This is a genomic window from Caulobacter vibrioides OR37 (assembly GCF_000372645.1).
GTDB lineage: Bacteria > Pseudomonadota > Alphaproteobacteria > Caulobacterales > Caulobacteraceae > Caulobacter > Caulobacter vibrioides_E.
In genome coordinates this window covers 55562-167456 of the sequence record NZ_APMP01000005.1, presented here as the reverse complement: position 1 = coordinate 167456, position 111895 = coordinate 55562, and the positions used below count along the sequence as shown (strand labels likewise).

Below are 111895 nucleotides of genomic sequence, written 5' to 3'. Positions count from 1 at the left end.
TCGGCGGTGGTCGCCGGCAGTCGAACGGACCCCAGCGCGGCCAGGATCTGCGCTATGATCTGGAGATCTCCCTCGAGCAGGCCTATGCGGGCGCCGAGGTCGAGATCCAGGTGCCCGCCGCCATGACCTGCGAGGTCTGCGAGGGCTCCGGCGCCAAGCCGGGCACCAATCCCACGGTCTGCGGCACGTGCGGCGGCGCGGGCCGCGTCCGGGCCACGCAAGGCTTCTTCGCGGTCGAGCGCACCTGCCCCCGCTGCGGCGGCTCGGGCCGCATGATCCTGGACCCCTGCGCCAACTGCCACGGCCACGGCCAGGTGCGGCGCGAGCGCACCCTGTCGGTGCGCATCCCGGCCGGCGTCGACGACGGCGCCCGGATCCGCCTGGCCGGTGAGGGCGACGCCGGCGCGCGCGGCGGCCCGCGCGGCGATCTCTACATCTTCCTGTCGGTGACCCCGCACGAGCTGTTCGAGCGCGACGGCCTGGACCTGCTGTGCACCGTGCCGGTGCCGATGACCACGGCCGCCCTGGGCGGCGAGATCGAGGCCCCCTGCCTGCTGGGCGGCGAGGCCTGCGACGGCGAGTGCAAGATCTCGGTCCAGGTTCCGGAAGGCGCCCAGACCGGCAAGACCGTCCGCCTGAAGGGCAAGGGGATGCCGTCCCTGCGCAGCCGCCAGCGCGGCGACCTGGTGGTCGAGCTGTTCGTCGAGACCCCGACCCACCTGTCGGCGCGTCAGAAGGAACTGATGCGCGAACTGGCCGGTCTTTGCGGCGAGAAGCAGAACCCCAAGTCGGCCAACTTCGTCGGCAAGGCGAAGAGGTTCTGGGAAGAGGTTACGGGGAACTAGGGCGCTAGCGGTTCCCTGAAAGTTGTTCTACTCTTGTTCTCGTTCTGTTGAGCGAGACACATGAGCAACGAGTCCGATATCGCCAAGCCTGTCCGTCTTGTCGAGGACGCTGATACGGGAGCCCGGTTCCTAGTTTATGGGACCGAACGCGGGGTTCGCGTGGAGCTCCACTATGACGGCGAAGCGCTCTGGATGACTCAGGCGCAGATGGCGCAGCTCTTCGGGCGTGATCCGTCCGTCATCTATCGTCACGTCGCCAACATCCTTGAGGAGGGTGAGCTCAGCGAGGCGGATAACTTGCAAAAAATGCAAGTAATTGGCGCCGGGCGCCCTGGGACGCTCTACAGCCTCGATATGGTGATCTCGGTCGGCTACCGGGTCAGCTCCGCTCAAGCGACGCTGTTTCGCAAATGGGCGACGGGCGTCCTAGTCCGCTTCGCCACCAACGGTTTCGTGGTCGATGCCGAGCGGCTTAAGGCGCCGGAGGATCAGGATCGCGTCCGCGAGCTTCGCGAGATCATCCGCGATATCCGCGCCTCCGAGGCGAACGTCTACGCCGAGCTTCGCCGGATCTGCGCTATGTGCCAGGACTACGAGCCTAACTCACCGGTGGCGCTCCAATTCTATCAGCGGACTCAAGCCAAGCTCTTCTATGCGGTGGTCAACCACACGCCGTCCGAGGTTCTCGGCGAGCGGGCGGACGCAAGCGCGCCCGACATGGGACTCCAAAGTTGGCCCAAGGATCAAATCCGGCAGGTCGATGCGATTGTCGCCAAGAACTACCTGACGCCGATTGAGTTAAAGGAGCTCAACAGGCTGACGGACATCCTGCTCAGCATCTTCGAGGACCAGTTGGATATAGGCCGTCTGGTTCTGATGGAGCAGGCCTCACAGCTGCTGGACCAGCAATTGGTCAGCCTCAATCGTGTCGTGTTGAACCATGGCGGGTCTATCCGCCATGAACAGGCGGAAGCTCGGGCCAAGGCGGAATACAAGCGGTTCGACGAGGCGCGCAGGCTGGCGCGGAAGGAAGAGGCGGATCGCGCGCTGACTGAACTCAGGGCAACCGACAAGGCTCTGCCCAAGCCTCGTCGGCGCTGAGAGACCTTCATTCAGAAATGGGTGGCCTTCCGTCCCCTGAAAACCTTAACGCCGCCTCTTAACGCCATCCGCGACGCTCTGTACTTTCCGGCGTCATGAACGCCCACGCGACGCCAACCCCGGCCCACGAGATCGACCCCACTGGCGCGACGCCGGTGATGGCTCAGTTCTTCGAGATGAAGGCGCGGCAGCCCGATGCGTTGATCTTCTTCCGCATGGGCGACTTCTACGAGCTGTTCTTCGACGACGCTTATAAGGCCGCCGCCGCGTTGGGGATCAGCCAGACGTTCCGGGGTACGCACAACGGCCAGCCGATCCCGATGGCGGGCGTGCCGCAGCACGCGGCCGAGGCCTATCTCTCCAAGCTGATCCGCCTGGGTTTCAAGGTCGCTGTCTGCGAGCAGATGGAAGACCCGGCCGAAGCCAAGAAGCGCGGCTCCAAGTCCGTCGTCCGCCGCGACATCGTCCGCGTGGTCACGCCGGGCACCCTGACCGAGGACGGTCTGCTGGACGCGCGGGGCGCCAACCGTCTGGCCGCCGTGGCCTTGCGCGCCGGGCAGGCGGCCGTGGCGTCCGTCGAGCTGTCCACTGGCGAGGTCGAGGTCTTCGCCCTGGCCAAAGAGGCCGTGGCGCCGATCCTGGCGGCCCTGGCGCCGTCCGAGACCCTGATCGCCGACCGCCTGCTGTCCGACGACAGCCTCTCCCAGACGCTGAAGATCTGCGGCGGCCTGGTGCAGCCGATGCCTTCGGCCCTGTCCGAGCCGCAAGCCTCCGAGACCCGCGTCAAGCGCCTGTATGGCGTCGAGACCCTGGACGGCTTTGGCGGCCTGACGCCGGCCGAGGTTGGCGCTCTGGGCCTGATCGCCGCCCACCTGGAAATGACCCAGGCCGGCAAGCTGCCGGCGCTTCGCGCGCCGCGACGAGCGGCCGACGCCGACGTCATGGCCATCGACCCGGCCACGCGCGGCAGCCTCGAGATCGACCGCACCCAGACCGGCGACCGCAACGGCTCGCTGCTGGCGGCCATCGACCGCACCGTGACCGCCGGCGGGGCGCGGATGCTGGCCTCGCGCCTGGCCCGGCCGCTGCTGGACGTCGCCGCCATCGACCAGCGCCTGGACGCCGTCGAATGGTTTGTCGAGCACCGCCAGCTGCGCCTGCGCCTGCGCGAAGTGCTCAAGGGCGCCGGTGACATGGCCCGGGCCCTGTCGCGTCTGGCCCTGGGTCGGGGCGGCCCGCGTGATCTTGGCTGCATCCGCGACACGCTGAAGGTCGGCGAGCGTCTGGCCGGCATGGCCGGCGGATCGCCCGATCCCCTGTCGCCGCCGCCGTTCGAGGTCGAGCACGCGCTCAAAGCCCTGACCCCCTCGCTGCACGAGGGCCTGTCGCGGTTCCTGAACACCCTGGAACAGGGCCTGGGCGCGGACCTGCCGGCCCTGGCCCGCGACGGGGGCTTCGTGGCGGCGGGGGTCCGGCCCGAGCTCGACCAGGCCCGAAGTCTGCGCGACGACAGCCGCAAGGTGATCGTGGCCATGGAAGCCCAGCTGATGGCCGAGAGCGGCGTGCCGCTGAAGATCCGTCACAACGGCGTGCTCGGCTATTTCGTCGAGGCGACGGCCGGCAAGGCCGACCCGCTGTTCCAGCCGCCGCTGAACGCGACCTTCATCCACCGCCAGACCCTGGCCAACCAGGTGCGCTTCACCACGGTGGAGCTGGCCGATCTGGACGCCCGCATCGCCCAGGCGGCCGAGCGGGCCCTGGCCATGGAGGTCGCCGCTTTCGAGGACTGGCGCGAGCAGGCCCGAATGTTGGCCGACGCCATCCAGATCGCCGCCGAGGCTTTGGCTCGCCTGGACGTGGCTTCCGCTCTGGCCGAATGGGCCGAGGACGCCGGCGCGGTGCGGCCGATCGTCGATACGTCCTACGCCTTCGACGCCAAGGGCGCGCGCCACCCGGTGGTGGAAGCGGCCGTCAAGCGCGCCGGGGATCCCTATACCCCCAACGACTGCTGCCTCGACGCCTCGGGCGAGAGCGGGCCGCGTCTGTCGATCGTCACCGGCCCTAACATGGCCGGTAAGTCGACCTTCCTGCGCCAGAACGCCCTGCTGGCGATCCTGGCCCAATCCGGGTGCTATGTGCCGGCGGCCAGCTTCCGGCTGGGCGTCGTCGATCGCCTGTTCAGCCGCGTCGGCGCTGGCGATGATCTGGCGCGTGGTCGTTCGACCTTCATGATGGAGATGGTCGAGACCGCCGCCATCCTGACCCAGGCCGGGCCGCGCTCGCTGGTGATCCTCGACGAGATCGGCCGGGGCACCGCCACCTATGACGGCCTGGCGATCGCCTGGGCCTGCGCCGAGGCCCTGCACGACGTCAACCGGAGCCGCGCCCTCTTCGCCACGCACTATCACGAGCTGGCGACGCTGGAGGAGCGGATGAGCTTCGTCTCCAACCTCTCCCTGCGGGCCAAGGAATGGAACGGCGACCTCGTCTTCCTGCATGAGGCCGCGTCCGGACCCGCCGACCGCTCCTATGGCGTGCAGGTCGCCAAGCTGGCGGGGGTGCCCCTGCCGGTCGTGGCCCGGGCCCGCGAGGTGCTGGATCGCCTGGAGAGCAAGGACCAGTCGCCGGCCAAGCTGGACGACCTGCCGCTGTTCGCCGCGAGTCAGGCGGTGGCCACCACCGCCATGGGGGCGCCCGCCAAAGCGGCGCCCAGCGCCGTCGAGGAGACGTTGTCGGACCTCGACATTGACGGCATGAGCCCGCGCGAGGCCTTGGAAGCGCTCTATCGTCTTAAGGGTCTGCTCAAGACCTAGAGTCTTTAGTGGCCGTGTGATGGTCGCCAAAACGGCCCACTTTTGGCTGTCACGCTGTGGTAAGTCCTATAACCGTCATGCCGCGTCGCCTCCGCCCCACCCGCCTGGAACACGTCGTCGACGGTCTCGCCCTTCGGGCGCGCCTGTCGGCCGCCGCCCTCGACTCGATCGGCAACGAGGCCGAGCAGCGGTCGCGCGCCATCGACATTCTGAAGCAGGCGCTGTTTCGCGGTCGGATGATCGCCAAGGAGCGGCTGGAGAACGGGGCGAGCGGCGTCGAGACCGCCCGCCTGATCAGCGGTGTCACCGACGAGGTGATCACCGCGCTTTACGACTTCACCACGGTGCACGTCTTCCGGGCGCGCAATCCCACCGAGGGCGAGCGCCTGTGCCTGCTGGCCGTCGGCGGCTATGGCCGCGGCACCCTGGCGCCGTTCAGCGACATCGATCTGCTGTTTCTGCGGCCCTACAAGCAGACGCCGCACGCCGAGAGCGTGATCGAGTTCATGCTCTATGCGCTGTGGGACCTGGGCTTCAAGGTCGGCCACGCGTCGCGCACCATCGAGGAGTGCGTGCGGCTGTCGAAGGAAGATTTCACGATCCGCACCTCGATCCTCGAGGCGCGCCGCCTGACCGGCGACGAGCGCCTGGCCGAGGAGCTGAAGAAGCGCTTCCGCGACGAGGTGATGAAGGGCACGGGCGCCCAGTTCGTCGCCGCCAAGCTGAAGGAGCGCGACGACCGCCAGGCCCGGGCCGGAACCAGCCGCTACATGGTCGAGCCGAACGTCAAGGAAGGCAAGGGCGGGCTGCGCGACCTCCATACCCTGATGTGGATCGCCGAGTACCTGCACCCCGTCGACCGGCCCGAGGACGTCTTCAAGCTGGAGGTCTTCTCCGGCCGTGAGACCAAGGCCTTCATCCGGGCCTTCGATTTCCTGCACGCCGTGCGCGCCCATCTGCATTTCACGACGGGTCGGCCCGAGGAGCGCTTGACCTTCGACCTGCAGCCCGAGATCGCTCGCCGCATGGGCTATGGCGACCGGGGCGACGCGCCGGCGGTCGAGCGCTTCATGCGCCGCTACTTCCTGATCGCCAAGGAGGTCGGAGCCCTGACGCGCGCCTTCTCGGCCAAGCTGGAGGCCGAGCACTTCAAGAACGAGCCCAAGGGCATCTCACGCTTCCTTCCCGGCGGGCGACCCAAGCGCAAGGCGCTGGAAGTCCAGGGCTTCTATGAGGACAACGGGCGTCTGAACATCGACGGACCGGAGATCTTCGAGGCCGATCCGGTCAACCTGATCCGCCTGTTCAAGATCGCCGACGAGCGCGATCTGGATCTGCACCCCGACGCCTTCACGGCGGTGACCCGGCAGCTGTCGCTGATCACCTCGAAGGTTCGCCGCGATCCGCGAGCGACCAAGGCGTTCTTGGACCTCCTGGCCAGGGGCAAGCGCAGCTATCGCACCCTGACCCTGATGAACGACGCGGGCGTCCTGGGCCGCTTCATCCCCGAATTCGGCCGCGTCGTGGCCCAGATGCAGTTCAACATGTACCACTCGTACACGGTGGACGAGCACACCCTGCGGGCCGTCGGCATTATTGGCGACATCGCCGCCGGCCGTCTCGCTGAGGACCATCCGTTGGCCGTGTCGATCATGCCCCTGATCGAGGATCGCGAGGCCCTGTTCCTGGCCATGCTGCTGCACGACACAGGCAAGGGCGGGGTGGGCGGCCAGGAGAAGGCCGGCGCCCGCAGCGCCCGCAGCGCCTGCGAGCGCCTGGGCGTCGAGCGCAGCAAGGTCGAGCTGGTCGCCTGGCTGGTCGAGAACCATCTGGTGATGAGCGACTTCGCCCAGAAGCGCGACGTCTCCGACCCCGGCACCGTCGCGGCCTTCGCCCGGATCGTCGAAAATCCCGAGCGCCTCCGTTTGCTCCTGGTCATCACCGTCGCCGACATCCGCGCGGTGGGGCCGGGCGTGTGGAACGGCTGGAAGGGTCAGCTTCTGCGTGAGCTCTACAACGCCACCGAGGCGGTGTTCCGGGGCGGGCGCGGCAGCGAGGCCGCCGCCAATGTCCAACGGCACCAGGAGGGCGTCGCCGAGACCGCTCGCGCCGCGTTGATCGAAACCGACCCCGCCGCGATGGGCTGGGCCGTGGCGATGGAAAACGCCTATTTCAGCGCCTTTCCGATCGAGGATCTTGTGGAGCACGCCGCCCTGGCCCGGCGCGCCGCCATCCAGGGCGGGGCGGCCGCCGAGGGCCGGGTGCGTTCCGGCCAGAACGCCGCCGAGATCGTCATCGCCGCCAAGGACCGTCGCGGCCTGTTCGCCGACCTGGCGCTCGCCATCTCGTCGCTGGGCGGCAACGTGGTCGGCGCCCGGGTCTTTACCTCCCGTCAGGGCCAGGCCCTGGACGTTTTCTATGTTCAGGACGTCACCGGGGCGCCGTTGGGCTGTGAGAACCCTCGCGCCCTGCGCCGCCTGGCCGATGCGCTGGAGGCCGCCGCTCGGGGCGAAACCGCGACCTTCGAGCCGCGACGGGGCGCCGAGCAGGCCCGCGCCGCCGCCTTCGCCATCGCCCCGGCCGTCACCGTCGACAACGAGGCGTCCGACGAGGCGACGGTGGTCGAGGCCTCGGGCCGCGACCGGCCCGGCTTGTTGCAGGCCCTGGCTCGGACGCTGGCGGACAACGGCCTCTCCATCCAGTCGGCCCATATCGACGGCTACGGCGAGCGCGCGGTCGACGCCTTCTATGTCCAGACCTCGGATGGCGAGAAGCTGACCGAGGCCCGCAAGGTGGGCGCCGTGAAGGCCGATCTGCTGGCGGCGCTGGAACAGAACGAGGCGACGGCGCCGGCCGCCCGCCCGGGATTGAAGCGCGCGCGCGCCAGCGTGGCGCGGTAGACGATCTCGATCCGCTTCCGCGGTCCGTCCCAACGAACGTCGTAAACGCCCCTTAACCCTCTTCGGGCACAACATCGCGGTTCGCTCCGTTCACGCGGGGCCTGAGGGCGTGGTTGAGTTCGGAGACTTTCATGGCGCGAGCCGCGCGGCGATCCACGGCGGAGTTCCTGTGGGACGCGATTCGCTACAGCTGGATACAGCCCTGGACCGCCCGGTTCAGGGGCGGGGTCGTCACGGTCGTTGGCGCCGGACTGCTGCTGGCGATCGCCACCTACAACGCCACCGATCCCAGCTTCAACGCGGTGACCGGAGAGCCGGCGCGTAACGCTCTTGGCGGTCTGGGCGCCGCGGTGGCCGACCTGCTGATGCAATCGCTGGGCCTGTCGGCTTGGGGTGTCGCGCTGCTGATGCTGGTGTTCGGCGTGACCCGGGTGGCCCAGGCCGATCCCGATATGGAGCGCAAGCACCTGCGCCAGCGCGCGGTTGTCGGCGCCTTGGGGTTGCTGGCCCTGTCGGCGACGCTGGCCGCGCCGCCGCCGCCGGCCATCTGGCAGCTGGAGAAGGGTCTGGGCGGCTTCTGGGGCGATGGCTTGCTGCGGATGGTGGCCGGGGTCCTGCACTTCGCCCACATTCCGGGCGCGACGATCATCGCCGCCATCCTGTTCGCCGTCGCCGCCATCGCCGCCCTGGGGTTCGCCTTCGGCGTGCGCGACGTCGATCCTGACGCCATCCACGCCGCCGTCGCCAACGCCCTGCAGCCGCGCGTCCGCGCCGAGCCGGAGCCGCCGCCTGTCGCCAAGCCGGCGCGGGCGAAACGGGAGAAGGCCGAGGCCGCGCCGCGCCGCGAGCGTCCTGGCCGCCTGCCGCCGATCGACGAAGAGGACGCCGCGCCCGTCGCCTCGGCGCCGGCCCGGGCCGCGCCCGAACGCGCCTATACGCCGCCGGCGGCCGACCAGGACGATGAGGATGCGTTCGAGGACATGCTGGACGCTCGGCCGATGGCCATCGCCAAGCCCAAGGCGCCGCCGAAGGAATCCGGCCGGGAACAGCGCGAGCAACAAAAGGCCTTCGCTTTCGAGGACGAGGGCGGCTTCCAGCTGCCCGAGCTGGCGATGTTGGCCAAGTCCAAGCCCCGCTCGTCGGAGGTCGACGCCGGCGCCCTGCGCCAGAACGCGCGCCTGCTGGAAAGCGTGCTGGCCGAGTTCGGCGTCAAGGGTCAGATCGACCAGATCCGACCCGGTCCCGTGGTCACCATGTACGAGCTGGTGCCGGCGCCGGGCGTGAAGACCGCGCGCGTCGTGGCCCTGGCCGACGACATCGCTCGCTCGATGAGCGTGATTTCTTGCCGCGTCGCCGTGGCCCAGGGCCGCAACGCCATCGGCATCGAGATGCCCAACTCCAAGCGCGAGACCGTCTATCTGCGCGACCTGCTGTCCAGCGCGGACTACGAAAAGGCCAGCCAGATCCTGCCCATGGCGCTGGGCGAGACGATCGGCGGCGAGCCCTATATCGCCGACCTGGCCAAGATGCCCCACCTGCTGATCGCGGGTACGACGGGCTCGGGCAAGTCGGTCGGGGTCAACGCCATGATCCTGTCGATCCTGTACAAGCTGCCGCCCGAGAAGTGCCGTTTCATCATGGTCGATCCCAAGATGCTGGAACTGTCGGTCTATGACGGCATCCCGCACCTTTTGGCGCCCGTCGTGACCGATCCCAAGAAGGCCGTCGTGGCGCTGAAGTGGACCGTCCGCGAGATGGAGGACCGCTATCGCCGCATGTCGAAGATCGGCGTGCGCAATATCGGCGGCTACAACGAGAAGGCCAATGAGGCCGCGGCCAAGGGCGAACACTTCGAGCGGACGGTCCAGACCGGCTTCGACGACGCCGGCCGCCCGATCTACGAGACCGAGCAGATCCGCCCCGAGCCGATGCCCTATCTGGTCGTGGTCATCGACGAGGTGGCCGACCTGATGATGGTGGCCGGCAAGGACATCGAAGGCGCCGTTCAGCGCTTGGCCCAGATGGCCCGCGCCGCCGGCATCCACCTGATCATGGCCACGCAGCGCCCGTCGGTCGACGTCATCACCGGCACCATCAAGGCCAACTTCCCGACCCGGATCAGCTTCCAGGTCACGTCGAAGATCGACGCCCGCACCATCCTGGGCGAGCAGGGCGCCGAGCAGCTGCTGGGCCAGGGCGACATGCTCTACATGGCCGGCGGCGGCCGCATCACCCGCTTGCACGGTCCGTTCGTGTCGGACGGCGAGGTCGAGGCCGTGGCCAAGTTCCTTCGCGACCAGGGCATTCCCCAGTACCTGGAAGAAGTCACCGCCGGCGGCGACGAGGAGCAGGAGGAAGCGATCGAGGGCGCGTTCTCGGGCGAGGGCGGGGCCAACGACCTCTACGATCACGCCGTGGCCGTGGTCACCCGCGACCGCAAGGCCTCGACCAGCTACATCCAGCGCCGTCTGCAGATCGGCTACAACCGCGCCGCCTCGCTGATGGAACGGATGGAGAAGGAAGGCGTCGTCGGCGCCGCCAATCACGCCGGCAAGCGCGAGATCCTAGCGCCGCCGCCTCCGCCGCTATAGGCAACTCGCGGCGCAGCTTGGGCGTTCGATCGTGCAAACCTGAACGGCGCTTCATCGCGGCGCCGGAAAATGGCCTCGCGGCGGCCTTCGCGTGGGCCAAGGTTGGGCTTAAGGAGTTCGCATGACCACTCGCCGTTTCCTCATCGCGGCCGGCCTGGCCGCCGTCCTCGCTTCTCCGGGCCTCGCGCCTTCGGCCTTCGCCCAGGATGGCAAGCCGGTCCCGGCCGTGCTGACCGCCGACCAGAAGGCTCTGCTGGACAAGGCCACCGCCTATATCCAAGGCCTGTCTTCGGCCAAGGGCCGCTTCGTGCAGACCGACGCGCGCGGGGCCGTCACCCAGGGCACGTTCTATCTGCAGCGACCGGGCAAGGCGCGGTTCCAGTACGATCCGCCGGCTGGGCTGCTGGTCGTGTCGAACGGCAACAACGTCAACATCTTCGACAGCCGCCTGAAGACCTATGAGAGCTATCCGCTCAGCAAGACGCCGCTGAATCTGTTGCTCGCTCGCGAGGTCCGGTTGGACCGAGGCGTCGTGATTACCGATATCCGCCCGCTGGCCGACGGCTTCACGATCGTGGCCCAGGACGCCAAGCGCCAGGCGCTCGGAAAGATCTCGCTCGACTTCTCCAACAGCCCGGTGGGCCTGATGGGCTGGACCGTCACCGACATCAAGGGCGGTCAGATCCGCGTGCGGCTCAGCGATTTCGCCGAGACCGCCAACCTCGACCCGAAGCTATTCGTCCTGACCGATCCGCGCCGAAAGGTCGGCAAGCCCTGAGCGTTTATCATTGTGACATCTTCACAACAGGCAAGAATCAACCGACTTTCGACTTGACTAAAAATTAGGACGTGGCATATTTAACACGCATGGCGAGGAGCGACCGACCCGCTCTTCGCGAACCGTGCCGGATCCTATCCCCTCCCGGCGGCGGCATGAGAGACCTGACTTTCGCCCCAGCACCGATGTGCTGGGGCGTTTTTCTTTTCCGGCTCGGAAAAGCGCGTTAGAGCCAGCCCATGCGCCTTCGTATCGCCACCTGGAACGTCAATTCCGTCCGCCTGCGCGCCGAACAGGCCGCCCGCTTCGTCGACGAACAGGCGCCGGATGTCCTGTGCATGCAGGAGATCAAGTGCCAGGAGGGCGAATTCCCCCGCGAGGCCTTCGAGGCCATGGGGCTCAATCACCTGAAGATCGCCGGCCAGAAGGGCTGGCACGGGGTGGCCATCGCCTCGCGCCTGCCGATCGAGGACGTTCCGACCTTGATGAACTGCCGCGAGGGCCACGCCCGCTGTGTCGCGGTCAAGGTGGCCGGTGTCGAGATCCAGAACTTCTATATTCCAGCCGGCGGCGACCTGCCGGATCGCGTCGCCAACCCAAAGTTCGATCATAAGCTCGACTTCTACGAGACCCTGACGGCGGCGCTGAAGAAGCGCGACCCCAGGGATCCGCTGATCGTCACCGGCGATCTGAACATCGCGCCGGGCGAGAACGACGTCTGGAGCCACCGTCAGATGCTGAAGGTGGTCAGCCACACGCCGCCCGAGCTCGAGGCCTTCGACGCGATGATCAAGTCGATGAACCTTCTCGACCTGCCGCGCCTGGCCACGCCCGAGCCCGAAAAACTGTTTTCCTGGTGGAGCTATCGCGCCGCGGACTTCCGCAAGTCCAACCGCGGCCTGCGTCTGGACCACATCCTGGCCAGTCCCGGCCTGCGCGACGCGGCGATCGTGGACGGCAAGGTCTCCTCGCGCGTCCACGACGACGTCCGGGAATGGGAGCGCCCCAGCGACCACGCGCCGGTGACGGCGGACCTGAGGGTCTGAGCGTCAAGCGGGCCAGAGCGCGTCAGCTGAAATACCCGCCCGCCTCAAGGTCCTCGGCGAGGGTCGGTCCGGTCGGCGTCCACCCCAAGGTTTCCCGGGTCCATTCGCTCGAGGTCGCCGCGTCCATGCCGGCGAACATGGCGAACCAGTCGAAGTGCTCGGCGGGCCTGCTCTCGACGGGCAGGTCCAGGCCCTTGCCGATGGCTTCGGCGATGGCCTTGAACGGTACGACTTCCTCGGCGACGGCATGGTAGCGTTCACCGCCGGCGCCGCGTTCTATGGCCAGGCGGTAGAGGACGGCGGCGTCCAGGCGATGCACGGCCGACCAATGGTTCAAGCCTTCTCCGATATAGGCCGCGACACCCTTCTCGCGCGCCAGGCCGATCAGGATCGGCACGAAGCCATGATCGCCGACCCCGTGGGTCGTCGGCGCCAGACGGACGACGGAAGCCCTCACGCCTCGGGCGGCGAGGTCATCGGCGGCGGGTTCGGACATGCGCGGAGATCCGCCGCCGGGACGATCCTGCTCCGTGGCCAGGCGCCCTCGCGCCAGCATGGCCGTGCCCGAGGTCACGAGGATCGGCTTGGTCGTGCCCTCCAGCGCGCCGCCCAGCACCTCGATCGCGCGACGGTCCTGGCGGCTGTTCTCCACGAACCTGGAAAAGTCGTGGTTGAAAGCGGTGTGGATCACGCCGTCGCTGTCGGCGGCGCCGCGGGCCAGCACATCGAGATCGTCGAGCGTGCCTCGCGCGACATCGGCGCCGACCGCCCTTAGCTGCTCCGCGCCGGCGTCGGAACGAGAAAGGCCCGTTATCCGATGGCCGTGGGCGATGAGCTCGCGGACGACGGCCGAGCCAACGAAACCGGTCGCGCCGGTGACAAAGATACGCATTGAGGGGGCTCCCGAGATTTCATCTCGAGCATCGTCTAGTCTATCCTGTTCCTGTTAAAGTCGTGACTTTATACGGGTATAAGATCTACCACGATGAACGCGCACATCGGCCCGGACAAACCGCTGGACCAAAACAGGCTGGGTGCCTATCTGCGCGACCGCCGGGCCAAGCTGGACGCCGTCGTCCTGGGCTTTTCCGCCTCGCGCCGGCGCACGCCCGGCCTGCGCCGCGAGGAAGTGGCCCAGCGCGCCCATATCAGCGCCACCTGGTACACTTGGCTGGAGCAGGGGCGAGGCGGAGCCCCCTCGGCCGCGGTTCTGGACCGCATAGCCCGCGCGCTGATGTTGACGGAGGCCGAGCGCGAGCATCTCTTTCTACTGGGCTTAGGTCGGCCGCCCGAGGTGCGCTACCGCGAGGTCGAGGGCGTCTCGCCCCGGCTGCAGCGGGTGCTGGACGCGCTGGATCCCAGCCCGGCCATGATCAAGACCCTGACCTGGGATGTGATTGCCTGGAACCGGGCGGCTACGGTCGTGCTGACCGACTATGGCGCACTGCCCCCCGAGGAGCGCAACATCCTGCGGCGCGTGTTCTGCGACCCTCGCGCGAAGGCGATGAACCCGGCGTGGGAGCAGGTGGCGCGTTTCGTGGTCGCCGCCTTCCGCGCCGACGCGGCGCGGGCGGGCGCGGGCGCCGAGGTCCCGGTGAACGCGCTCGTTCAGGAATTGCGACTGCGGAGCGCCGAGTTCGCGACGCTTTGGGCTGACAACGACGTTCGCCACCATGGAGAGGGCGTCAAACAGATACGTCACCCGGTGCTGGGCGAGGTCAGCTTCGAATATTCCGCGTTCGCGGTGGACGGTCGCCCCGACCTGGGACTGATCGTCTACAACCCGGCGACGGCGGAGGATCTGGAGCGGGTGCGGCTCCTGGTGAGCGCGGCTTGAGGCGGAGCCCCATCCGGCTCTCTTAAGCCGCGTCGAACGTCAGCGGGCCGCCCCAGAAGCCTTGCACCAGGCCGTTCTGCGGGCCCGGCGTTCCGGTGGTCAGGAAGGCGCGCCCGCCGCCCGATCCGGGGCCGTATTCCGGGTGGCGTTGCAGGTAGAGCTCCAGCGCGTCGGCGGTCGCCGCCGGTTGCTGGATCAGCGGCGTGCCGGCCGGCAGGGCGGCGCGGAACAGGTCGGCGATGATCTCGTAGTGGGTGCAGCCCAGCACGACGCGGTCGGGGAAGCGGCCGATGCGGGTCTTCAGGGTCTGGACGTGGCTCTCGACCGCCTTGGCCAGCTCGACCACCGAGGCGTCCTGCTCGATCAAAGGCACCAGTTCCGGACAGGGCTCGGAGAACACCGCCAGGTCCTGCTTGCGCTTGTCGATCTCGATCTCGTAGACGCGCGAGCGCACGGTGGCGGGGGTGGCGAAGACGCCGAGGATATCCAAGGCCTCGACCTTCTCGCCGCGCCGCTCGGCCTCGTGTTCCCAGGGCAGGCCGGTGGCCTTCTCAATCGTCGGCACGATGATGCCCAGCACATTGACGGGCCGTCCGATCGCCTTGCGATAACCCGGCAACCAGGTCTGCTGCAGGCGGCGCAGAGCGATGGCCGAGGCGGTGTTGCAGGCCAGAACCACCAGGCTGGCGCCGCGCGCGAACAGGCGCTCGCATCCGGCCTTGGTCAGGTCCACGATTTCCTCGCCGGTCCGCACGCCATAGGGCGCGTGGGCCTGGTCGGCCAGATAGATGAAGTCCGCCTGGGGCAGACGCTGCACGAGGGCGCGGTGGACCGTCAGGCCGCCAACGCCAGAGTCGAAGACGCCAATCATGGGCGAAGCTTTAGCCGGCAAACCGATGGGCGTCCACGCGCAGGGGCGCGCTGCGGTCGTTTAACCGCTTACACTCGGGCTGGACGCGTCTTAGGGTCGCCGGATTCTTCATCGGAGATCCTCCGTGCGACGTCGTAAGTTCCTTGTCTCCGCGGCCGCCGCTGGCGCGGCCGCCGCTTTCAATCCGAGTGTGTCCATGGCCCAGACCCCCAACCTCCTGACCGAGATGTGGACGGGGCCGTATGGCGGGGTCCCGCCGTTCGACAAGGTGAAGATCGCCGATTTCAAGCCGGCGCTCGAAGCGGCCATGGCGCGGGAATTGGCCGAGATCGACGCGATCACCGCCAACCCGGCCGCGCCGACCTTCGAGAACACCATCGCGGCGCTGGAGGATTCGGGTCGCGCCCTGGACCGGGTGAGGACGATCTACAACATCTGGGGTTCCAACCTGAGCACGCCGGAGTTCCAGGCGGTCGAGACCGAGATGGACCCGAAGCTCTCGGCGCACGGCGACAAGATCGCTCAGAACGCCGCCCTCTTCGCGCGTATCGAGGCCGTCTATAACGCGCCGGACAAGGCCAAGCTCAGCCCCGAGCAGCAGCGCGTGCTGTGGATCCACTATCGCGACTTCGTGCGGGCGGGCGCCAAGCTGGACGCGGCGTCGAAGGCTCGGATCGCGGCGATCAACACCGAGCTGGCCGGCCTGTTCAACCAGTTCAGCAAGAACCTGCTGGCCGACGAGAACACCTGGATCGAGCTTTCGGACGCCGACCTCGTCGGCCTGCCCGAAACCTTGAAGGCCGCCGCCGCCTCCAACGCGGCAGCGCGGAAGCTTCCGGGCAAGTTCGTGGTGGTCAACACCCGTTCCAGCGTCGATCCGTTCCTGACCGAGTCGCCGGTTCGCGCCGCCCGCGAGAAGGTCTGGCGCGCCTTCGTCAATCGCGGCGACAATGGCGGGCCTACCGACAACAAGGCGATCATCGCCAAGATCCTGAAGCTGCGGGCCGAGCGCGCCAAGCTGCTGGGCTACGCCACCCACGCCCACTGGCGCCTGGAAGTGGCCATGGCCAAGACGCCCGAGAACGCCATGGGCCTGATGGAGGCGGTCTGGAGCCCCGCTATCGCCCAGGTCGTCCAGGACGTGGCCGACATGCAGGCGATCGTCGACAAGGAGGGTGGCGGCTTCAAGATCGAGCCGTGGGACTACCGGTACTACGCCGAGAAGGTCCGCCTGGCGAAGTACGCGCTCGATATGAACGCGGTGAAGTCGTACCTGCAGCTGGACAAGCTGCGCGAGGGCATGTTCTGGGCCGCCGGCCAGCTCTACGGGTTCGCGGTCAAGAAGCTGTCGGGCGTTCCCGTCTATCACGAGGACATCACGGTCTATGAGGTGACCCGGGCCGGCAAGCATGTCGGCCTTTGGTACTTCGACCCCTATGCGCGGCCGGGCAAGCGCTCGGGCGCCTGGATGAACGCCTACCGCACCCAGGAGCGTTTCCGGGGCGATGTGACGACGATCGTCTCGAACAACGCCAACTTCATCAAGGGAAAGCCGGGCGAGCCCCTGCTGATCTCGTGGGACGACGCCACCACCCTGTTCCACGAGTTCGGCCACGCGATCCACGGCCTGAACGCCAACGCGACCTATCCGTCGGTGTCGGGCACGCGGGTGGCGCGCGACTATGTCGAGTTCCCCAGCCAGCTGAACGAGCACTGGCTGCCGACCGCGCCGGTGCTGAGCCAGTTCGCCCTGCACTACCAAACCGGCGAGCCGATTCCGAAGGCGCTGGTCGACAAGATCGAGAAGGCCGCGACGTTCAACCAGGGCTTCGCCACGACCGAATATCTAGCCAGCGCGCTGATCGACATGAAGCTGCACCTGGCGGGCGATGTCGACATCGATCCGGCCAAGTTCGAGCGCGAGGAACTGGCCAAGCTGCGGATGCCGCGCGAGATCGTCATGCGTCACCGCACCCCGCAGTTCGGCCATGTGTTCTCGAGCGACGGCTATTCGGCCGGCTATTACAGCTATCTGTGGGCCGACACCCTGACCGCCGACGTCGCCGAGGCCTTCCAGGAGGCTCCAGGCGGCTTCTACGACAAGCCGACCGCCAAGCGGCTTTACGAGACGATCATGTCCAAGGGCAACACCGAGGATCCGGCGGATCAGTTCCGTGCGTTCCGGGGACGCGATGTGAAGATCGGGGCGCTGATGCGTCATCGCGGCTTTCCGGTTCCGGCCGGGGCCTGAGGCGTCGCGGGCCCTTCTCCCGCCTTGGGAGAAGGGCTAAATCCTTGGCGGGGGCTGAAGGAGTATCGATGGCCGCGACCAAGCTCGTTCCCCTTGCCCTATCCCTAGCCCTGGTCTCTTCGGCTTCCGCCCAGACCGCCTCGCCGCCGGTGGTGAATCTGGGCCAGGCTCCGGCGGCCGACGAAAGCGCGGTGGTCGCCGAGCTGACCGTGGTGGCCAAGCCGCCGGGCCCGGCGATCTGGCTGGTCGAGAAGGACGGCGCCAAGCTCTATGTCCTGGGCGCGGCGACGCCGCTGCCCCATTCGCTGAAGTGGGATAGCCCGCGCCTGAACAAGGCGCTGGACAAGGCCAGCCTGGTCCTTGTCCCGCCCCAAGCCGCCGTCGGCGTCACCCAGGCGGCCGGCTTTATCCTCACGTTTGGGGGCGGCCTGCGCCAGCCTCTGGGCAAGAGGCTGGAAGACCAGCTGCCGCCGGACCTGCGCGCCCGCTTCGTCGCGTTCCGCGAACAGGCGCGCAAGGGGCCAGGGGACTACAAGAACTGGAAGCCGGCCGTGGCGGGCTTCCTGCTGTTGTCCGATTTCCGCCAGGCCGCCGGTCTCTCGGAGGCCAAGCCGGTCAGCACGGTCGAGCGCATGGCCAAGGCCCGTAAGCTCAAGGTCAAGTCGGTCGGCCAGTACCGGATGAGCGCTGTGACCTCGATCGCCGGCAAGCTGTCGCCCGACGACCAGCTCTATTGCCTGCGCGTGGCTCTGGACGAGGTGGCTTACGACGCCGCCCATTCCACCACGATCGGTCGCGACTGGGCCGAGGGCGATCTGGGCGCGGTGCGCGCCCGCTATCGCGAGAGCGCCGGCCAGCGCTGCCTGACCCACGTCCCGGGGGGGGCTGCTTTGCTGGAGAAGGGGATCGCCCAGACCACCGACGCCATGACCGAGGCCCTGAAGCGTCCGGGCGTGACCGTGGCGGTGGTCGATCTGGGCTTTCTCTTGCCCGCCAACGGGGTGCTCGACCGCCTGAAAGCCGACGGCGCGACGATCACTTCGCCAATCGAATAACGCCGCTTCTTGACCTCGGGCCCGGCCCGCCGTCAGCCTCGCCTCGGTTCCGGGAGGTATGCCGCCATGAAGAAGATGATCGCCGCCGCGAGCCTGGCCCTTCTGGCCGCCGGCGCGGCGCGGGCCGAGGTCGTCGACGCCCAGCCGAACGGCTTCGAGGTGAGGCGAGAGGTCGTGGTGGCCGCTCCGGCCAGCGTGGTCTGGGCCATCCTGGTCCAGCCGTCCAAATGGTGGTCCTCGGCCCACACCTGGTCGGGCTCGGCCGCCAATCTCTCGATCGGCGCGGCCTCGGGCGGCTGCTTCTGCGAGCGGTTACCGAACGGCGGTTCGGTGCTGCATATGACCACGATCCACGCCGCTCCTGGCCAGAAACTGGTCCTCTCGGGCGCGCTGGGGCCTTTGCAGACCTCCGGCGCCACCGGGGCCCTGGCCTTCGTGCTGACAGAGAAGGATGGGCTGACGACGGTCACGGCCACCTATGATGTCGGCGGCTATGTCCGGGGCGGCCTCGATAAGCTGGCGCCCGCTGTCGATGCCGTGCTGGGCCAGCAGGTCGCCGGCCTGAAGGCGGCGGCGGAAGCGAAATAGCGCCGCCTCGTCTCACGAAAACGCCCGCGAACCTTTCGGATCGCGGGCGTTCTTGTCTGGCGCGTGGGGCTAAAGTGGGAGCCGATTTCAGGCTAAAGGCTCTGGCGCGTTGAAAGATCAGGCGCTCTCGGCCATGTCCCCGTCCGAGGCGCCGAGCAGGGCCATCTGCAGGCGCGAGCGGTCGCGGCGCGCGGCTTCCAGGGCGCCCTCGGCCAGGGCCGCTTCCGAGGTGAGGCGTTCGATCGTGGCCTGCAGCTCGGCGACCTTCTGCTCGTGTTCGCGACGGACCTGATCCTGGGCTTCCTGCACGGCGTCCAGGCGCGCGCGCAATTGCTGGGCGCGCTCCTCGGCGCGCTTGAGGGCCTTTTCCTGGGCCGAGGCGTTCTTGGCCATCTGGTCGGCGCGCTCGATGGCGGTGGCGCGGGCGGTGTCGACCCCGGCGTGGCGCTGGCGCAGACCTTCGGCTTCCTCCTCCAGCGCGCGGATGCGTTCCAGGGCGCGTTCCAGGGCGACGTTCAGGTCGCCGGCGCGGCGCTCGACGGCCTTTTGCTGGGCGCTGGATTCGGCCAGGCGGGCCGAGATCTGGGTGTTCATTTCCTCCAGCTTGTCGGCGCGGCCGGTGGAGGTTTCCAGGCGGGTCTGCAGGGCCAGGATCTCGGCGCGGTTGCCCTCGACCTGGCTCTCCAGGCCGCGGATGATCCGGCCGCTGTCGACCTGGTGAGCCGACAGGGCGTTCTCGAGCGCCTGGGCGCGGGCGCGTTCGGCGGCGATCTGGGCTTCGAGGTCGGTTTCGATGCGCGACAGGCGGGCCAGGTCGATCCCGGCCTGATCGACGCGCTTCTTCAGGGTCGCGGCTTCTTCGCCTAGCAGAGCATTGTCCTGGTTGGCGCGGGCCAGGGCGGCCTCGGCCTCGCCGCGACGGGCGTCGATGTCCTGGGCCTGAGCCCGGAGACCCTCGACGTCCTGCACCAGGTGTTCGATGCGGGCGTTCGCGTCGCGAAGCGCGGCGTCGACATTCGAGACCTTCAGCTCCGATTGCAGCAGCGCGTTGCGCAAGCGGTCGATCTCGAGCGTGTTGTCTTCCAGCGCCGTGTCCTGGGCCTGTCGACGCGCCTCGGACTCGCCCAGGGCGGTTTCGGCGGCGGCCAGACGAGCGCTGGCTTCGCGCTCCTCGGCCTGGATCTGGGCGATCTGGCGCTGAGCCTGATCGAAATTGGCGCGCAGCGCGATCAGTTCGGCGTGTTCGGCGCGGCGAGCCTCGAACTCCTGCGAGACGGGCCCGCGGATCTCGGCGATCAGCGGCTCGATCGCCTTGAGGTGCTCCATAACCCGGCCGATGCTGTCGAGCCCGCCGTGGATGGTCTCGTAACGCTGACCAATGGCTTGGGTGGATTCGATGCTGTGCTGCACGGTCTCGACCCGGACGGTCTCCGCGCCCAGGAGGGTCGGTTTGGCGCCCTTGTTCTCGCGAGAAGTCTTAGACAGCAGTCTCATCTGACTCACCTTCGCCCCATGCGAGTCCGTGGCGTCCTTCCTGGACGCTGTCGGCGGACGCCGCGAATCTCTTACCCAGAGGTTAACAACCTAATTCACGGATAAGATGAATGTCGAGGGGCCGACGCCGCGACCGGGCGTCGCGGAGCGCTTTCAGAGCCCCGAAAACTGGGGATGATCCAGGGTCTCGACCGCCAGGGTTCGGGCCACGGCGTTGACCACGGCGGCGATGCGCAGGGCCGCCTGGACCTGCACGGGGGAAACGCCCCGTCGCCGAAGCGCCGCTTCGTGGCTGTCCAGGCAGGCGCCGCAGCCGTTGATCGCCGAGACGGCGACGCACCACAGCTCGTAGTCCGCAGGATCGACGCCAGGATGGGCCAGCCGATTCATGCGCAGGCGGGACGGGAGGTCCTGATAGTCTGGCGCGGACATCAGGTGCGTGGCGCGGAAATAGACATTGGTCATCGCCATGATCGCGGCGGCGGTCCTGGCGGCGGTGAAGGCCTCGGGCGACAGGCCCGCCTCGCGCGCGGCGATGGTCACGGCCTTCAGCGTCTCGGGCTCGCCGACCGCGCTGGCGCTGGCGATGAAACAGCCCCACTTGGCCTGATCGCTCAGGAGGGTCTCTTCGGCCAGGACGCCCAGATTGGCGGCGATGTCCTTGGCGTAGGCGGGCAGTTGGGCGCGCAGGGCGTTGATCGGCATGGGCATTCCCGTGATGGCGACAAGCCTTAGCACCATGCGACGCCTTCGTCCCCACCGACACCGCCCCTTGTCGGGTCAATGGTTTCTGGAAATGCGATAGATCTGGCCTATATTGCGATTATGCTCCCGACCCTTCGCCAACTGCAGTACCTGAAACTTCTGTCCGAGCACGGGTCGTTTAGTCGGGCCGCCGAGAGCGCCCATGTGACCCAGCCGACCTTGTCCGCCGGAATCCAGGAACTGGAGAAGATTCTCGGCGCGCCAGTTGTCGACCGGGCCCGCTCGGGCGTGATCCTGACCGCCGCCGGCCAGGAGGCCGTGCGCCGCGCCGAGGATATTCTGGCCCGGGCCGAGGATCTGGTCCAGGCCGCGCGCGGCGCGGGCCAGCCTTTGGCGGGGCGGTTCCGCCTGGGCGTGATCCCGACCGTGGCGCCCTATCTGCTGCCGCGCGCCCTTCCGGTTCTGCGCGACCGCTTTCCCAAGCTGAAGCTCTTCCTGCGCGAGGACCTGACCCAGCGCCTGATCGCGGCGCTAAAGGCCGGCGCCCTCGACGCGGCGTTGATCGCCTTGCCGTATGACATGACCGGCCTGGACTGGGCCCATGTCGAGGACGACGAACTGCTGGCCGCCGCTCCGGCCAACCATCCGATGGCGGGACAGGCGCGGGTCGATCCCGACAGCTTGCGGGGGGATGACCTGATTCTGCTCGAGGACGGCCACTGTCTGCGCGACCACGCCCTGGCCGCCTGCGGACTGGAGCCGCCGAAGGGCGTCGGCGACGAGGAGAGCTTCGCCGCCACGTCCCTGCCGACCCTGGTGCAGATGATCGGTTCGGGCCTGGGCGTGTCGTTCCTGCCGGCCATGGCGGTCGAGGCGGGGCTGACCGATCGGACCGCGATCACCGTCCGCCCCTTGGCCGCCGCCCATCCCAGCCGCGAGATCGTGGTGGCCTGGCGCGCCGGTTCCAGCCGAGGCGTCGAGGGTCGCCTGCTGGCCGAAACCCTGCGGGACGCGACCTAAGTCGGCCGCATTCTAGAGCAAGCGGCGCGAGTCCTGTATCGCGCCGTTTGATCTAGACCGCGTGGGCGATCGGGCCCTCGGCCCGGCCCTCGACGAACTGGCGGACGTAGGGGTTATCGGTGGTGTGGAGGTCCGCCGCCGGACCTCGCCAGATGATCTTGCCGTCGTGCAGCATGGCGATCTCGTCGCCGATGGTCTGGGCCGAGGCCAGGTCATGGGTGATCGAGACGGCCGTGGAGCCCAGACGCCTCACCTGATCGGAAATCAGCTGGTTGATCGCCGCCGCCGTGATCGGGTCCAGTCCCGTGGTCGGTTCGTCGAAGAACAGGATTTCCGGCTGGGCGACAATGGCGCGGGCCAGGCCGGCGCGCTTCTGCATCCCGCCGGACAGTTCCGAGGGGAAGCGGTCGGCGACCGATGGCGCGAGGCGCACCTGGTCCAGGGCTTCGACCGCTCGGGCCTTGGCCTCGCTCCGTCCCACGCCGTCGGCGTTCAGCAGACGAAAGGCGACATTCTCCCAGATGGTCAGGCTGTCGAACAGCGCCGCGCCCTGGAACAGCACGCCGATCCGCGAGAACAGCTTGCGGCGAGCGTTTTCCGACAGACCAACGACGTTCTTGCCGTCCAGCTCGATCTTGCCGGCCTCGGGGCGCATCAGGCCCATGGCGGTCTTGATCGTCACCGACTTGCCCTGGCCCGAGCCGCCGATGATCACCAGCGACTTGCCCGGCGCCACCGACAGGTCCAGCCCGTCCAGCACCGCGCGGCCGTCGAAGCGCTTGGTCACGCCCTTCCAGGCGAGCTTGGGGGTCACGTCGGTCATGAGGCGTGGGTGAACAGGGTGGTCAGGAGGTAGTCGGAGGCGAAGATCAGGATCGCCGACGACACCACGGCGTGGGTCGTGGCTCGCCCGACGCCGCGCGCGCCGCCCGAGGCGTTGTAGCCGTGGTAGCAGCCCATCAGCGTCACGATGAAGCCGAACACCCCGGCCTTGATCAGGCCCGAGACGACGTCCCAGCTCTCGAGGAAGGTGATGGTGTTGCGGATATAGATGGTGGGGTTGAACGACAGCACGCGCGTGGCCACCAGCCAACCGCCAGCGACGCCGATCGTGTCGGCCACGGCGGTCAGCAGCGGCAGCATCAGCACGCCGGCCAGCAGGCGCGGCGCCACCAGGTAGCGGAAGGGATCCGTCGACAGGGTGCGCATGGCGTCGATCTGTTCGGTGGCGCGCATGGCCCCGATCTCGGCGGCGATGGCGGCCGAGACGCGACCGGCCAGCATCAGCGCCGCCAGCACAGGACCCAGCTCGCGGGTGATCCCCAGGGCCACGATCTGCGGCATCACCTGTTCGGCGTTGAAGCGCCCGCCGCCGGTGAAGATGTTCAGCGCCAGGGCCGCGCCGGTGAAGACGGCCGTCAGACCGACCACGGGCAGCGAGAAGAAGCCGATCGCCGCGAACTGGCGCAGCAACTGGTCCCAGAACCAACGCGGGGTCAGCGCCGCGGCCACGCCGCGCAGGGCGAAGACGGCGACGCCGCCGACCGTGCGCAGGGCGGTCAGGGTCGACCGACCCAGGGCGCGAATGGGGTTGGGGGCGGCCGACCGGGCCGCCTCGGCCGAGGCCATCTCAGTAGCTCGCGGCCGGTTGCGTCGCCGGGTTCGCGGCGGGGGCGGGCGTCTTGGCCGCGCTGTCTCCGCCGCCTTGCGGGCGAATGACCGAGCCGATCAGGCCGAAGAGGTCAACCGCGCCCTGGGTGTTCTCGATTTCGCCACCGGGCTTGAGATCGTCCAGGGCCGAGCCCGGCGCGATGGCTACGTGGGCGCCGCCCAGCAGGCCGTCGCTGGTGATCTTGGCGGTCGAGTCCGACGGCAGCTTCACCGTCGGATCGATGCTGAGCTTGGCGACCGCCAGAAAGGTCTTCGGCTCTAGCGTGACCCGCGAGACCGTGCCGATCTTGACGCCGGCGACGCTGACCGCCGCGCCGGGCGCCAGCGATCCCGCCTCGCCGAACTTGGCGCTGATCTCATAGTTGCCGCTCTTCATGTGAACGGCGCCCACGCTGAGCGAGTAGGTCAGAAAACCCGCCGCCAGGGCGAGAACGACGACGCCCATGGCCGTCTCGGCCCATTGTTCGCGCAAAGCCAAATCCCCTTCATTCCGCGTTCTAAATCCCAGACCCAGAGCGCGTTCGAGCGGCTTAACCGCTCACACTTAAACCCAACCCGCGCTTAGCGGCGCGCCGACGAGGCTTGCCCGCCCTTTTGCAGCTGGTTGATCAGGACGTCGATATTGCCGCCGGCGTTGTCGATCGTCGAGACGAAGTCCTGCTGCTGAGTGATGGCCAGCCAGATGCCCTTGAACTGAACGTCGACGACCTTCCAGTTCTGGCCGCCGCCCAGCACGCGCCACGAGACCGCGACGGGCTGGCTCAGCTGACCGCCGCCGACCGTGCTGTTGACGATCACGTCGCCGGGCTTGCGGACCACCGACCCGGTCACCTTCAGCTGTTCGCCGTGATAGTCGTCGATGCGGCTCTGATAGACGTTCTCGGCATAGGCGCGGAACACCGGCGTGAAGCGGGCGCGCTGATCCGGCGTGATGGTGCGGGCGTACTTTCCCAGAACGAAGTTCGTGATCTTCGGCACGTCGGCCAGTTCGTCGATGGCCTGATGGAAGATCTGCTTCTTCTGGGCGTCCGACAGGCTCTTGTTGGCCAGGGTGGCGATCACCTTCTGTGCCTTGGTCTGGACGAAGGCTTCGGCGCCGGGATCGCGCGCCTGGGCCAGGGCGGGACTGGCCGCGCCGAGCGCGACGGCGCCGAAGAACGTCAAAAGCGCGACGTTCGCGCCGCGCCGAGTGGTGAGGGTGCTTTTCATGATCTTACCGGGGGTGCTCATGGCGTGGTCGCCGCCGGCGACTTGGAATAGTCTGTAGGCGGCGAATCGAAATCGGGGAGTTCCTCGGCCTTGCCGGTCGCCTCGCGGACGACGGCGTCGCGGTACTGCGTATAGGCCGAGCGCGTGGTCACATACGGGTCCGCGGCGTCCTTGAGCGCTTCGAACGCCGGATCGGTCCTGGCGCGCAGGTCGACAATGGTCACGCCCGTGCGGGCCTTGCCGAAGTCGGTCGAGAAACCGCCGACGAGCAGCGAAACAGGATCGGTGACGACGTCGACGATGCGGCCGGCGGCGTCGCGCGCGTTCAGCGGGCCCATGAGCGGAACATAGAGGTAGGCGCCAGGTCCCGCGCCCCATTTGCCCAGCGTCTGGCCGAAGTCGGCGTCGTGCGGCGGCAGGTGCATGTGCGAGGCGACATCGAACAGGCCCAGGACGCCCACCGTCGAATTGACGATGAAGCGCGTGGTGGTGCGCATGGCCATCTTCGGCTTGCCCTGCAGCACCTCGTTCATCACCGTGTTGGGCTCGCCCAGATTGTAGACGACGTTGCCGACCCGCTCGCGCAGCGGCTTGGGAGCCACCGCCATGTAACCGTGGGCGACGGGGGCCAGCAGGGCCTTGTCGACGCCCATGCCGAGCTTGAACGAGCCGCGGTTCAGGCGCTCCAGGGGGTCATGAGCCCGCAGCGCGTCGGATGTGTCCGTGGTCGGAGGGGTAGGAACGACGGCGACGTTGTTCCCGGCATGAGCGCCCGAGGCTAGGGCCGCCAGGCCGACGGCGACGACCGTTCCGGCGGCGATGCGCCGGCCGGCGGCCTTACGGCGCGCGCTAGGGACCCGATGATTCAAGCTCATGCTCCTGCTCTTACCCCCGCCATGTATTCATATCGTCATCCGTATCAAGATGGCCCCGACCTAATTCGGCTCAGCTTTGCCTTACGGGTGTGGCCAAGCCGCCACTTGAACCTCTGAATCCGAGACGCGGCGGAAATCGGTCCGAGTTTGCCCGATGTTATTAGATATATCGAAATAGCGCTTGACGGCTGCGATTTTCGATATATCTAACATTTCGATATAACGAAACCGCATCGGAGTATGCGCATGTTTGGACGACACCATCATCATCGCGGCCGCTGGGACGGTCATGGGGGCGAGCACCACGGCCGCCACCCGTTCGGCGGAATGCACGGTCATCACCACGGTCCGCGCGGCCGAGGCGGCCGCATGGGTCGCTTTTTCGACCACGGCGACTTGCGCTTCGTGGTCCTCAAGCTGATCGCCGAAAAGCCCAGCCACGGCTACGAGCTAATCAAGGCGATCGAGACCGCCGCCGGCGGCGCCTATAGCCCCAGCCCCGGCGTGGTCTATCCGACCCTCACCCTGCTCGAAGAGCTGGGCTATGTGGTGGCCAGCGACGCGGGCGGCGGCAAGAAGCTCTACACGATCACGCCGGAAGGCGAGGCCTTCCTGGCCAGCAACGAGCAGCCGGTCCGCTCCCTGTTCGAGCGCATGGCCGAGGCGGCTTCGGCCAGCGCGGCGTTCTCGCCGCAGATCCTGCGCGCCCGCGAAAACCTGAAGACAGCCCTGCGGCTCAAGCTGCATGGCGGCCAACTGAGCGCGGAGCAGATCACGGCCATCGCCAAGGCGCTGGACGACGCGGCGGCGGCCATCGAGACCATCTAGGGAGGGAAAGCCCATGGAAAGCCACGCCCGCGTCATCACGGACAAGGCGAGCCGCTACATGGTCCAACTGGCCAAGCATTGGAGTCACAAGTTCGAGGTCCGTTACGACGAGACCTCGGCCTTCTTTCCGCTGCCGCTGGGGACCTGTCGCATGAGCGCCCACCCGGACGGCTTGGACATCACGATCGAGGCGATCGACCTCGAAGGCTTGGCCCGACTGGAAGACGTGGTGGCCAGGCACCTGGACCGCTTCGCCTTCCGCGAGGGCGAGCTGAAATACGGCTGGACCCGCGCTTGGGCGGCCGGGGGTCTCGACCCCAAGGCCATCCGCCTGAACGCGGTCCACTGACCGCTGACGGCTCTCCCGCAGCTCTAGTGAAGGCCGCGGAGGAGGTCGATGCGCCGCATGGCCTTGCCGGGGATCTCGGAGACGCGGCCCAGCGGCAGGGCCTCGACCATCTGGCGCACGCCATAGGCCGCATGGCGCACCAGGGTCGGCACCGAGGGCGCGCCGAGAAAGCCGAACACCACCTTTTGCTGGGCGTTGGACAGCTCGCGCTTGAAACGATAGTCGCCGGTGCCGAGATCGAGGCGCATGTACGGCGTGCCGTCCATGCTCTTCAGAATGTCCTGGAACAGCATCAGGCCTGGCGAATAGCGCTCCAGGTCCGGATTGTGGGCGATCAGCCAGCCGTGGATCGTGTGCTCGCCGCGTAGGTGCAGATGGACCGCGGCCAGCCGCTCGCCCAGATGCAGGGTGTAGAGACCGCCGCCGAAGTCGGGTTCCCGCCGCTCGAACAGGTGGTCCAGCAGTCTGTTGACCCACGGCGTCTGGAAGAGGTCGGTCTGGTGGGTCAGCAGCAGTTGAACCCGCTTCCAGGCGACCAGCTGGTCAAAGGCCGCCCGACTTTGCGACATGGCGGTGAAGTGGCAGGGGCCGACCTCGCGCTCGGCCTTGCGACGCTTCTTGTCGATGTCCTTCAGCACGCCGACGCCGGCGGCCTTGCGTTCGGCCGCGTAGGCTTCATAGCCCTCCGGGGTCTCGACGACCCAGCTGTCGGTCTGGCCGCGACCGTGGCGCGCCAGGGTCACGTCGTCGGCCAGCATGTGGCAGAAATCGATGCGATGGGCGCCCAGGGCCGACAGCAGCTCGCGCGGGTTCATGGTCACGCCGGGCGCGGTGACCAGGGCCTGATAGTCGCACATCGGCGCGCCGACGGGCATGGCCACGTCTTGGCGGACCCGAGCGGGTAGGAAGCCCACCGCTTGGCCGCTGGCGTCGCGCTGGATGGCGATCTTGACCTCGTCGCCCTTCTCCGCCTGGGCCTTGGCCACGGCCAGGGCCCAGTGGGGCGACAGGAACGGCGAGTCCAGGCGGGTCTGGCCGCGCTGAAGTTCCGCCCACCGCGCGACGTCCGAGGACGAGAGATCCAGGGCCTTGACGACTTCGATGGGCAAGGGACGCCACCCCGAGGAAAGAAACGGCGACATATTGCCGCCGATAGCTTTCCTTAACGTTGACGATGCGCCGTTCCGTCGAACGCCGTGTCGTCTATGTTCAATCCATCAGCTTTCGCGTCAGGTAAACGTACTCCAGGGCCTGGCGACGAGCGGTCTCGGCCAGGTTGGCGCTGGCCGCGTGGCCGCCATCGACGTTCTCGTAATAGAGCACCGGATAGCCGAGAGCCTCGAGCCGAGCCGCCGCCTTGCGCGCGTGGGCCGGGTGGACGCGGTCGTCCTTGGTCGAGGTCTCGATGAACACCTCGGGGTATTTCTTCCCGGCCTTCAGGTTCGAATAGGGGTCGTACTTGGCGATCACGGCGCGTTCCGACGGGATGGCCGGGTCGCCGTATTCGCCCACCCAAGAGGCGCCGGCCCCGATCTGGCTGTAGCGGATCATGTCGAACAACGGCACCTGGATGACGATGGCGTTGTAAAGTTCCGGCCGCTGGGTCAGGGCGACGCCCATCAAGAGGCCGCCGTTGCTGCCGCCCATGATTCCCAGGCGCCGGGGCGAGGTGATCTTGCGGGCGATGAGGTCCTCCGACACCGCGAAGAAGTCGTCATAGACCTTCTGGCGATTGGCCTTCAGCCCGGCCTCGTGCCAGGCCGGACCGAACTCGCCCCCGCCGCGGATATTGGCCACGACATAGGTCCCGCCGCGCTCCAGCCACAGCTTGCCCATCACGCCCGAATAGCCGGGCGTCATCGGCACCTGAAAGCCGCCATAGGCGTAGAGCAGCGTGGGGGCCGATCCGTCATACTTCACGTCCTTGGGCCGGACGACGAAGTAGGGGATCTTGGTTCCGTCGGTGCTGACAGCCTCGAACTGCTCGACCACATGGGTCGAGGCGTCGAAACGGGCCGGCGAGGCCTTGACCTGCTCAAGCTTTCCCGTGGCGGCGTCGGCCAGCCAGTAGGTCGTTGGGGCCAGATAGCCCGTGACGCTGACGAACAGCCGGTCGTCCTTGTCCGAGGCCGAGCCCAGACCAATGCTGGAATTGGCCGGCAAATCGAGCTTTCGCCGCGTCCAGCCCTTGTTTCCAAGGTCGAAGACCAGGGCGGCGCCCTTCACGTTGTCCAGAAGGCCAACGATCAGCTTGTCGCGCGTGCTGGTCACCGACTCCACCGACTGGCGGGCCGTCGGGCGGAACACCAGCATCGGCTTGGCCCCGACCGGCTTGCCGTCGCCCAGGCTGGCCAGGGCGTCGGCGGTCAGCGGATCGATGTTGTATTCGAAGAGGTCGCCGGTCTTCAGGCCTTGCTCGGGCCAGTCCTGCTCCAGAAGCACGATCAGTCGGCCGTTGACGAAGGTCTGGATCGAGCACTTGGCGGGCAGGGGCAGCCTGGCCGCGCCCTTCGCCGTGATCAGATAGTGCTCGCTCTCGAAGAAGGTCACGCCGCGATGGGCGATGACGCCCATCACCTTGCCGTCTGGATCGCGCAGGACGTAAGGGCTGACCGAGACATCGGTCTCCTGGCCGCGATAGACCTCGCGGGCCTGATCCAGGCTCTCGCCACGCTTCAGGGTCTTCAGCACGTAGGCATAGCCCGACTTGGTCATCTCGCCCGGCTTCCACTCGCGGGCGACCAGCAGGGTGTCCTTGTCCAGCCAGCTGTAGTTCTGCTTGCCCTCGGGCAGGACGAAGCCGCCGGGAACGAAGGCCTTGGTCGTGGTGTCGAACTCGCGGACCGTGACCGCGTCCTTGCCGCCGTTGGACAGGGTGACCAAGCAGCGCGTCTCGTCGGGCGGCAGGCAGCTGGCGCCCTTGAACACCCAGTTGGCGTTCTCGGCCTTCGACAGGGCGTCGATGTCGAGGATCGTCTCCCAGGTCGGTTCGGCCGTCCGGTAGCTGTCCAGGGTCGTCCGGCGCCAGAGGCCGCGCACGTGGTCGGCGTCCTGCCAGAAATTGGTGAGCGACCCATCGCCGGAGAAGGACACGCCAGGCACGCGGTCCTTGGCGTTGAGGATGGCCAGGGCCTTGGCTTCCAGGTCGGCGTAACGCTTGTCGCCTTGAAGCACCGGCAGGGTCCGGGCGTTCTGGGCCTTGGCCCAGTCGAGCGCGCGGGTCCCCTCGATCTCCTCCATCCAGAGGTATGGATCGTCCTTGCCCAGCTCATTCAATGGCGTGCGGACTTCGGCGGGCTTGGCGTTGTCGGCGGCGATCGCGGGGGTCAGGGTCATCAGGCCAGTCGAAGCAAGGGTCGTGGAGGCGAAGAGGGCGGTCAGGAACTTACGCATCTAGTGATCCATCAGCTGGCGCGACAGGTAGGTGTAGTGCAGCGCCCAGCGGCGGGCGTTGGCCTTGGGGTCCGCGCCATTGGCGTGACCGCCGTCGGTGTTCTCGAAATAGAGATGGTCGACCTTCAGGTCGTCCAGGCGCGCGGCGAACTTGCGAGCGTGGCCAGGGTGGACGCGGTCGTCCTTGGTCGAGGTGGTGATGTAGGCCAGCGGATATTTCACGCCGGCTTTGAGGTTCTGATAGGGGCTGTACTTCTCGATCCAGGCCCGCTCGGCCGGAATCGCGGGGTCGCCATATTCGCCGATCCACGAGGCGCCGGCCGGCAGCTGCGTGTAGCGGATCATGTCAAGCAGCGGGCTTTCGACCACCACCGCGTTCCACAGGTCTGGACGCTCGGTCAGGGCCACGCCCATCAGCAGGCCGCCGTTCGAGCGGCCATAGGCGCCCAGATGACGCGGCGAGGTCGCCTTGTCGGCGATCAGCTTTTCGGCGACCGCGAAATAGTCGTCATAGGCCCGCTGTCGATTGGCTTTCAGCGCCGCCTCGTGCCAGGCCGGGCCGAACTCGCCGCCGCCCCGGATATTGGCCACCGCATAGGCGCCGCCGCGCTCCAACCACAGCTTGCCGATCAGCGGGTCATAGACGGGCAGCTTGGACAGGTTGAAGCCGCCATAGGCGTGCAGCAGGGTCGGGTTCTGGCCATCCAGCGCCCAGCCCTTTTCGTGGACCAGGAAGTAGGGGATCTGGGTCCCGTCCTTCGAGATCGCCGACTTCTGCTCGACGACCAGGTTCGCGGCGTCGAACTGAGCGGGCAGGGCCTTGATCGTCTCGGAAGCGCCGGTCGCCGCGTCGGCGAGGCGCAGGGTTGTCGGGGTGGTGAAGCCCTCGACCGAATAAAACATTTCGTCGCCCTCGTCGGCGTGTGAGCCGAGCGAGACCGAGGCGTTGGCCAGGCCGGGCAAAACGGCGCGGACCCAGGTCGCGCCGGTTGGCCTGAAGACCGCCACCTCGCCGCGGACATTGTCGTAGATGGCCATCGCCACCGCATGGTCGGTGACCGCGACCTGGTCGACCGACTGGCGCGGTCCGGGCGAAAAGATCACCTGACCGGCGGTCGCCGTGGGGCCGACCGCGACGACATCGCCCGCCTTGGCGCCAAGACCGTCCTCCAGAACCCGAAGGATCAGACGGCCGTCCAGCAGACCGGCGATCTGGGCCTTCTGGGGGACGGGCAGGCGATAGGCGCGCTCACCATTCCATAGGTAGGTTTCGTCGTGGAAAAAGTCGGTTGCGCGGGTCAGCAGCACCACTCGCGCGCCGCTAGCGTCACGCAGAACCTCGGGTCGCACCGAGACGTCGCTTTTCTGCCCCCGATAGACCTCCACCGCCTGGTCCAGGGCCTGGCCGCGCTTCAGCGTCTTGATCACGAAGCCGTAGCCGCTGTCGGTGGTCGTGCCCGGACCCCAGTCGCGGGTCAGGATCAGGGTGTCGGCGTCCAGCCATTCTAGGGTCTGCTTGCTCTCGGGCAGGACGAAGCCGCCCGCCGCCGGATCGACGAAGGTCTTGGTCGTCAGGTCGAATTCTCGGACGGTGACCGCGTCCTTGCCGCCGTTCGAGAGATTCACCAGGCAACGGTCGTGGGTCTTGGGCCGGCAGTCCGCGCCCTTCCAGATCCAGTTCTTGCCCTCGGCGGCGGCCAGGGCGTCGAGATCGATGACCGTCTCCCATTGGGGATCGGCCGACTTGTAGGATTCCAGGCTCGTTCGCCGCCAGACGCCGCGCACGTGGGTCTGGTCCTGCCAGAAGTTGAACACCGTCCGGCCGATGAAATCCGGCGTGGCGATGCGGTCGTGACTCGACAGGATCTTCAGCGCGGCGGCTTGCAGGCCCTGGAAGCGCGGATCGCCGGACAGGACCGGCAAGGTCTTGTCGTTCTGGGCCTTCACCCAGGCCAGGGACGACGGCGTTTCGACGCCTTCCAGGTCGAGATGCGGATCATTGGCCTGGGCGCACGCGGCGCCGGACGCGAGAAGAGCGAGGGCCAGGGCGGCGACGGAGCCGTTACGAAACGTGAGCATGGTCGGGGACGGTAGCGGACATTCGTTCGCGCGCCAGTGGCTTTCACGCGGTTCGCCGTCCCCAAACGATCGATGCCGAGCGCGAATGCGCCCGCGTCGCCGCGTCCCCTGACTTGGCGCGGCTTTTCCACTATATAGCCCGGCCATGAGCCGCAACTTCCTGAAGATGAACGGGCTCGGCAACGACTTCGTCGTCATCGAGACCGCCACCCAGACCTTCGAGCCGACCCCGGAGCAGATCCGCGCGATCGCCAAGCGTGGGGATGGTGGAATCGGCTGCGATCAGGTGATCGCCATCGACCCGCCGCGCGCCGAGGGCGCCTCGGCCTATGTGCGGTTCTGGAACGCGGACGGCGAACCGGCCGGGGCCTGCGGCAACGGAACCCGCTGCGTGGCCTGGCTGCTGATGCGGTCGGCCGGCAAGACGGCCGTGGCGTTCGACACCGTGGCGGGCCGCCTGTCGGGCCTCGCGGCCGGCGAGATGCTGGTGACGGTCGACATGGGCCGGCCGGGCCTGGACTGGACCCAGATTCCGCTGTCGGAGGAGATGAACACCGAGCGCGTCGAGTTGCAGGTCGGTCCGATCGACGCGCCGTGGGTGCACACGCCGGTTTGTGTCTCGATGGGCAATCCGCACGTCGTGTTCTTCGTCGACGCGCCCGTTTCGGACGAGTTCGCCACCAAGACCGGCAGCCTCGTCGAGCACCACCCGCTGTTCCCGGAAGGCGTCAATGTCGGCTTCGCCCACATCGCCGCGCGTGATCATATCCAGCTGAAGGTCTGGGAGCGCGGGGCGGGCCTGACCGCCGCCTGCGGCACCGGCGCCTGCGCCGCCCAGGTCGCCGCCGTGCGGCGGGGCCTGACCGACCGCCAGGCCAAGGTCGAGTTCGAGCGCGGCGCCCTCACCATCGAATGGCGCGAAAGCGACGGCCACGTGATCATGACCGGTCCGGTCAGCATGGACTTCGTCGGCAAGCTGCCCGAGGCCTTGGCGGCCTAGCTCATGGCCTCCTACACCGTCATCAAGGCCACGCCGAAGCCCGGGCCCGAAGCCGGCGAGGAGGGCGGACCGGCGACCACGCTGTCCGGTCCGGACGGCGTCGACGTCGTCACTTTCGGCTGCCGGCTGAACGCCTATGAGAGCGAGGCCATGCGCGCCCGCGCCGCCGCCGACGGCCTGTCGGACGCGGTGGTCTTCAACACCTGCGCCGTCACCAACGAAGCCGTGCGCCAGGCGCGCCAAGCGATCCGCAAGGCCCGCCGCGAACGGCCGGGCGCGCGGATCATCGTCACCGGCTGCGCCGCCCAGGTCGATCCCGCCGCCTTCGCCGCCATGCCCGAGGTCGACCTGGTGCTGGGCAACGCCGAGAAGGCCGCGCCGGGCGCCCTGACCGAGACGACCGCCCGCGTGCGGGTCAACGACATCATGTCGGTCAAGGAAACCGCCGGCCATCTGATCGACGGCCTGAAGGACCGCGCCCGGGCCTATGTCGAGGTCCAGAACGGCTGCGACCACCGCTGCACCTTCTGCATCATTCCCTATGGCCGGGGAAACTCGCGTTCGGCCCCGGCCGGCGAGGTGGTCGAGCAGGTGCGCAAGCTGGCCGCCGAGGGCTATCGCGAGGTGGTGCTGACCGGCGTCGATGTCACCTCCTGGGGCGCGGACCTGCCGGGCCAGCCGACCCTGGGCCAGCTGGTCGGGCGAATCCTGCGCATGGTCCCCGACCTGCCGCGTCTGCGCCTGTCGTCGATCGACGCGGCCGAGATCGATCCCGATCTCTTCAGGCTGCTGGAGACCGAGCCGCGCCTGATGCCGTACCTGCACCTGTCCCTGCAGGCTGGCGACAATCTGATCCTCAAGCGGATGAAGCGTCGTCACAGCCGCGAGGACGCCCTGAAGCTGGTGGCCGAAGTCCGCCGCGTGCGCCCCGACACCGCCTTTGGCGCCGACCTGATCGCCGGCTTTCCGACCGAGAGCGACGAGGCCTTCGAGAACACCCTGCGGCTGGTCGAGGAGGCCGATCTGGCCTTCCTGCATGTTTTTCCCTACAGCGCCCGTCCCGGCACGCCCGCCGCGCGGATGCCGCCGGTGAAGGGACCGCTGATCAAGGAGCGCGCCCGCCGCCTGCGCGAGGCCGGCCAGGCCGGTCTCGAGCGTCATCTCCAGCGCCAGATCGGCCGGGTCCTGTCGGGCCTGGTGGAGCGCGAGGGCGTCGCCCGGGCCGAGGACTTCACCGAGATCCGCTTCACGGGCGACGCGCCGTTGGGCGAGATCGTCGCCTTCACGGTCACCGGCCACGACGGCGCGCGCGTGCTGGCGGAACTGGCGCCGTGACTCTGTCCGGCGGCTGCCAGTGCGGCGCGGTGCGGTTCCGGGTCGAGGGCGAACCCCAGCGCGCGTCGATCTGTTGGTGCCGCATGTGTCAGAAGGCGTTCGGCGGCCCGTTCGGGGCGCTCGTGACGGTCGAGGTCGCCGCCCTGACCTGGACGCGCGGACAACGCGCGACTTTCCAGAGTTCCGACAAGATCCGGCGCGGATTCTGCGCCGGGTGCGGCACGCCCCTGACCTTCGAGTGGAGCGATGACCGGATCGACCTGGCGGTGTTCGCCTTCGACGATCCGTCCGCCGTCGAGCCCGTCGTCCAGCTGGTCGTCGAGCGCCGTCCAGCCTGGATGGAGCATCTGGCCGACCTTCCCGTCCGTCCGCCGCTGGGGCCGACGGAGACGGTGGTCAGCCGGCAGCATCCGGATCGGGACGTCTGACGCCCGCTATTCGACCTCGGCCTCGTCCTCGCCCGCGAAGCCCGGCAGGCTCCAGCCGAATTTGAGCGCGGCGGCGCGCAGGCCGAACGCGGCGACGAAGCCGGCGAGGCCGGCGGGCCAGAAGGCGACGCCCAGAAGCTTCAGCACCGCGAACACCGAAGCGCCCAGCAGCGCGGCGGTGATGTAGATTTCCCGGCGCAGCAGCAGGTTCGGCTCCTCGGCCAGGACGTCCCGGATCACGCCGCCGAAGGCGGTGGTCAGGACGCCCATGACCACGGCGCTGAACGGGTGGACGCCCAGCCCCAGGGCCTTGGCGGTGCCGACCACGGCGTAGGCGGCCATCCCCAGGGCGTCCAGCCAAAGCAACGCCCGGAAACGCCACCCGCGCTTGCCCAGCAACCAGACCAGGGCCGCCGCCGCCAGGCAGGCCAGGATGTAGCCGGGGCGCTGCACCCAGAAGACCGGCGCGCCGATCAGCAGGTCGCGAAGCGTCCCGCCGCCCACCCCGGTGATCGCGGCGAAGAATCCGAAGGTGATGATGTCGTGCTTGCGTCGCGCGGCCGCGAGGGCGCCCGTTGCCCCGAAAACGGCCACGGCGGCGTAGTCGAGCCAGAAAAGGGCCGTTCCCAAAGGGTCAAGCTGCACGTCCATGCCCCTTCATGACACGCCGGTCCGCCACGCGCTAACCATCCGCCGTTAAATCCCGATTTACACTTTCGCCCGTTCGACTAAAGGGGCGCGGATGAGCGACAAGCCCGAGCAGAAAAAAGGCTGGTTCCAGCGCCTGACGTCGGGCCTGGCCCGGTCGTCCCAGCAGATGACCGACCAGGTCACGGGGGTCTTCACCAAGAAGCCTCTCGACCAGGAACAGTTGGACGCCCTCGAGGAGATGCTGATCGAGGCCGATCTGGGCCCTGACATCGCTGGCCGCATCGCCGAGGCGTTCGGCAAGGCGCGGTTCGGCAAGTCGTCCACCGACGCCGAGGTCAAGGAGGCCCTGGCCGAGCTGATCGCCGCCGAGCTGGCCGACCGCCAGGGCAGTTTCGACCCGCTGGGCGGTCCGCGCCCCTATGTCGTGCTGTTCATCGGCGTCAACGGCTCGGGCAAGACCACCACCCTGGGCAAGATCGCCGCCGACCTGACCGAGAAGGGCGCGCGGGTGCTGATCGCCGCTGGCGACACCTTCCGCGCGGCCGCCGTCGAGCAGCTGAAGGTCTGGGCCGACCGAGCCGGCGCCGACTTCATGGCCAAGCCGACCGGCTCGGACGCCGCCGCCCTGGCCTATGAGGCCGTCGAGCGCGCCAAGGCCGAGCATTACGACGTCGTGTTGATCGACACCGCCGGCCGCCTGCAGAACAAGCAGGGCCTGATGGACGAACTGCTCAAGGTCATCCGTGTGGTGAAGAAGGTCGATCCGGACTATCCGCACGAAACCCTGCTGGTCCTTGACGCCACGGTGGGCCGCAACGCCCTGGCCCAGGAGAAGATCTTCGGCAACCAGGTCGGCGTCTCCGGGATTGTCATGACCAAGCTGGACGGCACCGCGCGCGGCGGGGTGCTGGTGCCCGTGGCGCGCGCCTCCGACAGCCCGATCAAGCTGATCGGCGTCGGCGAGGGCGTGGAAGACCTGCAACCGTTCGACGCGCGCGCCTTCTCGCGCTCCCTCGTCGGCCTGAAGGACTGATCCGTGAGCGAAGCGGCTAAGACGGCTCCCAAGAACAACAACGGCTGGGTCCGGACGGTCGTCGACTATGGCGCGGCCCTGGCCTTCGGCGCGGCCTATTTCATCACCAAGGATTTCCAGAAGGCGACCTGGGTGCTGGTGGCCGCCTCCGCCGCCGCCCTGATCATCGGCTTCGCGGTCGAGCGCCGCCTGGCGCTGATGCCGCTGTTCTTCGGGGCGATGGCCCTGGTGTTCGGGACCCTGGGCCTGATCTTCCACTCCGACGTGTTCGTGAAAATCAAGGTGACGGTGATCAACCTGGCCCTGGCCGCCTTCCTGTTCGGCGGCGTGCTGACCGGTCGCCAGCCGCTGAAGCTGGTGATGGGCGAGGCCTTGCGCATGGACGAGGCGGCCTGGAAGACCCTGACCCTCCGCTACGGGATCTATTTCGCGGTGGTCGCGGCGTTGAACGAGATCGTCCGGAATACGCAGGACACCGACACCTGGGTGAAGTTCCGCCTGGGCCTGCTGCCGCTGGCCCTGGTGTTCGTCGCCACCCAGGTGCCCTTCATCATGAAGCACATGGCCAAGGCCGACGAGACGGCCGCGGTCGAGCCGCCGGATGCGGGTTTCTAGGCCGTCCACGGACCGTCTGTCGTCAAATCGACGTGTATCGGTGCTAGGATTCGTCCGTCGGCCGAGCACGGCCGTGCGAACAGGGGGCGCGAGGCATGGCCAAGACCAAGGGTGAAAAGGCGACCGGGGGCGCGCTGGAGCGCTCGCCCAGCCACCTGCTGCACCGGGTCCTGCAGCTCGCGCTCGACATCTACGCTGAAGAGTGCGGCGAGGCGGGGGTCACCCAGCGCCAGTTCGCCGTGCTGGCCGCGGTGGCCGAGAACGAAGGGGTCACACAGACGGCCCTGGTTCGCGCCACCGGCATCGACCGCTCGACCCTGGCCGACATGGTCGCCCGGATGATCACCAAGGGCCATCTGGAGCGTCAGCGCTCCAGCGAGGACGCCCGCGCCAACAGCGTTCGCCTGACCGAGGCCGGTCGTGAAGCGCTCGAAGCCATCCGTCCGATGGTGGCGATGGCCGACGCCCGCATCCTGGCCCTGCTGAAGCCGGGCAAGCGCGAGGGCTTCCTCGACCTTCTGTCCGACATGGCCGGCGCCGACCTGCACCCGGTCGAGCCGGAGCCCAAGCCCAAGAAGCTGAAGGCGCCGAAGGCCGAGAAGCCGAAGAAGGACAAGAAGCCCAAGAAGGACAAGGCCGCCAAGAAGGCCGCCTAGAGCCTCGCGTGTCAAAACGGAATCGTTTCGACACGATAACGAGTCTCTAAATCAAATACTTAGAGCGTGACACGCGCCGAAACCGGTTCCCACTTTCGGCGTCACGCTCTAGTCGTCTTCCGCTCGCGGGGGGCGGTAAGGGCTTAAACCAGGATATTCAGCAAGGATCCCGGCCGCAGGATCTTCTGCGGCTGCGCGTCCGGCTGGACGAAGGGCTTCGGCGGCGCCTGTCGCTGCTGGGGCTGGGCCATGGTCTGCATCTGCACCGTCGAGGGCGCGGCGGCCGGCCGGGCCGAGGTCGCGTCGCCCAGCGCCGCCTGGAAGAAGGCCGCGCGCGTCTGAGCGCCGGCGCCGCTGGCGGGCGCGGTCGCGGGCTTGGACGGGACGGACGGCCAACCGGCGGGACGGACGGTGCTCATGACTCGACGTCTAACATGGTTAACGAAGGGTCGGCGAGTATGGTCAACGCCGCGTTAACGCGATAGCTCCGCGACCGGTGAGCGCACCCTTTGTTTGGAGTTCCCGTGAGCAGGCAAAAGATCGTCTTCCTGGCCGTGCTGGTTGTCGTCGGCCTGTTCATCGCCTCGATCGTGGCCTCGATGTTCCCGGCCAAGCGGAGTCTGCGCAACGGCTACCAGATGCTGGTGGCGGACAAGGGCGAGACTTGGCTGCGGTCGCCGGACCGCCACACGCTGCTGACGGACGTGACGTCGGTGTGGTCCTCGGCGGATCGGATGGTGGTCGAGAGCCGGACGCTCAACGGCGTGTCGCATCAGTATGGCCCATGCGACTATCAGGTTGTGGTGGGGCGAGGGTCCCCGCACGCCGCTTCGAAGGACGAGGCCTTGGCCATGATCCCCGGCATGAAGCGCGAAGCTGTGTCGCCCCATACCTGCGTTCGCTAGAGCGCGTTAGGTTTAGGTGTGAGCGGCTAAGCCGCTCGAATGCGCTCTAAATACTTGAATTTAAAGTGCATTTGTTCGCTTCGAATGATTCCGTTTGAAGCGGACTGGCTCAAGGTGGCGTCAGCGCGCCTTCCTCAGCAGGTCCTCGGCCGCGTCGGGCGTCAGCGGGCCTGTGTGCTTGGCGATGATCACGCCGTCCGAGCCGACCAGATAGGTCTCGGGAACGCCGGTGACGCCGAACTCCAGCCCCGCGCGGCCGTCGCGATCGACGAGGCGCGCCGCGAAGGGGTCGCCCAGGCGGCCGATGAAGGCCTGGGTGTTGGCCGGGGCGTCCTTGTAGGCGATGCCTACGATCTTCACGCCCTGGGCCTTCAGCGCCATCAGCTGAGGATGCTCGACCTCGCACGGGGCGCACCAGGAGGCGAAGAAATTGACCAGGATCGGCCCGTCCGAGGGCGCGCGGATCGGGGTCGCCGTCCCGGTCGCCAACTCGGGCAGCGACAGGGCCGGCATGGGCTTGCCGACCAGGGCGTGAGGCTGGACATGCGGATCGCGCCGCAGCGCATAGCCGGCGAACAGGATCGCGAGGGCGATCAGGATCAGCAGCGGAGCGAAGGCCAGCCAGCGCTTCATGGGACTTGCGCGTCCAGTTCGGCCTGGCGGCGCTCGGCTTCCTTGCGCCAACGTCGGGAGAAGGCCAGGCTGTCGAGGATCAGCCAGGCGAAGCCGACAGCCGAGATGGCGAAGGCCGGCCAGAGATAGATCGCGTACTTGCCGGCATCGAAATCGAAGCTCATCGCGGACGCTCCGCCAGTTTCAGGGCCAGACCCCGAGCCTTGCGCCGCCAGACGAGAGCCCGGATGCGCACCAGCCACAGCGCGCCGAACGCACCCAGATAGGCCAGGCCCATCAAGAGCGCTGGCCAGGCATAGACCGCCGGCAGGCCATTGCCCTGCTTGGCCATGAAGGTCGAGGAGCCCTGGTGCAGGGTGTTCCACCATTCGACCGAGAACTTGACGATCGGCAGGTTGATCAGGCCGACCAGGGCCAGGATGGCGGCGGCGCGGCCGGCCTTCTGCTCGTCCTCGAGCGCGCCGCGCAGGGCCATGTAGCCGAGATAGAACAGCAGCAGCACCAACACCGAGGTCAGGCGCGCGTCCCACACCCACCAGGTTCCCCACATCGGCTTGCCCCACAGCGAGCCGGTGATGAGGGCCAGGGCGGTATAGACCGCGCCGATGGGGGCGCAGGCCTGGGCGGCGAGATCGGCCAGGGCCTGGCGGAAGACCAGGGCGAGGAAGCTGGCCACGCCCAGGCAAAGATAGATGAACAGCGAGATGGAGGCGGCCGGAATGTGGATGAACATCATCCGCACGGTGTCGCCCTGCTGGTAATCCTCGGGCACGAGGAAGGTCAGGGCCAGGCCCACGACGCCGGCGATGCTGGCCAAGGCGCCGAGCAGCGGCGCGGCCCATCGCGAGAAGGCCATGAACCGCTCGGGATTGATCAGGAAATCGAACGTGTGACGCGCGTCCATGACCGCTGCTTAGAGCGGCGAAACGGCGGCGGCAATGGCCGTATGGCTACGGAGGCGAAGAAGGAGCGGCGCGTGCAGGCGCGCCGCTCCATCCCGCTCGGTCGAGGTCAGCCGACCTTGCGTTGCGGAGGGGCCTTGTCGCCGCCGTGGAACACGGGCGCGCCGCGGGTCTCGAAGCGACGGATGATGACGTGGTCGCCCATCCCGCCTTCCAGATCGAGCGCGTCGAAAGCCTTTTGCTGGCTTGGCGAGAGGGCGTTGTAGAAGGCGCGCGTGGCGGCGATGCGCTTCTCCATGGCCTCGGCCATCTTGCTCATGCGGTCCAGGCGATCCAGCGTGGTCGGCGGCTTGCGATCGGCTGGCTCGATCTTGCCGCCGGCATCGGGGCCGTCCTCCCTGCGGATGTGCTCGAACTTCGGCGTGGTCGCGTCGACATAGGCCTTGAGCGCGCCGTCCTGGTCGGCGCGCAGCTGCAGAACATCGCGCAGGCGCTGAGCGCGCTTTTCGGGATCGGGGGCGTGATGGTGCATGAGGCCCATGCCGGGGCCCCCGGCCATCATGGCCTCCATCGGGGGCAGGGGGGGCGGCGGCGGGACGGGGGGCGCCGGAGGGGCGGGAACCTGGGCCAGGGCGACGCCGCCGGCCAGGACAGTGACGGCGGCGCCCGCGAGCGCCAGACGGGAAAGCGTTTTACGCATGGTCGTGAGCTCCGTGTTGGTGCGGGGAAGAGCTTGGCCACGCCGATATGGCGCGAAAATGTCCGCGCTCATGAACAATGTTACAGGTTCGCTCCGGCGGCGAGACAGGCGCGGGGTTGCGTCGTCTGCGCCGGGCGTTATGTCAGCTTTCAGTTCCGGGACAGACCAAGGTCCAAACGCCGCGCGGTCCGCCGCGGGGTGACCCGGCCGAATGATTCAACGGCGCGGGGCCCCCATGAAATCGATCGCTTTTCTCGCTCTCGCCGTGGCGGGCGTCTGCTGGGGCCTGGGCTTTCCCACCGGCAAGCTGATCCTGACCGAGACCGACGCGGCCCACATGGTGCTGTTGCGGTTCATCGTCGCCGCGCTCGCCGCCGCGCCGTTCGCCCTGCGCGCGCCAGAGGTCCGCGCGCTGTTCAAGTCTCCGGTCGTGCTGCTGTCCGGCGGGCTCTATGGCGTCGCCTTCATGGTCCAGTTCGAGGGGCTGGCCCATGTCAGCGTCACGGTCGCTGCCCTGCTGGTCGGGGCGATGCCGGCCTTGATCGCCGTCAGCGCCAAGGTGTTGGGCGAGAAGGTCACGCCGGCTTCCTGGGCCGGGGTTGCCGCGGCCACCTTGGGCGCCGCCCTGATCGCCGGCAAGCCGGACGGCGCCAGCAGCCCGCTGGGCGTGGCCCTGTCGATCGGCGCCCTCTTCCTGTTCCTGGCTTGGCTGTTGGTTCTGCGGAAGGCGCCCAAGGCGCCGAACGCCATGGCCATTCCGGCGGTGTCGATCATCGTGGCCGCCGCCGCCGTCCTGCCGATCGCCTTCCTGATGCACGGCCCGCCGAAGTTGAGCCTCAGCGCGCCGGTCTGGGCCGGAATCCTGGCCCAGGGCGTTCTGGCCACCTTGCTGGCCACGGCCGCCTGGCAGTTCGGCGCGGCGCGGGTCGGCGCGGCCAGCGCCGGAGTGTTCATCAACATCGAGCCGTTGATCGGCGCGGCCTGCGGCGTGCTGCTGTTCGGCGATCGTCTGACGCCGTTCTTGCTGGCCGGCGGCTGTCTGATCATCGGCGGCAGCCTGGCGGTCGTGCTGGGCGAAAAGCACGCCGCGCCGGGCGAGCTCCAGGCGACCGTCGCCCCGACGCCGTAGAGCTCGCCGGACCCTAATCCAACGCGTTGCGGCAGGCCGCCGCCATGGCCAGCGGCGACAGCGCCACCGCGCCGACGCAATAGGCCAGCAGCAGCAGCAGGCCGCCGGTCCACGGCAGACCGGCGCCGTAGCCGTCCAGCGCTCCGGCGCCGAAGATCACCGGCGGGGCGAACAACGGCAGGACGATCACCGCCACCAGCAGGCCGCCGCGCTTGCTGCCCAGGGCCAGAGCCGCGCCCAGCCCGCCCAGGAAGGCGAAGGCGAGACCGCCGGCCAGGGCGCATAGCACCAGCAGCGGCATGACCTTCGGCTCGGCGCCCAGCATCAGGGCCGCGACGGGCGCCGCCAGGGCCAAGGGCGCGCCGCTCGCCAGCCATTGCGCCAGGCACTTGGCCACGGCGACGGCCTCGAGCGGCGCCGGACCCAGGGCCAGCAGGTCCAAGGTTCCGTCCTCGTAATCGCGCTCGAACAGGCGCTCAAGCGACAGAAGAGCGGCCAGGGCCAGGGCGAGCCAGGCGATGCCCGGCGCGATGGCGGCCAGGCGCTCGGGCGCGCGGCCGGACGCCATCGGCAGCAGCACGACGACGCAGGCATAGAAAGTCAGGGCCAGCAGCGGGCCGCCGCCCCGTCCCCAGGCCAGGGCCAGCTCGCGCCGGAGAAGAACGCCGAACGCCTTCATTGGCCGATCTCCACGGACCTTGCGGGGATCGGCAAGGGATCGTGCACCGAGGCCAGGATCATCCCGCCAGCGGCCAGATGCTCGGCCATCACCGCGCCGAACGCCTCGCGCTGAGCCGCGTCCAGCGGGGCCATGGGCTCGTCCAGCAACCACAGCGATCGGGGGCTGGCGGCCAGTCGCGCCAGGGCGAGGCGCCGCCGCTGCCCGGCCGACAGCCGGCGGACCTCCAGGTCCAGCAGGCGCGGCAGATCGAAGCGCTGGGCGGCCGCGCGGGCGGACTCTTCGGTCCCACCCGTCCACAGGGTCTGGAAGCGCAGTTCCTCCCAGGCCGTGCGGCTGGACTTCAGACCGTCCTGGTGGCCCAGCATGTGCAACTGCTCGGCGCGCGCCGTGTCGGCCTCGATCGGCCCCTCAGCGGTCTCGAAGGCGATCGACCCCTCGGCCGGGCGCAGCAGGCCGGCGACCGCGCGCAGCAGGCTGGTCTTGCCGGCGCCGTTGCGTCCGACCAGGACCGCCGCCTCGCCCGCCCGCAAGGTCAGATTCAGGCCCGAGAACAGCCGCCGCTCGCCGCGCGAAATGGCGAGTTCCTGAATGAGAACAGCTCTCAACACGCCAAGACCCCGCGCGCGACATGGACGTTGCTTTCCAGCGGCGCTAAGAAGCGCGCGGTCGTCCCCCTCCAGTCGTTTTGGGTGGTACGCGGCGCGGAGGCGGAACCTGTGTGTCCCCTTCGATCAGCGCGTGATCCCGGGAGTGGTTTTCGGGCGACCGTGGACAGAGAAGGAATCCCCATAATGGCGTCTGTGGACAGCCTCAAAGCCCGCCGCGAGCTTTCGGTCGGCGGCAAGTCTTACGTCTATTACAGCCTTCGCGCCGCCGAGGAAGCCGGTCTGGCCGGAACTTCGTCGTTGCCGGTCTCGATGAAGGTGCTTCTGGAGAACCTGCTGCGCAACGAGGACGGCGTCTCGGTTAACGAGGACGACCTCAAGGCCGTGGCGGCCTGGCTGCAGAACAAGGGCAGCGTCGAGCACGAAATCAGCTTCCGCCCGGCGCGGGTGCTGATGCAGGACTTCACCGGCGTTCCCGCCGTCGTCGACCTGGCCGCCATGCGCGACGCCATGGTCGCCCTGGGCGCCAACCCGGCCAAGATCAACCCGCTGAACCCGGTCGACCTCGTCATCGACCACTCGGTGATGGTCGACAACTTCGGTAATCCCAAGGCCTATGACGATAACGTCAAGCGCGAGTACGAGCGCAACATCGAGCGCTATCGCTTCCTGCGCTGGGGTTCGTCGGCGTTCAACAACTTCCGCGTCGTGCCGCCCGGCACCGGCATCTGCCACCAGGTGAACCTGGAGTATCTCGCTCAGACGGTCTGGACCAACGAGGTCGACGGCGCCGAAGTCGCCTATCCCGACACCGTCGTCGGCACCGACAGCCACACCACCATGGTCAATGGCCTGTCGGTCCTGGGCTGGGGCGTGGGCGGCATCGAGGCCGAGGCCGCGATGCTGGGCCAGCCGATCCCGATGCTGATCCCGGAAGTCATCGGCTTCAAGCTGACCGGCGCCCTGCCGGAAGGCGCGACGGCCACCGACCTGGTGCTGACCGTCACCCAGATGCTGCGCAAGAAGGGCGTGGTCGGCAAGTTCGTCGAATTCTACGGCGACGCCCTGGCCAACCTGACCCTGGAAGACCAGGCGACCATCGCCAACATGGCGCCGGAATACGGCGCGACCTGCGGCTTCTTCCCGATCTCGGCCGCCACCGTGGCCTTCCTGAAGGGCACCGGCCGCACGGCCGAGCGCGTCGCGCTGGTCGAGGCCTACGCCAAGGAACAGGGCCTGTGGTGGGAGCCCGGCGTCGCCGAGCCGACCTTCACGGACACCCTGGAGCTCGACCTGTCGACCGTTCAGCCGTCGCTGGCCGGTCCCAAGCGTCCTCAGGACCGCGTTCTGCTGGCCGAAGCCGCCGCCAAGTTCGCCGAATCGCTGACGGGTGAATTCGGCAAGGCCGAGCACCCCGAGCTGCGCGCCCCCGTCGAGGGTGAAAACTTCGACGTCGGTCACGGCGACGTGGTCATCGCGGCCATCACCTCGTGCACCAACACCTCGAACCCGTCGGTCTTGATCGCCGCCGGCCTGCTGGCCAAGAACGCGGTCGCCAAGGGCCTGAAGACCAAGCCGTGGGTGAAGACCTCGCTGGCCCCCGGCTCGCAGGTGGTCACCGACTACCTGGCCAAGGCCGGTCTGACCAAGCACCTCGACGCCCTGGGCTTCAATCTGGTCGGCTACGGCTGCACCACCTGCATCGGCAACTCCGGCCCGCTGCCGGAAGCCATCAGCAAGACGATCAACGACAACGATCTGGTCGCCTGCTCGGTGCTGTCGGGCAACCGCAACTTCGAAGGCCGCGTGAACCCGGACGTCCGCGCCAACTACCTGGCCTCGCCGCCGCTGGTGGTGGCCTACGCCCTGGCCGGCAGCCTGAAGATCGACCTGGCCACCCAGCCGATCGGCCAGGACAAGAAGGGCAACGACGTCTACCTGAAGGACATCTGGCCCTCGAACGAGGACATCGCCGCCCTGCAGCGCAAGGCAATCAACGAGAAGATGTTCGCCAGCCGCTACGGCGACGTCTTCAAGGGCGACAAGAACTGGCAGGGCATCAAGGTGACCGGCGGCCAGACCTACGCCTGGGAAGCCGATTCCACCTACGTTCAGAACCCGCCCTACTTCCCGAACATGTCGATGACGCCGGCCCCGGTGACCGACATCGTGGAGGCTCGGATCCTGGCCGTGTTCGGCGACTCGATCACCACCGACCACATCAGCCCGGCCGGCTCGATCAAGACCTCCAGCCCGGCCGGCAAGTTCCTGATCGACCACGGCGTCCAGCCGGTGGACTTCAACGGCTACGGCGCTCGTCGCGGCAACCACCAGGTGATGATGCGCGGCACGTTCGCCAACATCCGGATCCGCAACAAGATCACGCCGGACATCGAAGGCGGCGTGACCAAGCACTTCCCGACCGGCGAAGTGATGCCGATCTACGACGCGGCGATGAAGTACCAGGAAGAAGGCCGTCCGGCGGTCGTCTTCGGCGGCAAGGAATACGGCACCGGCAGCTCGCGTGACTGGGCCGCCAAGGGCACCAAGCTCCTGGGCGTCCGCGCGGTGATCTGCGAAAGCTTCGAGCGCATCCACCGTTCGAACCTGGTCGGCATGGGCGTGCTGCCGCTGCAGTTCGTGCAGGACGGCTGGCAGAAGCTGGAGCTGACCGGCGAGGAGATCGTCTCGATCCGCGGCCTCACCGACCTGGCGCCGCGCAAGCAGCTGATCGTCGAGCTCTATCGCCCGACGGACGGCCGCATCGCCCGCTTCCCGGTGCGTTGCCGCATCGATACGCCGACCGAGCTGGAATACTTCAAGAACGGCGGCGTCCTGAACTACGTGCTGCGCAACCTGGCCAAGGCCGACTAAGCGCGGGCGTCAGACGCCAAACAAAGGCGGCCGGCTTCCTCGCGGAGCCGGCCGTTTTCATTCCGAAAGCGGCTGACAACGATGTCGCGCCGTTTTCTCCTACGGACCATCGCCCTTCACGGCCTCGTGAACGGCTATCTGGAGCGTTCTTGGCTTAAGTGACCCGCAATGCGTAAGGCCGTCCTCTCCCTGCTTTGCCTGGCCCTGTCCGGCGTCACGGTTCCCGCCGCCTGGGCCCAACCCGCGAAGGGAATGGCGTCCAAGGGCGCGGCCGCGAAGGTCGTTCCGGCCCACGCCAGGGCGCCGGTGGTGGTCGAGCTGTTCACGGCCCAGGGCTGCTCGTCCTGCGGCAAGGCCAATCAGTTGGCGGCGGATTTGGCCCAGCGCGACGGCGTGCTGGCCCTGACCTATTCGGTGGACTACTGGGACTATCTCGGCTGGAAGGACACCTTCGCCAAGCCGATCTTCGCCGAACGCCAACGCGCCTACGCCAAGAAGTTCGCCCTGCGCGACGTGCCGACGCCTCAGATGGTGGTAGGCGGCCGCGTCCAGGCTTCGGGGACCAAGGCCGAGGCCGTCGAGGATCTGATCAAGTCCACCGCCAAGACGCCGCTCAAGGCGCCGGACATGCAGCGGCTGGGCGTCAACCGCGTCGCGGTGGGCGCGGGCGCGGTTCCGCGCGGCGGGGCCGAGGTCTGGCTGGTGCGATACGATCCGCGCGAGCAGGACATCGCCGTCAAGCGCGGCGACAATAAGGGTCAGACCCTGGTCCACCGCAACGTGGTGCGTGAACTGGTCAGGCTGGGGCCCTGGGCGGGCAAGCCCAAGCTCTATCGGCTGCCGGCGGCTTCGGACGCCGACCTCTCGACCGTCATCCTGTTGCAGGGCGCTAAGGGCGGCCGGATCCTGGGCGTCCTGGCGCCGCCCGTCGAACATTAGGCTTTCCGGGCCAGCGCCTCGTCAGAGCGAGCCGCGCGATGCTCCAGACATGCAAAAACCCGCACGGCGGGAGGGGGGAGGCCGTGCGGGTTCCTTTCGCATGTCGGCGATGACGTCCGTGACCGGGCGGGCTGGGGGGGCTGGACAGGAGCCCGGTCCGTCTTCGTCGACACTGTTGTTATCGACCCGCAACCGGGCGAGGGATCGACCAAACCGAGGTCGTTTCGGGGCGGGTCATGGCCAAGATACGGCGGCTTGGCCGTTGCTTCCCATTCTTCGCGCCAACGAAAAAGCCCGCGCGGTGGGGGGAAATCCGCGCGGGCCTCTTAGGGGAGGGGATATGGAGTTTGTCGGCTGACCGGCCCGCGATCTGGGGGGCTGGGGGGGCTGTTCAGGATCCTGGACCACAGGGTGTCCGATCAGCCGACATTGGTTTTATCGACCCCTAAACAGGCGGGCGAAGGACCGAAATAAGGTCGTTTCGGGGCGACCATTGCCGGCGCGTGTCATTTCTGATCCCCGTGACCGCGGGGACACGGATCGACGCATCCTGGCCCCAATCTCGGTGCGCGCTGTTCCAATCGTCCGATTTGGGACTAGATTCGACGCATGGCCCTGGACACCCAGCCCACGCCTCCGGTCGGGGGCGTCGTCTTTTTCGAGCGTCGCGAGCTGGACCAGCTGATGCGGCTCTACGGCCGAATGGTCGCGGCCGGGGAATGGCGCGACTACGGCATCGCCGGACTTTCGGATAGCGCGGTGTTTTCCATCTTCCGGCACGCGGCGGAGGCGCCGCTCTATCGTGTCGAGAAGCGTCCGGCCTTGGCGCGAAAGCAGGGCGCCTGGGCGGTGATCGGCCAGGGCGGCCAGATCCTAAAGCGCGGCCACGAGCTGACTCAGGTGCTGCGGGTGTTCGAGAAGGGCAAGTTCTCGGTCGTCGACTAGACGCTCAAGCTGAATTTGACGCGCTCTAGAACGAGAACCCCAGCTTGGCCCCGACGAAACGGCCCTCGGTGTTATAGCCCCGCGCCTTGCCCAGGCCGCTGTCGTCGGCGCTGGGCTGAATGCCGCACAGAACGCCAACGCCGCCCGAGACGCCGCCGGCGCTCCGCTCGATGGCCGTGCGAGCCACGCCGCGCGGCAAGGGCGCTGGGGCTTGGGCGTAGCGCAGCGGAACCGGTGAGATCGGCTTCGATAGCTCAGGGCGCAAGGATAGCATCGGAAGGGTTGGCGGCGCCTCGACGGCGGGCGCGGCGGCGGCGAGCAGGGCCAGGGTCTCGATCAGCATCATGTCCTCGTCAGTCCCCAGGGCTCCAATCTGGGCTCGCGCATCCGCCGCGTCGAGACGTCGGCGAAGAAAAAGCCCCGGTGGTTTCCCACCGGGGCTCCGTCGTCGCGAACCTCGACTGGCTCTAAACTTTTGATTTAACGCCATTTTTATCCGATCTGATGGGATCAATCAGATCGGAAAGGGCTCTAGCGGCGATTGCCCATGATGCTGAGCAGGAATTGGAAGAGGTTGATGAAGTTGATGTACAGCTGCAGCGCGCCGAAGTTGGTGGCCACGCCCTGGGCGACGGTGTCGCCGCCGATGGCGTAGTAGGTCATCTTCAGGCGCTGGGTGTCGTAGGCGATCAGACCCGCGAAGATCAGCACGCCCAGGATGTTGACCATGAACATCAGCGTCCCGCTGTGCAGGAACATGTTGACGATCGAGGCGATCAGCAGGCCCCACACGCCCATGATCAGGAAGCTGCCGAAGCCGGTCAGGTCCTTCTTGGTCGTGTAGCCCACCAGGCTGAGGCCGCCGAACGCCGCCGCCGTCACGAAGAAGGTCGAAGCGACCGACTCGCCCGTGTAGCGCAGGAAGACCGTGCCCAGCGAGGCGCCGATCAGGGTGACGATCGTCCAATAGAGCGCGCCCGCCGTCTGAGGCGTCGGGTTCCGCAGGGCGAAACCGGCGATCAGCAGCAGCACGATCGGCGCGAAGGCCACGACCATGTACAGCGGGGTCAGGCCGACCAGAACGCCGCCCTGAGTGATAAACATCAGGTCGCGCACGGCCGGGACCGACGAGGTCACGTAGGCCAAGGCCCCGGACAGGACGAGACCCAGCGCCACCTTGTTGTAGACGCCGAGCATGAATTTGCGCAGGCCGGCGTCAACCGACATGTCGGCGCGATCCGCCGGGATCGAGCGCGCATAGCCGCGGTTGAAGTCGTTCATCGAATAAGCCCTTGAGCTAGGCGTCCACCATGGACGCGTCCTGAATATCGGTTGTCGCGAGCGTGCGCGCAATCCCTGGCGAAAAAGTGTTCATGGTATGCATTCGTCAAAACGAACGCCTGTTCGCCCCGGCTTGCGGGGAGCTATCCGCCGCCCTTACAAAGCTTGCCAAAGAGCACGAGGGGACGTCGATGGAATACGCCAAGCTGGGTCGCACGGACGTGTCCGTGTCGCGTTGCTGCCTGGGGACCATGACCTGGGGATCGCAGAACAGCGAGGCCGAGGCCCACGAGCAGATGGACTACGCGCTGTCGCGCGGGGTGACGTTCTGGGACACGGCGGAAATGTATTCCAGCCCGCCCAATCCGGAGACCCAGGGACGGACGGAGTCCTATATCGGCACGTGGCTGGAAAAGACCGGCAAGCGGCATGAGATCGTGTTGGCCTCCAAGGTCGCTGGACGCGGCTCGGCTTTCGGCGGCCTGACCTGGATGCGCAAGGATGGGGCGACGACCCGCCAGACCCGCGCCCAGATCGACGAGGCCGTCGAGGGTTCGCTGAAGCGACTGAAGACCGACTATCTGGACCTCTATCAACTGCACTGGCCCGACCGGCCGGTGCGGGTGTTCGGCGGCCAAGTCTTCAAGGACTACGAGCAGGATTACGAACGGTTCGGCGATATCCTGGAGGCGCTGGACGCCCACGTGAAGAAGGGCTCGATCCGCCATGTCGGCGTTTCGAACGAGTTCCCGTGGGGCGTGATGCGCTTCCTGTCCGAGAGCGAAACCCGGGGTCTGCCGCGCATCGCCTCGATCCAGAACGCCTATCACCTGGCCAACCGCACCTTCGAATACGGGCTGGCTGAAATCGCCATGCGCGAGCAGGTGGGTCTGCTGGCCTATTCGCCGCTGGCCCAGGGGCAGCTGACCGGAAAGTACCTGGACGGCGCCGCCCCCGAGGGCTCGCGCAAGGCGCTCTACAACCGGATGCAGCGCTACGAGGGGCCCGGCGCGCTGGAAGCCTTCCGCGCCTATGTCGATCTGGCCAAGGCGAACGGCCTCGACCCGGCCCAGCTGGCCCTGAAGTTCTGCGACGCGCGCCCGTTCGTGACGGCCACGATCATCGGCGCCACCTCGATGGCTCAGTTGAAGACCGACATCGACGCCTTCGACCTCAACTGGACCGACGAGCTGGAGACGGCCGTCAACGCGATCCACGCCCGCCACCCCAATCCCTGCCCATAGGCGTTCAAGTCGGCATGATCCGCCTTTTCACCGCCATCGCCATTCCGCCGGAGATCGGCCAGGGCCTGCTGCCGCGTCAGCACGGGATCGAGGGCGCGCGCTGGCGGCCGTTGGAGGCGTTCCACATCACCCTGCGGTTCGTCGGCGATGTTCAGGAGCCCGCGGCCGACGACTTGGACGAGGCGTTGGCGGAGATTTCGGCCCCGGCCTTCGATCTGGAATTGGCGAGGGTTGGGCATTTCGGCGAGGGCGCCGACATCCACGCCGTCTGGGCGGGGGTGGAGGACAGCGCGCCGCTGCGCCGGCTTCAGAAGGCCCACGAGAGCGCGGCGCGCGCGGCGGGTCTCAAGCCAGAAACTCGAGTCTACACGCCCCACGTGACCTTGGCCTATCTGAAGAAGCCGGCCGTCCCCGAGGTGGGAGCCTGGATCCAGACCCATAACCTGCTGCGGTCGCCCACCTTCCATGTCGACCGGTTCGGTCTCTATTCCAGCTGGCAGACGAGCGCGGGCTCCGTCTACCGGCTGGAAAGGGAGTATCCGCTGCTCTAAACCGGCCAATGGTGGGTGTACATCAGGGCCAGGCCGGCGACGCCGACCGCGATCCGCCACCAGGCGAACGGACCGAAGCCGCGCTTGCTGACGAAGTCCAGCATGTACTTGACGACCACCAGACCAGACAGGAACGAGACGACGAAGCCAATCGCCACCAGGCTGATATGGCCCGCGTCGAAGGCGTGGCGGTTCTTGTAGACGTCCAGGGCGAAGGCCCCGACCATGATCGGGATGGCCATGAAGAAGCTGAACTCGGCGGCGGCGCGGCGCTCGATGCCGAACAGCATCGAGCCGACGATGGTCGAGCCCGAGCGCGAGACGCCGGGCACCAGCGACAGGCATTGGAACAGGCCGACGATCAGCACCTTGTGCAACGGCAGGGCCATGGCGTCGTGATCGACGGCCGGCGGGGCCGTCTTGTCGACGACCAGCAGGATGATCCCCCCGACCAGCAGCGACCAGCAGATGATCAGCGGGCTTTCGAACAGGAACGACTTGATGATGTCGTGCAGCAAAAGCCCCGCGATGAAGGCCGGGATTACCGCGATGAGCACGCTGAGCGCGAAGCGGCGCGCTTCGGGTCGGGTCGGCAAGCCGATCAGCACGTTCCAGAGGCGGTGAAAATACAGCGCCACGACCGCCAGGATCGCGCCCAGCTGGATCAGCACGATGAAGGTGTCCCAGGACGGATCCTTCAGGCCCATCAGTTCCTTGGTCAGCAGCAGGTGGCCGGTGGAGGAGACGGGAATGAACTCCGTCAGCCCTTCGACCAGACCCAGAATGATGGCGTTCAACCAATCCGGCATTTTCTCGGCTCCATACCCCGTGCTGGCGTGCGCCTGACACGGTAAACAGGTCGTAAATCCACAAATTTGACTATTTCGACCCCGTCTTGCGACTCGTTCTCAATGGTTGGCTTGGTGGAGGCCATATATAAGTCTATAAATTTGACCAACGCATTCTTCTTGCCCCAAAGAGTCCGTATGAGCCCTGCTTGAGCAATTTTTCTCCTTTGGGAGCGCCGAGGAACGTCGCATGGCCGAGCGGATGCTGAAATTCACGACGGTGGCCCGCAAGACGCCCGAGAAGCGCGCGGCGGACCAGCGCGCGGGCGACTTCCACGAGATCTATGCCGACTTCATCGACGCCAAGGCGACCGAGCAGGCTTCGCGCTGCTCGCAGTGCGGCGTGCCGTTCTGCCAGACCCACTGCCCGCTGCACAACAACATCCCCGACTGGCTGCGGATGACGGCCGAGGGCCGCCTGGAAGAAGCCTACGCCCTGTCTCAGGCGACCAATTCGATGCCGGAGGTCTGCGGCAGGATCTGCCCCCAGGACCGCCTTTGCGAGGGCAACTGCGTCATAGAGCAGTCTGGTCACGGCACGGTGACGATCGGTTCGGTCGAACGCTACCTCACCGACAAGGCCTGGGAGAACGGCTGGGTGAAGCCGCTGGTCGCCGGCGAGCCGCGCGGCCAGTCGGTCGGCATCGTCGGCGCGGGACCCGCCGGCTTGGCCGCCGCCGAGAAGCTGCGCGAGGCCGGCTATGAGGTCACCGTCTATGACCGCCACGACCGCGCCGGCGGCCTGCTGATCTACGGCATTCCCGGCTTCAAGCTGGAGAAGGACGTCGTCGAGCGCCGCACCCGGCGCCTGGCCGCTGGGGGCGTCGTGTTCAAGCTGGGCTTCGAGGTCGGCAAGGACGCGACGCTGGAAGACTTGCGGGCCCGGCATGACGCGGTGCTGATCGCGGTCGGCGTCTACGCGGCGCGCGACCTGACCGTGCCGGGCGGCGGCAGCAAGGGCGTCGTGCCGGCGCTGGACTATCTGATCGCCTCCAACCGCCTGAACCTGGGCGACGCCGTGCCGGCCTTCGAATCGGGCGAACTGAACGCCGAGGGCAAGGACGTGGTCGTGGTCGGCGGCGGCGACACCGCCATGGACTGCGTGCGCACGGCCATCCGCCAGGGCGCCAAGTCGGTCACCTGCCTCTATCGCCGCGACAAGGCCAACATGCCCGGCTCGATGCGCGAGGTCGCCAACGCCGAGGAAGAGGGCGTCACCTTCGAATGGCTGGCCGCGCCGCGCGCTCTTTCGGGCGAAGCCGAGGCGGTCTCGGGCGTCCGCGCGATCCGGATGCGCCTGGGCGCGCCGGACGCCTCTGGCCGCCAGAGCCCCGAGGAGATCCCCGGCGGCGACTTCGATCGCCCGGCCCAGCTGGTTGTCAAGGCCTTGGGCTTCGAGCCCGAGAACCTGCCGGAGGCCTGGTCGGCGCCGGACCTGAAAGTCACCCGCTGGGGCACGGTCAAGGCCGATGTCCGCGACCAGATGACCAATCTCGACGGCGTGTTCGCCGCCGGCGACATCGTGCGCGGCGCGTCCCTGGTCGTCTGGGCGATCAAGGACGGCCGCGACGCGGCCGACGCCATCGACCGTTACCTGCGCGCCAAGATCGGCGCGCCCGCGCTGATCGCGGCGGAATAGGAAAGAGGACCGAAGACCCATGAGCGAGATGGACCTCTATCTGAAGAACCGCCAGGCCCTGATCGACGGCCACGCCTATGACCCGACCACCGAGCGCGACGCCTGCGGGGTCGGCCTGGTCTGCGCCATCGACGGCCAGCCGCGCCGCGAGGTCGTCGAGCTGGCGATCAAGGCCCTGAAGGCGCTCTGGCACCGGGGCGCGGTGGACGCCGACGGCAAGACCGGCGACGGCGCCGGCGTGCTGGTCAGCGTCCCGCAGGACTTTTTCGTCGACCAGGTGCGCCGCACCGGCCACGCGCTTCGTCCCGGCCCTATCGCCGTCGGCCAGGTCTTCCTGCCGCGCACGGACCTGGGCGCCCAGGAGGCTTGCCGCACGATCGTGGAAGCCGAGGCGTTGCGGTTCGGCTTCTACATCTATGGCTGGCGCCAGGTGCCGGTGGACACGTCGGTGATCGGCGAGAAGGCCAACGCCACCCGTCCGGAAATCGAGCAGATCATGCTGGCCCCGCCGGCCGGGCTGGAGGGCGAGGCCCTGGAGCGCGCCCTGTTCCTGTGCCGTAAGCGCATCGAAAAGCGCGTCCACGGCCAGAACATCAGCGACTTCTACATCTGCTCGTTCTCGGCCAAGTCGCTGATCTACAAGGGCATGTTCCTCGCCGAACATATCGACGAGTTCTATCCCGACCTGAAGGACGAGCGCTTCGCCGCCGCCGTGGCGATCTTCCACCAGCGCTACTCGACCAACACCTTCCCGCAGTGGCGACTGGCCCAGCCGTTCCGGATGCTGGCCCACAACGGCGAGATCAACACGATCAAGGGCAACATCAACTGGATGAAGTCCCACGAGATCAAGATGGCCGCCCAGGCCTTCGGCGAGTTCGGGGATGACGTGAAGCCGGTGATCCAGCCCGGCGGCTCGGACAGCGCCAACCTCGACAACACCTTCGAGGTGCTGGTGCGCGCGGGCCGCGACGCGCCGATGGCCAAGGCCCTGCTGGTCCCCGAGGCCGCCAATCCGAAGATGAAGGACGCCCACAAGGCGCTCTATTCCTATTGCAACGCCGTGATGGAGCCCTGGGACGGTCCGGCCGCCCTGTGCGCCACCGACGGCCGCTGGGTCGTGGCCGGCAAGGACCGCTCGGGGCTGCGGCCGCTGCGCGTGGCCTATACCGACGACGGCCTGGTGATCATGGGCTCGGAAGCGGGCATGTGCGGCGTCGAGGAAAGCCGCATCACCCGCAAGCTGGCCATTTCGCCGGGGCGGATGCTGGCCATCGACCTCGCCGAGGGCCGTCTCTACGACGAAGAGGCCATCATCGACGAGCTGGCCGGTCGCCACCCCTACACCGAGTGGCTGGGCAACATGGTCGATCTGGAAAAGCAGATCGGCCCCGGTCCCGAGCCGCGCAAGTACGGCCGCGAGGAGCTGACGCGCCGCCAGGCCGCCGCCGGCTACAGCCTCGAGGACCTTGAAATGATCCTCGCGCCGATGGTCGAGGAGGGCAAGGAAGCCGTCGGCTCGATGGGCGACGACACGCCGCTGGCGGTGCTGTCGGAGAAGTACCGTCCGCTGAGCCACTATTTCCGCCAGAACTTCAGCCAGGTGACCAACCCGCCGATCGACCCGCTGCGGGAGACCGGCGTGATGAGCCTGAAGACCCGCTTCAAGAACCTCGGCAACATCCTGGCCCAGGACGCCGCTCAGGCGGATGTGTATGTGCTGGAAAGCCCGGTGCTGACCACCGGCATGTACGAGCGCATCCACGGTCTGCTGGGCGAGAAGAACGTCGCGGTCATCGACTGCACCATGCCCTTGCCCGCGCCCGAGGCTCGAGCCGGCGACGCCTTGCGCGCCAATCTCGACCGCATCCGCGCCGAGGCCGAGGACGCCGTGCTGCGCGGCTGCGGGGCCATCATCCTGACCGATGAGCACAGCGCCGAGGACCGCGTCGCCCTGCCGATGATCCTGGCCACCGGCGGCGTTCACGCCCACCTGGTCGCCAAGGGCCTGCGCAGCTACGTCTCGATCATCGTCCGCTCGGCCGAGTGCCTGGATACCCACTATTTCGCCGTGCTGGTCGGCGTCGGGGCCACGGCGGTCAACGCCTATCTGGCCCAGGAAAGCTTCCAGGATCGCCTGGAGCGCGGCCTGGTCGGCGACAAGACGCTGCGCGACGTCTGCATCAACTTCAAGACCGCGATCGAGGGCGGGCTGCTGAAGATCATCTCCAAGATGGGGATCAGCGTCATCTCGTCTTATCGCGGCGGCTACAACTTCGAGGCCGTCGGTCTTTCGCGCGCCCTGGCGGCGGAATTCTTCCCCGGCATGCCCTCGCGCATCTCGGGCATCGGTCTGGCCGGCATCGAGAGCAAGACCGTCGAGCTGCATCGCAAGGCCTGGGGGACGCCCGCCGTCACCCTGCCGGTCGGTGGGCTCTACAAGGCGCGTCGCTCGGGCGAGGCCCACGCTTTCGAGGCGCGGCTGATGCATACCCTGCAGACGGCCTGCGACACCGGCGATTACGAGCTCTATCGCCGCTGGTCCAACGGCCTGCGCACGCAAAAGCCGATCCAGCTGCGCGACCTTTTGGACTGGCGCTCGGACCGCAACCCGATCTCGACCGACGATGTCGAGAGCGTCAACGAGATCCGCAAGCGCTTCGTGACCCCAGGCATGAGCCTGGGCGCGCTGAGCCCCGAAGCGCACGGCGCCTTGAACATCGCCATGAACCGCATCGGCGCCCGCTCGGTCTCGGGCGAGGGCGGCGAGGACAGCGCGCGCTACAAGCCGCTGCCGAACGGCGACAATCCCAACAGCGCCATCAAGCAGGTGGCCTCGGGGCGCTTTGGCGTCACCGCGGAGTACCTGAACCAGTGCGTCGAGCTGGAGATCAAGGTCGCCCAGGGCGCCAAGCCCGGCGAGGGCGGCCAGCTGCCCGGCTTCAAGGTTACGGAAATGATCGCCCGCCTGCGTCATTCGACGCCCGGCGTGATGCTGATCAGCCCGCCGCCGCACCACGACATCTACTCGATCGAGGACCTGGCCCAGCTCATCTATGACCTGAAGCAGATCAATCCGATCGCTCGGGTCACGGTGAAGCTGGTGGCGGCCACCGGCATTGGCGCTATCGCGGCCGGCGTGGCCAAGGCCAAGGCCGACGTGATCCTGGTCGCCGGCGGCGTCGGCGGCACCGGCGCCTCGCCCCAGACCTCGGTCAAGTACGCCGGCGGTCCGTGGGAAATGGGCCTGTCGGAAGCCAATCAGGTTCTGACCCTGAACAATCTGCGACACTCCGTCGTGCTGCGCGCCGACGGCGGGATGCGGACCGGCCGCGATATCGTCATCGCCGCCATGATGGGCGCCGAGGAGTTCGGCATCGGCACCGCCTCGCTGGTGGCGATGGGCTGCATCATGGTGCGCCAGTGCCATTCCAACACCTGCCCGGTCGGCGTCTGCACTCAGGACGAGGCCCTGCGCGCCAAGTTCACCGGCACGCCGGACAAGGTCATCAACCTCTTCACCTTCGTCGCCGAAGAGGTACGCGAGATCCTGGCGGGCCTGGGCTTCCGGTCCCTGCAGGAAATCGTCGGCCGCACCGACCTGCTGGCCCAGGTCAGCCGCGGCGGCGAGCATCTGGACGACCTCGACCTGAACCCGCTGCTGGTCCGCGCCGATCCGGGCGCGAATAAGCCCTACTGCACGGTCGAGGGTCGCAACGCGGTGCCGGACACCCTGGACGCCCAGATCGTCCGCGACGCCGCCCCGCTGCTGGAGCGCGGCGAGAAGATGCAGCTGACCTACACGGTCCGCAGCACGGCCCGCACCATCGGCACGCGCACCTCCAGCCATATCGTCCGCAAGTTTGGCATGAAGGGCCTGCCGTCCGGCCACCTGACCGTCCAGCTGAAGGGGTCGGCGGGCCAGAGCCTGGGGGCCTTCGCGGTCCAGGGCCTGCGCATCGAGCTGACCGGCGAGGCCAACGACTATGTCGGCAAGGGTCTGTCGGGCGCGACGATCGTGATCAAACCCGCGCGCGGCCTGGCGGCCCCGGAAACCAACACCCTGATCGGCAACACCGTGCTGTTCGGCGCCACCTCGGGCCGGCTGTTCGCGGCGGGCCAGGCGGGCGAGCGCTTCGCGGTCCGTAACTCCGGCGCCACCACGGTGGTCGAGGGCTGCGGGGCCAATGGCTGCGAGTACATGACCGGTGGCCAGGTGGTGATCCTGGGTCCGACCGGCGGCAACTTCGGCGCGGGCATGACCGGCGGCATGGCCTTCGTGTTCGACCAGCACGACCGCTTCCAGGACAACATCAACCCGGACAGCATCGTCGTGCAGCGCCTGGCCTCGCCCTACTGGGAAGGCGTGCTGCGCTCGCTGATCGCCGAGCACGCCCGCGAGACGGACTCGGTCTTCGCCGAGACCCTGCTGCGCGACTGGGATCGGGCGCGGGGCCAGTTCTGGCAGGTCTGCCCGAAGGAGATGGTCAGCCGCCTGCCCCAGCCCCTGACCGCTCAGCAGCCGGTCAACGAACGCGCTTAGAGCCTGTCCGCTTCAAATGGAATCATTTGAAGCGGATAAACAGACTCTAAATTCAGATATTTAGAGCGCGTTCGAGCGGTTTAACCGCTCACACTTAAACCTAACGCGCTCTAGGCGTAGGGTCGCCCTCCGGCCGCGTCTAGGAACCTCGCCCCGAGCCAGTCGAGGGGCGAGGTTTTCGTTTCACGCCGCCGCCTTCGCCGCCTGGACCTTGAACGTCGCCCGAGCGCGGGCGATCGGCTGGCCATCGGCGCGCACCGTCGCTTCGGCGAAGCAGATCGAGCGGCCCAGCTTGACGAAATCGGTGTCGAACTCGAGCCATTGGCCCAGCTTGGCCGACCCCAGATAGTCCAGCGTCAGCGAGACGGTGACGAGCCCGGCGGATTCTCGCCCGTCCCCGGCCAGGCTCACGCCCAGCGATAGGCCCATGGCGTTGTCGGCCATCGCGGCCAGAAAGCCGCCGTGCGGCATGTTCCGCGAATTGCAGTGCTCGGGCCGCACGCGGACGCCCAGGATCAGCCGGTCCGCGCCCGGCTTGGCGTAAAGCGGCTCCCACGGATCCGTCAGGGGGCTCTTGCGGACGTGGGGCGAGAAACCTTCGGGCAGCGCCTGGTCCATGACCGCCTCGCGAATTCAAACATCTGTTTTAATCTAGCATCGACAAGCGACTTGCGCGAGAGGTCGGGTCCGCCCGTTATGAAGCGGCTGAACGAAAGGAGATCGCTCGACATTCCATGTCCATGCGCGCCTTCGCCCATCTGCTCGACCGGCTGTCCCTGACCACGTCGCGCAACGCCAAGCTGACCTTGATCGGGGACCACCTGCGCCAGACGCCGGACCCCGATCGCGGCTATGCCCTGGCGGCGCTGACCGGCGCGCTGTCGTTCAACGCCGCCAAGCCAGCCTTCATTCGCAAGGCGGTCGAGGCGCGGATGGACGCCCAACTGTTCGCCTGGTCCTACGACTATGTCGGCGATCTGGCGGAGACCGTCGCCCTGGTCTGGCCGTCGAGGCCAGGCGCCAATCGGCCGCCGGAGCTGTCCGAGGTGGTCGAGGCTCTGCGTTCGGCGTCGCGCGCCGAGGTCCCGCGTCTGATCGAGGGCTGGCTGGACGCCCTGGATCCGGACGGGCGCTGGGCGCTGCTGAAACTGATGACCGGCGGGCTCCGGGTTGGCGTTTCCTCCCGCCTGGCCAAGCAGGCCTGCGCCCAGTTCGGCGGTGTCGAGATCGGCGAGATCGAGGAGGTCTGGCACGCCCTCGAACCGCCCTATGGCGATCTCTTCGCCTGGCTTGAAGGTCGTTCCGAACGCCCTTCGTCCGACGCCCCCGGGCGGTTCCGGCCCGTGATGCTGGCCCAGCCGATCGACGAGGCCGTCGATTTCGCCAAGCTGGATCCGGCCGACTATGTCGCCGAATGGAAGTGGGACGGCATCCGCGTTCAAGCGGTGTCCGAGCGGGGCGAGCGGCGGCTCTACAGCCGCACCGGCGACGACATCTCGGCCGCCTTTCCGGACGTCGTCGAGGCGATGGACTTCGAGGGAGCGATCGACGGCGAGCTCCTGGTGCTGCGCGACGGCGCCCTGGCCCCGTTCGGCGACCTGCAGCAACGGCTGAACCGCAAGACCGTCGACGCCAAGCAACTGGCCACTTTTCCCGCCGGCGTCCGGGCCTATGACCTGCTGCTGGACGGCGAGGTCGATCTTCGAGGCCTTCCCTTCGTCGAGCGCCGATCACGGCTCGAGGCGTTCGTGGGCCGGCTGACGGCGCCGCGCATCGACCTCTCGCCCCTGCAGCCCTTCGACAGCTGGGAGGAACTGGCCGCCCTGCGCCTGGAACCGCCCGAGGGCGACGCCCGCCTTTCGGAGGGCTTGATGCTGAAGCGCCGCGACAGCGTCTACGAGCCCGGCCGCCCGAAGGGTCCGTGGTTCAAATGGAAGCGCGACCCGCGGCTGATCGACGCGGTGCTGATGTACGCCCAGCGCGGTCATGGCAAACGATCCAGCTTCTATTCCGACTACACCTTCGGCGTCTGGCGCGAGGACGAGCAAGGGCGGCGGAGCCTGACGCCGGTCGGCAAGGCCTATTTCGGCTTCACCGACGAGGAGCTCAAACGGATCGACAAGTTCGTTCGCGACCATACGGCGGAGCGTTTCGGCCCGGTGCGCTCGGTTCGCGCCGACCAGGATTTCGGCCTGGTGTTCGAGGTGGCTTTCGAAGGCCTGCAGCGCTCGACTCGGCACAAGTCGGGCGTAGCCATGCGCTTTCCGCGCATCCACCGCATTCGTTGGGACAAGCCGGCGCGCGAGGCCGACGAGCTCAAGACGCTGGAAGCGATGCTGGACGCTTGAGCGATGTTCACGTCTCCTTTGCCTGTCCGGCCTAAGGAAGAGGCGATGAGTGCGTCCTTACCGTCCGTGTTGGCCGTCTTGCTTCCGCACCTGCGGATCAATGCGAAGGAGCGCTACCGCCAGGCCTATTCGCGCGTCGGACTGACGGTTCTGCTGAGCTGGGCGCTGGGTCTTATCGGACGCCTAGACCTGATCCCGCTGTGGCTGACCGCGAGCCTGTCGGTCCAGGCGCTGGAGTTCGTGGCGGTTCGGCCTTTCGCCAAGGGCGGGTTGCCCAAGCATCATCTGGCGGCGCGGGTCGTCCTGATGTTGGCGTCGATGTTGTCGATGGCCGTCGTTCACGCCGGCGCGGCGCTGATCTTTTGGCGAAGCGGCCAGCCGCCGCTGATGGCCCTGGCCGTGATGGTGCTGATCGGGGGCGCGCTGAACAACGTCGTCTCGGGAGTCGACAGCCGTCCGCTATTTTATCTGGGCTTCACCCCCTACGCGATCGGCCTGGCGGCGACGCCGTTTCTGATGCCGCAGGCGACGCGCGGCCAGGGGGCCATTCTCGCCGTGTCGGTGGGCTTCATGATCCTGGCGCTGCACACGATCTGGATGCGTATGCACCACCAGCGTCGCGCCCTGTTCGCGGCCCGCGAGGAAGCCGACCGGCGGCGCGTGCAGACCGAAGAGGCGCTGTCGGAACGCACCGCCATGGCGGCTATCGTCAGCCACGAGCTGCGAACGCCGCTGTCCGCCATCGTCGCCGGCGCCCAGCTGATCCGCGGCGGCGCCAGTCCCGTCCAGACCCAGGCGACGGCCAACCTGATCTTCGACGCCGGACAGCTGATGACCGGTCTGCTGACCGACATGCTCGACCAGGCCAAGATCGAGGCCCGCGCCATGAGCCTGGAAGAGCGCGATTTCGACGTGCTGGGGGCCATCCGGGACGCGACGCGCTTCTGGACCGCCAACGTCAAGGCCAAGGGCCTGGCCCTACGCGATCCTCCCGGCGAACAGCCGTCGATCTGGGTGCGCGGCGATCCATTCCGCCTGCGTCAGATCCTCAACAACCTGCTGTCCAACGCCATCAAGTTTACCGAGCGGGGCGTGATCGAGGTCCGACTGACCGGCGAGACCGTCGGCGACGCCAAGGTTCGCGTCGTCATCGAAGTCGAGGACAACGGTCCCGGAATCAGCCCCGAGGCCATGGACCGGCTCTTCACGCCCTACGCCCAGGCCTCCCAGGAAACAGCGCGGACCTATGGCGGCACCGGCCTTGGGCTGACGGTGAGCCGGCAGCTGGCGCGCCTGATGGGCGGTGATCTGGAGGCCTGTCCGGCCGCCGCCCGGGGCGCGGTGTTTCGCCTGACCCTGGTTTTGCCCATCGGGCGGGAAGAGGCCGCGCCGCGCTCGGCGGATGAGGGTCCGGCCCTGGCGCCGTCGGTCGGCGACCTGCGCGTCCTGGCCGTGGACGATCACGAGATCAATCGCCGGACGTTGGCGCTGGTGCTGGAGCCCCTCGGCGTGACGCTCACCACCGCGCCCGACGGAAACGAAGCCCTGGAGCGGCTCGAGGCGCAGGCCTTCGACGTGGTGCTGATGGACGTCAACATGCCGGGGTTGGACGGCCGCGAGGCCACCCGACGCCTGCGGGCCGGCAAGGGCCGCAACCACGACATTCCCGTCATCGGCTTCAGCGCCGGCGTGGCCGCCGATGAGGTCGAGGCTTGCCGGGCCGCGGGCATGACCGACTGGCTGGCCAAGCCGCTCGACATCGCGGCGCTCTACGCGGCCCTGGACCGCGCGCGAGCGGGTTAGAGCGCGTTAGGTTTAAGTGTGTGGGGTTAAACCGCTCGAACGCGCTCTAAACATTTGTATCTAAAGCCTGTCCGCGAAAGCGCGAATGGCGTCGATGATCCGCGCCTGGTCGGCTTCGGTCAGGTAGGGGTGCATCGGCAGGGCCAGCACCGTCTGGGCCTTGGCCTCGGTCACGGGCAGACCGCCCGCGCCGCGCGGATAGCCGGCATAGGGCGCCTGGGCGTGCATCGGCACGGGATAATAGACCGCCGTCGGAATGCCTTGGGCCTTGAGATGCGCGGCCAGGCCGTCGCGGTTCTGGTGCTCGATGACATACTGCGCCCACACCGAAACGCCGCCGTCGATCACCGTCGGAGTCGCGATCACCGCGCCCTTCAGGCCCTCGGCATAGCGCTGGGCGACGACTTGGCGCAGGTCGATTTCCTCGGCGAAAATCGCCAGCTTCTCGATCAGGATCGCCGCCTGCAGGGTGTCCAGGCGCGAGTTCATCCCGATGCGGGTGTTCAGGTATTTCGGGTCGTGGTCGAAGGTCCGGCCTTGCAGGTCCGGGCCGACCGCCTTGCCGTGAACGCGATAGCTGTCCATCAGGTCCCAAAGGGTCTGATCATTGGTCAGCACCGCCCCGCCGTCGCCATAGCCGCCCAAAGGCTTGGCCGGGAAGAAGCTGGTGGTGGCGACATCGGCCCAATGCAGCGGATGATGGCCGTTCAACGTGCAGCCGAAGCCTTGGGCGCTGTCGGCGATCAGCTTCAGGCCCTCGCGATCGCAGATGGCCTTGATCGCCGGATAGTCGGCGGGCTGGCCAAACAGGTCGACCGCGATCACGACCTTCGGGGTCAGTTTGCCCTCGGCCTTCACCCCGGCGATGGCGGCGTCCAGCTTGGCGGGGTCGAGGTTGAAGGTGTCGGGCAGGATGTCGACGAACACCGGCGTGGCGCCGACCCAGGGCGCGACCTCGGGCGTCGCGGCGAAGGTGAAGGACGGGCAGAATACAGCGTCGCCCGGACCGATGTCCCAGGCCATCAGCGGCAGGGCGATGGCGTCGGTGCCATTGGCGCAGGACAGGGCCAGCTTGGCTTGGCCGAACGCCGCCAGCTTGGCTTCGAACTCTCGAACCTGCGGGCCCATGACATAGGCGCCGCTGTCCAAAACCTTGGCTATGGCGGCGTCGATCTTGTCGCGGATTCGGCGCTGCTGCGCGGCGAGGTCGATGAAGGGCATGGTCATGGCGCCACGCTCTAGTGGGCGTTCATGACGAATTCGAGCCAATTGATGTAACCGACTGTTTCCCCCAGACGGGGCAAGCGGAACCATGGCCGCGTCGCCGCCGTTGACCGAACGGCGCGGGGGCGCCAATCGAGGCTTTCATGCAGACCAAACCCAGCGTCATCCCGCCGGACGCCGCCTTGCCGTCCATCGCCAAGATCAAGGCCGATGAAACCATGCTCGGGCACTTCCTCGACTGGTTGGGCAAGCTCGCGGTGAATCTGGTGGTGGCGGGCCTGATCCTGGTCCTGACCTTCTGGCTCGCCGGCTGGGCCGCGCGGTTCATGCGTCGCACGCTGGCGCGCGTGCATCGCAACGCGCCCGATCCCACCTTGGAGAGCTTCAGCGCCTCTCTGGCGCGCTACGCCGTCATCGCCATGGGCCTGGTGGCGGTGCTGCAGCAGCTCGGCGTGCAGGCCACCTCGATCATCGCGGTGCTGGGCGCGGCCTCGCTGGCCATCGGCCTGGCGCTGCAGGGCGCGCTTTCGAACGTCGCGGCCGGGATGATGATCCTGCTGTTCCGCCCCTATCGCGTCGGCGATGTCATCGAGACCTCGACCCGCCAGGGCACGGTCAAGTCGCTGGACCTGCTGTTCACCGAGATCGCCACGTTCGACAACGTCAAGGTGATGATCCCCAACAGCAAGGTGTTCGGCGACGTCATCCTGAACTATTCGACCCATCGGCATCGTCGGGCCGACGTGCTGTTCAAGGTTCCGCTGAAAACCGATCTGGTCGCCGTGCTCAAGCGGCTGCGCGAACGGGCCGAGAATGATCCGCGCATCCGCAAGGAACCGGCGGTGATGATCGAGGTGACCGACCTGTCGGAGGCCTACGCCCAGGCCGCGATCCGCGCCTGGACCGCGTCCGCCGACTTTGGCCCGGTCAAGACCGACCTGATGCTGGCCGCGCATCTTCTGACGGAGGACCCCTCGCGCGACGACCTGCCGCCGCCGCGCCCGACCAAGGCCAAGGATCCCTCGCCAGCCATGCCGGGCGAGGGCGAGCACCACCTGCTGAATCTGATCAAGACGCGTCGGGCTCGGAAATCGGCGCCGGCGTCGCCTCGAGCTCGGCCGAAGGCCTGACCGCTAAAGGCTCTAAATCAAATGTTTAGAGCGTGAGATAAGCTGAAACCGGTTCCCACTTTCAGCCTCACGTTCTAGGCGCTGCCGGCCGTGCCTCTTTGGTTCAGCCACTCGCTGGCGAACTTGTGGCTCAGGCCGGCGTCCTCGAACACCACCTTGCGAAGCTGGCCCAGAAGCTCGGGCGTGTCGTGCACGATCACGAACGGGAAGCCGTTGGCCGAGAGAAAGCCCTGCAGGAAACGCGAGAAACGGTCGGCCTCTTCGGGACCGGCCAGGCGGACCTCGGTTTCTGCGGCGTTCGGAACCATCGGCTTGGCCCTCTGTGGACGGACCAAGCTGTAACGCATGAGTTCGCGTTTGCGAACCAGCTTCGCTTTAGCGAAATAAACTGTGATCACCTATTCGCGCTTCGGGCGAGCCTCCTTCGGCACGCCCTCGCTCGCGCGGCCCTACAGGATCGACTGGCCGGTCGAGGCCCAGTCCTTCAGGAACTGCTCCAGGCCCTTGTCGGTCAGCGGGTGCTTGTAGAGATCGCCGAACACGGCCGGCGGGATGGTGACGACGTCGGCGCCCACGATCGCGGCTTCCTTCACGTGGCCGGCGTTGCGCACCGAGGCCGCGAGGATTTCGGTCTCATAGCCGTAGTTGTCGTAGATCGCGCGGATGTCGCGGATCAGGTCCATGCCGTCGAAGCCGTAGTCGTCCAGACGGCCGATGAACGGCGAGACGAAGGTCGCCCCGGCCTTGGCGGCCAGCAGGGCCTGGGTCGCGGAGAAACACAGGGTGACGTTGGTCTTGATCTCTTCGTCGGCGAAGGCGGCGCAGGCGATCAGGCCATCGCGGGTCAGCGGGATCTTCACCACCACGTTCGGGGCGATGGCGGCCAGCTTCTTGCCTTCGGCGATCATGGCCTCGGCGGTGGTGGCGGCCACCTCGGCGCTGATCGGACCCGGGACGAGGTCGCAGATCTCGGCGATCACCTCCAGCATCGGCCGGCCCGACTTGGCGATCAGGGTCGGATTGGTGGTCACGCCATCCACCAGACCGGTCGAGGCCAGGTCGGCGATGACCTTGGTGTCGGTGCTGTCGAGGAAGATCTGCATGGGTCGGTCACGTCGCGTCTATGGAGAAGTCGGGCGTGGGTGTACCGCGCGCCGCTCTTTGGCGCCAGCGCTTAGCCGGCCAAACCGGTGGTCACGAGGCGATCGGCGGTCCGTTCGACCGCTGGGCGCCACGGTTCCGGCGTGAAGCCGAACAGGGCGCGCAGCTTGCCCGTATCCAAAGGCGAGCGGGGCGGCCGGGGCGCGGGCTCGGCGAAGGCGGCCTGGGTGGTCGGCTCCAGTCGCGCGCGGGTCAGCGGATCGCGATCGATCGCGGCCTTGGCGAAGTCGAAGCGGCTGGTCTCGTCGGCGTTGGCGAAGTGGAACAGGCCGAACGCCGGGTCTTCGGCCGGCGCGGCGGCCCAACGCGGCGCGGTCGCCAGCAGAAACGCGGCCAGGGCCTCGCCGTCGGTCGGCGTCCCGAACTGGTCGGCGACGACCTTCAGCACCTCCCGCTCGCGGGCCAGGCGCAGCATGAAGCTGACATAGTTGCGGCCATGCCGGGAGAAGACCCACGAGACTCGCAGCGCCACGGTCCGGGCATGGGCGAGGACCGCTTGCTCGCCGGCCAGCTTCGAGCGGCCATAGACATTGATCGGTGAAGGCGCGTCGGTCTCGACATAGGGCCGGTCGGTCAGGCCGTCGAACACCGCGTCGGTCGATAGATGCACGAGCGGCAAGTCGCGCTCGGCGCACGCCCGCGCCATCTCGCCGGGAGCGCGAGCGTTGACCGCGAAGGCCTCTCCGGCAAGCGTCTCGGCTCGGTCCACCTGGGTGAAGGCGGCGGCGTTGAGCACGAGATCGCAGTCGGCGCCCAGGATCGCGGCGCGGATAGCGTCGGTGTTCTCCAGGTCGAGATCGGCGCGGGAAAGCGCGATCACCTCGACGTCTTCCCGTCCGCGCGCGGCGGCCTGAAACGCCGTGGCGACCTGGCCGGTCTTGCCCAGCAGCAGGATCTTCATCTCAGCGCCGCAACGCGCTCGCCCAGCACCTGGCTGACAAAGGCCCTCAGATCGCCGCCCGGGAACAGATAGCCCGGTACGCCCGCCCGCGCGCCGGCTTCGACGTCGATATCGCGATCGCCGATGATCACGGTCTCCAGTGGCGTCAGGTTCCAGTCGGCCAAGCCCCGCAGGATCATGCCGGGATTGGGTTTACGGTCTGGATGGTCTGCGACGCGGTAGGCTTCGATGATCGCGGTCTCGTGAAACGGCGAGTGATAGAAGGCGTCGATACGCCCTCCCAGCGCGTCCAGTTGCGCCTGCATGGCGGCGTGGAAGCGGTCCATGGCCGGTTCGTCGAAATAGCCCCGGCCGATGCCCGACTGGTTGGTGACCACCAGCACCTTCAGGCCCGCCCGGGTCATGGCCGCCACCGCCTCGCGGGCGCCGTCGATCCAGTCCAGCTTGGCCGGATCGGAGACATAGCCGTGGTCGATGTTCAGGACCCCGTCGCGGTCCAGGAACACGGCCTTCAGCGGCGGAAGATCGAGGGCGCTGATCATGGTCGGACCACTACCCCGGCCGTCGCCGAAACGCCATGCCGCTGTCTTGGCCTTGGGCCACGACCTCGCCTAGAAAGACGTGCATCTCGCTGGAGCTTCCGATGAACGCCTTCGCCGACGCCGCCCGCCTGCGCGACCGTCTCAAGACCTGGGCGACCGAAGCGGCCTATCCGCTTTGGTGGCGCGCGGGGGCGGACCACGCGAAGGGCGGGTTCTTCGAGAAGCTCGACCAGGAGGGCGCGCCGGTCGATGGTCCGCGCCGCGGCCGGGTTCTGCCGCGCCAGATCTACTCCTTCGCCATCGCTGGCGATCTAGGCTGGAACGGGCCCTGGCGCGAAGCCGTGGAGCACGGTTTGTCGTTCTACCTCGCGCGATATCGTCGCCCGGATGGGCTCTTCCGCGCCCTCGTTGGGCCGAACGGCGAGAGCCTGGACGAGACCGCCGACCTCTATGACCAAGCTTTCGCCCTGTTCGCCCTGGCGGCGGCGGCCAAGGCGGCGCCGGCCCGCGCCGACGAGGTCCGCGCCATCGCCGTGGCGGTGCGCGACAAGCTGGTCGCCGAGCGCAAGCACCCGATGGCGGGCTTTCACCAGACAAACCCGCCGACCGCGCCGCTGCAGTCGAACCCGCACATGCACCTGTTCGAGGCCATGCTGGCCTGGAACGAGATCGACGCGGACCCGGCCTGGCGCGCCCTGGCCGACGAGATCGCCCAACTCGCGCTTTCCAGATTCATCCATGGCCAGAGCGGCCAGATTCGCGAGTTCTTCGATCTTGACTGGAACCCCGCGCCGGGCGTCGAGGGACGGATCTGCGAACCGGGCCATCAGTTCGAGTGGGGGTGGCTGCTGCTGCGCTGGAGCAAGCTGGCGGGACGGGCGGACGCCGAGGCCGCCGCGCTGAAGATGATCGACGCCGCCGAGACCCACGGAACCGATTTGGCGCGCGGCGTGGCGATCAACGCCTTGCTGGACGACTTCTCGATCCACGACGCCAGCGCGCGCCTGTGGCCGCAGACCGAGCGCATCAAGGCCGCCGTGCTGGCCGCCGAACTGACCGGCGAGCCTCGCTATTGGGACATGGCCGCCGCCGCGGCCGAGGGCCTGCTGGCCTATCTGCGCACCCCGGTCCCCGGCCTGTGGCGCGACAAGTACTTGCCCGACGAGACCTTCGTGGAGGAGCCGGCGCCCGCCAGCTCCTTCTATCACATCGTCCTCGGTATCCTGGAAATGGACCGCGCTATCGAGGCGGGCCGGACCTAACGCGGCTTGGTGACCAGCAGGGTCGCCGCGCCCTTCGCGCGGGCCTGGGCCTCGCCTTCGAGCGCGATGATCGCGCCGGCGGCATGGACGTCGCCGGCCATCTCCAGAACGCCTTCCAGAACCTGCACGGTGGAGGCGAAGAGGGTGATCGTCGCGCCGGCCGGCGCGCGGCGCAGTTCGACGTCGAAGGCCTCGGTCGAGACCAAGGTTTCCGCGCCGCTAGGCGAGATGCTCTTGCGCGAGGCGATCGAACGGCCCTTGGCCTTCAGTCCATCGACCAGGGTCTTCACGGCTTGGCTGTCCTTGCGGTGGCAGACCAGCACCGCGTCGGGCTCGGCCACGACGACGATGTCGCTGACGCCGATCACGCCGACATAGGGGCCCGTCGTCCGCACCAGCACGCCGGAAGCCTTGTGCAGGTCGACGTCGCCGTCCTGGGCGTTGCCATGGTGGTCGCGGACCGAGGCCTCCCAAATGGCGTCCCAGGCCCCCAGGTCCGACCAGGCGAAGGCGGCGGGCGCGACGGCGGCTCTCGTGGTGCGCTCCATCACCGCATAGTCGAGCGAGATCTTCTTGGCCTGGCCGAAGGCCTCGCGGCTCAGGCGCCCGACGCCAGCCTCCAGCGAGAGCCCGGCGACACAGGCCTTGGCGGCCGCGGCCACCGTAGGCTCGAACGCCTCGAACTCGCCCAGCAGCGTGGCGGCCTTGAAGGCGAAGTTGCCGCTGTTCCAGAGGTAGCCTTCCAGCAGGTACCGCTCGGCGGTCTCCTGGTCCGGCTTTTCGACGAACGCGGCGACCGCTCGCACCGAACCGTCGAGCAGCGCCTCGCCGGGGCGGATATAGCCAAAGCCGGTGGCCGGCACGGTGGGCTGCACGCCGAAGGTGACGATGAGGTCGTGTTCGGCGGCCCGGGCGGCGGTCAGAGCCGCCTCGCCGAAGATCTCGGGCTGGGCGATGTGGTGGTCGGCGGCCAGCATCAGCACGACGCCGTCGGGGTCCTGGCGCTCGACATAGGCCGCCGCCGCCGCCACGGCCGGGGCGCTGTCGCGGGCCTCGGGTTCGACCAGGATGGTCACCGGCGCGCCGATCTCGGCGGTCTGCTGGGCGACGAAATCGACCATGGCCTCGCCGGTGACGATGACGATCTCGGCGACGCCGGGAATGTCCTTCACCCGCAGCACGGTCTCCTGGAACGAGGAGCGCTCGCCGACAAGTTTCAGGAACTGCTTGGGCTGGTCGCTGCGCGACGCCGGCCACAGACGTGTGCCCGAACCGCCGCACAGGATCACCGGATAGATCGAAGCCAAGTGATGTCCCCACACACTTCAAGACTTGCCCTCCTGATAGAGGGTCATTGCAAAGGGTGCTTAAAGCCAAAGCGCGCGGGAACGAAGAGTTTTCATCCCGCTGGCGTGTTGGCGCGCAGTTCGGCGAGCCAGGCGTCGGCCGTGGCGTCGGACGGCATCCGCCAGTCGCCGCGCGGAGACAGGGCCCCGCCCGACGAAATCTTGGGTCCGTTCGGCAGGGCCGACCGCTTGAACTGATTGGCGAAGAACCGCTTCAGGAAAAGTTCGAGCCACCCTCGGATCTCCGCCAGGTCGTAGGCTCGGCGTGCGTTTTCGGGCAGGCCGACGGGCCAGCCGCCCGTCTCCGCGTCATGCCAGGCGCTCCAGGCCAGGAAGGCGATCTTGGACGGCGCCATGCCGTAGCGGGTCAAATAATAGAGGTTGAAGTCCTGCAGGGCGTAGGGGCCCACGAAGCTTTCCGTCGCCTGCACCGCTTCGCCCGGCACCAGCTCCGGCGAGATCTCGGTGGCCAGGATATCCTCCAGCAGGCCGGTGGTGGCCGCGTCCACGTCGCCGGAATGGGCCACGAAGCGGATCAGGTGCTGGATCAGCGTCTTGGGCGCCCCGCAGTTGGGGTTGTAGTGGCTCATGTGGTCGCCGACGCCGTAGGTGCACCAGCCCAGCGCCAACTCCGACAGGTCCCCGGTTCCCACCACCAGAGCGCCGTTGTGGTTGGCCAGGCGGAACAGGTAGTCGGTTCGCAAGCCCGCCTGCACGTTCTCGAACGTGACGTCATAGACCGGTTCGCCGCGCCCGAACGGGTGATCCATGTCTTTCAGCATCTGAGTCGCGGCCGGCCGGATGTCGAGTTCGGCGGCGGTTACGCCCATCGCGTCCATAAGCGCCCAGGCGTTGGCCTTGGTGCGGTCCGAGGTGGCGAAGCCCGGCAGGGTGTAGGCCAGGATGTTCGCGCGGGGCAGGCTGAGTTGGTCGACCGCCTTGGTCGCCACCAGCAGCGCCTGGGTGGAGTCGAGGCCGCCCGATATGCCGATCACGAGCTTTTTGAGGCCCGAAGCCTCCAGCCGGCGGGCCAAGCCCTGCACCTGGATATTGTAGGCCTCGTAGCAGTTCTCGCGCAGCTTGGCGGGGTCCGAGGGCGTGAAGGGGAAGCGTTCGATCGCGCGCGCCAGGGGCAGGTCGCCAGCCGGCGGCTCGAACGTGAACGCCGCGAGGCGGAACGGGACCTTGGGCGGGGCCAGGGCCATGGCGTCGCCGAAGCTGCCGACCCGCATCCGTTCCTGGCGAATCCGCTCGACATCGACATCGGCGAAGGTCCAGGCCGGACCGGTCGAGAAACGCGGGGTCTCGGCCAGCAGGGCGCCCATCTCGTGGATGTCGACATGGCCGTCCCAGGCCAGATCGGTCGAGCTCTCGCCCGCCCCGGCGGCGGAATAGACATAGGCCGCGATCATCCGGGAGGATTGGCTGGCGCACAGCAGGCGGCGGGTCTCGGACTTGCCGATGGTGATGTTGCTGGCCGACAGGTTCAGCAGGATCTCCGCGCCGGCCAGGGCCTGGGCGGTGCTGGGCGGGGTCGGGGTCCAGACGTCCTCGCAGATCTCGACGCCGACCGTGAATGGCGTCGGGGCGTGGGCGCGGAACAGCAGGTCGGTCCCGAACGGGACGGCCTGTCCGGCCAGGGTCAGGGTCTTGCCGACCACGCCCGCGCCGGGTGTGAACCAACGGCGCTCATAGAACTCGCGGTAGTTGGGCAGGAAGCTCTTGGGAACGACCCCGAGCACGCGCCCGCCCTGGATCGCCACGGCGGTGTTGTAGAGCCGCCCCGCGTCGCGCAGCGGGGCGCCGACCACCATCATCGGCGCCAGGGTCTTGCTCGCCTCGGCCAGCGTCGCGATCGCCGCCTCCGTCGCGTCCAGCAGCACGTCCTGCTGCAGAAGGTCGTCGATCGTGTAGCCCGTCAGGCCGAGCTCGGGGAACACGATCACCGCCACGCCGGCCTCGTGCGCCTGGCCGACCAGGTCGAGCACGGCGCGCGCGTTCTCGGCCGGATCGGCCAGCTTGGCCTTGGGGACGGCCGTGGCCACCCGGACGAAGCCGTGGCGATAGGGCGAGAAGAATGACGGACCGATCAAGCGTGGCGCCTTCCAGTTATGCTTAAAGTGAGCATAAGTCTTTGCCTAGCTATAACGCCGGCGGACGATGTTGCATAGCGTCCACGACCGCCCCTTGGCGCCTGGTTTCTAGCCGTGTCGCGGGTTGACCCCTCCGGGTTCCCATGCGACTGCGCCCCTCGCGCAGCCCTGCAAAACAAAGACAAGACGGAACTTCCATGCCCGTTTCGCCCATCAAGATGGCCGACGCGATCCGCGTCCTTTCGATGGACGCGGTCCACAAGGCCAAGTCCGGTCACCAAGGCATGCCGATGGGCATGGCCGACGTCGCGACCGTGCTGTGGAGCAAGTTCCTGAAGTTCGACGCGTCTCAGCCCACCTGGCCCGATCGCGACCGTTTCGTGCTGTCGGCCGGCCACGGCTCGATGCTGCTCTATTCGCTGCTTCACCTGACCGGCTTCAAGGCCGTGACGATGAAGGAGATCGAGAACTTCCGTCAGTGGGGTTCGCTGACCCCTGGCCACCCGGAAGTCCATCACACGCCCGGCGTCGAGACCACGACCGGTCCGCTCGGCCAGGGCCTGGCCACGGCCGTCGGCATGGCGATGGCCGAGGCCCACCTGGCCGCCCGTTTCGGCCATGAGCTGGTGGACCACCGCACCTGGGTGATCGCCGGCGACGGCTGCCTGATGGAAGGCGTCAGCCACGAGGCCATCAGCCTCGCCGGCCGCCTGAAGCTCTCGAAGCTGACGGTGCTGTTCGACGACAACAACACCACGATCGACGGCGAGGCCACGATCGCCGAGACCGGCGACCAAGTCGCCCGCTTCAAGGCCGCCGGCTGGGCGGTCAAGGTCGTCGACGGCCACGACCACGGCAAGATCGCCGCCGCCCTGCGTTGGGCGACACGCCAAGACCGTCCGACCATGATCGCGTGCAAGACGCTGATCTCGAAGGGCGCCGGTCCCAAGGAAGGCGACCCCCACAGCCACGGCTACACCCTGTTCGACGACCAGATCAAAGCCGCGCGCGAAGCCATGGGCTGGGACGCCGCGCCGTTCACCGTGCCGGACGACATCGCCAAGGCCTGGAAGAGCGTCGGCCGTCGCGGCGCCAAGGTTCGCAAGGCCTGGGAAGGCAAGCTCGCCGTCTCGATCCACGCCAGCGACTTCAAGCGCGCCATGGCGGGCGAGCTGCCGGCTAACGCCTTCGAGGCGCTGGACGCCCACATCGCCAAGGCCGTGGAGACCAAGCCGGCCAACGCCACGCGCGTCCACTCGGGTTCGGCCTTGGATCACCTGATTCCGGCGATCCCCGAGATGATCGGCGGCTCGGCCGACCTGACCGGCTCGAACAACACCCTGGTCAAGGGCATGGGCGCCTTCGATGCGCCGGGCTATAACGGCCGCTACGTCCATTATGGCGTCCGCGAGTTCGGCATGGCGGCGGCCATGAACGGCATGGCGCTGCATGGCGGCGTGATTCCCTATTCGGGCACCTTCCTGGCCTTCGCCGACTACAGCCGCGCGGCGATTCGCCTAGGCGCCCTGATGGAGGCCCGCGTCATCCACGTGATGACCCACGACTCCATCGGCCTGGGCGAGGACGGCCCGACCCACCAGCCGGTCGAGCACGTCGCCTCCCTGCGCGCCATCCCGAACCTCCTGGTCTTCCGTCCCGCCGACGCGGTCGAAGCCGCCGAGTGCTGGAAGGTCGCTCTGCGGCAACAGCGGACGCCGTCGGTCATGACCCTGTCGCGCCAGAAGACGCCGCACGTCCGCACGCAAGGCGGCGACCTGTCGGCCAAGGGCGCTTATGAGCTGCTGGCGGCCGAGGGCGGCGAGGCTCAGGTGACGATCTTCGCCTCGGGCACGGAAGTCGGCGTCGCCGTCGCCGCGCGTGACATCCTGCAGGCCAAGGGCAAGCCGACCCGCGTCGTCTCGACCCCCTGCTGGGAGCTGTTCGCCCAGCAGGACGCCGCCTACCAGGCCTCGGTCATCGGCAAGGCGCCGGTGCGCGTGGCCGTCGAGGCCGGCATCAAGATGGGCTGGGAGCGCTTCATCGGCGAGGACGGCAAGTTCGTCGGCATGACGGGCTTCGGCGCCTCGGCGCCGTTCGAGCGTCTCTACAAGGAATTCGGCATCACCGCCGAAGCCGTCGCCGAAGCGGCGCTGGCCTGATCCATCGTCGGGGTGGTCTAGAAGGCCACCCCGAACCGGACGGCGGCCACCAGCGCGTGGCCGAGCGCCCGGTCGCCGCCGGGATCCTTCACATATTGCAGGTCGGGCTGGATCGTGACCGGGCCGATCTTGTCGGCATAGGTCACCTCGATCGCCCGTTCCGAGCCGCTCAGGCGTCGACCGTCGTCGAGGGCGTTGTCGCGGTATTTGCGCGACAGCAGGGCTTGGTTGAGCCCGATCGAGAAGGCGCTGTCGGGGCGGCCGGCGAACACCCGCTTGACCAGGACGCCGGCCTGCCAGCCGCCATGGAAGGCGGTGGTGTCGCCGTCCGACAGGCCCAGGCGGGCGAAGGCGGTGGCATGGCGCGGCGCGTTCCTGTCGCCCCGGGTCAGCGCGCGTTCCAGCAGCAGATAGGCGCCTTGGGCGGTGGCCGGGGCGGGATCGCCGTCGGGCGTCGTCAGTCTCAGGTCGTCCTGCTTTCGGGTGTAGCGCCAGACGCCGGCGGCGATCTTGCCGTTTCCGGTCCAGCCGGCCTCGGCCACCAGCAGCAAGCCGTTGTCGAACGAGGTCTCGACGCCGCCGGGATCGCCGAGGACCCCGGCATGGGCGTTCAGCGCGACGGCCTGGGCATAGACGTGCGGGTTCGGCGTCACCCGCAGGCGCGCGGCCAGCGCCGTCGAGGGAAAGATCGAGGGACCGTTGGGACCCGTCGCCGCCAGCTCCGAGCCGATGCCAAAGGCCGGCGCCAGCAGCAGGCCGGCGCTTTCGTTGGCGTAGAATTCGCTGTTCAGGTCATAGAGCCCGGCGCGCATCGAAGCCTTCTCGCCGAAGCTCTGTTCGACCCAGGCCTCGAACAAGCGGGCGCGCTGGCGGGCGACCTCGATATTGTCGACGCCCTGCAAGCTGCCGGTGTCTTCGTTCGGCCGACCGCCGCTGTTGTCCAGCAGCTGGAAGTGGGCGGTGGCGTTCTTCCAGCCGACGGCCCTTTCCAGGTCCAGGTCGCCGAAGATCTGCAGGTCGTCCAGCACGCGTCCGCGCTTGGCCAGGCCGCCGCTCAGGGTTCCGGCGATATCGGCCCTGTAGGCGCCCGACAGCTTGAGCGCCGACCCGCCCTCGGCCCAGGCTGGGTTCGAGGCGGTCAACAGCCCGGCGGCCAGGCCAAGACCAACCGCCGCCTTATTAATCGCCCGGCCGAGATTCGATTGGCCCATTCCAGCCCCCATCAGCCCGACATGCGATCGGGCCGGATCAATCTCTCCGCGACGAGAGTCGATTTGGTAAACCTAGGCTGTGGCGCATGGTCGCGGGTTCAACCCAAGGGTGGCGATAGACCGCGCGAAGCCGCGCTGGACGGGGCGTCACAGCTACAGTCGCATTTTGTCGGAGGTCCTTGGTGGAGCCGAGGGGAATCGAACCCCTGACCTCCTCATTGCGAACGAGGCGCTCTACCATCTGAGCTACGGCCCCAAGGAGCGGCGGAGATACGGCCCTTGGAGCCGCGCGTCAAGCGGGGTTATCGCGATGCCTTGTCAGCAACCGCCAGGCGCGGCAAGAAGCGGGAGCGTCCGGACGGAAAACCCATGGCCCCCATCATCAATCTCGTCTTCTTCATCATCGATGCGCTGCTGGACCTGCTGTGGTGGGCGATCGTCATTTCGGCGATCCTCAGCTGGCTGTTCGCGTTCGACGTGATCAACCGTCGCAACCAGTTCGTTTATAACGCCGCGACCTTCCTGGACCGGGTGACGGACCCGATCCTGCGGCCTTTCCGGCGGATCATCCCGTCGATCGGCGGCGTCGACATCAGCCCGATCATCGTGCTGCTGCTGTTGCGCGGCGTGCAGATGTTCATTCTTCCAGCCCTGCAGGGGACCCTGCTGCGCCTCGTTGGCTGAGGTCCTGGCCGTCCGGCTAACGCCGCGCGGCGGTCGAGACGGCGTCGACGGCTGGGCGCTGGACGCCGACGGCCGAGCCTATCTGAAGGTGCGGGTCGCCAGCCCGCCGGTCGACGGGGCGGCCAACGCCGCCCTGGTGGCTTTTCTGGCCAAGAGCCTGAAGATCCCGCGCTCGGCGATTCGTCTGGCGGCCGGCGAGACCGCTCGGCTGAAGCGTCTCGAACTGGAGGGCGTGGGTCCCGACGACCTGGCGCGCGCGTTCGGCCCCCGGCCTTGAGGGCGCGGATCAGGGGGCCGCTAGAGCGTGATAGCGAAAGTGTGAGCGGTTTCGGCGGTTATCACGCTCTAAATGTTTGATTTAGAAACTTATTTTCCGCTCGAATGATTTCATTCGAGCGAATAAGGCTCTAGGAGCGCCGCGAGTCGGGCGGTCAGAGCGGTCTCGTCCTTAAGATCGCACTCCCAGACCACCTCGACCCGCCAGCCGTCCGTCTCCAGCGCCGCGATCGCGCGCGCGTCGCGGGCGACGTTGCGGCCCACCTTGGCCAGCCAGTAGTCGCGATTATTCTTCGGCACGCGCGAACCCCGCGCGCAGTCGTGGCCGTGCCAGAAACAGCCATGGACGAAGATCGCCAGCCGGCGCCCCGGCAGGACGATGTCGGGATGGCCCGGTAGGTCCCGACGGTGCAGGCGATAGCGCGCGCCCAGGCGAGTCAGGACACGCCGCACGGTCCTTTCGGGCGTCGTGTCCTTGCTCTTGACCCGCGCCATGACCGCCGAGCGCTTGGCCTTGTCATAGACGTCGGTCAAGGCGCGCGGCTCGCTGGCCCTACAGCCCCTCGAACAGGGCGGTGGACAGATAGCGTTCGGCGAAGCTGGGGATGATGGCCACGATCAGCTTGCCGGCGTACTCGTCGCGAAGGGCGAGGTCGAAGGCGGCGGTCAGGGCCGCGCCGGAGCTGATGCCGACCGGCAGGCCCTCGGTCGCGGCCGCGCGGCGGGCCATGGCGAAGGCGTCGTCATTGCTGACCTGGACGATGTCGTCGATCACGCCCCGGTCCAGGATGCCGGGCACGAAGCCGGCGCCGATGCCCTGAATCTTGTGCGGACCCGGCGCGCCGCCCGACAGCACCGGCGAAGCCTCGGGCTCGACCGCGACCATCTTCAGGCCGGGCTTGCGGGCCTTCAGCACCTGGCCGACGCCGGAGATCGTGCCGCCGGTGCCGACGCCCGAGACCACGGCGTCAACCGCGCCGGCGGTGTCGTTCCAGATTTCCTCGGCCGTGGACACGCGGTGGACCAGCGGATTGGCGCTGTTCTCGAATTGCTGGGGCATGACCGCGCCTGGCGTGGCCTCGACCAGTTCCTGGGCGCGGGCGACGGCGCCGCGCATCCCCTTCTCGGCCGGGGTCAGCTCCAGCTTGGCGCCCAGCAGCAGCAGCATCTTGCGGCGCTCGATCGACATGCTCTCGGGCATGACCAGGGTCAGCTTGTAGCCCTTGGCCGCGGCCACGAAGGCCAGGGCGATGCCGGTATTGCCCGAGGTCGGTTCGACGATGGTCGCGCCAGGCTTCAGCACGCCCTGGGCTTCCAGCGACTCGATCATCGCCGCGCCGATGCGGTCCTTGACCGAGGCGATCGGGTTGAAGAACTCCAGCTTGGCGACAACCTCGCCCTTCGGCTTCAGCTCGGCCGACAGGCGCGGCAGGCGCACCAGCGGCGTGTCGCCGATCGTGTCGATGATGGAGTCGTAGATCTTGCCGCGACCGGCGCGCTTGAAGCGGGCGGCGTCATAGAGGGAGGAAGCGTCGTCCATCGGAACACCTCGGAGGTTGCGGGAAGCGGCGCACCCTAGACCCCTATCCCCCGGCTGTCAGGAGGTCATTCGGCGGCAAGGCTTGCAGTTTTGCTATAGACGAGCGGCTCCAGGAGCGTTTCCGCGAGCCACCGCACCGCCGGAACCGCGACGCCGTCGCCGACCACCTGCAGGCCCGAGGTCTGCGAGGCGGGGAGCTGGTAGCTGTCGGGCAGGCCCATCAGGCGAGCGCCTTCGCGGGCGGTGAGCAGGCGCGAACGCACCTGACCCCCGTCGATCACCAGCAGGGTCTGCCGGGACGAGCCGCCGCGCGGCGTGCGCAGGCAGCCGGCGAGGCCGTCGAACCGCACCTCGGCCCGTTGCTGGGTCCCCCGCATCCGGCGGAACACCGCGCCGACCGCGCGGCCGCCGGCGTTTCGCCTCGTTTCCACGGCCTCGCGGTGGGCTGGAGCCATCAGGGCCAGCAGAGCCTCGGTGCGCTCCGGCGGATTCCAGCTGACCGCCGCGTCCGGTTCCAGCATGGCCGAGAGGTCGGTGTTGCGCGCGGGCGGCGCGGGCGCGCCCCACCAGATCCAGTGCGTGTGCAGGTCCCGCGGCAGTCGCGCGGCCGCTTCGCGAATGGCGCGGCTGTGGAATACGCTGGCGCCCTCCAGGCCGGCGGTCGGCAGGCGGGTGGCGACCACGAAGACGCGCGGACGCGACTGCGGCGCGAAGGCCGCCGCGTCGATCTCCAGCGCGCCGAAGCGATAGCCTTCATCGCCGAGCGCGCCACACAGGGCGGTGAAGTCCTCGCCATGGTGCGAGGTCAGGAGGCCTACGACGTTTTCGATGACGATCACCGGCGGGGCGCGGCCCTCGGCCGACAGCGCCTTCATCAGCGTCCAGAAGCCGAAGAAGGCCGAAGACTTGCCGCCCGCCAGGCCTGCCCGGGCGCCGGCGAGGCTGAAATCCTGGCAAGGGCTGGACGCCCAGGCCAGGTCCGCGGTCGGCAAGTCCTGGGCGTCCAGCGCGAAGACATCGCCCTGACGGAAATGGCCCTCGGCGTCCGCGAAATTGGCGCGATAGGTCGCGGCCTTCACGGGATCGAAGTCGTTGGCGAAGGCGCAGGTCCAGCCGTCGCCGAGGCCGATGCGGGCCATGCCGCCGCCGGCGAAGAATTCCAGGAATCTTGGACGCGCGCGAGTCATCGCCGGGGAGACTAGCCTGTTCGCGCGCGCGCGCCAGGGAGACTAGTCGCCCTTGGGCCCCAGATAGTCCGGGCCGTAAACCGCCGCCCTCAGATCATGATGCAGCGTGCCGTCGAACGGGAAGGTCTGGACGAAGAAGACGGCGGTCAGCCGGTTGACCGGATCGACCCAGAACAGGGTGCTGTCGCGGCCGTCCCAGAAGAATTCGCCAACCGCGCCGCGATTTTCCGCCGCCGTCCGGGGCTGCTTCACGCGCACCGCGAAGTCGAGGCCGAAGCCGACCGAGCCCTTGCTTGGCAGCCACCAGCGGTCGGTGACGCGCGGATCCAGCTGATCGGTCGCCATCAGGCGCACGGTCGAAGGTCTGAGAATCTGGACCCCGTCCAAGGTTCCGCCGCCCAACAGCATGCGCGTGAAGCGCGCATAGTCGTCGATCGAGGCCACCAGGCCCGCTCCGCCCATGGTCATGCGCCGCGTGGGATCGAAGTTCATCCGCCGCGTCTCGGCGGGATCTTCCTTGGCGAGCTTGCCGTCGGCGCCCTTGTTGTAGACGGCGGCCAGGCGCGAGAAGGCCGACTCGGGCTGCGTCCAGCCGGTGTCCTTCATGCCCAGCGGATCGAGGATATGGGCCTTCACATAGGCTTCGAACGGCTGGCCCGAGAGCTTCTCGACCAGCAGGGCCTGGACGTCGACGGCGGCGCTGTAGCTCCAGCGCTCGCCCGGATCGTACATCAGCGGAACCTTGGCCAGCCGTCGGCCAAATTCAGTCAGGTCGTTCCGAAGCCCCAGCGGATCGGCCGCCTTGAAGGCCGCGTCGGCGGCGGTGTCGCGCATTCCGTAGGAGAAGCCGGCCGTGTGGCGCAGGAGGTCGCGGATCACGATCGGGCGCGCGGGCGGGCGCAGGCCGCCCTTGCCGTCGATCACCTGGACGCCGGCGAACTCCGGCAGATAGCGCGACAGCGGATCGTCGAGGCCGAACTTGCCCTGCTCCCACAGCTGCATCAGGGCGACGCCCGTGACCGGCTTAGTCATCGAAAAGATCTGCACCAGGGTGTCGCGGCGCATCGGCTTGCCGGCCTCGCGGTCGGCCATGCCGGCGGTCCCGAAATAGCGCTCGCGACCGTCCTGCCACACCAGGGCCGAGACGCCGACGGCGCGGCCGCTGTCGACCATGGCCTTGAGCGCGGCGTCGATCCGCGCTTTGTCGATCGAAACCGAGGCGGACTGGGACGCCGGGGCGGGATCCGGCCTCGCCAGGGCCGGGGCGGCGGGCGCGGTCAGCAGCGCCGCGACCACGGCGGCGTGGATCATCTTCCTGGACACGTGACCTCCCGGCGAACTTTTGTCGGCGCGACTGTCGCCGACGCCGAAGCCGTTTTCCAGCCTGTCGTGGTCGTCGGTCAGGCCTGCGAGGCGATCATTTCCAAATAGGCGCCATAGGGGGACTTCCGCAGCTCGTGGGCCAGGCCCAGCAAGTGCTCGGTCGAGATCCAGCCGTTCTGGTGGGCCACTTCCTCGACGCAGCCGATCTTCAGGCCCTGACGGTGCTCCAGCGTGCGCACGAACTCCGAGGCTTCCAGCAGGCTGTCGTGGGTGCCGGTGTCCAGCCAGGCGAAGCCCCGGCCCATGCGTTCGACCGACAGATCGCCAGCCTCCAGATAGAGGCGGTTGATGTCGGTGATCTCAAGTTCGCCGCGCGCGCTGGGCTTGAGGTCGCGGGCGAAGTCGACCACGCGGCTGTCGTACATGTAGAGGCCGGTGACCGCCCAGTTGGAGCGCGGCTTTTGGGGCTTTTCCTCGATCGAGACCGCCTTGCCCGCCGCGTCGAACTCGACGACGCCGTAGCGCTGCGGATCGTTGACGAAATAGGCGAAGACGCTGGCGCCGGTCTTGGAGCGCTCCTTGGCGCCCTGCAGGATGCGGCCCAGGCCCGCGCCATAGAACAGGTTGTCGCCGAGGACCAGCACGGAGGGTTCCTTGCCGACGAAGTCCGCGCCGATCCGATAGGCTTCGGCCAGACCGTTCGGCTCGGCCTGCTCGGCGTAGGTGATAGCGATGCCCCATTTGGAGCCGTCGCCCAGGAGGCCTTGGAACAGCGGCAGGTCGCGCGGGGTCGAGATGATCAACACCTCGCGCACGCCGGCCATCATCAGGACCGACAGCGGATAGTAAATCATGGGCTTGTCGAAGACCGGCAGCAGTTGCTTGCTGATCGCCATGGTCACGGGGTGCAGTCGCGTGCCCGACCCGCCGGCGAGGATAATGCCCTTCATTAGGTCTCTTCTTCAGTCCTGACTTGGCGAACCTAGAGCGTGAGGCTGAAAGTGGGAACCGGTTTCAGCTTATTTCACGCTCTAAACATTTGATTTAGAGCCTTTTTGACGCCTGAAATCGATTCCGACTTCAGGCTGAAGGCTCTAGAGCGGAATTTCCGCCGATGTGAGCCCCTTCCGGGCCTTCAACGCGATGATTTCGAAGAAATTTTGGCGGCGGGGGCTCAGACGTGACCCTTGGCCGCCAGATAGCGCGCCAGGGCGTCCGTCCAGGACGGCATCGGTCGCCCGATCGCGGCTTCCAGCTTGGCGTTCGACAGGGCGCTGTAGGGCGGGCGACGGGCGGGCGTCGGAAACCGCGCGGTCGGGATCGGAAGGACCTCGGCGGGGACGCCGGCGCGAGTGATGATCTCGCCCGCGAAGTCGCGCCAGCTGGCGACGCCGGAATTGACCACGTGATAGACGCCGGCCGGCGCCCGGGCCGCGATCAGATCGAGGATCGCCTCGCCCGCGTCCCAGCTGGCGGTGGGCGACATGACCTGATCATCCACCACCGTCAGGCGACCGCGCTCCTTGCCGAGGCGGATCATCGTCTCGACGAAATTACCGCCCTTGCCGCTGGCGCCGGCCACGCCGAACAGCGAGGCGACGCGGGCGACGACGACATCGGCGTGCTCGAGCCGGGCCAGGTCCTCGCCCAGGGCCTTCGTCGCGCCATAGACATTGACCGGGGCGCGGCCGACGGTCTCGGACAGCGGCTCGCGCTCGGCCTGACCGCCATAAACGTAGTCGGTGGAGACCTGCACAAGCCGCGCGCCCCGCGCCGCGCAGGCCTTGGCCAGGCGGCCGGAGAAGTGGGCGTTGATCGCCACGGCCGGGGCCGGATCCTTCTCGCAGTCGTCGACGCGAGTGACCGCCACGCAGTTGATGGCGACGTCGAAGTCGAGACCCTCGAAGCTCGCCGTCTCGTCGGCGGCGTCGATCCGGTCGCGGGTCACGGGCGTTAGGTCCAGGCCGCGCCGGCCGGCCAGCGCCACGAGGTCGCTGCCCAACTGCCCGTTGGCGCCGAAGAGGGCGATCCGCATCAGGCGCTCTTCAGGCCCAGGCGCTGGCCGGCGTAGCGCGCCCGCAGCGGCGACCACCAGGCCTCGTTGTCGAGGTACCACTGGACCGTCTTGCGCAGGCCGGTGTCGAACGTCTCCTCGGCTTTCCAGCCCAGTTCCGTCTCCAGCTTGGTGGCGTCGATGGCGTAGCGGGCGTCATGACCCGGACGGTCGGCGACGAAGGTGATCAGGTCCCGACGCCGCAGGCCGGGCGCGGGACGCAGCTCGTCGAGGATGTCGCAGATGGTCTCGACGACCTGCAGGTTGGTCCGCTCGTTTCGGCCGCCGACATTGTAGCTCTCGCCGGGGACGCCCCGGGTGGCGATCAGGTGCAGGGCGCGGGCGTGGTCCTCGACGTGCAGCCAGTCGCGGACATTGTCACCCTGGCCGTAGACGGGCAGCGGCTTGCCCTCCAGGGCGTTCAGCGTGACCAGCGGGATCAGCTTCTCCGGGAAGTGATAGGGGCCATAGTTGTTCGAGCAGTTCGAAACCACCACGGGCAGGCCGTAGGTGTGACCCCAAGCGCGGACCAGGTGGTCCGACGAGGCCTTGGACGCCGAATAGGGCGAGCGCGGGTCGTAGGGCGTGGTCTCGGAGAACAGGCCGTCCGGACCCAGGCTGCCGAACACCTCGTCGGTCGAGATGTGGTGAAAGCGGAAGCGGTTCTTGGCCTCGCCCGCCAGGCCCCGCCAGTGTTCCAGCGCGGCCTGCAGCATCACATATGTGCCGACGATATTGGTCTGGATGAAGTCGCCGGGACCGGTGATCGAGCGGTCGACGTGGCTCTCGGCGGCCAGGTGCATGATGGTGTCGGGACGAAAGTCCCTGATCGTCGCCGAGACGGCGTCCGCGTCGGCGACGTCGCCGCGCACGAAACGGTAGTCGCTCCGGCCCTCCAGCATGGCCAGGCTGGCCGGGGCGGCGGCGTAGGTCAGCTTGTCGTAGTTGAGGATGGCGACGTTGTTCTGGCCAGCCAGATGGCGGCACACGGCCGAGCCGATGAAGCCGGACCCGCCGGTCACCATCACGCGAAGAGCCTGCTGCGACATGACCTGGAACGTTCTCGCCTCTCGAAGAGCAGCCCCGTATCCAGTTTTTAGTGTACGCGCAACCTTCGGTCCTTCAGCGGGCGCCTAGTCGGTGAACACCACCGTCTTGCGGCCGTTCAGCAGGACCCGGTCTTCCAGCCGGTAGCGCAGGGCGCGGGCCAGGACGCGACGCTCTATGTCACGACCCTTGCGGATCAGGTCCTCGGGCGTGTCGCGGTGGCTGATGCGCTCGACGTCCTGCTCGATGATCGGACCCTCGTCGAGATCGCCGGTCACGTAGTGGGCCGACGCGCCGATCAGCTTCACGCCGCGCTGGTGGGCCTGGTGATAGGGCTTGGCGCCCTTGAAGCCGGGCAGGAACGAGTGGTGGATGTTGATGCATCGACCCTGCAGCTTGGCCGACAAGCCGTCCGACAGCACCTGCATGTAGCGCGCCAGCACGACGATGTCGGTCTTGGTGTCCTGGATCAGCTTCCAGAGATCGCTTTCCTGCTCGAGCTTGGTTTCCTTGGTCACCGGGAGGTGGTGGAAGGCGAGGCCCGTCAGATCGACGTTGGCGTAGGTCTCGGCCGGATGGTTGGAGACCACGCCGGTGATATCCATCGGCAGCTCGCCGATGCGCCAGCGATAGACGAGGTCGGCCAGGCAGTGGTCGAACTTGCTGGCCAGCAGCAGCACGCGGTAGCGCTCGGCGCGATTGCGCAGCGTCCACTTCATCTTCAGCGGTTCGGCCAGGGCGCCGAAGTTCTCGCGCAAAGCCGCGCGGTCCGCGCCGTCGGCGTCGAACACGACGCGCATGAAGAACTGGCCGGTCTCCTGGTCGTCGAACTGCTGAGCGTCGAGGATGTTGCAGCCGCGCTCGAACAGGAAGGCGGAGACCTTGGCGACGATGCCGCGCTGGTCGGGGCAGGAGAGGGTCAGGATCATGGTCCGCTCCCTCTAGAGAACCGCGCCGCCGAAGAAAAGTGACTCATCGAGCCGCTCGGGCATGAAATCGCCCGCTGCGCGGCGAGAGACCCAGCCTCGGGGCATGACCGTGCCCCATCGGCGATCAATGGCGACGAACCGGCGCGGGCGGGGTGGTCGGCGCGGGGAGAACGGGTCTAGGCTCGCGCCATGGCTGCCTCCTCCGAAGTCCTGTCCGACCGCGCGATCGATCTCCTGGCCAAGCTGGTGGCGTTCGACACCACCTCGCGAGGCTCGAACCTGGCGCTGATCCAGTGGGTCGAGGGCTATCTGGCGGATCTCGGCGTGCCCGCTCGCCGGGTGCCGAACGCCGACGGAACCAAGTCGAACCTGATGGCCACCATCGGCCCGGCGGTCGAGGGCGGGATCGTCTTGTCCGGCCATACCGACGTCGTACCGGTGGACGGTCAGCCTTGGTCCAGCGATCCGTGGACCCTGACCGAGCGCGACGGCCGGCTTTACGGACGGGGGACCTGCGACATGAAGGGGTTCCTCGCCCTGGCCCTGGCCGCCGCGCCGGAGCTGGCCAAGGCGACCCTGTCCCGGCCGGTGCACCTGGCCTTCTCCTACGACGAGGAGATCGGCTGCCTGGGCGCGCCGGACATGATCGCGGTGATCGCCGCCGAGGTCCCGAAGCCCGCCTTGGTCGTGGTCGGCGAGCCCACGGACATGGTCGCCGTGCGCGGCCACAAGGGCATCGCCACCTTCACGGTCACGGTCACGGGCCGCGAAGCCCATTCCAGCCTTACTCACCTGGGCGTCTCGGCCAACATGGTCGCCATCAAGCTGATGGCGATGCTGGTCGAACTCTCCGAAAGGCTTGAGCGCGAGGCCGATCCCGCCTCGCCGTTTACGCCCAAGGGCGCGAGCCTGACCGTCGGCATGATCCATGGCGGCACGGCTGGTAATATCCTGGCCCGCGAGTGCGCCTTCCTGTTCGATCTGCGCACGCCGGCCGGGCAGGATCCGATGGCGCTGCTGACCGACGTCTTCGCCGCCGCCGCGCGGATGGACGCCGAGATCAAGGCCAAGGCGCCGGAGGGCGGGGTCAAGATCGAGCGCCGCTCGCTGACGCCGGCTCTGGCGCCCGAGGAGAACGGCGTCGCCGAGGCCTTCGCGCGCCGGCTGGCCGGCGACAACGGCCCGCCGCGCGTCGTGCCCTACGCCGCCGAGGCCGGCCAATTCCAGGGCGCGGGCTTCTCGACCGTGATCTGCGGCCCTGGCTCGATCGACCAGGCTCACCAGCCCGACGAATATGTCGAGATCAGCCAGATGCAGCGCGGCGCGACCTTCATGCGCCGGCTGATCGAGGAGCTTTCCATCTAGGTCCGTTTCCCCGGCGAACGCCGGGAAAAGCCGAGTTGGGGTTAGACCCCGCGCCACTTCCGGATGACGAACCGCCGCCCGATAAAGGCGGCCGGGTCGATAGACATCACTCGCAGGATCGCGCCGGGCGAAGCCTTCCGCTGGGCCTGGATCGCCTCGCGGTCGGCCAGAACCTGGTCGAGATCCTCGCGCTTCAACGCCGCCTTGATCCCCCGCATTGCCGGGGCGACATCGCCGCGTCGCCAGTGCAGCAGCAGCAAGCCCGCGGTCACCGCCACGTGCAGCGGCAAGGTCACCGGAAACAGCCAGCCGGGCGTGTTCTTGACGAAGGTCCAGACCCGGTTGCGCGAGCCATGGAAGATCGAGAAATCCGACCGCACGCCGGTGCTGGCCGAGCCGACATGGGCGACCTTCGCCTTGGGCAAAAGCAAGGTCGGCTGACCATAGAGGCGCAGACGATAGCCCAGGTCGACGTCCTCGCAGTAACAGAAATACCGCTCGTCGAAGCCGCCGACCGCCAGGAAGAGGTCGCGCTCGATCAGCATGGCCGCGCCGCACGCCGAGAACACCTCGCCCTCGGGTAGGGCCTTGGGCGTCCGGCGGCCATATCCGCCCCGGAACGGTATGCCCGCGCTGGTGACATTGTCGCCGGCCCCGTCCAGCAGGCCCGGCCGATCGGCCGACAGCTGCAGCGAGGCGAAGCTCTTGACCTCGGGATGGCGGGCGACGCCGGCCATCAACTCTTCCAGCCAGTCCGGCTCGGCATAGGCGTCGGGATTGAGCAGGACCAGCCACCGCCCCTTGGCTCGCCGCGCGGCGAAATTGTTGCCGGCCGCGAAGCCGAGGTTCACGCCCGCCTCGACGAAATCCACCCAGGGATGGGCCTTGGCCGCCGCCTGGGGCGCGCCGTCGGTCGAGGCGTTGTCGACCAGGATCGTCTCGAAGTCGCGGAAGGTCTGGGCCGCCAGCCGTTCCAGGCACGGCGCCAGGGTCGGGCCGCTCTGGTAGGAGACGATGATCACGCTCACCGCCACGTTTGCGTTTGCGGAGCCGCTCTTGTGTTCGGTCGCGTCAGGCGGCATCGGTGGCCGATCGTTTCTCAAATCGAAGTCCGCGTCATGAAGATCACGCCGCTGGCGATCCCCGAAGTGCTGCTTATCACGCCCGCGCGCCATGGCGATGAGCGCGGCTGGTTTTCCGAGACCTTTCGCCAATCGGCGCTGGAGGAAGCGGGGTTCAAGGCCGCCTTCGTACAGGACAACCATGTGCGGACCACCACGCGCGGCGTCCAGCGCGGCCTTCACTATCAGAAGCCGCCGCACGCCCAGGACAAGCTGCTGCGCTGCGTGGTCGGGGCGATCTTCGACGTGGCGGTCGATATCCGCAAAGGCTCGCCGACCTACGGCCAATGGGTTGGCGCCGAGCTCTCGGCCGAAAACCGTCAGCAGCTGCTGGTTCCCAAGGGCTTCGCTCACGGCTACGTGACCCTGACCGACGCCTGCGAGGTGCTCTACAAGGTCACCGACTACTACGCCCCCCAGGCCGAGGGCGGGGTGAGGTGGAGCGACTCGGCGATTGGAATCGACTGGTCGATTCCGACGGCGGAGATCACCGCCAACGCTCGCGACAACGCCGCGCCGCTGTTGGCCGAGATCGACTCGCCTTTCGTCTACGAAGCCTCTTAAGAGCCCGACGTCCTCGGCGAAGGCCGGGGCCCAGAGTCATCCGGCGCCTTTCGGGTTCTCGCGCCATCGGTCTCGACCAAATCCGCCAAGTCTGGTGGGTTCGATCTGGCCCCCGGCCTTCGCCGGGGAAATCGGAGTGCGTGATGAGTTTCACCGACTTCTTCTGGACCTCGCACGAAGGCCTGCCGCTGCACGCCCGCGACTACGCCGCCGCTGGCGAGGCGCGTAAGCTTCCAGTGATCTGCATCCACGGCCTGACCCGCAACGCGCGCGACTTCGAGGATCTTGCGCCGAGGATCGCCGCCACGGGGCGCCGGGTGCTGGCGGTCGATGTGCGCGGCCGGGGGCTGTCGGCGCACGACCTGAACCCGATGAATTATCACCCGGGGACCTACGCGGCCGACATCGTCGCGCTGCTTGAGGCCGCCGGGGTCGACAGCGCGGTGTTCGTCGGCACCAGCATGGGCGGGCTGATCACCATGGTGCTGACCTCGCTGAAGCCGGAGGCCGTCGCCGCCGCCGTGCTGAACGATGTCGGGCCCGAGTTGTCGCCGGTCGGCCTGGCTCGCATCGCCGGCTATACCGGCATGGCCAGCCGGTTCGAGACCTGGGCCGAGGCCGTCGCCTACGCCAAGGCGATCAACGAAGCGGCCTTCCCGGCCTATGGGCCCGAGGACTGGGACGTCTTCGCCCGTCGCCTGTTCGATGAAAAGGACGGCGCCTTCGTGCTCGCCTACGATCCCGACATCTCGGCCCCGATCAAGGCGGCCGCCGCGGCCGCCGCCAAGACCCAGGCGGAGGGCGGCCAGGCCCTGGCTCCGCCGGACATGTATCCGCTGTTCCGCGCGCTGGCGAAGGACCGGCCGCTGCTTCTGGTGCGCGGCGGGATCTCGGATCTGATCGACCCGGCCATCGCCGAAAGGATGCGGGCCGCCGCGCCCGACATGGCCTATGCCGAGGTTCCGGGCGTCGGCCACGCCCCGATGCTGACCGAGCCGGAAGCCTGGGCGGCGATCCAGGCGCTGCTCGAAACGGCGCCCTAAAGGGGTGTGCCCGGAGGGCTTGGCCGTGCTAGACGCCCGACCACGGCCCGTTCCTCGCCGCGACTGAGTGCTGATCCCATGACCCTCGACCTCGCCGCCATCCAAGCCGCCGCCGGCCGCCTGAAGGGTCAGATCGAGCGCACGCCCTGCCGCCACTCCAAGACGCTGTCGAAGATCACCGGCGCCGAGGTGTGGGTGAAGTTCGAGAACCTGCAGTTCACCGCCGCCTACAAGGAGCGCGGCGCGCTGAACAAACTCATGCTGTTGTCGGACGCCGAGAAGGCCAAGGGCGTCATCGCCGCCAGCGCCGGCAACCACGCTCAGGGGCTGGCCTATCACGGCGCGCGCCTGGGCGTGCCCGTCACCATCGTCATGCCCAAGACCACGCCTTTCGTGAAGGTGCAGCACACCCGCGACTTCGGCGCGACCGTCGTCATCGAGGGCGAGACCTATGACGACGCCAACGCTCACGCCCGCAAGCTGCGCGACGAGCAGGGCCTGACCTTCGTCCACCCGTTCGACGACTACGACATCATGGCGGGCCAGGGCACGATCGCCTTGGAGATGCTGGAAGACGCGCCGGACCTCGAAGTCCTGCCGGTGCCGATCGGCGGCGGCGGCCTGATCAGCGGCGTGGCCACCGCGGCCAAGGCGCTGAAGCCCGAGATCCACATCGTCGGCTGCGAGCCGGCCATGTATCCGTCCTTCACCGCCCGAATGCGCGGCGTCGCGGCCCATTGCGGCGGCCAGACCATCGCCGAAGGGGTCGCGGTCAAGCAGGTCGGCGACCTGACCTATGGCGTGGTGCGGCCGCTGATCGACGACGTGCTGCTTCTGGAAGAGCCGCACCTGGAGCAGGCCGTCTCGCTGTACTGCAACGTCGAGAAGACCATCGCCGAAGGGGCCGGCGCGGCTTCGCTGGCGGCGCTGCTGGCCTACCCGGAACGCTTCCGGGGCAAGAAATGCGGCCTGATCCTGTGCGGCGGCAATATCGACACCCGTCTCCTGGCCTCGGTCCTGACCCGCGAACTGGTCCGCGCCCAGCGCCTGGTGTCCCTGCGGATCATCGGCGACGACCGTCCGGGCCTGCTGTCGACCGTGGCCTCCGTCATCGGAACCATGGGCGCCAATATCATCGAGGTGAACCACAACCGCCTGGCCCTCGACGTTCCGGCCAAGGGCGCGGAGTTCGACATCACGATCGAGACCCGCGACGCGCAACACACCCAGGAGGTGATGGAGGCGCTGCGCGAGAAGGGCTATCCGCCTCGGGTGGTCTGAGGCGGACTGGAGACCCTATTCCTTCGGCTTGCCTGGCCCGATGCGGTTCACGCCCAGCAGCTCGATCTTGAAGATCATCACGCTGTTGGCCGGGATCGGGCCCTTGTCCTCGGCGCCGTAGCCCAAGGCCGGCGGGACGTAGAGAATCCATTCGTCGCCGGCCTTCATCCGCTGCAGGGCGATGACCCAGGCCGGCACCAGCCCGTCCAGCGGGAACACGGCGGGCACGCCGCGCTCATAGCTCGAATCGAACACCGTGCCGTCCAGCAGCTTGCCCTCGTAATGAACCTTGACCTCGTCGGCGGGGGTCGGGTGCTGGCCGCCCGGAGGGCCTTCGCGCACGACCTTGTACTGCAGGCCCTGGGGCAGGGTAACGACGCCGGGCTCCTTGGCGTTCTTGGCCATGAAGGCGTCGGCGGCGGCCTGGTTTTCCTGGGCCTTCTTGCCGGGACCGCAGGCGGCCAGGGTCAGGCCGATGGCGGCGAGGGTCAGGAACAGGGCGCGACGGTGCATTGAAGACCTCAACGAAAGCAGGCCGTCCAGCTAGCACGGACCGCGCGGGAGTCCACCTCCCGAAACCCGCCCTAACGGACCGCGCGCGCTTTTCATGGAACGGTGGTGGCTTTCGCCCGCGCCAGCCCCTAGAAACGGCGTCCAGACCTCAAAGACGAGCCGCTCATGAAACCCGTTCGTAAAGCCGTCCTTCCCGTCGCCGGCCTGGGCACGCGTGTATTGCCCGGCACCAAGACGACGCCGAAAGAACTGCTGAACGTCGTCGACCGGCCGATTCTCTCTTACGTGATCGAGGAAGGCCGCGCGGCCGGCATCGAGCACTTCGTCTTCGTCACCGGGCGCGGCAAGGGCGCGATCGAAGACTACTTCGATCATCACATCGAGCTGGAAGCCCAGCTGGAGGCCAAGGGCAAGACCGCGATCCTCGAGCAGCTGCGGGCCGAGCTGCCCAAGGCCGGCGAGATGAGCTTCGTGCGCCAGATGGCGCCGCTGGGCCTGGGTCACGCCGTCTGGTGCGCCCGCGATATCGTCGGCGACGAGCCGTTCGCCGTGATGCTGCCCGACATGGTCATGCACGCCCAAAAGCCCGCCCTGGCCCAGGCGATCGAGGCCTATGACCAGGTCGGCGGCAATATCGTCGTGGTCGAGCCCTGCCCGGAAGGCCAGGCCCACCAGTACGGCATCGTCGCTCTGGACGGCCAGGACGGTCGCCTGAACCGCATGACCGGCATGGTCGAGAAGCCGCCGAAGGGGACGGAGCCCTCGAACCTCTTCATCAGCGGCCGCTACATCCTGCAGCCCGAGATCTTCGACCTGCTGGCCCGCCAGGAGAAGGGCGCGGGCAACGAGATCCAGCTGACTGATTCGATGCTGAAGCTGCTGAAGAATCAGGACTTCCATGCCCTGGAGTACGAGGGCGTCACCTATGACTGCGGCGACAAGATCGGCCTTCTGCGCGCGAACGTCGCCATGGCGTTGCAGCACCCTGAGCTGGGCGCGGCGGCGCGGGCGGCGGTCGAGGACCTGCTGAAGGCTTAAATTCGCCTTTTAGTCGTCTTGACGCCCCTGGACAGCCCAAGGCGGCGCCCCCAATCTGCGGGCCGGAGTGGGGTATTATGATGCAGTATCTGAGAACCGCCTCGTTCGGCGCTTTGTTCGGCGTGACGTTTACCGTTGCGGCCACTTTTCAGGTGGTGATGACCTTGTTTGGCTTGATCGGGGCGGTCCTTGCGCCGGGCATCTTCAAGATGAACGGCGCGCCTGCTAGCAGTCCCGTCCAAGCGATCGGCGTCCTCGTCTTTCTTCTCGGCGTTTGTCTGGTCGTGAATGCTGGCATCTCGGCGGCGGGCGCTGGCCTTTGGCTTGGCGTCCGGCGGTTCCTTCCCTCCAAGAAAGCCTAGTTCCACTCCGCCAGAACCTCGGGGTGGTCCTCGGCGCCCTTCAGCGATAGCGCCCGGTCGCCAATCAGCCGTCGCGCGGCCCACACCGCCGCGCCGCGCACCACTGGCGCCGGGTCGCTGAGGAGCGGCTCGACCACGGCCATCAGCGCCGCCTCGCCGCTGTTGCCGATGGCGTAAAGCACGTTGCGCACGAAGCGATCGCGCCCGATGCGCTTGATGGGGTTTTTCGAGAACAGCGCCCGGAACGCGGCGTCGTCCAGCCCGGCCAATTCGGCCAGCGCGGGCTGCCTTAGCGCCGAACGCGCCCGCAGCTTGGCCTCGCTCGACAGCGAGGCGAACTTGTTCCACGGGCACACCGCCAGGCAGTCGTCGCAACCATAGATCCGGTTGCCGAGGGCGGACCGGAACTCGGCCGGGATCGGACCCGAAAGCTCGATGGTCAGGTACGAGATGCACCGCCGCGCATCCAGCTGGCGGGGGGCGGGGAAGGCCTGGGTCGGGCAGATGTCGAGGCAGGCGTTGCATCGGCCGCAGTGGTCGACCTCGGCCGGGTCGGGGGGCAAGTCCAGGGTGGTCAGGACGCTGCCCAGGAACAGCCACGAGCCGAACGGGCGCGAGACGAGGTTGGTGTGCTTGCCCTGCCAGCCAAGCCCCGCCCGCTGGGCCAGCGGCTTTTCCATCAGCGGCGCGGTGTCGACGAACACCTTTACCTCCTGGCCGAAGCGGCGGTGCATCCAGCCGGCCAGAACCTTCAGGCGCTTTTTGATCACGTCGTGATAGTCGTCGCCTTGCGCGTAGACCGAGATGGCCGCGCGGTCAGCGCGGACAAGCTGCTCCAGCGGGTCGATGTCGGGCCCATAATTGACGCCCAGCACCACGGCTGACTTCGCTTCGGTCCACATGGCGGTCGGATGAGCGCGCCGCTCCAGCGTCTCCTCCATCCAGCCCATGGCGCCGTGACGGTCGGCCTCGACGAATTCCCGCAGCCATTCGCCGTTCGGCCAGGCCGCCGCCGCGTCGGCGAAGCCGCAGGCCGAAAACCCTAACGCCAGGGCCTCGGCGCGGATCTCGTCCTTGATCGCGGCTTGGGAACGCTCAGAAGTCGAGGTCGTCATAATGCGCGGCCGGCGCGAGGCCGGGCCAGCGGTCGGCCAGGATGGGACGGAAGGCCGGTCTCGACTTCAGCTTCATGTACCAGGTCTTGGCCGTCTGGAAGTCCTTCCACGGCACGTCGCCGAAATAGTCGATGACCGACAGGTGGGCGGCGGCGGCGAAGTCGGCCAGGCTCATCCGGCGGCCCGCCAGCCAGTCGCGGGTCTGGAGCAGGCTCTCGATATAGGAGAGGTGCATCCGCAGGGCTTCGCGGCCTTGGCGCAGCGCCGCCAGGTCTGGCGCGCCCAGCCGCAGCAGCCGCTTCTCCATTTTTTCGTGCAGGAGGAAGCCGTTCACCTCGTTGTCGAACTTGCGGTCGAACCATTGAAGCAGCCGGCGAGCCTCGGCGCGCTCGGCCGGATCGCGGCCCAGCAGCGGCGGCTCCGGCTCGGTCTCCTCGATGTGCTCGAGGATGGCGCGGGTCTCGCAGGCGGTCACGGTGCGCTGGTTGCGGGTCTCGACCAGCACCGGCGGCAGGCCGGACGGGTTCAGGGCCGCGAACTCGGGCGGCGCCTCCCAGTAACGGACGGGCGCTTCCGCGAACGCCAGCCGCTTCTCGCCCAGCGCCAAGCGCACCTGTCGCGAGGCGGGATCCAGCGGGAAGTGGTGAAGGGTGCGTTCGACGCTCATGCCCAGGTGCGCTCAGGCTGCATCGAAAGAGCGATGCGCCGCTTTGCTTAACAAGAGATTTCTGGAAGGGGTTTAGCCTGGAAAACCAGGCTTTTGCGCGGCGTTTTCACGCGTTGTCCCGCCGGGTTCGCTCGTCTCAGCTGTTCATTCGCGCGATCAGGTTGGTGGTGCTTTGACCGGGCTTCAGTTCGGCCAGCAGCACCTTGCCGCCGTAGCCCAGCACCACGTCCGACCCCACCACCGTCTCGACCGTATAGTCGGCGCCCTTGACCAGCACGTCGGGACGGAAGGTTTCGATCAGCGCCAGGGGCGTGTCCTCGTCGAACAGCACCACCAGGTCCACCGACGATAGCGACGCCAGCACCGTGGCCCGCCCGTGCTCCTTCTGCACCGGCCGGGTCGGGCCCTTCAGCTTGGAGACCGAGGCGTCGGTGTTGAGGCCGACGATCAGCCGATCGCAGGCGGCCTTGGCCTGGCTGAGCAGCGAGACGTGACCGGGGTGCAGCAGGTCGAAGCAACCGTTGGTGAAGCCAACCTTCAGTCCGCGCGCGCGCCAGCCCTCGACGATGCTCCGGGCGTGGTCGCGGTCGGCGATCTTGACCTCGGCTGGCCCCTCGGCCGCGCCGGCCCGGGCGGTCAGCTCGGCGGCGGTGACGACGTCGGTCCCCAGCTTGGCCACCACCAGGCCGCCGGCCAGATTGGCCAGGCGCGCGGCGTCGGCCAGGCTGGCGCCGGCCGCCACCGCGAGCGCCAGGGTCGCGGCCACGGTGTCGCCGGCGCCGGAGACGTCGAACACTTCGATCGCCGTGGCGGGCAGGTGGATGGGCGCCTGGCCGCGCGCGGCGAGGGTCATGCCCGCGCCGCCCCGAGTGATCAGGGCCGCCTCCAGCGCCGGCGCCATGGCCAGGATCGCCGCGCCGGCTTCCTCCGAGGCCTCGTCCGACGGGTCGATGATGCCGGTGGCCTCGGCGGCTTCCTTGCGATTGGGTTTGACCAAGGTGGCGCCGTCGTAGCGGGCGAGATCGCGGCTCTTGGGGTCGACGATCACCGGCTTGCCGGCGGCGCGGGCGGCGTCGATCGCCCCCCGCGTCACCTCCGGGGTCAGCACGCCTTTGGCGTAGTCGGACAGCACCACGACGTCGGCGGACGCCAGGCGGCCTCGGAACGCGGCGAGCAGGGCCTCGCTGTCGCCAGGGCCCCGATCCTCCCGGTCGACGCGCAGCATTTGATGCGAGCCCGAGATGTAGCGGACCTTCTCGGTCGTGCGACGCTTGGGGTCGACGATCAGCTCGGCTTCGAGGCCGTGCTCGGCGTCGATCATGCCGCGCAGGGTCGCGCCGGCGTCGTCCCGGCCCACCAAGCCGATCAGCACCGCCTTGGCGCCGAGGGCGGCGACATTGCGAGCGACATTGCCGGCCCCGCCCAGCATGGCGGTTTCCTTCTCGACGGCGATGACGGGCACCGGCGCCTCGGGCGAGATGCGATCGACCGCGCCGTAGATGAAGCGGTCCAGCATCACGTCGCCGAGGACCAGCACGGTCTTTCCGGCGAAGGCGCGGGGAAGGTCAGCCAAGGTGTCGTCCATGCAGTGGTCTATGACCCCGGACGACGCGAAAACTCAACCCTCGTCGGCCGCGGCGAACATCCCGCCGTGCTTTTCGGCCAGGCCGCGGGGGTCTGGGTGGATCAGGATGTCGGCGGCCGGAAACGCCTCCAGCAGGCGGTTCTCGGCGGCGACCATGATCTGGTGCGCCTCGGCCAGCGAGATGTCGGCGGCGAGGTCGGCGTGCATCTGCATATGGACATACGGGCCCGAGGCGCGCGTGCGCAGCTGGTGGACGCCCAGAAGGCGCGGGTCGGCCGTGGCCAGCTCCACGATGCGCGCGCGCTCTTCCTCGGGCAGTTCGCGATCCATCAGCTGGTGCGAGGCCTCGCGGAACACGCCGATCGCGCCCCAGATCAGCCACAGCGCCACGGCCAGACCGGCGGCGGCGTCCAGCCAGTTGACGCCAAGCCAGGTCGCCGCCCCGACGCCCAGCAGGGCGACGGCGTTGGCGGCCAGGTCGGCGGCGTAGTGGGCGCGGTCGCCGGCGATGGCGATCGAGCCGCTGGCCTTCAGCACCCGGGTCTGGGCCGTGATCAGGATCATGGTCAGGACGATCGAGATCGCCATGACCGCGACGCCGGCCAGGCCGTGATCGACCGGGCGCGGATGCAGCAAGGCCGCGATCGCCTCGCGGCCGATCAACGCGCCGGAGGCGAAGACCAGGCCGGCCTGGGTCAGGCTGGAAAAGGCCTCGGCCTTGCCGTGGCCGAAGCGGTGCTCGGCGTCGGGCGGCTCGGCGGCGTAGCGCACCGCGAACAGCGTGATCAGCGACGCCATCAGGTCGAGGACCGAGTCGGACAGCGAGGCCAGCAGGGCGATAGAGCTGCTGGCCTGCCAGGCGATCGCCTTGATGATGATCAGCAAGGTCGAGGTGGCGACGGAGAACATCGCCACCCGCTGCGTGGCGGTTCGGATCGCGGGCGAGACGGCTGAGGCGGACATGGCCGCCTTCTAGCAAGGCGACCGCGCCGACCCCAGCGCGAACGACTCTCGCCTTTAGGCGGCCGCGCGCGCCTCTGGACCCACATAGACCGACTGGGGCCGGATCAGGCGACCGCCGGCCAGTTGCTCGCGGGCGTGGGCGATCCAGCCCGAGACCCGGCCCATGGCGAAGACGCACGTGAAGCTGGACGGCGGCAGGCCCAGCGCCTCCAGCAAGAGCGCCGTGTAGAACTCGACATTGGTGTCCAGGGGCCGGTCGGGCTTGTGCTCGCGCAGGATTTGCAGGGCCGCCTGCTCGACGGCCTCGGCGAAGGCCAGGCGACCGGGCAGGCCGCCGGAGGCCGCGGCCAGACGGCGCACGGCGGCTTTCAAGGCGTCGGCGCGCGGGTCGCGCACGCGATAGATCCGGTGGCCGAAACCCATCAGCCGGTCGCCGCGCGCCAGGGCCTTTTCCAGCCAGGGGCGAGCGTTTTCGGGCGCGCCGATCGCGTCCAGCATCTCGATCACCGGCCCGGGCGCGCCGCCGTGCAGCGGACCCTTCAGCGCCGAAAGACCCGCCAGCACCGCCGAGGTCAGGCCCGCGCGGGTCGAGGCCACGACCCGCGCGGCGAAGGTCGAGGCGTTCAGGCCGTGGTCGCAGACCGTGACCAGATAGGCGTCGAGCGCGGCGGCCTCGGCATTGGTCGCCGGCGCGCCGCGCGTCATGCGCAGGATGTCGGCGGCGTGCGACAGGGCGGGGTCCGGCGCGACGGGCGTCTCGCCCTTGGCCATGCGCAACACAGCGGGCGTGAAGACGGCGGGAGCGGCGATCAGCAGCAGGGCGGTCGCCAGGTCGTCGCCATCGAGCAGGCGGGCCAGCAGGGCGCGCATGGCCTCGACGGGATCGCGCCGCGCCAGACCTTCGTCCAGTGCGGCGACTTCGCGGAAGGCTTGGACGCGCGCCTGGCCCAGGGCCGGCGCGAGGTCGCTGGGCGCGTCCTCGAAGAAGCCGTCGAACAGCAGATGCGCCGCCTCCTCATAGCGGGTGCGGCCCGACAGATCCTCGACGGCGTAGCCTCGGATCACCAGGCGGCCCTTGGCGCCGTCGACATCGGACAGAACGGTGCGGGCGGCGATGACGCCCTCAAGACCATCGGACATGTGCGGTCTCCTTTCGCGCCGAGAAAAAGGCGGGCGAGGCTTGATCGTCAATCTTGATCAATATAATCAATCTATATGACGGACTGGCTGGAAGCGGATCAGGTGCTGGAACGGCTGGGGATCCGGCCGCAGACGCTCTACGCCTATGTCAGCCGAGGTCGGATCGAGGCCGCCGCGCACCCGCGCGATCCGCGCCGCAGCCTCTATCGCGCCTCCGACGTCGCCGCCCTGGCCCAGAAGAAGGCGCGCGGCCGCCGCGCCGCCGATGTCGCCGCCGAGGCCATCGCCTGGGGTGAGCCCGTTCTTCCGTCCGCCATCACCACCGTGGCCGGCGGCCGGCTTTGGTATCGCGGACGCGACGTGGCGACGTTGGCCGATCAGGGCCTGACGCTGGAGAATATCGGCCGGTTGCTGCGAGGCGGTCACGGTGCGGCGCTGAAGTCGTCGCGCCGTCCCGAGCCGCCGGCCGCCGACAGCGCCCGAGCTCGGCTGTTCCTGACCCTGGCCGCTCGCGCCGGCCGCGAGCCGCCGGCCAGGGGGCGCGCGCCGCTGGCCCTGGCGATGGAGGCCGCCGACCTGCTGGAGGCGGTGGTCGACGCGGCCGCCGGCTTGACGGGCGAAGGCCCCGCCCACCTCCGCTTCGCGGCGGCTTGGGGACTGGACGCGGACGGCGCGGATCTGGTCCGCCGGACCCTGGTCCTGCTGGCGGACCACGAGCTCAACGCCTCGACCTTCGCGGCGCGGGTGGCGGCCTCGACCGGGGCGTCGCTGTCAGCGGCCTGTTTGGCGGGGCTGTCGGCCCTGTCCGGACCCTTGCACGGCGGCATGGCCGCGCGGGTCGAGGCCTTCGTCGAGGAGGCCGAGCGTCGCGATCCGTCCCAGGCCGTGTTGGCGCGGCTGGCGCGCGGCGCGGCCATGCCCGGCTTTGGCCATCCGCTCTATCCGGACGGCGACCCGCGCGCGGCGGCGCTGCTGTCGGCCTTTACGGCGCCCGCGCTGCTGGCCGAGCTGAGGACGACGACCGAGACCGCCACCGGGCTCCCGCCCAATATCGACTTCGCTCTGGTGTCTTTGGCGCGGACCTTGAAACTGCCGCCCGACGCGCCGTTCATCCTGTTCGCCACGGCCCGCAGCGCGGGCTGGATGGCTCACGCCATCGAGCAGCTGCAGACCGGACGGCTGATCCGGCCCAGGGCGCGGTATGTCGGAGAGATTCCGGGCGTTTGACCCGATCAAGCGAGAACGAGCTCTATTCCCCCTCTTCCTCATCATAGCCGACCAGGCGCAGCGCCCGGGCCGGCAGCCCTTCCAGCGCGCACCAACGCTCAAGGGCCTCCTCCCGCCCATGGGTGATCCACACCTCGCCAGGGCGCAGCTCGGCCAGGGTCCCCGTCAGCTCGTCCCAGTCGGCGTGGTCCGACAGGATCAGCGGCAGCTCCACGCCCCGTTGTCGGGCGCGGGCCCGCACCCGCATCCAGCCCGAGGCGAAGCAGTCGACCGGATCGGGAAAGCGCCGCGACCAGCGGTCGGCCATGGCCGACGGCGGCGCGATGATGATCTGGCCGGCGAAGGCGTCCTTGGGACCCGAGGCGGTGGCGGGCGCCAGCGGCCCCAGCGCCACGCCGTGCGCTTCGTAAAGGGCGTTCAGCCGCTCCAGCGCGCCGTGGACGAAGATCGGCCTGTCCCAGCCCGCCTCGCGCAGCAGCCGGATCACGCGCTGAGCCTTGCCCAAGGCGTAGGCCCCGACCAGATGGCAGCGCTCCGGGAACTGTTCGACAGAGGCCAGCAGGCGGCGGATCTCGCCGGCGTCGTCGGGGTGGCGGAAGACGGGCAGGCCGAACGTCGCTTCGGTGATGAAGACGTCGCAAGGGACGGGCTCGAACAACGCGCAGGTCGGGTCGCGTCGGCGCTTGTAATCGCCGGACACCACCATGGTCAGGCCCTTCCAGCGCACGACCGCCTGGGCCGAGCCCAGCACATGACCCGCCGGAACCAAAGTCACCTCGACACCGTCGCGAACGAAGGTTTCGCCATAGGGAACGGGCTGACGGCGGCCGGCGAAATCCTCGCCATAGCGGACCGCCATGATCGCCAGCGTTTGCGGCGTGGCGACGGCGACGCCGTGGCCGGCGCGGGCGTGGTCCGAATGGCCGTGGGTGATCACCGCCCGGTCCACGGGACGGACCGGGTCGATATAGAAGTCGCCCGGCGGGCAGTAGAGGCCGCCCGGTCGGGGACAGAGAAGATCTTCGGGCTTGATCACGTCTGGATAAGACAACGCAAGAGGCGCTAAGCCTATCCCCATGAGCGACAACGAACAGACGCGAATGATCGCCACGGCGATGAACGAGGGAAGCCCCCAGGCGCGCGCCCTCGGCTTTTCCACCCTGGAGATCGGCGAGGCGACAGCGATCCTGAAGGTCCCCTATCGGCCCGAGATCGTCGGCGATCCGGAGACGGGCGTCATCGCCGGCGGCGTGGTCACCACCCTTCTGGACCACGCCAGCGGCCAGGCCGTTCACGCGGCGCTGACGACCTGGGTGTCGATCGCCACTCTGGACCTGCGCATCGATTACATGCGCGCCGCCGAGCCGGGACTGGACGTCTTCGCCCGGGCCCATTGCTACAAGCTGACCCGCTCGGTCGCGTTCGTCCGGGCCGTGGCCTACGACCGCGACCCGAACGATCCGGTGGCCGCCGCCCAGGCGACCTTCATGCTCGACAGCAGCGCCGGCAAGAAGCCGGGCGCCAACCTCAAGCCGCCGCGCGACGCGGGCGCCAAGACCGGAGGGGTCGACTGATGGCCGACGAGGACACCCGCCTGGTCTCGATGCTGGAGTCGATCCCCTACGCCCGCTTTCTCGGGATCAAGGCCGAGCTGGCTGGGGACGAAATGACCGCCGTCCTGCCCTTCGCCCAGCACATCGTCGGCAATCCGATGCTGCCCGCCATTCATGGCGGAGTGCTGGGGGCCTTCATGGAGATGACCGCCCTGGCCCAGCTGTCGGTCGCCGCCCCGATGAAGCGCCAGCCGCGCACGATCGATGTGTCGATCGAATATCTGCGCTCCGGTCGGCCGCTGACCACCTACGCCCGCGCGACCATCAAGAAGCTGGGCCGCCGGATCGCCAACGTCCATGTCGAGGCCTGGCAGGAGACCCGTTCGGCGCCGATCGCGACTCTGCGCGGCCTGTTCCTGGTCGCGCCCAGCGAGGAGTGATGGTGAAGCCGTCGCGGAAGGGCGGAAAGGCCGTGGCCAAGGCCGACCTGCCCGAGAAGCTCTGCGCGGTCTGCGGTCGACCCTTCACGTGGCGGAAGAAGTGGGTCAAGGATTGGGATACGGTCAGATATTGTTCTGATCTGTGCCGATCACGAAAAATTACACCCTCGTAATCCGAATTGAGCGCGGTAACGTTCTTTAAATTGGCGTAATGAAGCAAAGGTAACGTGCGATAGGCCAAGGTCGCGCCTATATCCCCGATCGCCGGACGCCAAATGGGGCGCCGGAGGAAAAGAACAGGGATCAAGACCATGACCATGAAGACCAACGCCGTCGCCGGCCTCGCCTCGCTCGTTCTCGCGGTTCTGCCGCTCGTCGTGATCGCCGGCTCGCTCGCTTCGAGCCTGTAAGTGATCGCCGCTTAACCTCCGTCGCGGCCCGCTCGTTTCCGGAGCCGGCCCGACGGAGATGGCGATCCCGAGGTCGCCCGAAGACCAATAAAAACAAGACCTTCAGGCATACAGAGACTTGGCCGTCCGATGCAGGATGGCGTGGCGGGCCGCCAGACGATCGATATCCGCGTCGTAGCCGCCGCCGATCACCCCGACCACCGGGATCTCTCTGTCGAGACAAGCGCCCAGGACATAGGCCTCTCGTCGCTCCAGACCCGCGTCGGTCAGCGACAGTCGGCCCAGCTTGTCGTCCGCGTGGGGATCGACCCCCGCATTGAAGAACACGATGTCCGGCCGGACGCTGGAGAGCAGCGCCGGCAGGACGTCCGCCAGCTTCGCCAGATACTCGGCGTCGCCCGTGGCGTCGGCCAGCTCGACGTCGAGGTCGCTGACGGCCTTGCGATGCGGGAAGTTCTTTTCGGCGTGCATCGAGAAGGTGAAGACGCTGGGATCGTTCTCGAAGATCCGCGCCGTGCCGTCGCCCTGGTGGACGTCGAGATCGACGACCAGAGCTTGGCCGATCCGCCCCTCGGCCAGCAGTCGCCGCGCGGCCACCGCCACGTCGTTGAATACGCAAAAGCCCGCCCCGCTCTCGGCGCAGGCGTGATGGCTGCCCCCGGCCGTGTTGCAGGCGATCCCGCCCTCCAGCGCCAGCCGGGCCGCCAGAAGCGTGCCGCCGGTCGCCGCCCGCGCCCGGATCGCGACGCTGTCGGTGTTGGGCATGCCGATCCGCCGCACGACGTCGGCGGGCAGGGACAGCTCGATCACGCCCCGGACATAGTCCTCGGTATGGGCTAGCAGCAGGGTCTGGACGTCGATGGGTTCTGGCTTGGCGAAGCCTTCCGGACCCGGCACGCCCTCGACCTCCAGCACGGTCGCCAGGCGCGAGAACTTGTCCATCGGAAAACGATGCCCGGCCGGCATTTCGGCGCGAAAGGCGGGGTGGTGGATGATGGGCGGGGCGCGCGACATGGCTCCACGATGGGGAGCGCGACCGCCTGACGCAAGGTGACGACTTGCGGCAGCGCACACGGAAGCTTATCGCACTGCATCATGCAGACGACCGAGAACCTCGCCGACATTCTGGACCTTGAGCCGATCGAGGTGAACCTGTTCCGGGGGATCAGCCCGAACGACGGCTTCCCGCGCATCTTCGGCGGGCTGGTGATCGCCCAGGCCCTGCTGGCGGCCTACAGGACCGTGCCGGAGCGGGTTTGCCACTCGCTGCACGCCTATTTCATCCGGCCCGGCGACGTCACCGCACCGGTGCTCTACGAGGTGGAGCGCGCCCGCGACGGCGGCACCTTCACCACGCGCCGCGTCGCCGCGATCCAGCACGGCGAGCAGATCTTCAACCTGGCCGCCTCGTTCCAGACGCCCGAGGAGGGCTTCGAGCACCAGTCGGAGATGCCGACCGCGCCCGATCCAGAGGGCCTGCCCACCGAGGTCGAGTTCCTGAAAGGCCTGGGCGACCAGATCCCGCCGAAGATGCTGGCGATCGCCTCGCGGCCGCGTCCGGTCGACATCCGCTGGGAAGATCCGCAGAACCCGGTCGCCCCGGTCAAGAAGCCTGGCGTCAAGAATGTCTGGATGCGGGCCAAGGCCCCGCTTGGCGACGACATCAAGATGCAACAGGCCGCCTTGGCCTACGCCTCCGACATGGCCTTCATGGAAAGCGCCCTGCGCCCGCACGGCCTGATCTGGTCGACGCCGGGCCTGCAGGGGGCCAGCCTGGACCACGCCATGTGGTTCCACCAGCCGTTCGACTTCAACAATTGGACCCTGTTCGCCCAGGACAGCCCCGCCGCTTCGCACGGCCGCGGCCTGGTGCGCGGCCAGATGTTCAGCCAGAACGGCAAGCTGCTGGCCTCGGTCGCGCAGGAATGCCTGATGCGGCTGCGGAAGTAGGGCCGCGACGACGAAGACGCTGCGAATCTAAAGTCCCGGCGGCGCTTTGGAAATTCCAGATAGACCGACTTCCCCGGCGAATGCCCGGGCCCAGATTCATCCGGATCGGCTGGAATGAACGCGACCTCGCTCAGGACTGAACCATGAGCGTCCGTGGGTTCGATCTGGATCCCGGCATTTGCCGGGAAGGTCGGGCTTCTGGAGGAATGTCGGAGACCGGGTTCGGCCCTAGTTGGACATTCCTGATGGACGGCCGCTCGGCTACGGTGGAGTGGAATGGCGGAGTTGCCGCGTTAATGCCAAGGCCAGAACATCTTAGTGAACGGGTGCTGGGCTATGCGATCCATACAAACCGCGAATTGGGCCTAATGCTTCGGGGTTTAAAGCCACTGGCGATGTTCGCCGACGGCCACGGTCACTTCCCGGACGTGGTTCTTAGATATCTCAGAATGTTCGACAGGCATGTTGAAATGGGAATGTTCGTCAGGCGCGAATATGTCGAAATTTCATCAAATGCACGGCGACCTTTACATGTGATCCTTTATGCAGCGCCAAATGAAGCGTGGCGTCTCGACGCCATGATCGAGCTTCGCCTGCAAGGCGAGTGGTCAGTCGAGCACGAGAGAACAGAGGGCGAATTGCTCGGATATGCAGACTGGCAGAATGACATCTGGATCAACCGCCTTCCTAACCCAGCTTAGGCCAGGTCCGAATTCCACCCATCGTAGCCTTCGTGAACTCCCGCTATCCGGAAACCCGGCCCCGGCTTCATCCGGAGCGGTTCGGCGCCGCGCCGACTAAGCCAGCTCCACCTTCACCACCCCCGCGGCCGCCAAGCCCCTCAGCAACGAAGCGGCCTGCATGCCGACGGTCATTTCGCCGGCCAGGGCCACGCGCAGGGCCTCGGCGGCCGGGACCCAGACGGTCTCGATGCGCTCGCGCGGATCGTCCTTGGGCTCGGCGACCTTGACCACGTCGCGGGCCAGGATGATGTGGATGCGGTTGGTGTGAGTGCCGGCGTTGGGGCGGGTCTCGCCCAGCAGGGTCAGGGTTCCGGCGCAGCCGGCCTCTTCCAGCAGTTCGCGGCGGGCGGCCTCCACCGGATCGGTCTCGCCCGGGTCCATGCCGCCGGCCGGAAGCTCGGTCGAGATGTCGCCCAGCGCGTGGCGATACTGCCTGACCAGCAGGACGTTATTGCTGGCGTCCAGGGCCACCAGCTCGACCCAGTCGGGATATTCCAGAACATAGTAGGGTGCGATCACCGCGCCTTCGTCGGTGACGCAGTCGTCGGCGCGAAGGTGGATCCAGCGATCCTGGTGAACGATGCGCGAAGCGATGACGCGCCACTTTCCGTCCGACATCGCCGGTAGCTCCCTCGCGGAGAATTAGTCGCGGTCGCCCAGCTCTTCCTCGGCCGGTCCCTCGGCCTCTCCCACCAGGGCGGGCGGGTCGGCCAGGATCAGACCTTCGCCGATCTTGACCTCGGGAACAGCCGCCCGCGTGAACGGCAGATACCAGGTTGGGCCGCCCAGGTCCGGGGTGATCTCGAGAATGTCGCCGGCGCCGAAATTCTGGACGCTCTTCACGCGGCCCAGCAGGACGTTCGTGGCGATGTGGCGAACGGAAAGCCCCACCAGGTCGGTCAGATAGAATTCGTCCTCGTCGGGCTCGGGCAGGGCCGAGCGGGGGACGTAGAGGCGAAGGCCGCGCAGGGCGTCGGCGGCTTCCTTGCTGTCGATGCCGGGACAGCGGCAGATGACGCCGTCCTTGGTCGGCCGGGCCGAGGCGATGGTTAGGGCGGGCGAGCCGTCCTGGCGCTTCAGCGTCTTGAAGGCGGCCAGGTTCATTGGCGCCTCGGTATAGGTCGAGATCCGCACCTCGCCGCGCACGCCGAAACCGCCGGCCACGCGGCCGACCAGGATCAGAGGGTCTTGGGGAGGCGAGGCCATGGTCCGGACAGAGTCGCGCCGCCGATCCGCGAAGGACCGGCGGCGCGGATACTCCGATTAGCCTTCGGCGGCTTCTTCGGCCGGAGCCTCGGCGGCCGGAGCTTCCTCGGCCGGAGCCGCGGCAGCCGCGGCGGCGGCTTCGGCGGCGGCGGCCTTTTCAGCCTCGGCGGCGGCCTTGGCGTCTTCCTCGGCCTGACGGCGCTCTTCTTCACGCTGGGCGCGTTCGGCCAGACGCTCTTGCGCCTTCTTGCCCGGCTTGCCCTTTTCCGGGTTGTTGCCGTGGGTCCAGGCGGTCAGGCCCTGGGCGGCCAGGAAGCGGGCGACGCGGTCGGTCGGCTGGGCGCCCTTCTTGAGCCACTCCTGGATCGATTCGACCTTCAGGGTGACGCGGTTGGCGTCGTCCTTCTTGAGCAGCGGGTTGTAGGTGCCGACCTTCTCGATGAAGCGGCCGTCGCGCGGCGAGTGGCTGTCGGCGACGACGATCGAGTAGTACGGACGCTTCTTGGCGCCGCCACGGGCGAGACGGATCTTCAGCATTTGAGGTAGTCCTTAGGGTCTAAAGTTCTATTTCTTGAACGGGTTGAAGCCGGGCAGGCCCAGGCCGGAGAGAGGATTGGGCTTGGCGTCGCCGCCAGTCCCGAGGCCCGGCAGGCCGGGCAGCCCCGGGAGGCCTTGGCCCCCCGCTGCATTCGCATCGGGCGTCGGCATCTTGCCGCCGCCCATGTTTTTCAGGCGGGCCATGTCGCCGCCGCCCATCATCTGGGCCATGCGGGCCAGGCCCTTGCCGCCATCCTTGGACATGGCCTTGAACATGTCGGCCATCTGGCGGTGCTGCTTGAGCAGGCGATTGACCTCGGCCACGTCGACCCCTGCGCCGGCCGCGATGCGGCGCTTGCGCGAGGCGGCCAGGATGTCGGGCTTCTTGCGCTCTTCCTTGGTCATCGAGCTGATGATCGCCTGCTGGCGACGGAAGATGCTGTCGTCGATGCCGCTCTCGGAGATCTGCTTTTTGACCTTCTGGACGCCGGGCAGCAGGCCCATGATGCCTTCCATGCCGCCCAGCTTCTGCATCTGCTTCAGCTGCGCCGACAGGTCGTCGAGGTCAAACTTGCCCTTGGCCAGCTTCTTGGCCATGCGCTCGGCCTCGGCGTGGTCGAGATCGGCGGCGGCCTTCTCGACCAGCGCCACGACGTCGCCTTGGCCCAGGATCCGACCGGCGACACGGCGGGCGTCGAACACGTCCAGTTGGTCGATCTTCTCGCCGGCGCCGAGGAACTTGATCGGCAGGCCGGTGACGTGGCGCATCGACAGCGCCGCGCCCCCGCGACCGTCGCCGTCGGCGCGGGTCAGGATCAGGCCGGTCAGCGGCAGGCGCTCGTGGAACGCCTTGGCGGTGCGCACGGCGTCCTGACCGGTCAGGCTGTCGGCGACCAGGATGGTCTCGGACGGATTGGCGATGCGGGCGACCTCGGCCGCCTCGCTCATCATCGCCTCGTCCAGGGTGGTGCGGCCGGCGGTGTCGAGGATCAGCACGTCGAAGCCGCCCAGGCGCGCGGCCGAGACGGCGCGTTTGGCGATGTCGACGGCGCTCTGGCCGGCCACGATCGGCAGGCTTTCGACGCCGACCTGCTTGGCCAGGGTCGCCAGCTGTTCCATGGCGGCCGGGCGGCGGGTGTCGAGCGAGGCGACCAGCACCTTCTTGCGCTCGGTCTTCGACAGTCGCAGCGCCAGCTTGCCGGTGGTGGTGGTCTTGCCGGAGCCCTGCAGGCCGGCCATCAGGATGATGGTGGGCGGGTTCAGCGCCAGGTTCAGGCCGGTCGGAACGTCGCCGCCCAGCATGTCGACCAGACCGTCATAGACGATCTTGACCACCTGGTCGGCCGGTTTGACCGAGCGGATGACCGCTTCGCCCGAAGCGCTTTCCTTGGCCTTGCTGATGAAGTCCTTGACGACCGGCAGGGCGACGTCGGCCTCGAGCAAGGCGACGCGGACCTCGCGCAGCGCCTCGTCGATGTCCTTTTCGGACAGCACGCCGCGACCGCCGAGGCGATCGAAGACGCCTGAAAGTCGCTCTGTAAGGCCGTCGAACATGTCGAACCCTGGGTTAAGCACAAGACCAAACGCGATCAGCCCCCGTGGACGATCACGTCGACGGGGGTCCTCGCCGTCCTCGTCCGGATGGGTCCTGCGCTAACAGGCCGGGGTCGTGACGGTGGAGGCGCTGCTGATAAAGCGCCGGAAGCCGGGCCTTATGCACAAATTTCGGGAAGGAGTCAAAAGAGGCCCACCACATCCGATCTCCCCGGCGAAAGCCGGGGCCCAGATGGACGAGCGCTGGGGTGGGTTCCATGCGCTCCGCGTTCATCCAACCAGTCCAAACGCCATGGGATCTGGGTCCCGGCTTTCGCCGGGAAGATCGGAGTATGGGAAGGATCAGGCCGTCCCCAGGAAGTCGCGCTTGCCGACTTCGACGCCGTTGTGGCGCAGGATCGCGTAGGCGGTGGTGATGTGGAAGAAGAAGTTCGGCATCGCCTGACCCTGGAAATAGGCCAGGCCCTTGACCACGCTGGTCTCGCCGCGACGGGTCAGGGTGATGTCGCGATCCTCCGCGCCGTCGAAGGTGGTGGGGTCCAGGCCTTCGACATAGGCGATGGCGCGGTCGATGCGGGCGATCAGCTCGGCGAAGTTGGTTTCGACGTCGTCCCAGGCCGGAACCTCTTCGCCGGCCAGGCGCGCGCAGCAGCCCTTGGCGAAGTCGGTGGCGATCTGGACCTGACGGATCAGCGGGAACATGTCGGGATAGAGCCGCGCCTTCAGCAGGGCTTCGGGATCCCAACCCTTGGTCTCCACGTGGGTCGCGGCCTTGGTCAGCACGCCTTTCAGCCCCTTCAGGCCCTGGATGAAGACGGGCGCGCTGGCCTGGTGGATCGAGATCGACATGGGAAGCTCCGGGAAGACGAGACGCGCCTAGATAGGGGAGCCATGTGACGACCGAAAGCGGAACGGTCGGTGGAAGCTGTGGGTTTTAGGGGCTCGGATTCCCAAATCGCGAGGTTCGCCATGAAAGTCAGCGACGCCATGACCAGCCAGGTCTCGGTGGCCCGTCCCACCGACAGCATCCGCAAGGTCGCCGAGACCATGGCCAAGGTCGACAGTGGGGTCGTCCCGGTGGTCGACGACGGCAAGGTCGTGGGCCTGGTCACCGACCGCGACATCGTCCTGCGCGTCGTCGCCGAGGGCCGCAGCTTCGACAGCGCGGTGTCCGAGGTGATGTCCGACGGCGAGGTGCTGAGCGTGAAGGAAGACGACGTTCTCGCCGACGCGACGGCCAAGATGGCCAATAATCAAGTCCGCCGCCTGGTCGTGCTGAACGACGCCGGCAATCTCACTGGCATTCTGTCCCTCGGCGACGTGGCCAAGGACTACGGCGCCAAGCAGGTCGGCAAGACGCTGGAGGAGATTTCGCAGGAGCCGGGCGAGGCGGCGCACTAAAGTCACCCTCTCCCAAAGGAAAGGGCGCCAAAGAAAAAGGGCGGCCCCGCGAGGAGCCGCCCTTCGTCGTTCTTAAGATCGAAAGTCGCTTAGACCAGCGAGCTGTCGATGGCCTTGCAGGCTTCCATCAGGCCCTTCACCGACTCGACCGACTTGGCGAACATGGCCTTCTCGGCGTCGTTGGTTTCGAACTCGACGATCTTCTCGGCGCCGCCGGCGCCGATGACCACCGGCACGCCCACATAGAGGTCGTTCAGCCCGTATTGGCCGCTCAGGTAGGTGGCGCACGGCAGGACGCGCTTCTTGTCCTTCAGGTACGAGGTCGCCATGGCGATGGCGCTCTCGGCCGGGGCGTAGAAGGCCGAGCCGGTCTTCAGCAGGGCGACGATCTCGCCGCCGCCCTTGCGGGTGCGCTCGACGATCGCGTCGAGCTTGTCCTGGGTCAGCCAGCCTTGCTTGACCAGTTCCGGCAGCGGCAGGCCGCCGACCGTCGAGTGACGGACCATCGGCACCATGTCGTCGCCGTGGCCGCCCAGGGTCCAGGCGTGGATGTCTTCGACAGAGACGCCGGTGGCTTCGGCCAGGAAGTAGGCGAAGCGGGCCGAGTCGAGGACGCCGGCCATGCCGATGACCTTTTCCTTCGGCAGGCCCGAGAACTGCTGCAGGGCCCAGACCATAGCGTCGAGCGGGTTGGTGATGCAGATGACGAAGGCGTTCGGGGCGTGGGCCTTGATGCCCTCGCCGACGGCCTTCATGACCTTCAGGTTGATGCCCAGGAGGTCGTCGCGGCTCATGCCCGGCTTGCGCGGCACGCCGGCGGTCACGATGCAGACGTCGGCGCCGGCGATGTCCTCGTAGGCGTTGGCGCCCTTCAGCGCGACGTCCTTGCCGAACACGGCCGAGGCTTCGGCGATATCGAGGGCCTTACCCTGCGGGGTGCCTTCGGCGATGTCGAACAGGATCACGTCGCCCAGCTCTTCGCGAGCGGCGATGTGGGCCAGGGTGCCGCCGATCATGCCGGCGCCGATAAGGGCGATCTTCGCGCGAGCCATGGGGTCTCCATCAAGGCTGTGGACAGTGGAATGTCGCGGCGCGGTCTAGACCCGTAGCGGCCCGGCCTCAAGTCCTCTTTCCCGTTTCGCTGCGCTGCGGCAAAGATGGCTGAACGACGATAAGGAGAGCGGCCGATGAGCAAGACCGACCCGGGACGTTTCTTCGAGGATTTCCGCCTGGGCCAGCGGCTTGTCCACGCCACGCCCCGGACGATCACGGCGGGCGACGTCGCGCTGTACACGGCGCTTTACGGCCCTCGGTTCGCGCTGTTCTCGTCCGATGAGTTCGCCCGCGCCCACGGCCTGTCCGGCGCGCCGGTGGACCCGCTGATCGCCTTCCATGTGGTGTTCGGCAAGACGGTGCCCGACATCAGTTTGAACGCCGTGGCCAACCTGGGCTACGCCGAGGGGCGGTTCCTGGCGCCGGTCTTTCCCGGCGACACCCTAAGCGCCGTCTCCGATGTGATCGGGCTGAAGGAGAATTCCAACCGCAAGACCGGGGTCGTCTATGTCCGCACGACCGGGACGAACCAGCGGGGCGAGGCGGTGCTGAGCTATGTGCGCTGGGTCATGGTCCGCAAGCGCGACGCGGAAGCCGAGGTCGCCGAGCAGGCTGTTCCGACCTTGTCGTCCGCCGTGGCCCCGGCCGATCTGGTCCTGCCGCCGGGCCTCGATTTCGCCGGCCATGACTGGGCGCTGGCCGGCGCGCCCCACGCCTTCGAGGACTATGAGATCGGCGAGAAGATCGACCATGTCGACGGCATGGCGGTCGAGGAGGCCGAGCACCAGATGGCGACGCGTCTCTGGCAGAACACCGCCAAGGTCCACTTCAATCAGTTCGAGCGGGCCAAGGACCCGTCCGGCAAGCGCCTCGTCTATGGCGGGGTGGTGATCTCGACGGCCAAGGCGCTGTCGTTCAACGGCCTGCAGAACGCCGGCCTGATCCTGGCCATCAATGGCGGCCGGCACGTCGCGCCGTTCTTCGCCGGGGCCACGGTGTTCGCCTGGAGCCAGGTGCTGGATAAGGCCGACCTCGGCGCCGCCGGGGCGCTGCGTCTGCGGCTGGTGGCGACCAAGGACCGGCCGTGCGGCGACTTCCCCGACAAGGACGGGGAGGGGACCTACGATCCGGCCGTGATCCTCGACTTCGACTATTGGGCGGCGATTCCTAAACGTGGCTGATTTCGTTCTCGATCCGGCCTTCGTCGCCACGTCGCACAGAGTCGTCGACCTGCCGCTCTGCGAGGCGCGGCTGCAGGACGACGCGCGCTATCCGTGGCTGGTTCTGATCCCGCGCCAGGCGGGCCTGCGCGAAATCGAGGACCTGGACGCCGCCGATCGCCGCCAGTTGATGGAGGAGACCGTCCGGGGCGGGGTCGCCGTCCGGGCGATCGGGGCGCGGCTCGGCTTGGCTGTCGACAAGCTGAACATCGGCGCCCTGGGCAATGTCACCGCCCAGCTGCATGTCCACGTGTTGGGGCGACGCCGGGGCGATCCGGCCTGGCCGGGCCCGGTCTGGGGTCACAGTCCCGCCGTCGCTTACCGCGCCGAGGCGCTCACCGCCGCCATCGAGGCGGCGCGCGACGCGCTTTCGGTTTAGGCTCGGACCCTAGCGCCGCCTCTTCTTCGCCCCGCCCTTCTTGCCGAGGCTGGCCTTGCCCCGGTGGCCGGCGGCGGCCTTGGCGTGATGACCGCCCTTGCCGTGTCTCAGCGTCGCCCCGCGTCCGGCCTTGCGGGCGGCGGCCGCGCAGCGGGCCTTCGCCGCCTTCAGGGCCTTGCCCTTCTTGCCACGGGTCGCGCAGGCCGGCGCGGCCTCGGCCGAACGGCTGACGGCGGCCACGCGCGGCGGCCAGACATAGGGGCCGCGTCCCTGCGCGACGAAGCCGGCCGGCGCCTGGGGCAGCAGGTGTTCGGCCACGACCGTCTGGGTCCGCCCGTCCTCGACCAGTTCGCCCACCCAATGGGTGTCGTCCCGAGGCCTCAGCGTCAGGATCGAGGACTGACCGCCCTTGGGGCTGAAGCGGACCACGAGGTCGGCGCCGTTGCGGCCCAGATCGTCGATCAGACCGGTCGAGCCGACGGTCCCGGGACGACGCGGGTCGCGCCAGGCGCCTTCCAGCGGGGCGTAGCCGCCGGCCTTGTCGACAATTTGCAGAGCGTAGAGTTGGGCGCCGTCGGGCCCCGTCACGCGCCAGCCGCCGTCCAGCGGGCCTTGCAGGGTTTGGGCGGCGGCGATCGAGCCCTTGACGCGCAGCTCGTAGATCTGGGCGGTGGTCAGGGCGCCGCCAGGGACGGCGGGCGTCGCCGGTTCCGGCGCCGGGATCGGCAGGATCGTCGCCTTGTGGCGGGGCGCGGGCTTGCCGGCGGCCTCGACCTCCTCCTCGTCCGTGGTCTGGGCCTGACCGTTCT

The 111895-nt window shown here is 68.0% G+C and carries 107 protein-coding genes, 1 tRNA gene and 1 pseudogene (2 of these 109 cut by a window edge); 52 read left to right on the top strand and 57 right to left on the bottom strand.

What is annotated here, in order from left to right; genetic code table 11:
- From dnaJ to OR37_RS06815, 7 genes are all read left to right on the top strand, one after another.
- A protein-coding gene (gene dnaJ / locus OR37_RS06845; protein WP_004617402.1) for a molecular chaperone DnaJ crosses the window boundary here: on the top strand, positions 1-845 show its 3' portion. Its footprint begins 310 nt before the window's first position; the window shows 845 of its 1155 coding nt (coding positions 311-1155); its start codon lies off the left edge, out of view; the stop codon is at positions 843-845.
- A gap of 60 nt (positions 846-905) precedes the next feature.
- Positions 906-1946: a RhuM family protein gene (rhuM, locus tag OR37_RS06840; protein ID WP_004617400.1), complete on the top strand. Its 1041-nt coding sequence runs from the start codon at positions 906-908 to the stop codon at positions 1944-1946.
- A 95-nt stretch (positions 1947-2041) separates the two neighbouring features.
- A complete protein-coding gene (gene mutS / locus OR37_RS06835; protein WP_004617399.1) occupies positions 2042-4759 on the top strand; it encodes a DNA mismatch repair protein MutS in 2718 nt (905 codons plus the stop codon).
- A gap of 77 nt (positions 4760-4836) precedes the next feature.
- Positions 4837-7659: a [protein-PII] uridylyltransferase gene (locus OR37_RS06830; RefSeq protein ID WP_004617398.1), complete on the top strand. Its 2823-nt coding sequence runs from the start codon at positions 4837-4839 to the stop codon at positions 7657-7659.
- A gap of 113 nt (positions 7660-7772) precedes the next feature.
- Positions 7773-10250 (top strand): FtsK/SpoIIIE family DNA translocase, encoded by a 2478-nt coding sequence (locus OR37_RS06825; RefSeq protein WP_165570578.1) that lies wholly within the window; start codon positions 7773-7775, stop codon positions 10248-10250.
- A 121-nt stretch (positions 10251-10371) separates the two neighbouring features.
- Positions 10372-11028: an outer-membrane lipoprotein carrier protein LolA gene (locus tag OR37_RS06820; protein WP_004617395.1), complete on the top strand. Its 657-nt coding sequence runs from the start codon at positions 10372-10374 to the stop codon at positions 11026-11028.
- 239 nt (positions 11029-11267) lie between these two features.
- Positions 11268-12074: an exodeoxyribonuclease III gene (locus OR37_RS06815; RefSeq protein ID WP_004617386.1), complete on the top strand. Its 807-nt coding sequence runs from the start codon at positions 11268-11270 to the stop codon at positions 12072-12074.
- 22 nt (positions 12075-12096) lie between these two features.
- Here the strand turns inward: OR37_RS06815 and OR37_RS06810 are convergent, their stop codons facing one another.
- Positions 12097-12966: an SDR family oxidoreductase gene (locus tag OR37_RS06810; RefSeq protein ID WP_004617384.1), complete on the bottom strand. Its 870-nt coding sequence runs from the start codon at positions 12964-12966 to the stop codon at positions 12097-12099.
- A gap of 93 nt (positions 12967-13059) precedes the next feature.
- Here OR37_RS06810 and OR37_RS06805 point away from each other — a divergent pair, with 93 nt between their 5' ends.
- Positions 13060-13911: a helix-turn-helix transcriptional regulator gene (locus OR37_RS06805; protein WP_004617382.1), complete on the top strand. Its 852-nt coding sequence runs from the start codon at positions 13060-13062 to the stop codon at positions 13909-13911.
- 22 nt (positions 13912-13933) lie between these two features.
- Here the strand turns inward: OR37_RS06805 and OR37_RS06800 are convergent, their stop codons facing one another.
- The gene (locus OR37_RS06800; RefSeq protein ID WP_004617380.1) at positions 13934-14782 is read right to left on the bottom strand and encodes a glutamate racemase; all 849 of its coding nucleotides are present in this window, start codon (positions 14780-14782) and stop codon (positions 13934-13936) included.
- Positions 14783-14906: 124 nt separating this feature from the next.
- Between OR37_RS06800 and OR37_RS06795 the strand changes: the two genes are divergently transcribed.
- From OR37_RS06795 to OR37_RS06785, 3 genes are all read left to right on the top strand, one after another.
- Positions 14907-17033, top strand: a complete 2127-nt coding sequence (locus OR37_RS06795) for a M3 family metallopeptidase (RefSeq protein WP_035017048.1) — start codon at positions 14907-14909, stop codon at positions 17031-17033.
- Between the two features lie 68 nt (positions 17034-17101).
- Positions 17102-18088 carry a TraB/GumN family protein gene (locus tag OR37_RS06790; protein WP_004617374.1) on the top strand — a complete coding sequence of 329 codons (987 nt, stop codon included), beginning with the start codon at positions 17102-17104 and terminating at the stop codon, positions 18086-18088.
- A gap of 66 nt (positions 18089-18154) precedes the next feature.
- The gene (locus tag OR37_RS06785; protein WP_004617372.1) at positions 18155-18676 is read left to right on the top strand and encodes an SRPBCC family protein; all 522 of its coding nucleotides are present in this window, start codon (positions 18155-18157) and stop codon (positions 18674-18676) included.
- 117 nt (positions 18677-18793) lie between these two features.
- On the opposite strand, the gene creS is transcribed toward OR37_RS06785, so the two are convergent.
- Both creS and OR37_RS06775 read right to left on the bottom strand, forming a co-directional pair.
- Positions 18794-20170 (bottom strand): crescentin, encoded by a 1377-nt coding sequence (gene creS / locus OR37_RS06780; protein WP_004617358.1) that lies wholly within the window; start codon positions 20168-20170, stop codon positions 18794-18796.
- A 153-nt stretch (positions 20171-20323) separates the two neighbouring features.
- On the bottom strand, positions 20324-20875 hold the full coding sequence (locus tag OR37_RS06775; protein ID WP_035017061.1) for a carboxymuconolactone decarboxylase family protein: 552 nt from the start codon (positions 20873-20875) through the stop codon (positions 20324-20326).
- Positions 20876-20992: 117 nt separating this feature from the next.
- Here OR37_RS06775 and OR37_RS06770 point away from each other — a divergent pair, with 117 nt between their 5' ends.
- Positions 20993-21895: a hydrogen peroxide-inducible genes activator gene (locus OR37_RS06770; RefSeq protein WP_081612892.1), complete on the top strand. Its 903-nt coding sequence runs from the start codon at positions 20993-20995 to the stop codon at positions 21893-21895.
- Between the two features lie 52 nt (positions 21896-21947).
- Here OR37_RS06770 and OR37_RS06765 read toward each other — a convergent pair whose 3' ends face one another.
- From OR37_RS06765 to OR37_RS06745, 5 genes are all read right to left on the bottom strand, one after another.
- Positions 21948-22718, bottom strand: coding sequence for an ABC transporter ATP-binding protein (locus OR37_RS06765; RefSeq protein ID WP_004617351.1), 771 nt, complete (start codon positions 22716-22718; stop codon positions 21948-21950).
- Positions 22715-23524 carry an MlaE family ABC transporter permease gene (locus OR37_RS06760; protein ID WP_004617349.1) on the bottom strand — a complete coding sequence of 270 codons (810 nt, stop codon included), beginning with the start codon at positions 23522-23524 and terminating at the stop codon, positions 22715-22717. The genes OR37_RS06765 and OR37_RS06760 overlap by 4 nt, the downstream gene beginning before the upstream one ends.
- A 1-nt stretch (position 23525) precedes the next feature.
- Positions 23526-24044 (bottom strand): outer membrane lipid asymmetry maintenance protein MlaD, encoded by a 519-nt coding sequence (mlaD, locus tag OR37_RS06755; RefSeq protein ID WP_035017047.1) that lies wholly within the window; start codon positions 24042-24044, stop codon positions 23526-23528.
- Between the two features lie 83 nt (positions 24045-24127).
- Positions 24128-24796, bottom strand: a complete 669-nt coding sequence (locus tag OR37_RS06750) for an MlaC/ttg2D family ABC transporter substrate-binding protein (protein ID WP_004617338.1) — start codon at positions 24794-24796, stop codon at positions 24128-24130.
- Entirely contained in the window at positions 24793-25650 is an 858-nt protein-coding gene (locus OR37_RS06745; RefSeq protein WP_035017046.1) for an MlaA family lipoprotein, read from the bottom strand. Before OR37_RS06745 ends, OR37_RS06750 begins: the two co-directional genes overlap by 4 nt.
- Positions 25651-25896: 246 nt before the next feature.
- Here OR37_RS06745 and OR37_RS06740 point away from each other — a divergent pair, with 246 nt between their 5' ends.
- Positions 25897-26478, top strand: a complete 582-nt coding sequence (locus OR37_RS06740) for a PadR family transcriptional regulator (RefSeq protein ID WP_165570577.1) — start codon at positions 25897-25899, stop codon at positions 26476-26478.
- Between the two features lie 13 nt (positions 26479-26491).
- Positions 26492-26827, top strand: coding sequence for a DUF2218 domain-containing protein (locus tag OR37_RS06735; RefSeq protein ID WP_004617335.1), 336 nt, complete (start codon positions 26492-26494; stop codon positions 26825-26827).
- 23 nt (positions 26828-26850) lie between these two features.
- On the opposite strand, the gene OR37_RS06730 is transcribed toward OR37_RS06735, so the two are convergent.
- From OR37_RS06730 to OR37_RS06720, 3 genes and pseudogenes are all read right to left on the bottom strand, one after another.
- Entirely contained in the window at positions 26851-27936 is a 1086-nt protein-coding gene (locus tag OR37_RS06730; RefSeq protein WP_035017060.1) for a GNAT family N-acetyltransferase, read from the bottom strand.
- 100 nt (positions 27937-28036) lie between these two features.
- Entirely contained in the window at positions 28037-30220 is a 2184-nt protein-coding gene (locus OR37_RS06725) for a prolyl oligopeptidase family serine peptidase (protein ID WP_004617333.1), read from the bottom strand.
- Positions 30221-32430, bottom strand: a pseudogene (locus OR37_RS06720) (prolyl oligopeptidase family serine peptidase).
- A 14-nt stretch (positions 32431-32444) separates the two neighbouring features.
- Here OR37_RS06720 and dapF point away from each other — a divergent pair.
- From dapF to OR37_RS06705, 3 genes are read left to right on the top strand one after another with little or no spacing between them, the layout of a single operon-like run.
- Positions 32445-33299, top strand: coding sequence for a diaminopimelate epimerase (gene dapF, locus OR37_RS06715; RefSeq protein ID WP_004617331.1), 855 nt, complete (start codon positions 32445-32447; stop codon positions 33297-33299).
- A 3-nt stretch (positions 33300-33302) separates the two neighbouring features.
- Positions 33303-34634, top strand: a complete 1332-nt coding sequence (gene mtaB, locus OR37_RS06710; RefSeq protein ID WP_004617330.1) for a tRNA (N(6)-L-threonylcarbamoyladenosine(37)-C(2))-methylthiotransferase MtaB — start codon at positions 33303-33305, stop codon at positions 34632-34634.
- On the top strand, positions 34631-35062 hold the full coding sequence (locus OR37_RS06705) for a GFA family protein (RefSeq protein ID WP_004617329.1): 432 nt from the start codon (positions 34631-34633) through the stop codon (positions 35060-35062). The genes mtaB and OR37_RS06705 overlap by 4 nt, the downstream gene beginning before the upstream one ends.
- Positions 35063-35068: 6 nt before the next feature.
- Here the strand turns inward: OR37_RS06705 and OR37_RS06700 are convergent, their stop codons facing one another.
- Entirely contained in the window at positions 35069-35713 is a 645-nt protein-coding gene (locus tag OR37_RS06700) for a trimeric intracellular cation channel family protein (RefSeq protein WP_004617328.1), read from the bottom strand.
- A gap of 91 nt (positions 35714-35804) precedes the next feature.
- Between OR37_RS06700 and ftsY the strand changes: the two genes are divergently transcribed.
- From ftsY to OR37_RS06685, 3 genes are all read left to right on the top strand, one after another.
- Entirely contained in the window at positions 35805-36746 is a 942-nt protein-coding gene (gene ftsY / locus OR37_RS06695) for a signal recognition particle-docking protein FtsY (protein ID WP_004617327.1), read from the top strand.
- A 3-nt stretch (positions 36747-36749) separates the two neighbouring features.
- On the top strand, positions 36750-37361 hold the full coding sequence (locus OR37_RS06690) for an inner membrane-spanning protein YciB (RefSeq protein WP_004617326.1): 612 nt from the start codon (positions 36750-36752) through the stop codon (positions 37359-37361).
- Between the two features lie 95 nt (positions 37362-37456).
- Positions 37457-38017: a MarR family winged helix-turn-helix transcriptional regulator gene (locus OR37_RS06685; RefSeq protein WP_004617325.1), complete on the top strand. Its 561-nt coding sequence runs from the start codon at positions 37457-37459 to the stop codon at positions 38015-38017.
- Between the two features lie 143 nt (positions 38018-38160).
- Here the strand turns inward: OR37_RS06685 and OR37_RS06680 are convergent, their stop codons facing one another.
- The gene (locus OR37_RS06680) at positions 38161-38436 is read right to left on the bottom strand and encodes a hypothetical protein (protein WP_004617324.1); all 276 of its coding nucleotides are present in this window, start codon (positions 38434-38436) and stop codon (positions 38161-38163) included.
- A gap of 105 nt (positions 38437-38541) precedes the next feature.
- Here OR37_RS06680 and OR37_RS06675 point away from each other — a divergent pair, with 105 nt between their 5' ends.
- Positions 38542-38922: a hypothetical protein gene (locus OR37_RS06675; protein WP_004617321.1), complete on the top strand. Its 381-nt coding sequence runs from the start codon at positions 38542-38544 to the stop codon at positions 38920-38922.
- Positions 38923-39042: 120 nt separating this feature from the next.
- Here OR37_RS06675 and OR37_RS06670 read toward each other — a convergent pair whose 3' ends face one another.
- From OR37_RS06670 to OR37_RS20685, 4 genes are all read right to left on the bottom strand, one after another.
- Positions 39043-39555 (bottom strand): DsbE family thiol:disulfide interchange protein, encoded by a 513-nt coding sequence (locus tag OR37_RS06670; RefSeq protein ID WP_004617320.1) that lies wholly within the window; start codon positions 39553-39555, stop codon positions 39043-39045.
- The gene (gene ccmD / locus OR37_RS06665) at positions 39552-39719 is read right to left on the bottom strand and encodes a heme exporter protein CcmD (protein ID WP_004617317.1); all 168 of its coding nucleotides are present in this window, start codon (positions 39717-39719) and stop codon (positions 39552-39554) included. Before ccmD ends, OR37_RS06670 begins: the two co-directional genes overlap by 4 nt.
- Positions 39716-40459 carry a heme ABC transporter permease CcmC gene (gene ccmC, locus OR37_RS06660; protein ID WP_004617315.1) on the bottom strand — a complete coding sequence of 248 codons (744 nt, stop codon included), beginning with the start codon at positions 40457-40459 and terminating at the stop codon, positions 39716-39718. The genes ccmD and ccmC overlap by 4 nt, the downstream gene beginning before the upstream one ends.
- A 107-nt stretch (positions 40460-40566) precedes the next feature.
- Positions 40567-41157, bottom strand: coding sequence for a Spy/CpxP family protein refolding chaperone (locus tag OR37_RS20685; RefSeq protein WP_004617313.1), 591 nt, complete (start codon positions 41155-41157; stop codon positions 40567-40569).
- Positions 41158-41392: 235 nt separating this feature from the next.
- Here OR37_RS20685 and OR37_RS06650 point away from each other — a divergent pair, with 235 nt between their 5' ends.
- A complete protein-coding gene (locus tag OR37_RS06650; protein WP_004617312.1) occupies positions 41393-42286 on the top strand; it encodes a DMT family transporter in 894 nt (297 codons plus the stop codon).
- Between the two features lie 13 nt (positions 42287-42299).
- On the opposite strand, the gene ccmB is transcribed toward OR37_RS06650, so the two are convergent.
- The gene (ccmB, locus tag OR37_RS06645; RefSeq protein WP_004617310.1) at positions 42300-42965 is read right to left on the bottom strand and encodes a heme exporter protein CcmB; all 666 of its coding nucleotides are present in this window, start codon (positions 42963-42965) and stop codon (positions 42300-42302) included.
- Positions 42962-43576 carry a heme ABC exporter ATP-binding protein CcmA gene (gene ccmA / locus OR37_RS06640; protein ID WP_004617308.1) on the bottom strand — a complete coding sequence of 205 codons (615 nt, stop codon included), beginning with the start codon at positions 43574-43576 and terminating at the stop codon, positions 42962-42964. The genes ccmB and ccmA overlap by 4 nt, the downstream gene beginning before the upstream one ends.
- A gap of 183 nt (positions 43577-43759) precedes the next feature.
- Between ccmA and acnA the strand changes: the two genes are divergently transcribed.
- From acnA to OR37_RS06625, 3 genes are all read left to right on the top strand, one after another.
- Complete coding sequence (gene acnA / locus OR37_RS06635; protein ID WP_004617306.1) at positions 43760-46447, top strand: aconitate hydratase AcnA; 2688 nt, start codon at positions 43760-43762, stop codon at positions 46445-46447.
- A gap of 252 nt (positions 46448-46699) precedes the next feature.
- A complete protein-coding gene (locus tag OR37_RS06630) occupies positions 46700-47386 on the top strand; it encodes a DUF1223 domain-containing protein (protein ID WP_054508522.1) in 687 nt (228 codons plus the stop codon).
- A 609-nt stretch (positions 47387-47995) separates the two neighbouring features.
- A complete protein-coding gene (locus tag OR37_RS06625) occupies positions 47996-48331 on the top strand; it encodes a DUF2794 domain-containing protein (RefSeq protein ID WP_004617302.1) in 336 nt (111 codons plus the stop codon).
- 25 nt (positions 48332-48356) lie between these two features.
- Here the strand turns inward: OR37_RS06625 and OR37_RS21285 are convergent, their stop codons facing one another.
- On the bottom strand, positions 48357-48677 hold the full coding sequence (locus OR37_RS21285) for a hypothetical protein (RefSeq protein ID WP_085953259.1): 321 nt from the start codon (positions 48675-48677) through the stop codon (positions 48357-48359).
- 185 nt (positions 48678-48862) lie between these two features.
- Positions 48863-49612 carry a Bax inhibitor-1/YccA family protein gene (locus OR37_RS06615; RefSeq protein WP_004617298.1) on the bottom strand — a complete coding sequence of 250 codons (750 nt, stop codon included), beginning with the start codon at positions 49610-49612 and terminating at the stop codon, positions 48863-48865.
- Between the two features lie 191 nt (positions 49613-49803).
- Between OR37_RS06615 and OR37_RS06610 the strand changes: the two genes are divergently transcribed.
- The gene (locus tag OR37_RS06610) at positions 49804-50856 is read left to right on the top strand and encodes an aldo/keto reductase (RefSeq protein WP_004617296.1); all 1053 of its coding nucleotides are present in this window, start codon (positions 49804-49806) and stop codon (positions 50854-50856) included.
- Between the two features lie 14 nt (positions 50857-50870).
- Positions 50871-51407, top strand: a complete 537-nt coding sequence (gene thpR, locus OR37_RS06605; RefSeq protein WP_004617294.1) for an RNA 2',3'-cyclic phosphodiesterase — start codon at positions 50871-50873, stop codon at positions 51405-51407.
- Here the strand turns inward: thpR and OR37_RS06600 are convergent.
- A complete protein-coding gene (locus OR37_RS06600; protein ID WP_004617292.1) occupies positions 51404-52216 on the bottom strand; it encodes an undecaprenyl-diphosphate phosphatase in 813 nt (270 codons plus the stop codon). The two genes, thpR and OR37_RS06600, sit on opposite strands and share 4 nt — an antisense overlap.
- 229 nt (positions 52217-52445) lie before the next feature.
- Here OR37_RS06600 and OR37_RS06595 point away from each other — a divergent pair, with 229 nt between their 5' ends.
- Both OR37_RS06595 and gltB read left to right on the top strand, forming a co-directional pair.
- Positions 52446-53894: an NAD(P)-dependent oxidoreductase gene (locus OR37_RS06595; protein ID WP_004617290.1), complete on the top strand. Its 1449-nt coding sequence runs from the start codon at positions 52446-52448 to the stop codon at positions 53892-53894.
- A gap of 19 nt (positions 53895-53913) precedes the next feature.
- Complete coding sequence (gltB, locus tag OR37_RS06590; RefSeq protein ID WP_004617288.1) at positions 53914-58437, top strand: glutamate synthase large subunit; 4524 nt, start codon at positions 53914-53916, stop codon at positions 58435-58437.
- Between the two features lie 183 nt (positions 58438-58620).
- Here the strand turns inward: gltB and OR37_RS06585 are convergent, their stop codons facing one another.
- On the bottom strand, positions 58621-59055 hold the full coding sequence (locus OR37_RS06585) for a PaaI family thioesterase (RefSeq protein WP_004617279.1): 435 nt from the start codon (positions 59053-59055) through the stop codon (positions 58621-58623).
- Positions 59056-59171: 116 nt separating this feature from the next.
- Between OR37_RS06585 and OR37_RS06580 the strand changes: the two genes are divergently transcribed.
- On the top strand, positions 59172-60785 hold the full coding sequence (locus OR37_RS06580; RefSeq protein ID WP_004617278.1) for a cisplatin damage response ATP-dependent DNA ligase: 1614 nt from the start codon (positions 59172-59174) through the stop codon (positions 60783-60785).
- A 45-nt stretch (positions 60786-60830) separates the two neighbouring features.
- Positions 60831-62588 (top strand): ATP-binding protein, encoded by a 1758-nt coding sequence (locus OR37_RS06575; RefSeq protein ID WP_004617276.1) that lies wholly within the window; start codon positions 60831-60833, stop codon positions 62586-62588.
- A gap of 60 nt (positions 62589-62648) precedes the next feature.
- Here OR37_RS06575 and OR37_RS06570 read toward each other — a convergent pair whose 3' ends face one another.
- The gene (locus OR37_RS06570) at positions 62649-63815 is read right to left on the bottom strand and encodes a DegT/DnrJ/EryC1/StrS family aminotransferase (protein WP_004617274.1); all 1167 of its coding nucleotides are present in this window, start codon (positions 63813-63815) and stop codon (positions 62649-62651) included.
- A gap of 140 nt (positions 63816-63955) precedes the next feature.
- On the opposite strand from OR37_RS06570, the gene OR37_RS06565 reads away from it, so the two are divergent.
- Positions 63956-64942 (top strand): mechanosensitive ion channel family protein, encoded by a 987-nt coding sequence (locus OR37_RS06565; RefSeq protein WP_004617272.1) that lies wholly within the window; start codon positions 63956-63958, stop codon positions 64940-64942.
- Between the two features lie 74 nt (positions 64943-65016).
- On the opposite strand, the gene OR37_RS06560 is transcribed toward OR37_RS06565, so the two are convergent.
- The 4 genes from OR37_RS06560 to OR37_RS06545 form a co-directional block, all read right to left on the bottom strand.
- Entirely contained in the window at positions 65017-65250 is a 234-nt protein-coding gene (locus OR37_RS06560) for a hypothetical protein (protein ID WP_004617270.1), read from the bottom strand.
- A gap of 141 nt (positions 65251-65391) precedes the next feature.
- A complete protein-coding gene (gene fsa, locus OR37_RS06555; protein WP_004617268.1) occupies positions 65392-66045 on the bottom strand; it encodes a fructose-6-phosphate aldolase in 654 nt (217 codons plus the stop codon).
- Between the two features lie 71 nt (positions 66046-66116).
- Positions 66117-67004, bottom strand: coding sequence for a dTDP-4-dehydrorhamnose reductase (gene rfbD / locus OR37_RS06550; protein ID WP_004617266.1), 888 nt, complete (start codon positions 67002-67004; stop codon positions 66117-66119).
- Positions 67001-67546: a D-glycero-alpha-D-manno-heptose-1,7-bisphosphate 7-phosphatase gene (locus tag OR37_RS06545; RefSeq protein WP_004617265.1), complete on the bottom strand. Its 546-nt coding sequence runs from the start codon at positions 67544-67546 to the stop codon at positions 67001-67003. The genes rfbD (OR37_RS06550) and OR37_RS06545 overlap by 4 nt, the downstream gene beginning before the upstream one ends.
- 101 nt (positions 67547-67647) lie before the next feature.
- Here OR37_RS06545 and OR37_RS06540 point away from each other — a divergent pair, with 101 nt between their 5' ends.
- The gene (locus OR37_RS06540; RefSeq protein ID WP_004617264.1) at positions 67648-68808 is read left to right on the top strand and encodes an AGE family epimerase/isomerase; all 1161 of its coding nucleotides are present in this window, start codon (positions 67648-67650) and stop codon (positions 68806-68808) included.
- On the opposite strand, the gene OR37_RS06535 is transcribed toward OR37_RS06540, so the two are convergent.
- Together OR37_RS06535 and OR37_RS06530 are read right to left on the bottom strand one after the other, a co-directional pair.
- Positions 68805-70115 carry a mannose-1-phosphate guanylyltransferase gene (locus OR37_RS06535; protein ID WP_004617263.1) on the bottom strand — a complete coding sequence of 437 codons (1311 nt, stop codon included), beginning with the start codon at positions 70113-70115 and terminating at the stop codon, positions 68805-68807. The genes OR37_RS06540 and OR37_RS06535 overlap by 4 nt on opposite strands.
- A gap of 92 nt (positions 70116-70207) precedes the next feature.
- A complete protein-coding gene (locus OR37_RS06530; protein ID WP_004617262.1) occupies positions 70208-72247 on the bottom strand; it encodes an NAD(+) synthase in 2040 nt (679 codons plus the stop codon).
- 197 nt (positions 72248-72444) lie between these two features.
- On the opposite strand from OR37_RS06530, the gene tkt reads away from it, so the two are divergent.
- Positions 72445-74406: a transketolase gene (gene tkt, locus OR37_RS06525; protein WP_004617261.1), complete on the top strand. Its 1962-nt coding sequence runs from the start codon at positions 72445-72447 to the stop codon at positions 74404-74406.
- Positions 74407-74423: 17 nt separating this feature from the next.
- On the opposite strand, the gene OR37_RS06520 is transcribed toward tkt, so the two are convergent.
- Together OR37_RS06520 and OR37_RS06515 are read right to left on the bottom strand one after the other, a co-directional pair.
- Positions 74424-75617 (bottom strand): carbohydrate porin, encoded by a 1194-nt coding sequence (locus OR37_RS06520; protein ID WP_004617260.1) that lies wholly within the window; start codon positions 75615-75617, stop codon positions 74424-74426.
- A gap of 180 nt (positions 75618-75797) precedes the next feature.
- A tRNA-Ala gene (locus OR37_RS06515) sits at positions 75798-75873 on the bottom strand.
- A 113-nt stretch (positions 75874-75986) separates the two neighbouring features.
- Here OR37_RS06515 and OR37_RS06510 point away from each other — a divergent pair.
- The gene (locus OR37_RS06510; RefSeq protein ID WP_085953258.1) at positions 75987-76301 is read left to right on the top strand and encodes a YggT family protein; all 315 of its coding nucleotides are present in this window, start codon (positions 75987-75989) and stop codon (positions 76299-76301) included.
- Positions 76294-76578 (top strand): DUF167 domain-containing protein, encoded by a 285-nt coding sequence (locus OR37_RS06505; protein WP_004617257.1) that lies wholly within the window; start codon positions 76294-76296, stop codon positions 76576-76578. The genes OR37_RS06510 and OR37_RS06505 overlap by 8 nt, the downstream gene beginning before the upstream one ends.
- Positions 76579-76688: 110 nt before the next feature.
- On the opposite strand, the gene OR37_RS06500 is transcribed toward OR37_RS06505, so the two are convergent.
- The 8 genes from OR37_RS06500 to purU all read right to left on the bottom strand — a co-directional run bounded on the left by OR37_RS06500 (position 76689) and on the right by purU (position 84656).
- Positions 76689-77111 (bottom strand): very short patch repair endonuclease, encoded by a 423-nt coding sequence (locus OR37_RS06500; protein ID WP_004617256.1) that lies wholly within the window; start codon positions 77109-77111, stop codon positions 76689-76691.
- 19 nt (positions 77112-77130) lie between these two features.
- On the bottom strand, positions 77131-78117 hold the full coding sequence (cysK, locus tag OR37_RS06495) for a cysteine synthase A (protein ID WP_004617255.1): 987 nt from the start codon (positions 78115-78117) through the stop codon (positions 77131-77133).
- A 65-nt stretch (positions 78118-78182) separates the two neighbouring features.
- Positions 78183-79304, bottom strand: a complete 1122-nt coding sequence (locus tag OR37_RS06490) for a DNA cytosine methyltransferase (protein WP_035017042.1) — start codon at positions 79302-79304, stop codon at positions 78183-78185.
- Between the two features lie 42 nt (positions 79305-79346).
- Positions 79347-80627: a serine hydrolase domain-containing protein gene (locus OR37_RS06485; RefSeq protein WP_004617253.1), complete on the bottom strand. Its 1281-nt coding sequence runs from the start codon at positions 80625-80627 to the stop codon at positions 79347-79349.
- Between the two features lie 77 nt (positions 80628-80704).
- Complete coding sequence (rfbA, locus tag OR37_RS06480; protein ID WP_004617245.1) at positions 80705-81577, bottom strand: glucose-1-phosphate thymidylyltransferase RfbA; 873 nt, start codon at positions 81575-81577, stop codon at positions 80705-80707.
- A gap of 224 nt (positions 81578-81801) precedes the next feature.
- Entirely contained in the window at positions 81802-82662 is an 861-nt protein-coding gene (rfbD, locus tag OR37_RS06475; protein ID WP_004617242.1) for a dTDP-4-dehydrorhamnose reductase, read from the bottom strand.
- The gene (gene rfbB / locus OR37_RS06470; RefSeq protein ID WP_004617240.1) at positions 82662-83729 is read right to left on the bottom strand and encodes a dTDP-glucose 4,6-dehydratase; all 1068 of its coding nucleotides are present in this window, start codon (positions 83727-83729) and stop codon (positions 82662-82664) included. Before rfbB ends, rfbD (OR37_RS06475) begins: the two co-directional genes overlap by 1 nt.
- Before the next feature lie 84 nt (positions 83730-83813).
- Positions 83814-84656 carry a formyltetrahydrofolate deformylase gene (gene purU / locus OR37_RS06465; RefSeq protein WP_004617238.1) on the bottom strand — a complete coding sequence of 281 codons (843 nt, stop codon included), beginning with the start codon at positions 84654-84656 and terminating at the stop codon, positions 83814-83816.
- 189 nt (positions 84657-84845) lie between these two features.
- Here purU and argE point away from each other — a divergent pair, with 189 nt between their 5' ends.
- On the top strand, positions 84846-86021 hold the full coding sequence (gene argE, locus OR37_RS06460) for an acetylornithine deacetylase (RefSeq protein ID WP_004617235.1): 1176 nt from the start codon (positions 84846-84848) through the stop codon (positions 86019-86021).
- A 41-nt stretch (positions 86022-86062) separates the two neighbouring features.
- On the opposite strand, the gene OR37_RS06455 is transcribed toward argE, so the two are convergent.
- The gene (locus OR37_RS06455; RefSeq protein ID WP_004617233.1) at positions 86063-87103 is read right to left on the bottom strand and encodes a glycosyltransferase family 2 protein; all 1041 of its coding nucleotides are present in this window, start codon (positions 87101-87103) and stop codon (positions 86063-86065) included.
- A gap of 36 nt (positions 87104-87139) precedes the next feature.
- Here OR37_RS06455 and rfbC point away from each other — a divergent pair, with 36 nt between their 5' ends.
- From rfbC to OR37_RS06440, 3 genes are all read left to right on the top strand, one after another.
- Complete coding sequence (gene rfbC, locus OR37_RS06450) at positions 87140-87706, top strand: dTDP-4-dehydrorhamnose 3,5-epimerase (RefSeq protein ID WP_004617225.1); 567 nt, start codon at positions 87140-87142, stop codon at positions 87704-87706.
- A 140-nt stretch (positions 87707-87846) separates the two neighbouring features.
- On the top strand, positions 87847-88749 hold the full coding sequence (locus OR37_RS06445) for an alpha/beta fold hydrolase (RefSeq protein ID WP_081612889.1): 903 nt from the start codon (positions 87847-87849) through the stop codon (positions 88747-88749).
- A 78-nt stretch (positions 88750-88827) separates the two neighbouring features.
- Entirely contained in the window at positions 88828-90030 is a 1203-nt protein-coding gene (locus OR37_RS06440) for a threonine ammonia-lyase (RefSeq protein ID WP_004617220.1), read from the top strand.
- Between the two features lie 15 nt (positions 90031-90045).
- Here OR37_RS06440 and OR37_RS06435 read toward each other — a convergent pair whose 3' ends face one another.
- Complete coding sequence (locus OR37_RS06435; RefSeq protein ID WP_004617218.1) at positions 90046-90543, bottom strand: FKBP-type peptidyl-prolyl cis-trans isomerase; 498 nt, start codon at positions 90541-90543, stop codon at positions 90046-90048.
- Positions 90544-90708: 165 nt separating this feature from the next.
- Here OR37_RS06435 and OR37_RS06430 point away from each other — a divergent pair, with 165 nt between their 5' ends.
- Positions 90709-91581 (top strand): UTP--glucose-1-phosphate uridylyltransferase, encoded by an 873-nt coding sequence (locus OR37_RS06430; protein WP_004617216.1) that lies wholly within the window; start codon positions 90709-90711, stop codon positions 91579-91581.
- 77 nt (positions 91582-91658) lie between these two features.
- The gene (locus OR37_RS06425; RefSeq protein ID WP_004617214.1) at positions 91659-91943 is read left to right on the top strand and encodes a hypothetical protein; all 285 of its coding nucleotides are present in this window, start codon (positions 91659-91661) and stop codon (positions 91941-91943) included.
- Here OR37_RS06425 and queG read toward each other — a convergent pair.
- From queG to OR37_RS06400, 5 genes are all read right to left on the bottom strand, one after another.
- The gene (gene queG / locus OR37_RS06420) at positions 91940-93058 is read right to left on the bottom strand and encodes a tRNA epoxyqueuosine(34) reductase QueG (protein ID WP_004617212.1); all 1119 of its coding nucleotides are present in this window, start codon (positions 93056-93058) and stop codon (positions 91940-91942) included. The genes OR37_RS06425 and queG overlap by 4 nt on opposite strands.
- On the bottom strand, positions 93039-93725 hold the full coding sequence (gene fzlA, locus OR37_RS06415; protein WP_004617203.1) for an FtsZ-binding protein FzlA: 687 nt from the start codon (positions 93723-93725) through the stop codon (positions 93039-93041). The genes queG and fzlA overlap by 20 nt, the downstream gene beginning before the upstream one ends.
- A gap of 136 nt (positions 93726-93861) precedes the next feature.
- A complete protein-coding gene (rfaE1, locus tag OR37_RS06410) occupies positions 93862-95310 on the bottom strand; it encodes a D-glycero-beta-D-manno-heptose-7-phosphate kinase (protein ID WP_004617201.1) in 1449 nt (482 codons plus the stop codon).
- A 33-nt stretch (positions 95311-95343) separates the two neighbouring features.
- Positions 95344-96273: a cation diffusion facilitator family transporter gene (locus tag OR37_RS06405; RefSeq protein WP_004617200.1), complete on the bottom strand. Its 930-nt coding sequence runs from the start codon at positions 96271-96273 to the stop codon at positions 95344-95346.
- Positions 96274-96327: 54 nt separating this feature from the next.
- The gene (locus tag OR37_RS06400; RefSeq protein WP_004617198.1) at positions 96328-97413 is read right to left on the bottom strand and encodes a citrate synthase/methylcitrate synthase; all 1086 of its coding nucleotides are present in this window, start codon (positions 97411-97413) and stop codon (positions 96328-96330) included.
- Positions 97414-97488: 75 nt separating this feature from the next.
- Here OR37_RS06400 and OR37_RS06395 point away from each other — a divergent pair, with 75 nt between their 5' ends.
- Complete coding sequence (locus tag OR37_RS06395; protein WP_004617196.1) at positions 97489-98640, top strand: citrate synthase family protein; 1152 nt, start codon at positions 97489-97491, stop codon at positions 98638-98640.
- Between the two features lie 22 nt (positions 98641-98662).
- Here OR37_RS06395 and OR37_RS06390 read toward each other — a convergent pair whose 3' ends face one another.
- On the bottom strand, positions 98663-99691 hold the full coding sequence (locus OR37_RS06390) for a ligase-associated DNA damage response exonuclease (RefSeq protein ID WP_081612888.1): 1029 nt from the start codon (positions 99689-99691) through the stop codon (positions 98663-98665).
- A 25-nt stretch (positions 99692-99716) separates the two neighbouring features.
- Between OR37_RS06390 and OR37_RS06385 the strand changes: the two genes are divergently transcribed.
- From OR37_RS06385 to OR37_RS06375, 4 genes are all read left to right on the top strand, one after another.
- Positions 99717-100214 carry a PaaI family thioesterase gene (locus OR37_RS06385; protein ID WP_004617193.1) on the top strand — a complete coding sequence of 166 codons (498 nt, stop codon included), beginning with the start codon at positions 99717-99719 and terminating at the stop codon, positions 100212-100214.
- Positions 100214-100633 (top strand): PaaI family thioesterase, encoded by a 420-nt coding sequence (locus OR37_RS06380; protein WP_004617192.1) that lies wholly within the window; start codon positions 100214-100216, stop codon positions 100631-100633. Before OR37_RS06385 ends, OR37_RS06380 begins: the two co-directional genes overlap by 1 nt.
- Positions 100633-100806 (top strand): DUF2256 domain-containing protein, encoded by a 174-nt coding sequence (locus tag OR37_RS20955; RefSeq protein ID WP_081612887.1) that lies wholly within the window; start codon positions 100633-100635, stop codon positions 100804-100806. The genes OR37_RS06380 and OR37_RS20955 overlap by 1 nt, the downstream gene beginning before the upstream one ends.
- Before the next feature lie 138 nt (positions 100807-100944).
- Positions 100945-101043 (top strand): hypothetical protein, encoded by a 99-nt coding sequence (locus OR37_RS06375; protein ID WP_004617191.1) that lies wholly within the window; start codon positions 100945-100947, stop codon positions 101041-101043.
- 102 nt (positions 101044-101145) lie between these two features.
- Here the strand turns inward: OR37_RS06375 and OR37_RS06370 are convergent, their stop codons facing one another.
- A complete protein-coding gene (locus OR37_RS06370) occupies positions 101146-102057 on the bottom strand; it encodes a histone deacetylase family protein (protein ID WP_004617190.1) in 912 nt (303 codons plus the stop codon).
- Between the two features lie 81 nt (positions 102058-102138).
- On the opposite strand from OR37_RS06370, the gene OR37_RS06365 reads away from it, so the two are divergent.
- Positions 102139-102993 (top strand): acyl-CoA thioesterase, encoded by an 855-nt coding sequence (locus OR37_RS06365; protein ID WP_004617189.1) that lies wholly within the window; start codon positions 102139-102141, stop codon positions 102991-102993.
- Positions 102994-103136: 143 nt separating this feature from the next.
- Complete coding sequence (locus OR37_RS21970; RefSeq protein WP_200864126.1) at positions 103137-103694, top strand: hypothetical protein; 558 nt, start codon at positions 103137-103139, stop codon at positions 103692-103694.
- A 96-nt stretch (positions 103695-103790) separates the two neighbouring features.
- Here OR37_RS21970 and OR37_RS06360 read toward each other — a convergent pair whose 3' ends face one another.
- The 5 genes from OR37_RS06360 to OR37_RS06340 form a co-directional block, all read right to left on the bottom strand.
- Positions 103791-104354 (bottom strand): NUDIX hydrolase, encoded by a 564-nt coding sequence (locus OR37_RS06360; protein WP_004617188.1) that lies wholly within the window; start codon positions 104352-104354, stop codon positions 103791-103793.
- A 24-nt stretch (positions 104355-104378) separates the two neighbouring features.
- Positions 104379-104942, bottom strand: a complete 564-nt coding sequence (gene rimM / locus OR37_RS06355) for a ribosome maturation factor RimM (RefSeq protein ID WP_004617187.1) — start codon at positions 104940-104942, stop codon at positions 104379-104381.
- A 57-nt stretch (positions 104943-104999) separates the two neighbouring features.
- A complete protein-coding gene (rpsP, locus tag OR37_RS06350; RefSeq protein WP_004617186.1) occupies positions 105000-105479 on the bottom strand; it encodes a 30S ribosomal protein S16 in 480 nt (159 codons plus the stop codon).
- Positions 105480-105506: 27 nt separating this feature from the next.
- Entirely contained in the window at positions 105507-107033 is a 1527-nt protein-coding gene (ffh, locus tag OR37_RS06345; RefSeq protein ID WP_004617184.1) for a signal recognition particle protein, read from the bottom strand.
- A gap of 342 nt (positions 107034-107375) precedes the next feature.
- A complete protein-coding gene (locus tag OR37_RS06340; protein WP_004617182.1) occupies positions 107376-107882 on the bottom strand; it encodes a DUF1993 domain-containing protein in 507 nt (168 codons plus the stop codon).
- A gap of 120 nt (positions 107883-108002) precedes the next feature.
- Between OR37_RS06340 and OR37_RS06335 the strand changes: the two genes are divergently transcribed.
- On the top strand, positions 108003-108434 hold the full coding sequence (locus OR37_RS06335; protein WP_004617180.1) for a CBS domain-containing protein: 432 nt from the start codon (positions 108003-108005) through the stop codon (positions 108432-108434).
- An 89-nt stretch (positions 108435-108523) separates the two neighbouring features.
- On the opposite strand, the gene mdh is transcribed toward OR37_RS06335, so the two are convergent.
- On the bottom strand, positions 108524-109486 hold the full coding sequence (gene mdh / locus OR37_RS06330) for a malate dehydrogenase (protein WP_004617177.1): 963 nt from the start codon (positions 109484-109486) through the stop codon (positions 108524-108526).
- Between the two features lie 135 nt (positions 109487-109621).
- Between mdh and OR37_RS06325 the strand changes: the two genes are divergently transcribed.
- Positions 109622-110668: a MaoC family dehydratase gene (locus OR37_RS06325; RefSeq protein ID WP_004617175.1), complete on the top strand. Its 1047-nt coding sequence runs from the start codon at positions 109622-109624 to the stop codon at positions 110666-110668.
- On the top strand, positions 110661-111086 hold the full coding sequence (locus OR37_RS06320) for an HIT domain-containing protein (protein ID WP_004617173.1): 426 nt from the start codon (positions 110661-110663) through the stop codon (positions 111084-111086). Before OR37_RS06325 ends, OR37_RS06320 begins: the two co-directional genes overlap by 8 nt.
- Positions 111087-111095: 9 nt before the next feature.
- Here OR37_RS06320 and OR37_RS06315 read toward each other — a convergent pair whose 3' ends face one another.
- A protein-coding gene (locus OR37_RS06315; RefSeq protein ID WP_004617171.1) for a hypothetical protein crosses the window boundary here: on the bottom strand, positions 111096-111895 show its 3' portion. It continues 22 nt past the right edge of the window; the window shows 800 of its 822 coding nt (coding positions 23-822); its start codon lies off the right edge, out of view — the gene reads right to left on this strand; its stop codon occupies positions 111096-111098.

Bases quoted from the DNA above. Each gene is read 5' to 3' on its own strand.
- OR37_RS06455 (WP_004617233.1), bottom strand. From the start codon at position 87,103: ATGCCGCCTGACGCGACCGAACACAAGAGCGGCTCCGCAAACGCAAAC.
- OR37_RS06670 (WP_004617320.1), bottom strand. From the start codon at position 39,555: ATGAAGCGCTGGCTGGCCTTCGCTCCGCTGCTGATCCTGATCGCCCTC.
- fzlA (WP_004617203.1), bottom strand. From the start codon at position 93,725: ATGAGCGTCGAACGCACCCTTCACCACTTCCCGCTGGATCCCGCCTCG.
- OR37_RS06775 (WP_035017061.1), bottom strand. From the start codon at position 20,875: ATGCCGATCAACGCCCTGCGCGCCCAACTGCCCGCCTACGCCAAGGAC.
- OR37_RS06570 (WP_004617274.1), bottom strand. From the start codon at position 63,815: ATGACCATGCCCTTCATCGACCTCGCCGCGCAGCAGCGCCGAATCCGC.
- OR37_RS06810 (WP_004617384.1), bottom strand. From the start codon at position 12,966: ATGCGTATCTTTGTCACCGGCGCGACCGGTTTCGTTGGCTCGGCCGTC.
- OR37_RS06625 (WP_004617302.1), top strand. From the start codon at position 47,996: ATGGCCCTGGACACCCAGCCCACGCCTCCGGTCGGGGGCGTCGTCTTT.
- rimM (WP_004617187.1), bottom strand. From the start codon at position 104,942: ATGGCCTCGCCTCCCCAAGACCCTCTGATCCTGGTCGGCCGCGTGGCC.
- OR37_RS06385 (WP_004617193.1), top strand. From the start codon at position 99,717: ATGAGCGACAACGAACAGACGCGAATGATCGCCACGGCGATGAACGAG.
- queG (WP_004617212.1), bottom strand. From the start codon at position 93,058: ATGACGACCTCGACTTCTGAGCGTTCCCAAGCCGCGATCAAGGACGAG.
- creS (WP_004617358.1), bottom strand. From the start codon at position 20,170: ATGAGACTGCTGTCTAAGACTTCTCGCGAGAACAAGGGCGCCAAACCG.
- OR37_RS06580 (WP_004617278.1), top strand. From the start codon at position 59,172: ATGTCCATGCGCGCCTTCGCCCATCTGCTCGACCGGCTGTCCCTGACC.
- OR37_RS06560 (WP_004617270.1), bottom strand. From the start codon at position 65,250: ATGGTTCCGAACGCCGCAGAAACCGAGGTCCGCCTGGCCGGTCCCGAA.
- mdh (WP_004617177.1), bottom strand. From the start codon at position 109,486: ATGGCTCGCGCGAAGATCGCCCTTATCGGCGCCGGCATGATCGGCGGC.
- OR37_RS06800 (WP_004617380.1), bottom strand. From the start codon at position 14,782: ATGATTGGCGTCTTCGACTCTGGCGTTGGCGGCCTGACGGTCCACCGC.
- OR37_RS06400 (WP_004617198.1), bottom strand. From the start codon at position 97,413: ATGTCCGATGGTCTTGAGGGCGTCATCGCCGCCCGCACCGTTCTGTCC.
- mutS (WP_004617399.1), top strand. From the start codon at position 2,042: ATGAACGCCCACGCGACGCCAACCCCGGCCCACGAGATCGACCCCACT.
- OR37_RS06380 (WP_004617192.1), top strand. From the start codon at position 100,214: ATGGCCGACGAGGACACCCGCCTGGTCTCGATGCTGGAGTCGATCCCC.
- OR37_RS06565 (WP_004617272.1), top strand. From the start codon at position 63,956: ATGCAGACCAAACCCAGCGTCATCCCGCCGGACGCCGCCTTGCCGTCC.
- OR37_RS06325 (WP_004617175.1), top strand. From the start codon at position 109,622: ATGAGCAAGACCGACCCGGGACGTTTCTTCGAGGATTTCCGCCTGGGC.
- OR37_RS21970 (WP_200864126.1), top strand. From the start codon at position 103,137: ATGAGCGTCCGTGGGTTCGATCTGGATCCCGGCATTTGCCGGGAAGGT.
- OR37_RS06760 (WP_004617349.1), bottom strand. From the start codon at position 23,524: ATGGCCTCGGCCGAGGCGGCCCGGTCGGCCGCCCCCAACCCCATTCGC.
- ccmD (WP_004617317.1), bottom strand. From the start codon at position 39,719: ATGAGCTTCGATTTCGATGCCGGCAAGTACGCGATCTATCTCTGGCCG.
- OR37_RS06340 (WP_004617182.1), bottom strand. From the start codon at position 107,882: ATGTCGATCTCGATCCACCAGGCCAGCGCGCCCGTCTTCATCCAGGGC.
- mtaB (WP_004617330.1), top strand. From the start codon at position 33,303: ATGGCCTCCTACACCGTCATCAAGGCCACGCCGAAGCCCGGGCCCGAA.
- rfbA (WP_004617245.1), bottom strand. From the start codon at position 81,577: ATGAAGGGCATTATCCTCGCCGGCGGGTCGGGCACGCGACTGCACCCC.
- OR37_RS06510 (WP_085953258.1), top strand. From the start codon at position 75,987: ATGGCCCCCATCATCAATCTCGTCTTCTTCATCATCGATGCGCTGCTG.
- OR37_RS06615 (WP_004617298.1), bottom strand. From the start codon at position 49,612: ATGAACGACTTCAACCGCGGCTATGCGCGCTCGATCCCGGCGGATCGC.
- argE (WP_004617235.1), top strand. From the start codon at position 84,846: ATGGCTGCCTCCTCCGAAGTCCTGTCCGACCGCGCGATCGATCTCCTG.
- OR37_RS06575 (WP_004617276.1), top strand. From the start codon at position 60,831: ATGAGTGCGTCCTTACCGTCCGTGTTGGCCGTCTTGCTTCCGCACCTG.
- OR37_RS06680 (WP_004617324.1), bottom strand. From the start codon at position 38,436: ATGAGCACCGTCCGTCCCGCCGGTTGGCCGTCCGTCCCGTCCAAGCCC.
- OR37_RS06600 (WP_004617292.1), bottom strand. From the start codon at position 52,216: ATGCCGGATTGGTTGAACGCCATCATTCTGGGTCTGGTCGAAGGGCTG.
- OR37_RS06630 (WP_054508522.1), top strand. From the start codon at position 46,700: ATGGCGTCCAAGGGCGCGGCCGCGAAGGTCGTTCCGGCCCACGCCAGG.
- OR37_RS06595 (WP_004617290.1), top strand. From the start codon at position 52,446: ATGGCCGAGCGGATGCTGAAATTCACGACGGTGGCCCGCAAGACGCCC.
- OR37_RS06365 (WP_004617189.1), top strand. From the start codon at position 102,139: ATGCAGACGACCGAGAACCTCGCCGACATTCTGGACCTTGAGCCGATC.
- OR37_RS06815 (WP_004617386.1), top strand. From the start codon at position 11,268: ATGCGCCTTCGTATCGCCACCTGGAACGTCAATTCCGTCCGCCTGCGC.
- gltB (WP_004617288.1), top strand. From the start codon at position 53,914: ATGAGCGAGATGGACCTCTATCTGAAGAACCGCCAGGCCCTGATCGAC.
- OR37_RS06805 (WP_004617382.1), top strand. From the start codon at position 13,060: ATGAACGCGCACATCGGCCCGGACAAACCGCTGGACCAAAACAGGCTG.
- OR37_RS06750 (WP_004617338.1), bottom strand. From the start codon at position 24,796: ATGAGCACCCCCGGTAAGATCATGAAAAGCACCCTCACCACTCGGCGC.
- rfbB (WP_004617240.1), bottom strand. From the start codon at position 83,729: ATGTCGCAGCAGGCTCTTCGCGTGATGGTGACCGGCGGGTCCGGCTTC.
- fsa (WP_004617268.1), bottom strand. From the start codon at position 66,045: ATGCAGATCTTCCTCGACAGCACCGACACCAAGGTCATCGCCGACCTG.
- ccmC (WP_004617315.1), bottom strand. From the start codon at position 40,459: ATGGACGCGCGTCACACGTTCGATTTCCTGATCAATCCCGAGCGGTTC.
- OR37_RS06430 (WP_004617216.1), top strand. From the start codon at position 90,709: ATGAAACCCGTTCGTAAAGCCGTCCTTCCCGTCGCCGGCCTGGGCACG.
- OR37_RS06440 (WP_004617220.1), top strand. From the start codon at position 88,828: ATGACCCTCGACCTCGCCGCCATCCAAGCCGCCGCCGGCCGCCTGAAG.
- OR37_RS06610 (WP_004617296.1), top strand. From the start codon at position 49,804: ATGGAATACGCCAAGCTGGGTCGCACGGACGTGTCCGTGTCGCGTTGC.
- OR37_RS06395 (WP_004617196.1), top strand. From the start codon at position 97,489: ATGACGGACTGGCTGGAAGCGGATCAGGTGCTGGAACGGCTGGGGATC.
- OR37_RS06360 (WP_004617188.1), bottom strand. From the start codon at position 104,354: ATGTCGGACGGAAAGTGGCGCGTCATCGCTTCGCGCATCGTTCACCAG.
- OR37_RS06685 (WP_004617325.1), top strand. From the start codon at position 37,457: ATGGCCAAGACCAAGGGTGAAAAGGCGACCGGGGGCGCGCTGGAGCGC.
- OR37_RS06785 (WP_004617372.1), top strand. From the start codon at position 18,155: ATGAAGAAGATGATCGCCGCCGCGAGCCTGGCCCTTCTGGCCGCCGGC.
- tkt (WP_004617261.1), top strand. From the start codon at position 72,445: ATGCCCGTTTCGCCCATCAAGATGGCCGACGCGATCCGCGTCCTTTCG.
- OR37_RS06490 (WP_035017042.1), bottom strand. From the start codon at position 79,304: ATGACTCGCGCGCGTCCAAGATTCCTGGAATTCTTCGCCGGCGGCGGC.
- OR37_RS06425 (WP_004617214.1), top strand. From the start codon at position 91,659: ATGATGCAGTATCTGAGAACCGCCTCGTTCGGCGCTTTGTTCGGCGTG.
- rfbD (WP_004617266.1), bottom strand. From the start codon at position 67,004: ATGAAGATCCTGCTGCTGGGCAAGACCGGCCAGGTCGCCACGGCGTTT.
- OR37_RS06585 (WP_004617279.1), bottom strand. From the start codon at position 59,055: ATGGACCAGGCGCTGCCCGAAGGTTTCTCGCCCCACGTCCGCAAGAGC.
- OR37_RS20685 (WP_004617313.1), bottom strand. From the start codon at position 41,157: ATGCGTAAAACGCTTTCCCGTCTGGCGCTCGCGGGCGCCGCCGTCACT.
- OR37_RS06545 (WP_004617265.1), bottom strand. From the start codon at position 67,546: ATGATCAGCGCCCTCGATCTTCCGCCGCTGAAGGCCGTGTTCCTGGAC.
- ffh (WP_004617184.1), bottom strand. From the start codon at position 107,033: ATGTTCGACGGCCTTACAGAGCGACTTTCAGGCGTCTTCGATCGCCTC.
- OR37_RS21285 (WP_085953259.1), bottom strand. From the start codon at position 48,677: ATGATGCTGATCGAGACCCTGGCCCTGCTCGCCGCCGCCGCGCCCGCC.
- dapF (WP_004617331.1), top strand. From the start codon at position 32,445: ATGAGCCGCAACTTCCTGAAGATGAACGGGCTCGGCAACGACTTCGTC.
- OR37_RS06765 (WP_004617351.1), bottom strand. From the start codon at position 22,718: ATGACCGACGTGACCCCCAAGCTCGCCTGGAAGGGCGTGACCAAGCGC.
- purU (WP_004617238.1), bottom strand. From the start codon at position 84,656: ATGATCCTGACCCTCTCCTGCCCCGACCAGCGCGGCATCGTCGCCAAG.
- OR37_RS06335 (WP_004617180.1), top strand. From the start codon at position 108,003: ATGAAAGTCAGCGACGCCATGACCAGCCAGGTCTCGGTGGCCCGTCCC.
- OR37_RS20955 (WP_081612887.1), top strand. From the start codon at position 100,633: ATGGTGAAGCCGTCGCGGAAGGGCGGAAAGGCCGTGGCCAAGGCCGAC.
- cysK (WP_004617255.1), bottom strand. From the start codon at position 78,117: ATGGACGACGCTTCCTCCCTCTATGACGCCGCCCGCTTCAAGCGCGCC.
- rfaE1 (WP_004617201.1), bottom strand. From the start codon at position 95,310: ATGGACGACACCTTGGCTGACCTTCCCCGCGCCTTCGCCGGAAAGACC.
- OR37_RS06820 (WP_004617395.1), top strand. From the start codon at position 10,372: ATGACCACTCGCCGTTTCCTCATCGCGGCCGGCCTGGCCGCCGTCCTC.
- acnA (WP_004617306.1), top strand. From the start codon at position 43,760: ATGGCGTCTGTGGACAGCCTCAAAGCCCGCCGCGAGCTTTCGGTCGGC.
- OR37_RS06745 (WP_035017046.1), bottom strand. From the start codon at position 25,650: ATGAGCTTGAATCATCGGGTCCCTAGCGCGCGCCGTAAGGCCGCCGGC.
- rfbC (WP_004617225.1), top strand. From the start codon at position 87,140: ATGAAGATCACGCCGCTGGCGATCCCCGAAGTGCTGCTTATCACGCCC.
- OR37_RS06830 (WP_004617398.1), top strand. From the start codon at position 4,837: ATGCCGCGTCGCCTCCGCCCCACCCGCCTGGAACACGTCGTCGACGGT.
- OR37_RS06520 (WP_004617260.1), bottom strand. From the start codon at position 75,617: ATGGGCCAATCGAATCTCGGCCGGGCGATTAATAAGGCGGCGGTTGGT.
- OR37_RS06405 (WP_004617200.1), bottom strand. From the start codon at position 96,273: ATGTCCGCCTCAGCCGTCTCGCCCGCGATCCGAACCGCCACGCAGCGG.
- OR37_RS06435 (WP_004617218.1), bottom strand. From the start codon at position 90,543: ATGCACCGTCGCGCCCTGTTCCTGACCCTCGCCGCCATCGGCCTGACC.
- ccmB (WP_004617310.1), bottom strand. From the start codon at position 42,965: ATGAAGGCGTTCGGCGTTCTTCTCCGGCGCGAGCTGGCCCTGGCCTGG.
- OR37_RS06650 (WP_004617312.1), top strand. From the start codon at position 41,393: ATGAAATCGATCGCTTTTCTCGCTCTCGCCGTGGCGGGCGTCTGCTGG.
- OR37_RS06790 (WP_004617374.1), top strand. From the start codon at position 17,102: ATGGCCGCGACCAAGCTCGTTCCCCTTGCCCTATCCCTAGCCCTGGTC.
- OR37_RS06740 (WP_165570577.1), top strand. From the start codon at position 25,897: ATGTTTGGACGACACCATCATCATCGCGGCCGCTGGGACGGTCATGGG.
- thpR (WP_004617294.1), top strand. From the start codon at position 50,871: ATGATCCGCCTTTTCACCGCCATCGCCATTCCGCCGGAGATCGGCCAG.
- rpsP (WP_004617186.1), bottom strand. From the start codon at position 105,479: ATGCTGAAGATCCGTCTCGCCCGTGGCGGCGCCAAGAAGCGTCCGTAC.
- OR37_RS06540 (WP_004617264.1), top strand. From the start codon at position 67,648: ATGAACGCCTTCGCCGACGCCGCCCGCCTGCGCGACCGTCTCAAGACC.
- rfbD (WP_004617242.1), bottom strand. From the start codon at position 82,662: ATGCGGATCGCCCTCTTCGGCGCCAACGGGCAGTTGGGCAGCGACCTC.
- OR37_RS06735 (WP_004617335.1), top strand. From the start codon at position 26,492: ATGGAAAGCCACGCCCGCGTCATCACGGACAAGGCGAGCCGCTACATG.
- OR37_RS06375 (WP_004617191.1), top strand. From the start codon at position 100,945: ATGACCATGAAGACCAACGCCGTCGCCGGCCTCGCCTCGCTCGTTCTC.
- OR37_RS06725 (WP_004617333.1), bottom strand. From the start codon at position 30,220: ATGCGTAAGTTCCTGACCGCCCTCTTCGCCTCCACGACCCTTGCTTCG.
- ftsY (WP_004617327.1), top strand. From the start codon at position 35,805: ATGAGCGACAAGCCCGAGCAGAAAAAAGGCTGGTTCCAGCGCCTGACG.
- rhuM (WP_004617400.1), top strand. From the start codon at position 906: ATGAGCAACGAGTCCGATATCGCCAAGCCTGTCCGTCTTGTCGAGGAC.
- OR37_RS06700 (WP_004617328.1), bottom strand. From the start codon at position 35,713: ATGGACGTGCAGCTTGACCCTTTGGGAACGGCCCTTTTCTGGCTCGAC.
- OR37_RS06370 (WP_004617190.1), bottom strand. From the start codon at position 102,057: ATGTCGCGCGCCCCGCCCATCATCCACCACCCCGCCTTTCGCGCCGAA.